At 38.6% G+C, this 115,343-nt stretch carries 119 protein-coding genes, 1 other RNA gene and 3 other annotated features (1 of these 123 running past the window's edge); of the genes, 100 read left to right on the top strand and 20 right to left on the bottom strand.

What is annotated here, in order from left to right; translation table 11 throughout:
- Window positions 1–122: the end of a tRNA guanosine(34) transglycosylase Tgt gene (gene tgt / locus COJ96_RS20300; protein ID WP_098575611.1), read on the top strand. Its footprint begins 1,018 nt before the window's first position; only the last 122 of its 1,140 coding nucleotides appear in the window; its start codon lies beyond the left edge, outside the window; the stop codon is at window positions 120–122.
- A gap of 29 nt (window positions 123–151) precedes the next feature.
- Window positions 152–442, top strand: coding sequence for a preprotein translocase subunit YajC (gene yajC / locus COJ96_RS20295; protein ID WP_098575610.1), 291 nt, complete (start codon window positions 152–154; stop codon window positions 440–442).
- 46 nt (window positions 443–488) lie between these two features.
- On the opposite strand, the gene COJ96_RS20290 is transcribed toward yajC, so the two are convergent.
- On the bottom strand, window positions 489–851 hold the full coding sequence (locus COJ96_RS20290; RefSeq protein ID WP_098575609.1) for a TIGR04086 family membrane protein: 363 nt from the start codon (window positions 849–851) through the stop codon (window positions 489–491).
- A gap of 257 nt (window positions 852–1,108) precedes the next feature.
- On the opposite strand from COJ96_RS20290, the gene COJ96_RS20285 reads away from it, so the two are divergent.
- Window positions 1,109–1,768, top strand: a complete 660-nt coding sequence (locus COJ96_RS20285; protein ID WP_098575608.1) for a DUF421 domain-containing protein — start codon at window positions 1,109–1,111, stop codon at window positions 1,766–1,768.
- Window positions 1,769–1,800: 32 nt separating this feature from the next.
- Here COJ96_RS20285 and spoVB read toward each other — a convergent pair whose 3' ends face one another.
- On the bottom strand, window positions 1,801–3,348 hold the full coding sequence (gene spoVB, locus COJ96_RS20280) for a stage V sporulation protein B (RefSeq protein WP_098575607.1): 1,548 nt from the start codon (window positions 3,346–3,348) through the stop codon (window positions 1,801–1,803).
- A 138-nt stretch (window positions 3,349–3,486) separates the two neighbouring features.
- Here spoVB and COJ96_RS20275 point away from each other — a divergent pair, with 138 nt between their 5' ends.
- The 6 genes from COJ96_RS20275 to dtd all read left to right on the top strand — a co-directional run bounded on the left by COJ96_RS20275 (window position 3,487) and on the right by dtd (window position 11,992).
- Complete coding sequence (locus COJ96_RS20275; protein WP_098575606.1) at window positions 3,487–3,783, top strand: post-transcriptional regulator; 297 nt, start codon at window positions 3,487–3,489, stop codon at window positions 3,781–3,783.
- Window positions 3,784–3,927: 144 nt separating this feature from the next.
- Window positions 3,928–6,192, top strand: a complete 2,265-nt coding sequence (gene secDF, locus COJ96_RS20270; RefSeq protein WP_098575605.1) for a protein translocase subunit SecDF — start codon at window positions 3,928–3,930, stop codon at window positions 6,190–6,192.
- A 100-nt stretch (window positions 6,193–6,292) separates the two neighbouring features.
- Window positions 6,293–8,656 (top strand): single-stranded-DNA-specific exonuclease RecJ, encoded by a 2,364-nt coding sequence (gene recJ / locus COJ96_RS20265; protein ID WP_098575604.1) that lies wholly within the window; start codon window positions 6,293–6,295, stop codon window positions 8,654–8,656.
- Window positions 8,647–9,159, top strand: a complete 513-nt coding sequence (locus COJ96_RS20260; protein WP_026563464.1) for an adenine phosphoribosyltransferase — start codon at window positions 8,647–8,649, stop codon at window positions 9,157–9,159. Before recJ ends, COJ96_RS20260 begins: the two co-directional genes overlap by 10 nt.
- Window positions 9,160–9,338: 179 nt before the next feature.
- Window positions 9,339–11,537 carry a RelA/SpoT family protein gene (locus COJ96_RS20255; protein WP_098575603.1) on the top strand — a complete coding sequence of 733 codons (2,199 nt, stop codon included), beginning with the start codon at window positions 9,339–9,341 and terminating at the stop codon, window positions 11,535–11,537.
- Window positions 11,538–11,548: 11 nt separating this feature from the next.
- Window positions 11,549–11,992: a D-aminoacyl-tRNA deacylase gene (gene dtd / locus COJ96_RS20250; protein ID WP_098575602.1), complete on the top strand. Its 444-nt coding sequence runs from the start codon at window positions 11,549–11,551 to the stop codon at window positions 11,990–11,992.
- 45 nt (window positions 11,993–12,037) lie between these two features.
- Here dtd and COJ96_RS20245 read toward each other — a convergent pair whose 3' ends face one another.
- Window positions 12,038–13,549, bottom strand: a complete 1,512-nt coding sequence (locus tag COJ96_RS20245) for an N-acetylmuramoyl-L-alanine amidase family protein (protein WP_098575601.1) — start codon at window positions 13,547–13,549, stop codon at window positions 12,038–12,040.
- A 165-nt stretch (window positions 13,550–13,714) separates the two neighbouring features.
- Here COJ96_RS20245 and COJ96_RS28820 point away from each other — a divergent pair, with 165 nt between their 5' ends.
- From COJ96_RS28820 to COJ96_RS20215, 7 genes are all read left to right on the top strand, one after another.
- Window positions 13,715–13,891: a hypothetical protein gene (locus COJ96_RS28820; RefSeq protein ID WP_180230194.1), complete on the top strand. Its 177-nt coding sequence runs from the start codon at window positions 13,715–13,717 to the stop codon at window positions 13,889–13,891.
- A gap of 60 nt (window positions 13,892–13,951) precedes the next feature.
- Window positions 13,952–14,193, top strand: a binding site (T-box leader).
- A 98-nt stretch (window positions 14,194–14,291) separates the two neighbouring features.
- Complete coding sequence (hisS, locus tag COJ96_RS20240) at window positions 14,292–15,563, top strand: histidine--tRNA ligase (protein WP_098575600.1); 1,272 nt, start codon at window positions 14,292–14,294, stop codon at window positions 15,561–15,563.
- A 13-nt stretch (window positions 15,564–15,576) separates the two neighbouring features.
- A complete protein-coding gene (gene aspS, locus COJ96_RS20235; RefSeq protein WP_098575599.1) occupies window positions 15,577–17,346 on the top strand; it encodes an aspartate--tRNA ligase in 1,770 nt (589 codons plus the stop codon).
- 66 nt (window positions 17,347–17,412) lie between these two features.
- Window positions 17,413–17,611, top strand: a non-coding RNA gene (gene ssrS / locus COJ96_RS20230) — 6S RNA.
- Window positions 17,612–17,769: 158 nt separating this feature from the next.
- On the top strand, window positions 17,770–18,537 hold the full coding sequence (locus COJ96_RS20225) for a tRNA threonylcarbamoyladenosine dehydratase (RefSeq protein WP_026563472.1): 768 nt from the start codon (window positions 17,770–17,772) through the stop codon (window positions 18,535–18,537).
- Between the two features lie 125 nt (window positions 18,538–18,662).
- A complete protein-coding gene (locus tag COJ96_RS20220) occupies window positions 18,663–19,592 on the top strand; it encodes an ABC transporter ATP-binding protein (RefSeq protein ID WP_098575598.1) in 930 nt (309 codons plus the stop codon).
- Window positions 19,585–20,529 (top strand): ABC transporter permease, encoded by a 945-nt coding sequence (locus tag COJ96_RS20215; protein WP_098575597.1) that lies wholly within the window; start codon window positions 19,585–19,587, stop codon window positions 20,527–20,529. The genes COJ96_RS20220 and COJ96_RS20215 overlap by 8 nt, the downstream gene beginning before the upstream one ends.
- A 53-nt stretch (window positions 20,530–20,582) precedes the next feature.
- Here the strand turns inward: COJ96_RS20215 and COJ96_RS20210 are convergent, their stop codons facing one another.
- A complete protein-coding gene (locus tag COJ96_RS20210) occupies window positions 20,583–21,854 on the bottom strand; it encodes a replication-associated recombination protein A (RefSeq protein ID WP_098575596.1) in 1,272 nt (423 codons plus the stop codon).
- A 163-nt stretch (window positions 21,855–22,017) separates the two neighbouring features.
- Here COJ96_RS20210 and cymR point away from each other — a divergent pair, with 163 nt between their 5' ends.
- The 21 genes from cymR (at window position 22,018) to COJ96_RS20105 (ending at window position 42,749) form a co-directional block, all read left to right on the top strand.
- Complete coding sequence (gene cymR / locus COJ96_RS20205) at window positions 22,018–22,437, top strand: cysteine metabolism transcriptional regulator CymR (RefSeq protein ID WP_098575595.1); 420 nt, start codon at window positions 22,018–22,020, stop codon at window positions 22,435–22,437.
- Window positions 22,438–22,482: 45 nt separating this feature from the next.
- The gene (locus COJ96_RS20200; RefSeq protein ID WP_098575594.1) at window positions 22,483–23,625 is read left to right on the top strand and encodes a cysteine desulfurase family protein; all 1,143 of its coding nucleotides are present in this window, start codon (window positions 22,483–22,485) and stop codon (window positions 23,623–23,625) included.
- 37 nt (window positions 23,626–23,662) lie between these two features.
- The gene (gene mnmA, locus COJ96_RS20195; protein ID WP_142333031.1) at window positions 23,663–24,781 is read left to right on the top strand and encodes a tRNA 2-thiouridine(34) synthase MnmA; all 1,119 of its coding nucleotides are present in this window, start codon (window positions 23,663–23,665) and stop codon (window positions 24,779–24,781) included.
- 230 nt (window positions 24,782–25,011) lie between these two features.
- On the top strand, window positions 25,012–25,665 hold the full coding sequence (locus COJ96_RS20190) for a tetratricopeptide repeat protein (protein ID WP_098575593.1): 654 nt from the start codon (window positions 25,012–25,014) through the stop codon (window positions 25,663–25,665).
- 32 nt (window positions 25,666–25,697) lie between these two features.
- Window positions 25,698–28,148 (top strand): SF1B family DNA helicase RecD2, encoded by a 2,451-nt coding sequence (gene recD2, locus COJ96_RS20185; RefSeq protein WP_098575592.1) that lies wholly within the window; start codon window positions 25,698–25,700, stop codon window positions 28,146–28,148.
- A gap of 33 nt (window positions 28,149–28,181) precedes the next feature.
- On the top strand, window positions 28,182–28,655 hold the full coding sequence (locus COJ96_RS20180; RefSeq protein WP_098575591.1) for a PRC-barrel domain-containing protein: 474 nt from the start codon (window positions 28,182–28,184) through the stop codon (window positions 28,653–28,655).
- An 11-nt stretch (window positions 28,656–28,666) separates the two neighbouring features.
- Window positions 28,667–28,858 carry a hypothetical protein gene (locus tag COJ96_RS20175; RefSeq protein ID WP_026563482.1) on the top strand — a complete coding sequence of 64 codons (192 nt, stop codon included), beginning with the start codon at window positions 28,667–28,669 and terminating at the stop codon, window positions 28,856–28,858.
- An 82-nt stretch (window positions 28,859–28,940) separates the two neighbouring features.
- Window positions 28,941–29,075: a YrzQ family protein gene (locus COJ96_RS20170; RefSeq protein WP_098575590.1), complete on the top strand. Its 135-nt coding sequence runs from the start codon at window positions 28,941–28,943 to the stop codon at window positions 29,073–29,075.
- 89 nt (window positions 29,076–29,164) lie between these two features.
- Window positions 29,165–30,244, top strand: coding sequence for an AI-2E family transporter (locus COJ96_RS20165; protein WP_098575589.1), 1,080 nt, complete (start codon window positions 29,165–29,167; stop codon window positions 30,242–30,244).
- 63 nt (window positions 30,245–30,307) lie between these two features.
- Window positions 30,308–30,536: a binding site (T-box leader), on the top strand.
- A gap of 56 nt (window positions 30,537–30,592) precedes the next feature.
- Window positions 30,593–33,229 carry an alanine--tRNA ligase gene (gene alaS / locus COJ96_RS20160; RefSeq protein ID WP_098575588.1) on the top strand — a complete coding sequence of 879 codons (2,637 nt, stop codon included), beginning with the start codon at window positions 30,593–30,595 and terminating at the stop codon, window positions 33,227–33,229.
- 73 nt (window positions 33,230–33,302) lie between these two features.
- Entirely contained in the window at window positions 33,303–33,569 is a 267-nt protein-coding gene (locus tag COJ96_RS20155; RefSeq protein ID WP_026563485.1) for an IreB family regulatory phosphoprotein, read from the top strand.
- A 2-nt stretch (window positions 33,570–33,571) separates the two neighbouring features.
- Window positions 33,572–33,988, top strand: a complete 417-nt coding sequence (gene ruvX, locus COJ96_RS20150) for a Holliday junction resolvase RuvX (RefSeq protein ID WP_098575587.1) — start codon at window positions 33,572–33,574, stop codon at window positions 33,986–33,988.
- A gap of 12 nt (window positions 33,989–34,000) precedes the next feature.
- Window positions 34,001–34,312: a DUF1292 domain-containing protein gene (locus COJ96_RS20145; protein ID WP_098575586.1), complete on the top strand. Its 312-nt coding sequence runs from the start codon at window positions 34,001–34,003 to the stop codon at window positions 34,310–34,312.
- Between the two features lie 167 nt (window positions 34,313–34,479).
- Window positions 34,480–35,616, top strand: coding sequence for an endolytic transglycosylase MltG (gene mltG, locus COJ96_RS20140; protein ID WP_098575585.1), 1,137 nt, complete (start codon window positions 34,480–34,482; stop codon window positions 35,614–35,616).
- Between the two features lie 303 nt (window positions 35,617–35,919).
- Complete coding sequence (locus tag COJ96_RS20135; protein ID WP_098575584.1) at window positions 35,920–36,570, top strand: O-methyltransferase; 651 nt, start codon at window positions 35,920–35,922, stop codon at window positions 36,568–36,570.
- Window positions 36,567–37,496, top strand: coding sequence for a peptidase U32 family protein (locus tag COJ96_RS20130; protein WP_098575583.1), 930 nt, complete (start codon window positions 36,567–36,569; stop codon window positions 37,494–37,496). The genes COJ96_RS20135 and COJ96_RS20130 overlap by 4 nt, the downstream gene beginning before the upstream one ends.
- Window positions 37,497–37,550: 54 nt before the next feature.
- A complete protein-coding gene (locus COJ96_RS20125) occupies window positions 37,551–38,822 on the top strand; it encodes a peptidase U32 family protein (RefSeq protein WP_098575582.1) in 1,272 nt (423 codons plus the stop codon).
- A 1-nt stretch (window position 38,823) separates the two neighbouring features.
- Window positions 38,824–39,459 (top strand): uridine kinase, encoded by a 636-nt coding sequence (gene udk / locus COJ96_RS20120; RefSeq protein ID WP_098575581.1) that lies wholly within the window; start codon window positions 38,824–38,826, stop codon window positions 39,457–39,459.
- Between the two features lie 161 nt (window positions 39,460–39,620).
- A complete protein-coding gene (gene greA / locus COJ96_RS20115) occupies window positions 39,621–40,097 on the top strand; it encodes a transcription elongation factor GreA (RefSeq protein WP_026563493.1) in 477 nt (158 codons plus the stop codon).
- Window positions 40,098–40,184: 87 nt separating this feature from the next.
- The gene (locus COJ96_RS20110; RefSeq protein WP_098575580.1) at window positions 40,185–41,945 is read left to right on the top strand and encodes a peptidoglycan D,D-transpeptidase FtsI family protein; all 1,761 of its coding nucleotides are present in this window, start codon (window positions 40,185–40,187) and stop codon (window positions 41,943–41,945) included.
- Window positions 41,946–42,059: 114 nt separating this feature from the next.
- Window positions 42,060–42,749: a YrrS family protein gene (locus tag COJ96_RS20105; protein ID WP_098575579.1), complete on the top strand. Its 690-nt coding sequence runs from the start codon at window positions 42,060–42,062 to the stop codon at window positions 42,747–42,749.
- Between the two features lie 43 nt (window positions 42,750–42,792).
- Here COJ96_RS20105 and COJ96_RS20100 read toward each other — a convergent pair whose 3' ends face one another.
- Window positions 42,793–42,996 carry a DUF2536 family protein gene (locus COJ96_RS20100; RefSeq protein ID WP_098575578.1) on the bottom strand — a complete coding sequence of 68 codons (204 nt, stop codon included), beginning with the start codon at window positions 42,994–42,996 and terminating at the stop codon, window positions 42,793–42,795.
- Window positions 42,997–43,319: 323 nt separating this feature from the next.
- Here COJ96_RS20100 and mtnN point away from each other — a divergent pair, with 323 nt between their 5' ends.
- From mtnN to COJ96_RS20075, 5 genes are all read left to right on the top strand, one after another.
- On the top strand, window positions 43,320–44,015 hold the full coding sequence (gene mtnN, locus COJ96_RS20095) for a 5'-methylthioadenosine/S-adenosylhomocysteine nucleosidase (protein WP_098575577.1): 696 nt from the start codon (window positions 43,320–43,322) through the stop codon (window positions 44,013–44,015).
- Between the two features lie 13 nt (window positions 44,016–44,028).
- Window positions 44,029–44,952 (top strand): PLP-dependent cysteine synthase family protein, encoded by a 924-nt coding sequence (locus tag COJ96_RS20090; RefSeq protein WP_098575576.1) that lies wholly within the window; start codon window positions 44,029–44,031, stop codon window positions 44,950–44,952.
- The gene (locus COJ96_RS20085) at window positions 44,953–46,089 is read left to right on the top strand and encodes a bifunctional cystathionine gamma-lyase/homocysteine desulfhydrase (protein ID WP_098575575.1); all 1,137 of its coding nucleotides are present in this window, start codon (window positions 44,953–44,955) and stop codon (window positions 46,087–46,089) included.
- Window positions 46,090–46,575: 486 nt separating this feature from the next.
- The gene (locus COJ96_RS20080) at window positions 46,576–46,716 is read left to right on the top strand and encodes a YrzI family small protein (protein ID WP_081825320.1); all 141 of its coding nucleotides are present in this window, start codon (window positions 46,576–46,578) and stop codon (window positions 46,714–46,716) included.
- A gap of 45 nt (window positions 46,717–46,761) precedes the next feature.
- Window positions 46,762–46,902, top strand: a complete 141-nt coding sequence (locus COJ96_RS20075; RefSeq protein ID WP_098575574.1) for a YrzI family small protein — start codon at window positions 46,762–46,764, stop codon at window positions 46,900–46,902.
- A gap of 451 nt (window positions 46,903–47,353) precedes the next feature.
- Here COJ96_RS20075 and COJ96_RS20070 read toward each other — a convergent pair whose 3' ends face one another.
- Window positions 47,354–49,150, bottom strand: a complete 1,797-nt coding sequence (locus COJ96_RS20070) for a M3 family oligoendopeptidase (protein ID WP_098575573.1) — start codon at window positions 49,148–49,150, stop codon at window positions 47,354–47,356.
- Between the two features lie 182 nt (window positions 49,151–49,332).
- Here COJ96_RS20070 and COJ96_RS20065 point away from each other — a divergent pair, with 182 nt between their 5' ends.
- Entirely contained in the window at window positions 49,333–50,016 is a 684-nt protein-coding gene (locus COJ96_RS20065) for a response regulator transcription factor (protein WP_098575572.1), read from the top strand.
- A 35-nt stretch (window positions 50,017–50,051) separates the two neighbouring features.
- On the top strand, window positions 50,052–51,029 hold the full coding sequence (locus tag COJ96_RS20060; protein WP_098575571.1) for a F510_1955 family glycosylhydrolase: 978 nt from the start codon (window positions 50,052–50,054) through the stop codon (window positions 51,027–51,029).
- 225 nt (window positions 51,030–51,254) lie between these two features.
- Here the strand turns inward: COJ96_RS20060 and sigK are convergent, their stop codons facing one another.
- Together sigK and pssA are read right to left on the bottom strand one after the other, a co-directional pair.
- Window positions 51,255–51,968, bottom strand: coding sequence for an RNA polymerase sporulation sigma factor SigK (gene sigK / locus COJ96_RS20055; protein WP_026563502.1), 714 nt, complete (start codon window positions 51,966–51,968; stop codon window positions 51,255–51,257).
- Window positions 51,969–52,130: 162 nt separating this feature from the next.
- On the bottom strand, window positions 52,131–52,670 hold the full coding sequence (gene pssA, locus COJ96_RS20050; RefSeq protein WP_026563503.1) for a CDP-diacylglycerol--serine O-phosphatidyltransferase: 540 nt from the start codon (window positions 52,668–52,670) through the stop codon (window positions 52,131–52,133).
- Between the two features lie 127 nt (window positions 52,671–52,797).
- Between pssA and COJ96_RS20045 the strand changes: the two genes are divergently transcribed.
- Window positions 52,798–53,577 carry a phosphatidylserine decarboxylase gene (locus tag COJ96_RS20045; RefSeq protein ID WP_098575570.1) on the top strand — a complete coding sequence of 260 codons (780 nt, stop codon included), beginning with the start codon at window positions 52,798–52,800 and terminating at the stop codon, window positions 53,575–53,577.
- A gap of 44 nt (window positions 53,578–53,621) precedes the next feature.
- Here the strand turns inward: COJ96_RS20045 and COJ96_RS20040 are convergent, their stop codons facing one another.
- Window positions 53,622–53,762, bottom strand: a complete 141-nt coding sequence (locus tag COJ96_RS20040; protein ID WP_081825323.1) for a sporulation histidine kinase inhibitor Sda — start codon at window positions 53,760–53,762, stop codon at window positions 53,622–53,624.
- Window positions 53,763–54,231: 469 nt separating this feature from the next.
- Here COJ96_RS20040 and COJ96_RS20035 point away from each other — a divergent pair, with 469 nt between their 5' ends.
- Genes COJ96_RS20035 through COJ96_RS20000 form a run of 8 tightly spaced genes read left to right on the top strand, consistent with a single transcriptional unit; the run spans window position 54,232 to window position 59,281 of the window.
- On the top strand, window positions 54,232–54,747 hold the full coding sequence (locus tag COJ96_RS20035; protein WP_026563506.1) for a YqeG family HAD IIIA-type phosphatase: 516 nt from the start codon (window positions 54,232–54,234) through the stop codon (window positions 54,745–54,747).
- Between the two features lie 3 nt (window positions 54,748–54,750).
- Window positions 54,751–55,857, top strand: coding sequence for a ribosome biogenesis GTPase YqeH (gene yqeH, locus COJ96_RS20030; RefSeq protein ID WP_098575569.1), 1,107 nt, complete (start codon window positions 54,751–54,753; stop codon window positions 55,855–55,857).
- Window positions 55,858–55,889: 32 nt separating this feature from the next.
- Window positions 55,890–56,729, top strand: coding sequence for a shikimate dehydrogenase (gene aroE / locus COJ96_RS20025; protein ID WP_098575568.1), 840 nt, complete (start codon window positions 55,890–55,892; stop codon window positions 56,727–56,729).
- Window positions 56,723–57,013 (top strand): ribosome assembly RNA-binding protein YhbY, encoded by a 291-nt coding sequence (gene yhbY / locus COJ96_RS20020; RefSeq protein ID WP_098575567.1) that lies wholly within the window; start codon window positions 56,723–56,725, stop codon window positions 57,011–57,013. The genes aroE and yhbY overlap by 7 nt, the downstream gene beginning before the upstream one ends.
- Window positions 57,014–57,037: 24 nt before the next feature.
- Entirely contained in the window at window positions 57,038–57,607 is a 570-nt protein-coding gene (locus tag COJ96_RS20015; protein WP_098575566.1) for a nicotinate-nucleotide adenylyltransferase, read from the top strand.
- On the top strand, window positions 57,597–58,163 hold the full coding sequence (gene yqeK / locus COJ96_RS20010; protein WP_098575565.1) for a bis(5'-nucleosyl)-tetraphosphatase (symmetrical) YqeK: 567 nt from the start codon (window positions 57,597–57,599) through the stop codon (window positions 58,161–58,163). Before COJ96_RS20015 ends, yqeK begins: the two co-directional genes overlap by 11 nt.
- A 3-nt stretch (window positions 58,164–58,166) precedes the next feature.
- Window positions 58,167–58,523, top strand: a complete 357-nt coding sequence (gene rsfS, locus COJ96_RS20005; RefSeq protein ID WP_098575564.1) for a ribosome silencing factor — start codon at window positions 58,167–58,169, stop codon at window positions 58,521–58,523.
- On the top strand, window positions 58,520–59,281 hold the full coding sequence (locus COJ96_RS20000) for a class I SAM-dependent DNA methyltransferase (RefSeq protein ID WP_098575563.1): 762 nt from the start codon (window positions 58,520–58,522) through the stop codon (window positions 59,279–59,281). The genes rsfS and COJ96_RS20000 overlap by 4 nt, the downstream gene beginning before the upstream one ends.
- Window positions 59,282–59,336: 55 nt before the next feature.
- Here COJ96_RS20000 and comER read toward each other — a convergent pair whose 3' ends face one another.
- Window positions 59,337–60,161 (bottom strand): late competence protein ComER, encoded by an 825-nt coding sequence (comER, locus tag COJ96_RS19995; RefSeq protein WP_098575562.1) that lies wholly within the window; start codon window positions 60,159–60,161, stop codon window positions 59,337–59,339.
- Window positions 60,162–60,248: 87 nt separating this feature from the next.
- Here comER and COJ96_RS19990 point away from each other — a divergent pair, with 87 nt between their 5' ends.
- The 3 genes from COJ96_RS19990 to COJ96_RS19980 all read left to right on the top strand — a co-directional run bounded on the left by COJ96_RS19990 (window position 60,249) and on the right by COJ96_RS19980 (window position 63,828).
- Entirely contained in the window at window positions 60,249–60,890 is a 642-nt protein-coding gene (locus COJ96_RS19990) for a helix-hairpin-helix domain-containing protein (RefSeq protein WP_098575561.1), read from the top strand.
- Window positions 60,891–60,963: 73 nt separating this feature from the next.
- Window positions 60,964–61,422, top strand: a complete 459-nt coding sequence (locus COJ96_RS19985) for a ComE operon protein 2 (RefSeq protein ID WP_098575560.1) — start codon at window positions 60,964–60,966, stop codon at window positions 61,420–61,422.
- A gap of 78 nt (window positions 61,423–61,500) precedes the next feature.
- Window positions 61,501–63,828 carry a DNA internalization-related competence protein ComEC/Rec2 gene (locus COJ96_RS19980; RefSeq protein WP_098575559.1) on the top strand — a complete coding sequence of 776 codons (2,328 nt, stop codon included), beginning with the start codon at window positions 61,501–61,503 and terminating at the stop codon, window positions 63,826–63,828.
- 72 nt (window positions 63,829–63,900) lie between these two features.
- On the opposite strand, the gene COJ96_RS19975 is transcribed toward COJ96_RS19980, so the two are convergent.
- On the bottom strand, window positions 63,901–64,035 hold the full coding sequence (locus COJ96_RS19975; RefSeq protein WP_026563518.1) for a YqzM family protein: 135 nt from the start codon (window positions 64,033–64,035) through the stop codon (window positions 63,901–63,903).
- A gap of 304 nt (window positions 64,036–64,339) precedes the next feature.
- On the opposite strand from COJ96_RS19975, the gene holA reads away from it, so the two are divergent.
- Window positions 64,340–65,356: a DNA polymerase III subunit delta gene (holA, locus tag COJ96_RS19970; protein ID WP_098575558.1), complete on the top strand. Its 1,017-nt coding sequence runs from the start codon at window positions 64,340–64,342 to the stop codon at window positions 65,354–65,356.
- Window positions 65,357–65,400: 44 nt separating this feature from the next.
- Here holA and rpsT read toward each other — a convergent pair whose 3' ends face one another.
- Window positions 65,401–65,661 (bottom strand): 30S ribosomal protein S20, encoded by a 261-nt coding sequence (gene rpsT / locus COJ96_RS19965; RefSeq protein ID WP_098575557.1) that lies wholly within the window; start codon window positions 65,659–65,661, stop codon window positions 65,401–65,403.
- 211 nt (window positions 65,662–65,872) lie between these two features.
- Between rpsT and gpr the strand changes: the two genes are divergently transcribed.
- The 13 genes from gpr (at window position 65,873) to deoC (ending at window position 80,817) form a co-directional block, all read left to right on the top strand.
- Window positions 65,873–66,997, top strand: coding sequence for a GPR endopeptidase (gpr, locus tag COJ96_RS19960; RefSeq protein WP_098575556.1), 1,125 nt, complete (start codon window positions 65,873–65,875; stop codon window positions 66,995–66,997).
- Window positions 66,998–67,122: 125 nt separating this feature from the next.
- On the top strand, window positions 67,123–68,325 hold the full coding sequence (spoIIP, locus tag COJ96_RS19955) for a stage II sporulation protein P (RefSeq protein ID WP_098575555.1): 1,203 nt from the start codon (window positions 67,123–67,125) through the stop codon (window positions 68,323–68,325).
- 19 nt (window positions 68,326–68,344) lie between these two features.
- Window positions 68,345–68,671, top strand: a complete 327-nt coding sequence (locus COJ96_RS19950; protein WP_098575640.1) for a DUF3679 domain-containing protein — start codon at window positions 68,345–68,347, stop codon at window positions 68,669–68,671.
- 116 nt (window positions 68,672–68,787) lie between these two features.
- Window positions 68,788–70,623 (top strand): translation elongation factor 4, encoded by a 1,836-nt coding sequence (gene lepA, locus COJ96_RS19945; protein ID WP_098575554.1) that lies wholly within the window; start codon window positions 68,788–68,790, stop codon window positions 70,621–70,623.
- 79 nt (window positions 70,624–70,702) lie between these two features.
- The gene (hemW, locus tag COJ96_RS19940) at window positions 70,703–71,836 is read left to right on the top strand and encodes a radical SAM family heme chaperone HemW (protein WP_098575553.1); all 1,134 of its coding nucleotides are present in this window, start codon (window positions 70,703–70,705) and stop codon (window positions 71,834–71,836) included.
- 132 nt (window positions 71,837–71,968) lie between these two features.
- Complete coding sequence (hrcA, locus tag COJ96_RS19935) at window positions 71,969–73,000, top strand: heat-inducible transcriptional repressor HrcA (RefSeq protein ID WP_098575639.1); 1,032 nt, start codon at window positions 71,969–71,971, stop codon at window positions 72,998–73,000.
- Between the two features lie 106 nt (window positions 73,001–73,106).
- On the top strand, window positions 73,107–73,706 hold the full coding sequence (gene grpE, locus COJ96_RS19930) for a nucleotide exchange factor GrpE (RefSeq protein ID WP_373561729.1): 600 nt from the start codon (window positions 73,107–73,109) through the stop codon (window positions 73,704–73,706).
- Window positions 73,707–73,736: 30 nt separating this feature from the next.
- Window positions 73,737–75,572, top strand: a complete 1,836-nt coding sequence (dnaK, locus tag COJ96_RS19925) for a molecular chaperone DnaK (RefSeq protein ID WP_026563528.1) — start codon at window positions 73,737–73,739, stop codon at window positions 75,570–75,572.
- Window positions 75,573–75,734: 162 nt separating this feature from the next.
- The gene (gene dnaJ / locus COJ96_RS19920; RefSeq protein ID WP_098575552.1) at window positions 75,735–76,862 is read left to right on the top strand and encodes a molecular chaperone DnaJ; all 1,128 of its coding nucleotides are present in this window, start codon (window positions 75,735–75,737) and stop codon (window positions 76,860–76,862) included.
- A gap of 18 nt (window positions 76,863–76,880) precedes the next feature.
- On the top strand, window positions 76,881–77,822 hold the full coding sequence (prmA, locus tag COJ96_RS19915; protein WP_098575551.1) for a 50S ribosomal protein L11 methyltransferase: 942 nt from the start codon (window positions 76,881–76,883) through the stop codon (window positions 77,820–77,822).
- Between the two features lie 97 nt (window positions 77,823–77,919).
- Window positions 77,920–78,669 carry a 16S rRNA (uracil(1498)-N(3))-methyltransferase gene (locus tag COJ96_RS19910; RefSeq protein ID WP_098575550.1) on the top strand — a complete coding sequence of 250 codons (750 nt, stop codon included), beginning with the start codon at window positions 77,920–77,922 and terminating at the stop codon, window positions 78,667–78,669.
- 6 nt (window positions 78,670–78,675) lie between these two features.
- On the top strand, window positions 78,676–80,043 hold the full coding sequence (gene mtaB / locus COJ96_RS19905) for a tRNA (N(6)-L-threonylcarbamoyladenosine(37)-C(2))-methylthiotransferase MtaB (protein ID WP_098575549.1): 1,368 nt from the start codon (window positions 78,676–78,678) through the stop codon (window positions 80,041–80,043).
- 99 nt (window positions 80,044–80,142) lie between these two features.
- Window positions 80,143–80,817, top strand: coding sequence for a deoxyribose-phosphate aldolase (gene deoC, locus COJ96_RS19900; protein ID WP_098575548.1), 675 nt, complete (start codon window positions 80,143–80,145; stop codon window positions 80,815–80,817).
- 24 nt (window positions 80,818–80,841) lie between these two features.
- Here the strand turns inward: deoC and COJ96_RS19895 are convergent, their stop codons facing one another.
- The gene (locus tag COJ96_RS19895) at window positions 80,842–81,777 is read right to left on the bottom strand and encodes a Na/Pi symporter (protein ID WP_098575547.1); all 936 of its coding nucleotides are present in this window, start codon (window positions 81,775–81,777) and stop codon (window positions 80,842–80,844) included.
- 214 nt (window positions 81,778–81,991) lie between these two features.
- On the opposite strand from COJ96_RS19895, the gene rpsU reads away from it, so the two are divergent.
- The 23 genes from rpsU (at window position 81,992) to COJ96_RS19775 (ending at window position 104,050) form a co-directional block, all read left to right on the top strand.
- Complete coding sequence (rpsU, locus tag COJ96_RS19890; protein WP_007087607.1) at window positions 81,992–82,165, top strand: 30S ribosomal protein S21; 174 nt, start codon at window positions 81,992–81,994, stop codon at window positions 82,163–82,165.
- A 15-nt stretch (window positions 82,166–82,180) separates the two neighbouring features.
- Window positions 82,181–82,627: a GatB/YqeY domain-containing protein gene (locus tag COJ96_RS19885; RefSeq protein WP_098575546.1), complete on the top strand. Its 447-nt coding sequence runs from the start codon at window positions 82,181–82,183 to the stop codon at window positions 82,625–82,627.
- Between the two features lie 122 nt (window positions 82,628–82,749).
- A complete protein-coding gene (locus COJ96_RS19880; protein WP_098575545.1) occupies window positions 82,750–83,385 on the top strand; it encodes an NfeD family protein in 636 nt (211 codons plus the stop codon).
- A 15-nt stretch (window positions 83,386–83,400) separates the two neighbouring features.
- Entirely contained in the window at window positions 83,401–84,393 is a 993-nt protein-coding gene (gene floA / locus COJ96_RS19875) for a flotillin-like protein FloA (protein WP_098575544.1), read from the top strand.
- 32 nt (window positions 84,394–84,425) lie between these two features.
- Complete coding sequence (locus tag COJ96_RS19870) at window positions 84,426–84,863, top strand: hypothetical protein (protein WP_098575543.1); 438 nt, start codon at window positions 84,426–84,428, stop codon at window positions 84,861–84,863.
- Window positions 84,864–84,950: 87 nt separating this feature from the next.
- Window positions 84,951–85,253, top strand: a complete 303-nt coding sequence (yqfC, locus tag COJ96_RS19865; protein WP_026563539.1) for a sporulation protein YqfC — start codon at window positions 84,951–84,953, stop codon at window positions 85,251–85,253.
- A complete protein-coding gene (gene yqfD, locus COJ96_RS19860) occupies window positions 85,250–86,443 on the top strand; it encodes a sporulation protein YqfD (RefSeq protein ID WP_098575542.1) in 1,194 nt (397 codons plus the stop codon). Before yqfC ends, yqfD begins: the two co-directional genes overlap by 4 nt.
- The gene (locus tag COJ96_RS19855) at window positions 86,440–87,408 is read left to right on the top strand and encodes a PhoH family protein (RefSeq protein WP_098575541.1); all 969 of its coding nucleotides are present in this window, start codon (window positions 86,440–86,442) and stop codon (window positions 87,406–87,408) included. Before yqfD ends, COJ96_RS19855 begins: the two co-directional genes overlap by 4 nt.
- 203 nt (window positions 87,409–87,611) lie before the next feature.
- The gene (locus COJ96_RS19850; RefSeq protein ID WP_098575540.1) at window positions 87,612–89,783 is read left to right on the top strand and encodes an HD family phosphohydrolase; all 2,172 of its coding nucleotides are present in this window, start codon (window positions 87,612–87,614) and stop codon (window positions 89,781–89,783) included.
- On the top strand, window positions 89,780–90,250 hold the full coding sequence (gene ybeY / locus COJ96_RS19845) for an rRNA maturation RNase YbeY (protein WP_098575539.1): 471 nt from the start codon (window positions 89,780–89,782) through the stop codon (window positions 90,248–90,250). Before COJ96_RS19850 ends, ybeY begins: the two co-directional genes overlap by 4 nt.
- Complete coding sequence (locus tag COJ96_RS19840) at window positions 90,234–90,614, top strand: diacylglycerol kinase family protein (RefSeq protein WP_098575538.1); 381 nt, start codon at window positions 90,234–90,236, stop codon at window positions 90,612–90,614. Before ybeY ends, COJ96_RS19840 begins: the two co-directional genes overlap by 17 nt.
- A 266-nt stretch (window positions 90,615–90,880) precedes the next feature.
- The gene (gene era, locus COJ96_RS19835) at window positions 90,881–91,804 is read left to right on the top strand and encodes a GTPase Era (protein ID WP_026563545.1); all 924 of its coding nucleotides are present in this window, start codon (window positions 90,881–90,883) and stop codon (window positions 91,802–91,804) included.
- A gap of 155 nt (window positions 91,805–91,959) precedes the next feature.
- Complete coding sequence (locus COJ96_RS19830; RefSeq protein WP_066257674.1) at window positions 91,960–92,103, top strand: YqzL family protein; 144 nt, start codon at window positions 91,960–91,962, stop codon at window positions 92,101–92,103.
- A gap of 34 nt (window positions 92,104–92,137) precedes the next feature.
- Window positions 92,138–92,890 (top strand): DNA repair protein RecO, encoded by a 753-nt coding sequence (gene recO / locus COJ96_RS19825; protein ID WP_098575537.1) that lies wholly within the window; start codon window positions 92,138–92,140, stop codon window positions 92,888–92,890.
- Between the two features lie 50 nt (window positions 92,891–92,940).
- Window positions 92,941–93,126, top strand: a binding site (T-box leader).
- 65 nt (window positions 93,127–93,191) lie between these two features.
- Window positions 93,192–94,574, top strand: a complete 1,383-nt coding sequence (locus COJ96_RS19820) for a glycine--tRNA ligase (protein ID WP_098575637.1) — start codon at window positions 93,192–93,194, stop codon at window positions 94,572–94,574.
- A gap of 119 nt (window positions 94,575–94,693) precedes the next feature.
- Complete coding sequence (gene ccpN / locus COJ96_RS19815; protein ID WP_098575536.1) at window positions 94,694–95,314, top strand: transcriptional regulator CcpN; 621 nt, start codon at window positions 94,694–94,696, stop codon at window positions 95,312–95,314.
- Between the two features lie 34 nt (window positions 95,315–95,348).
- On the top strand, window positions 95,349–96,158 hold the full coding sequence (locus tag COJ96_RS19810; RefSeq protein WP_098575535.1) for a pyruvate, water dikinase regulatory protein: 810 nt from the start codon (window positions 95,349–95,351) through the stop codon (window positions 96,156–96,158).
- Window positions 96,159–96,755: 597 nt separating this feature from the next.
- Window positions 96,756–98,564 carry a DNA primase gene (gene dnaG / locus COJ96_RS19800; RefSeq protein ID WP_098575533.1) on the top strand — a complete coding sequence of 603 codons (1,809 nt, stop codon included), beginning with the start codon at window positions 96,756–96,758 and terminating at the stop codon, window positions 98,562–98,564.
- Between the two features lie 42 nt (window positions 98,565–98,606).
- On the top strand, window positions 98,607–99,737 hold the full coding sequence (gene rpoD, locus COJ96_RS19795) for an RNA polymerase sigma factor RpoD (RefSeq protein ID WP_098575532.1): 1,131 nt from the start codon (window positions 98,607–98,609) through the stop codon (window positions 99,735–99,737).
- Window positions 99,738–100,115: 378 nt separating this feature from the next.
- On the top strand, window positions 100,116–101,255 hold the full coding sequence (locus COJ96_RS19790; RefSeq protein ID WP_098575531.1) for an acyl-CoA dehydrogenase family protein: 1,140 nt from the start codon (window positions 100,116–100,118) through the stop codon (window positions 101,253–101,255).
- Window positions 101,256–101,451: 196 nt separating this feature from the next.
- Window positions 101,452–101,817, top strand: coding sequence for a cytochrome c550 (cccA, locus tag COJ96_RS19785; protein WP_098575530.1), 366 nt, complete (start codon window positions 101,452–101,454; stop codon window positions 101,815–101,817).
- Window positions 101,818–102,228: 411 nt separating this feature from the next.
- Window positions 102,229–102,948, top strand: coding sequence for a tRNA (adenine(22)-N(1))-methyltransferase (locus COJ96_RS19780; RefSeq protein ID WP_098575529.1), 720 nt, complete (start codon window positions 102,229–102,231; stop codon window positions 102,946–102,948).
- Window positions 102,935–104,050 carry a Nif3-like dinuclear metal center hexameric protein gene (locus tag COJ96_RS19775; protein WP_098575528.1) on the top strand — a complete coding sequence of 372 codons (1,116 nt, stop codon included), beginning with the start codon at window positions 102,935–102,937 and terminating at the stop codon, window positions 104,048–104,050. Before COJ96_RS19780 ends, COJ96_RS19775 begins: the two co-directional genes overlap by 14 nt.
- A gap of 49 nt (window positions 104,051–104,099) precedes the next feature.
- Here COJ96_RS19775 and COJ96_RS19770 read toward each other — a convergent pair whose 3' ends face one another.
- Window positions 104,100–105,041 carry a 4-hydroxy-3-methylbut-2-enyl diphosphate reductase gene (locus tag COJ96_RS19770; protein ID WP_098575527.1) on the bottom strand — a complete coding sequence of 314 codons (942 nt, stop codon included), beginning with the start codon at window positions 105,039–105,041 and terminating at the stop codon, window positions 104,100–104,102.
- Window positions 105,042–105,178: 137 nt separating this feature from the next.
- A complete protein-coding gene (vrrA, locus tag COJ96_RS19765) occupies window positions 105,179–105,838 on the bottom strand; it encodes a VrrA/YqfQ family protein (protein WP_098575526.1) in 660 nt (219 codons plus the stop codon).
- Between the two features lie 252 nt (window positions 105,839–106,090).
- Between vrrA and COJ96_RS19760 the strand changes: the two genes are divergently transcribed.
- Together COJ96_RS19760 and COJ96_RS19755 are read left to right on the top strand one after the other, a co-directional pair.
- A complete protein-coding gene (locus COJ96_RS19760) occupies window positions 106,091–107,407 on the top strand; it encodes a DEAD/DEAH box helicase (RefSeq protein WP_098575525.1) in 1,317 nt (438 codons plus the stop codon).
- A 22-nt stretch (window positions 107,408–107,429) separates the two neighbouring features.
- Window positions 107,430–108,323 carry a deoxyribonuclease IV gene (locus COJ96_RS19755; protein ID WP_098575524.1) on the top strand — a complete coding sequence of 298 codons (894 nt, stop codon included), beginning with the start codon at window positions 107,430–107,432 and terminating at the stop codon, window positions 108,321–108,323.
- Window positions 108,324–108,352: 29 nt separating this feature from the next.
- Here the strand turns inward: COJ96_RS19755 and COJ96_RS19750 are convergent, their stop codons facing one another.
- Window positions 108,353–108,610 (bottom strand): DUF2624 domain-containing protein, encoded by a 258-nt coding sequence (locus tag COJ96_RS19750; RefSeq protein WP_098575523.1) that lies wholly within the window; start codon window positions 108,608–108,610, stop codon window positions 108,353–108,355.
- A 171-nt stretch (window positions 108,611–108,781) separates the two neighbouring features.
- Between COJ96_RS19750 and COJ96_RS19745 the strand changes: the two genes are divergently transcribed.
- From COJ96_RS19745 to zur, 3 genes are read left to right on the top strand one after another with little or no spacing between them, the layout of a single operon-like run.
- A complete protein-coding gene (locus COJ96_RS19745) occupies window positions 108,782–109,555 on the top strand; it encodes a metal ABC transporter ATP-binding protein (protein ID WP_098575522.1) in 774 nt (257 codons plus the stop codon).
- Window positions 109,552–110,409: a metal ABC transporter permease gene (locus tag COJ96_RS19740; RefSeq protein ID WP_098575521.1), complete on the top strand. Its 858-nt coding sequence runs from the start codon at window positions 109,552–109,554 to the stop codon at window positions 110,407–110,409. Before COJ96_RS19745 ends, COJ96_RS19740 begins: the two co-directional genes overlap by 4 nt.
- Entirely contained in the window at window positions 110,399–110,809 is a 411-nt protein-coding gene (gene zur, locus COJ96_RS19735) for a zinc uptake transcriptional repressor Zur (RefSeq protein ID WP_098575520.1), read from the top strand. Before COJ96_RS19740 ends, zur begins: the two co-directional genes overlap by 11 nt.
- Window positions 110,810–110,854: 45 nt before the next feature.
- On the opposite strand, the gene COJ96_RS19730 is transcribed toward zur, so the two are convergent.
- Entirely contained in the window at window positions 110,855–111,448 is a 594-nt protein-coding gene (locus COJ96_RS19730; RefSeq protein ID WP_098575519.1) for a 5' nucleotidase, NT5C type, read from the bottom strand.
- A gap of 197 nt (window positions 111,449–111,645) precedes the next feature.
- Between COJ96_RS19730 and COJ96_RS29345 the strand changes: the two genes are divergently transcribed.
- Window positions 111,646–112,128 carry a DUF4190 domain-containing protein gene (locus tag COJ96_RS29345; RefSeq protein ID WP_257148573.1) on the top strand — a complete coding sequence of 161 codons (483 nt, stop codon included), beginning with the start codon at window positions 111,646–111,648 and terminating at the stop codon, window positions 112,126–112,128.
- Window positions 112,129–112,184: 56 nt separating this feature from the next.
- Here COJ96_RS29345 and ispG read toward each other — a convergent pair whose 3' ends face one another.
- The 3 genes from ispG to COJ96_RS19710 form a co-directional block, all read right to left on the bottom strand.
- Window positions 112,185–113,285: a flavodoxin-dependent (E)-4-hydroxy-3-methylbut-2-enyl-diphosphate synthase gene (ispG, locus tag COJ96_RS19720; protein ID WP_180230196.1), complete on the bottom strand. Its 1,101-nt coding sequence runs from the start codon at window positions 113,283–113,285 to the stop codon at window positions 112,185–112,187.
- A gap of 117 nt (window positions 113,286–113,402) precedes the next feature.
- Entirely contained in the window at window positions 113,403–113,735 is a 333-nt protein-coding gene (locus COJ96_RS19715) for a hypothetical protein (protein ID WP_098575517.1), read from the bottom strand.
- Between the two features lie 96 nt (window positions 113,736–113,831).
- Window positions 113,832–114,605, bottom strand: coding sequence for a DUF1189 domain-containing protein (locus tag COJ96_RS19710; RefSeq protein ID WP_098575516.1), 774 nt, complete (start codon window positions 114,603–114,605; stop codon window positions 113,832–113,834).
- Window positions 114,606–114,781: 176 nt separating this feature from the next.
- On the opposite strand from COJ96_RS19710, the gene COJ96_RS19705 reads away from it, so the two are divergent.
- Window positions 114,782–115,267 carry a DUF456 domain-containing protein gene (locus tag COJ96_RS19705; protein WP_098575515.1) on the top strand — a complete coding sequence of 162 codons (486 nt, stop codon included), beginning with the start codon at window positions 114,782–114,784 and terminating at the stop codon, window positions 115,265–115,267.
- The last annotated feature ends 76 nt before the right edge of the window (window positions 115,268–115,343 follow it).

The following is a 115,343-nucleotide window of genomic DNA, read 5'->3' as shown; positions in this document are numbered from 1 at the left end:
ATTTTCTGTTAAGATTAATGGAGAAAGTCAGACAAGCCATCATGGAAGACCGGCTTGGTGATTTCAGAGAAGAATTTTTTGAACGTTATGGTTTTAACAAACCGAACGCGAAAAATTTCTAATAGATGTATATTGAAAGGAGGGAAACAGGATGTCTGGAGGAATTGGTACAATCATTCCATTAATATTAATGTTTGTGTTATTTTATTTCCTATTAATTCGCCCGCAACAAAAGCGCCAAAAAGCGGTTCAGCAAATGCAAAACGATTTAAAAAAGGGTGATAAAATCGTCACGATTGGTGGACTACATGGTTTTATAGATTCAATTGATGATAATAAAGCCGTTATTAAATGTGGTGACGGAAGCCGTCTTACATTTGACCGTAATGCTATTCGTGAAGTCACTGCTGATGCAGGCGAAAGCGTAAACCTTTCAAAATAATAACCAGCAAAAAAGGAAGCCGCAAGTCGGCTTCCTTTTATTTAGATTACACAGATCTTCGAGAATTGTTTGTAGAAATGTTTACTCCTAAAATACCACCCATCATCGCAATTAATGTGTAGCAAGTATGGTAAATGACTTGTTCGGCATCAAACAAGCGATCATATCCTAAGTACTGGAACAAAAAGACAATGACCGAGTAGATTAAGCCAGTCATTCCCCCAATAAGCCAGCCCTTTTCTTTTCTTTTTCCACCGGATAAGAAACCACCTCCGAATAGCCCGATAAAAGATAGTGCCGTAACTACGTATTGAAGCGATACTTCACGTGCAGACGTAAACCTAAGAATAAACGCAAATATTAGGCTGCTAATTACAGCAAAAACGAGAATAAAAATTAATCCGTACAGAATGGAAGTGCCAAAGCTTTTTGATTCGATTTTAACTCTCCCCCTTCAATTGCCCTTTAGGCTGGCATTTATATAAACTCTTTCGTGCCACCCTCTAGTAAAGTTTCTTCCTAGTACAAGCGTATTCGTGAAATGGGAAAAGTAGAATAAATTTTATAGAATTTTTCAAATGGAAGAGGGTGTTGGTATTTTATTCCGCTAATTTTTCACTTTAAAATGCAAACAATATCGTTGAATGTAAAAAAGGGGCGACAGTTATGGAAGAATATGTGACGATTGTGTTTCGAACATTGTTTTTTTATGTACTTATCCTAGTTATTTTTCGTATTATGGGGAAAAGGGAAATTGGAGAATTAAGTATTCTAGATCTCGTTGTTTTTATCATGATTGGTGAAATGGCTGTTGTTTCAATCGATGAACCAAAGGATCCTTTGATTTATACAGTTGTCCCCATGATTTTACTAATGCTCATTCAAATACTTCTAGCACTCATTTCTTTAAAAAGTAAAAAATTTCGTAATCTCATTGATGGACAGCCAAGCATTATTATTAATCGGGGGAAAATTGATGAGAAAGCAATGCGGAAGCAGCGGTACAATTTTGATGATTTAATGACACAGCTCCGTGAAAAGGACATCCGTAGTATTGCTGACGTTGAGTTTGCAATTCTTGAATCCTCTGGAAGTTTGTCCGTCATTGAAAAGATAAAGAATGAAAACGCAGAATCTCAGCAAGGCGATATTACGATTCCTTTAATACTAGATGGGAATATTGATGAAGAAAATTTACTTAGAATTAATAAAACAAATCTCTGGCTGCGGCAGGAATTGAAAAAACAGGGCTATCGGGATGTTAAAAAGATCTCCTTTTGTAGCTATGAAAACGGAAAGTTCTTTATTGATTTAAAGGATGAATGAACAAAAGACACGCGTGGGCGTGTCTTATTTCTTTATACAAATAAATTTCCAATCCAAGGAATCCGTTTTAGTTCATCCCTTTTAATTAGACCTAACATTAGAACCAAAACAATATAGGAAATGGTCATAGCTAGTAATGATAATAGGACTCTTATGGTTAACACTTCATTTAGAAATAGGTGTGCAAATGACCAATATCCAAGCCAGCCAGATCCACCCATAACCAGAAATCCCTTTACATAATCACGAACATAAAACGAAAAGGAAATCTTTTTTAGTACAGTGGCAAAGTGAAGAATGGTCACTAAAACAAAGCCGACGAGAATGCCTATTGCCACCCCATTAATACCAAAGGAAGCTTGGGATGCCAATAAAAAGATGACGGCTGTTTTAACGATGGCCCCAATCAGACTATTAATCATAGCAGCCCGGGCAAGATTCAACGCCTGCAATACTGCTTGTAATGGACCTTGATAGTAATAGAATAGGAAGAAAGGAGCCATCAATCGAATAAAATAAGAGCCCTTTGCTGAGCCATACATAAGTTGCATTAACGGGTCAGACAATACATAGAGAACAACAACGGCCAATCCACCTGATAAGAAGGCAAACCTTAAAGCTTGTTGTAATCGATATTCAATTAACTTCTTGTTGTTTTGGGTATTGGCTTCACTAATCGCCGGGACGAGTGAAGTGGCTAAAGAGAAAGTGATGAAAGACGGTAACATCAATAGCGGCATGGCAAAACCTGTTAAGGCCCCATATTGTTTGGTGGCTTCGACGGTGACGACACCTGCAAGGGCTAAGCTATGAACCACAACAATAGGTTCAAAAAACCATGCCACCGAACCAATCATTCGGCTTCCCATGGTTGGCAAGGCAATATCCATTAAGTCTTTAAATGTTTGTTTCCCACTGTGAACAAATTGAAAGAATTTTTTCCGAAGCCTAAATCGTTTTTTTAATTTAAAAGTTGTCATTAAATAAATAAGTGAGACAAGTTCACCAATCACAGAAGCGATCATGGCAGCAGCGGCTGCATATTCAATTCCATAAGGAAGAAATGCTCTTGTCATCACGGCAATCAGGGAAATTCGAACAATTTGTTCTAAAACTTGTGAAATTGCAGACGGACGCATCTGTTGTCTTCCTTGAAAGTACCCTCTTAACACTGAGGAAATCGCAATCACGGGAACAACTGGAGCGATCGCAATTAAAGGATAAAATGTCCGCGGGTCGGTAAACAATGTTTTCGACAGCAGTGGTGCAAGTAATAATAGTGCAGGGGTAAAAATAAGGGACAGAGAAATCGTTATCGCTAGGGAGACAACCAGAATTTTTTTAATCTCTGCAAAATTTCCCTTCGCTTCTGCCTCGGCCACATTTTTTGAAATAGCTACAGGCAGTCCCATCTGAGTGAGCGTCACTACTAGAATAAAGGTAGGAAACGCCATCATGTATAAGCCCACTCCTTCTTCCCCTATACTCCGAGCTATAACAATCCGATTTATGAAACCAAGGACTCTTGTGACAAGGCCTGCGATTAATAGGATAAAGGTCCCTTTTAAAAACTTCGACATGCTGATTCCCACCTTCTCAAATAAGAAGAATTCATATACAATTAACTATATGCGTAAGGGTGGACAAAGCATGACAAGTTGTATCAGCTTTTTGGCAAGGTTCAATTAATGGGGAGATTTTCCAAGGAGGCAGTCGTAATGGATGAAAGTCACAGATTCGAATATTTTCGCTCCCAAGTCCAGCCAGCCGTAGCGAGTAAACTTATAGAGTTTCAGTTGCTAGGGCTTGATTCGGTAACAGAGGAGGAATTTTGGGTTTTTTTAATTAAGAAAAAGTGGAAAAAAATCAAGAAAGAAATGAAACTGTACGAAATGATCCAAGAAATTCTGTCTGTTAAAGCAAGTGATTATCTCAATTTTGCGACGATAGAGGCATATAAAGCTTCCGACTTCTCCATGGATGATGAAGATGAATTGAAGGAACTTTTAAAATAACAATAAGATAGACCTTCATATTATTGTAAATTGACAGCCAATCCATATTCTTTCATAATGAAGGAAGTGACTTTTTTCTTATTTTCATATAAGGATTAGACGGAACAGTGCCGATGCACATGCATTAAGGAGGAACAATACATAATGGTAAAGCGCAGTAGAATTGTTGCTTTCTTTCTTGTGGTCCTAATTATCGGAAGCACAATGGGAGCAACAACAAAGAACATCCTAAACAATATGAAACTTGGACTGGATCTTCAAGGTGGCTTTGAAGTTCTGTACGATGTGAAGGAAGCAAAAAAAGGACAAAAAATTGACAAAAATGTAATGGCTAGTACCGCTGAGGCACTTGATAAGCGTATTAATGTCCTTGGTGTCAGTGAGCCGAGTATCCAGATTGAAGGAAAGAATCGCGTTCGTGTGCAGCTTGCTGGTGTCACAGATCAGAATAAAGCTCGCGAAATCTTATCTACACAAGCAAATCTTACCTTCAGGGATGCCAATGATAAATTGATGATGGATGGTTCCGACTTAAAACAAGGCGGTGCCAAGCAAACATTTGATGAAAATGGAGCACCAAGCGTTTCCCTGACATTAAAGAGTGCCGATAAGTTCCGCAAGGTAACTGAACAAATAAAGAATATGGCACCTAATAATGTTCTTGTTATTTGGCTTGATTTTGAAGAAGGAAAAGATTCCTTCAAAAAAGAGGTAACAAAGGCAAATCCTAAGTATTTATCAGCACCAACTGTAAATCAAATCTTTAATCAAAATACAGTTTCAATTGTTGGTAGTTTCACATCTAAAGAAGCTCAAACTTTGTCATCACTTTTAAATGCGGGTTCGTTACCTGTTAAACTTGATGAGGTTTATTCCACCTCTGTTGGAGCGAAGTTTGGTGAACAAGCATTACATGATACGATTTTCGCAGGAATTATCGGTGTCATTATTATCTATCTGTTTATGATTTTCTATTATCGTTTTCCAGGCCTTATTGCTACCGTTACACTAACTATTTTTACTTATCTAGTTCTATTAATTTTCGATTGGATGAATGGGGTTCTGACTTTACCGGGAATTGCCGCGATTATCCTCGGGATTGGTATGGCCGTTGATGCCAATATTATTACGTATGAACGGATTAGAGAAGAATTAAAGGTTGGCAGAAGCATTAAATCAGCATTCCAGGCTGGTGAGAAGCATGCATTTACCGCTATTCTTGATGCAAACTTAACGACAATCTTAACAGCAGGTGTGTTATTCTTTTACGGGACAAGTTCGGTAAAAGGCTTTGCGACCATGTTAATCGTGAGTGTCCTTATGAGCTTTCTTACAAATGTTTATGGTGCGAGGTTATTGCTCGGGCTATGGGTTCACAGTGGTTTCTTAAATAACAAACCAGGTTGGTTTGCTGTACGCAAGTCCCAAATTAAATCTATTAACGATAATGTAGATACAGTTGATCTACCTACTCGTTTTGATAAAATTGATTTTGTAAAACTTAGAAATAAAGTATTTATCCTTTCGGGAGTTCTCATTGTCGCTGGGATTATCGCGATCGCTATTTTCCGTATGAATTTAGGGATTGATTTTTCAAGTGGAACACGGGTAGAAGTTCAATCGAAAACACCTTTAACAACTGAACAGGTGGAAGCTGCATTTACGAAGCATCATTTAGATCCAGACGATATCGTTATTTCGGGTGATAAAAAGCAAATTGGGGCAGTCCGAATGATTGGAGTCCTTTCTAAAGATGAAATTTCTACGTTAAAAGCAGATTTTAAAGAGCAATTTGGCTTTGAGCCGAATGTCAGCACAGTTTCTCCAACTGTTGGTAAAGAACTGGCGAAGAATGCCTTTATTGCCGTCTTGTTAGCATCAATCGGTATCATTCTTTATGTATCGATCCGATTTGAAGCATATATGGCAATCGCAGCGGTTGCTGCCATCCTTCATGATGCCTTTTTCATGATTGCCATTTTCAGTATCACAAGACTAGAAGTAGATTTAACCTTTATTGCAGCCGTTTTAACGATTATTGGTTACTCCAATCATGATACGATTGTTACTTTTGATAGAATTCGTGAGAATATGCAAAAGAAAAAACGACTCAAAACTGTTCAAGATATTGCTGATGTGGTCAATGTAAGTATTCGTCAAACATTAACCCGGTCATTTAACACTGTTTTAACCGTCCTAATTACTGTATTGTGCTTAATGATTTTTGGAAGTCCATCAATTCTCAATTTCTCCATCGCATTATTTGTAGGATTGGTAATCGGTGTTTATTCTTCCGTCTTTGTCGCAGGTTCTTTATGGTATGTTATGAAATGTAAAGAATTGAAGAAGAAAGGCGTTATTAAAACGGTAAAAGAAAAAAGAAAATACTCTGATCAACCACAAGTGTAAGTTTTCGAAACAAACCGCAGATCCACTGCGGTTTTTTCTTTTCATTGAATCCTGTCCTGTACTCCTGTATAATGAGAAAGTCTGAGGGGTGAACATACACATGTTAAGTTCGAAAACTAGATGGATTGTTCGGAAATCCGATGAGCAACTAATAAAAAAGCTTGAAACTGAATTGAAAATTACGCCTCTTGTCGCTTCACTGCTTGTTAACCGTGGCTTTGATACCGTTGAATCAGCACGGTATTTTTTATTTGGAAAGGAAGAGTTTCACGATCCTTTTCTTCTAAAAGGAATGGATATAGCTGTAAATAGAATTCGTCAAGCCATTGAACAGCAAGAGCCGATTCTTATTTTTGGTGATTATGATGCAGATGGAGTAAGCAGTACATCCGTATTAATGATTACACTTCGAGATCTTGGAGCCAATGTTCAATTTTATATCCCTAACCGCTTCACTGAAGGATACGGTCCGAATGAGACTGCATTCCGGCATGCAGCGGAAAATGGAATAAAGTTAATTATTACTGTGGATACTGGAATATCTGCTGTACATGAGGCAGCCGTTGCCGAAGAGCTTGGATTAGATCTAATTATTACTGATCACCATGAGCCAGGTCCGGTATTACCAACGGCACTTGCAATTATTCATCCAAAGCTCCCAGATAGTACCTATCCGTTTCGAGAGTTGGCTGGAGTAGGTGTTGCCTTTAAATTAGCCCATGCCCTCTACGGAAAAGTACCAGAGCATTTATTGGAGATTGCTGTAATTGGGACAATTGCTGATTTAGTCTCTCTAAAAGATGAGAATCGACTGATTGCTAAAAAAGGACTTGAAAAGTTAAAAACAACCAAAAATATTGGCTTGAAAGCCATATTAAAACTGGCAGGGGTTGATCCACTGTCAATAAATGAAGAAACGATTGGTTTTACACTCGCACCAAGGATTAACGCCGTGGGCCGCTTAGAAGATGCTGACCTTGCCGTCCAGCTTATCTTAACAGATGACCCGATTGAGGCAGAGACCTTGGCAGCGGAAATGGATGACCTTAATAAGTCAAGACAGTCTATTGTTAATGCAATTACGACTGAGGCAATGGAAGAGGTTGAAACACACTTCCCAATTGATACCAATAAGGTTCTTGTCATCGGTAAGGAAGGCTGGAATGCTGGTGTTATAGGAATTGTTGCCTCCCGTCTGGTTGAAAAGTATTACCGTCCGGTAATTATTTTGAATTTTGATCCAGAAAAAGGGGTAGCTAAGGGTTCTGCCCGTAGTATTGCTTGTTTTGATCTCTTTAAGAATTTATCAACCTGCCGTGACATACTTCCTCACTTTGGCGGACATCCAATGGCAGCAGGAATGACCTTAAAACTAGAAGATGTTGCTGGACTCCGCACACGATTGAATTCACTGGCAGAGGAGCAGCTTACGGATGAAGATTTTATTCCGGTCACCTATCTTGATGAGGAAGTCCAGCTGGAACATGTAAATTTATCTTCTTTAGATGAGATGAGTCTTTTAGCTCCTTTTGGTATGGACAATCCTAAGCCAAAAGTTTTAATAAATAATGTGGATATCACAAGTATGAGAAAAATCGGCAGTGAGCAAAACCATTTAAAGCTCCTTGTAAAAGAGAAGGATGCAAATCTGGATGGCGTCGGTTTTGGACTGGGCCACCTGGTGGACCATATCTCACCTGCATCAAAAATTTCGTTAATTGGAGAATTATCTGTCAACGAATGGAACAATATACGTAAACCACAAATTTTTATCCATGATATCGCAGTTGAGTCATGGCAATTATTTGATTATCGAGGACAAAAGCGAATCAACAGTCTTTCAAATACAGTCCCAGCAGAAAATCGGAAATTTATTATTTTTAATGAAGAGCACCTTGAAAAAATAAACCCTAATTTGATGCCCGAGACCATTCTAATTCAGGATATAGAAGCAGCAAAAGCTTTCGATGGGAAAAAAGCGAACATTGTTCTGGTTGATTTTCCATCCTCGAAAGAGATTCTCAAGGTTTTATTTAAAGGGAAACAACCTGCGAGGATTTATGCTTATTTTTATAAAGAATCGAGTGATTTCTTTAGTACGGTTCCGACCCGTGACCATTTTAAATGGTTTTATGCTTTTCTCTTAAAGAAAGGACCGATTGATCTTAAACGTAATGCTGATGAACTTGCTAAACACCGCGGTTGGTCGCAGGAAACCATTAACTTTATGTCAAAGGTGTTTTCTGACCTGGATTTTGTTACAATAAACAATGGATTTATTACTTTAAAAACTGGAGCGCAAAAGCGTGACCTAACTGACTCTCGAACCTATCAGTTAAAACAAGCACAATATGAACTGGAAAGAGAGTTATTATTTTCGTCCTTTCAGGAATTAAAAGGCTGGTTCGATCAAGTAATTCAAGAGTCGGTTGAATTTGAGGAGGCAATTACAGAATGGACTTAAAAGAATTTATTACAATTGTGCCTGACTGGCCAAAAGAGGGTATTAAATTTAAAGATATTACACCGTTAATGAATAATGGTGAAGCATATAAATATGCAACAGACCAAATCGTTGCATACGCCAAAGAACGTAAGATTGATATTATCGTTGGACCTGAAGCCCGTGGTTTCATTATTGGTTGTCCTGTGGCTTATGCCTTAGGTATTGGTTTTGCCCCTGTTCGTAAAGAAGGAAAGCTTCCTAGAGAAACCATTAAGGTAGGATATGGTCTTGAATATGGAAAGGATATTCTAACCATCCATAAAGATGCTATTAAGCCAGGGCAACGCGTCCTTATCACGGATGATTTATTAGCTACTGGTGGAACAATTGATGCTACGATTCAATTAGTGGAGCAACTTGGCGGTGTTGTTGCCGGTATCGCTTTCCTAGTTGAATTAAGCTATTTAGAAGGCAGACAAAAACTTGATGGTTATGATGTTTTAACATTAATGCATTATTAAACCATTAGTGAGGGCACTCGAAGCGCGAGTGCTCTCTTTATGTAATAAAAAAACTTCTCAATCCCTTTACATCTTGGCTATTTTTTTCGATAATAGTAACAATCGTTCATATTCAAGGTACTAATTTTTAGCGAATGACATTTATATAAATAAAATGAGACGAAAATAAAGGTGATTTCATGGCGAATGATTTAGTGTTGACAGCCGACCAAGTCATCGACAAGACTCGGAACTACTTAAATGAGGAACATGTTGAATTAGTAAAAAATGCATACGAATTCGCAAAACATGCTCATCGTGAACAATATCGAAAATCGGGAGAACCCTACATTATCCACCCCATCCAGGTTGCGGGCATTTTAGCTGACTTGGAGATGGATCCTGCTACGGTTGCTGCTGGTTTTCTTCACGACGTCGTAGAAGATACGAGTGTATCCTTAAAAGATATCGAAACAGCTTTTAATGACGAAGTGGCGATGCTTGTCGACGGTGTAACAAAATTAGGGAAAATTAAATATAAATCTCACGAGGAACAGCAAGCAGAAAATCACAGAAAAATGTTTGTGGCCATGGCTCAGGATATCCGGGTTATTCTGATTAAGCTTGCCGACCGTTTGCATAATATGCGGACACTTAAACATCTTCCTGTAGAAAAGCAGCGTCGGATTTCAAATGAAACACTTGAAATTTTTGCACCTTTGGCACATCGTCTTGGGATCTCTAAGATTAAATGGGAGCTCGAAGATACAGCATTAAGGTATTTAAATCCGCAGCAATACTATCGAATTGTTAACCTAATGAAAAAGAAGCGTGCTGAACGCGAGCAATATTTAGAGGATGTTATTGACGAAGTAAAAAGCCGAATGGGAGAAGTGGCTATTAAAGCAGAACTTTCTGGCCGCCCAAAGCATATTTATAGTATTTACCGAAAAATGGCTTTGCAAAATAAGCAATTCAGTGAAATTTATGATTTACTAGCTGTCCGCATTGTCGTGAACAGTATTAAAGATTGCTATGCTGTCCTAGGAATCATTCACACCTGCTGGAAACCGATGCCTGGCCGGTTTAAGGATTATATTGCGATGCCTAAACCGAATATGTATCAATCGTTGCACACCACTGTAATTGGCCCAAAGGGAGATCCGCTTGAAGTTCAGATTAGGACGAAGGAAATGCATCGGATAGCCGAATTCGGGGTTGCTGCTCACTGGGCGTATAAAGAGGGCAAAGAAGCAATGAATGATACCACCACGTTTGAACAAAAACTGACCTGGTTTAGAGAGATCCTTGAATTTCAAAATGATACCGCTAATGCGGAAGAGTTTATGGAGTCATTGAAAATCGACTTATTTTCCGATATGGTGTTTATATTTACGCCAAAAGGTGATGTAATTGAGTTGCCATCTGGTTCTGTTCCTATTGATTTTGCTTATCGAATTCACTCTGAAATTGGCAATAAGACGATAGGTGCAAAAGTGAATGGCAAAATGGTTACCCTTGACTATCGACTCAAGACTGGCGATATTATTGAAATCCTTACTTCGAAACATTCATACGGTCCAAGTCAGGATTGGTTGAAGCTTGCGCAAACATCACAAGCTAAAAACAAGATCCGGGCCTTCTTTAAGAAACAGCGCCGTGATGAAAATGTGGATAAAGGTAAAGAGTTAGTAGAAAAAGAAATTCGTAATATGGAATTTGATATTAAAGAAATATTAACTACAGACAATCTGAAAAAAGTTGCTGAAAAGTTTAATTTTTCCAATGAAGAAGATATGTATGCAGCGGTGGGCTATAATGGAGTAACGGCCTTACAGGTGGCAAACCGTTTAACTGAGAAATGGCGTAAAAAGAGAGATCAGGAACAAAGTTCGAATATTACGAATGCCATAACGGATTTAAAGACTTTCCCAGCAACGAAAAAGCGGGAATCCGGTGTCCGAGTATCAGGCATCGATAATTTATTGATTCGCTTATCAAGATGCTGTAACCCTGTACCTGGAGATGAAATTGTAGGTTTTATTACTAAAGGCCGCGGGGTATCTGTTCATCGCTCGGACTGTACGAATATTGATTCGAATGATGCACAGTCAAGGTTAATTCCGGTTGAATGGGAATCATCTTTAAATGACCGGAAAGAATATAATGTTGACATTGAAATTAGCGGCTATGACCGCAGAGGGCTTCTGAATGAGGTGCTTCAAGCGGTAAATGAAACAAAAACGAATATTTCTGCGGTTTCTGGTAAAACAGATCGGAATAAAATGGCTACGATAAACATGTCGATTGCCATCCATAATGTGGCCCACTTGCAAAAGGTGGTCGAACGCATTAAACAGATCCCAGATATCTATTCAGTACGTCGAATGATGAATTAAGGAGTTTCAGAATGCGTGTTGTTGTGCAAAGAAGTAAAAATGCCAGCGTAACCGTTGCTGGGGAGGTAACGGGGCAAATAACCAAAGGGCTAGTCCTGCTTGTCGGTGTAACCCATGAAGACAAACAAGAAGACGCTGCCTATCTTGCTGATAAAATTGCTAATCTCCGTATTTTTGAAGATGAAGACGGAAAAATGAATTTTTCTTTAATGGATGTCGGTGGTGAAATTCTTTCCGTTTCGCAATTTACCCTTTACGGGGATTGTCGAAAGGGAAGAAGGCCTAATTTCATGGGTGCGGCACGTCCAGAACAGGCGGTTGAACTTTATGAGGTTTTTAATAGCTTGCTTCGTGAAAAAGGCATCCGTGTGGAAACCGGTATTTTCGGTGCGATGATGGATGTTGAACTAATCAATGACGGTCCCGTAACGTTGATTATTGATAGTAAAGCATAAAAAAGGCTTAGCACTTAATCAAGTGCTAAGCCTTTTTTTTGAACTTTATTCATTTTCTTTAAAGTAGCGGGCCAGTCCATCAAACATCCCCGCTGCCGCATTTTCTTGGAATCCAGCAGATGTTATGACCATTTCTTCAGCTGGATTGCTTAAATAGCCTAGTTCCATTAAAACAGCTTTTTGACTATTTTCACGGATGACATGGAAATCACCAAAACGGACCCCCCGACTAGTCATTTTCGTTTGACCGACGGTTGATGCAAAAATGGATTCAGCAAGGGCTTGTTGATAAGAGTGATAATAATAGCCAGTCATACCGCGGGTACTTGGCTCAACATTGCTATCGTAATGGAGACTGATAAAGGCATCCGCATTGTAGGAACTTGCTATATTCACACGAGAGGCTAGTTGTAAGTAAGAATCATTTATTCTCGTTATGTAAACATTAGCCCCTGCTGCCATTAATTTATCTGACAAAAGTTGTGCCGTCCGAAGTGTAAGGTCTTTTTCATATGTTCCGCTGACACCCGTTGCCCCTTTATCCGTACCGCCATGCCCTGGATCAAGGACAATCGTTTTATTTTTAAGATAGCCTTCAGCGCCTTGCTTTTTAATCTGTGGGTTGTTCCCGTTAATGGAAACCAGCCAGCCGGCAATATAACCAATTCTTCCGTCTTCTAACTTAACTTCATACCAATCATTGATGATGTTTTTTACGGAATATGCTGCACCTGTATTGGTCCGTTCGATAACATCTGACTGTACATCTGGACCTTTGCGGATATTTGTCCCGTTATTTATTATCGTAATAATAGTTTCCTTCACGGTTTGTCCAGTTTGAGTTTTGGAAGTCTCTTTCTCGAGAAACCAACCAGCTACCCACCCGAAACTACCAGACTGGTACTCTATCTTTGCCCAATTATTCAATTCTTCTACGATCGTAAAACGTTGCCCCATAGTTACAGTTCCAATTAGGTTGGAATTCAATGAGGCACTTGAGCGGACACTAAGGCTGTCGGCTGTTACTGTTCCAATTAAGCCATTCCTTTTTGCCGTACCTGAAGATGTGTCACCTGCTGCTTGGACGTCAATAAAATCAGAGATAACCCAGCCTCTTACATTTGAAAAACCAATCTCCAGCCAATTATCTTGTTTCGAATATATGGTGACGCTTGTCCCATAGGTAAGTTTCCCAACAACTGAGCTTAATGCGGAAGGTTCCTGGCGCATATTTAAGGTATCAGCATTCACCATACCGTAATTAGTTTTTATAGCCGAATTGGTTTCTTTGGTGACGAGCCAATTAACGAGCCAGCCTGTTTGGCCATTGGCAAGTTCAATTTCGATCCAATCGCCTTGTTCTTTCACAATCGGATACTTTTCGCCCCGATATACAATTTTTATTAGTGGGTAACTTAGACCTGGACCGCCGCGAAGATTGACATTATCGGTGGAAATCGTAATGGACTCTGTTGCTGCCACACTTTTACCATGAGGCATAAAAGTTATAAAAATAAGAATAATAGATAATACCCATAAACTACCTTTTTTGACCATAAAGCCCTCCTTTTCTATTCTATTATTTTAGCGTATCAAAAGCTGAAAATCATGCCTAAAATGCTAATATTGACCAATTTGGTGAGAAAATCCTATCAGGATGCAAGTTTTTCACGATTGGTGGAGATAATATGAGTAATGATGAAAAGGCTGAGGTGATTAGAAGTGAGAGCAAGTGAAAAAGGAATGAACATCCAATCTATGGATGGTCGGCTTTTCGGTGTTGATTTTCATGATTTTATTCAAAAGGAACAGCATGCAAACTCGTTTGAACTCGCATCAGAATTCGGAATAACAATGGGTGATGTCAGAAAGTTAAAAAAACATTTAGAAAGATCATAATTGGCTATTGACAATATCTGCGATGCTCCGTAATATTAATTAAATAAAATGACATATTGTGATATACCAATGATGGAGCATAGTAATTAAGCAAACTCATGAATAGAGAGGAAATGTCCTGGGCTGAAAGCATTTCTACATGGAACTTAATGAATGAACACTCCGTAGGCTTCTCTCTGAAAAAGGGTACCCTCTAGTAGGAGAAGAACGTAGCAGGCGTTAACTGTTAAAGAGGAAGTGCATGTTGTTCATGCCTTCAACTAGGGTGGCACCGCGGGATTAATCAAACTCTCGTCCCTTGTATTCATACAAGGGATGGGAGTTTTTTGTTTGTTTTTATTTAGGAAAATAGTAATAATTCCATCTGCTTACATAAGAAAAAATAAGGAGGTTTTCCACTATGTCCATTAGCATTCCTCGGGGAACGCAAGACATTTTACCTGGAGAGGTAGAAAAGTGGCAACTGATTGAAGCTAAAGCGCGTGAACTTTGTGAGAAATATCAATATAAAGAGATTCGCACCCCAATATTCGAACATACAGATCTTTTTTCAAGAGGCGTTGGCGATAGCACAGATATCGTTCAGAAAGAAATGTATACATTTGAAGACCGCGGCAAACGTAGTCTAACCCTACGACCAGAAGGTACCGCAGCAGTTGTCCGTTCTTATGTGGAGAAAAAAATGTTCGGGCTGGCTAATCAGCCGGTCAAGCTTTACTATATGGGACCGATGTTCCGATATGAACGACCACAAGCAGGGCGCTTTCGCCAGTTTGTTCAATTCGGAATTGAAGCATTAGGAAGTAATGACCCTGCCATTGATGCAGAAGTCATTTCCCTTGCGATGAACCTATATAAAGAAATGGGTTTAAAAAAGCTGAAGTTGATTATTAATAGCCTGGGTGATAAGGAAAGCCGCGGCGCTCACCGCGATGCACTTGTCAATCACTTCAAACCAAGAATCGGTGAGTTTTGTCATGATTGTCAAAATCGACTTGAGAAAAATCCACTCCGAATCTTGGATTGTAAGCAGGACCGCGACCATGAATTGATGAAAACAGCACCATCGATTCTTGAATTCCTTAATGATTTTTCAAAGGATTATTTTGAAAAATTACAGAAGTATTTAACCCAATTGGATATTCCTTTCGAAGTCGATGCCAACTTAGTTCGCGGACTCGATTATTACAACCACACGGCATTTGAAATTATGAGTAATGCTGAAGGATTTGGAGCGATCACCACGTTATGCGGCGGAGGCCGTTACAATGGTTTAGCTGAAGAAATTGGCGGACCTGAAACACCAGGTATCGGATTTGCTTTAAGTATTGAACGATTTATTGCGGCTCTCCAAGCAGAAGGGATTGAGCTTGCAGGTAACGAAGGCATTGATTGTTACCTTGCCGCACTCGGGGAGGAAGCGAAGGATTACACCGTTGGATTGTTACAGCAGCTGCGTCGTGCAGGTTTCTCAGCAGAAAGAGATTATTTGGATCGGAAAATTAAAGCTCAATTTAAAGCAGCCGACCGTCTAAGAGCTAAGTTTGTAGCAGTTTTAGGTGATGAAGAACTTAAAAATAATAAAATCAATGTAAAAAATATGGCTACAGGTGAGCAAGTAGAAATTGATTTAGCAACTTTTATTAAACAGTTCCAAGAGTTACAGGATTAAGAGGGGGATAATTATGTTTGGCAGATCATATTTTTGTGGGGAAGTCCCAGAATCAGCAGTCGGTGAAAAAATAACATTGAAGGGTTGGGTCCAAAAAAGACGTGACCTTGGCGGATTAATTTTTATTGATCTCCGCGACCGTTCAGGGATTGTTCAAGTAGTTTTTAATCCGGATTTATCACAAGAAGCATTGCAAATTGCTGAAACAATCCGTAACGAGTATGTTTTAGATATAGTTGGAACTGTTGTAGCGCGCGAGGCAGCTACCTTCAATGATAACCTGAAAACTGGAAAAATTGAAGTGCAGGCAGAAAAAGTAACAATCATTAATGAAGCAAAGACACCGCCATTTATGATTTCTGATAAAACCGATGCATCTGAAGATGTCCGCTTAAAATACCGTTACCTTGATTTCCGTCGTCCGGTTATTTTTGAAACCCTAAAGATGCGTCATCAAGTGACCAAGCAAATCAGAGATTATCTTGATGGAGAAGGCTTCTTAGATATTGAAACACCTATTTTGACAAAAAGTACCCCTGAGGGAGCACGGGATTATTTAGTACCAAGCCGTGTTCATCCAGGCGAGTTTTATGCCCTGCCGCAATCACCACAACTGTTTAAACAATTGCTCATGGTCGGCGGCATTGAACGTTATTACCAAATTGCACGCTGCTTCCGCGATGAGGATTTACGTGCTGACCGTCAGCCAGAATTTACCCAAATCGATATCGAGACAAGCTTTTTAAGCCAGGAAGATATCATGGGCATGATGGAAAAGATGATGACAAAGTTAATGAAAGAAGTAAAAGGTGTAGACCTGCCTGATGCATTCCCTCGGATGACCTATGACGAGGCAATGAGCCGTTATGGCTCGGATAAACCTGATACTCGTTTTGGATTAGAGCTCGTCGATCTTTCTGAAATTGTTAAGGATTCAGGCTTTAAAGTATTTGCATCGGCAGTTGCAAATGGAGGCCAAGTAAAAGCAATCAATGTGAAAGGTGCCGCTGACAATTACTCACGTAAAGACATTGATGCCTTAACAGAGTTCGTTGCTGTATATGGCGCGAAGGGGCTTGCGTGGCTAAAAGTCGATTCTGAAGGGCTAAAAGGTCCGATTGCTAAATTCTTCTTAGAAGAGGATGCCCAAGCACTTAAAGCGACCCTTGAAGCAACAGAAGGAGATTTACTTTTATTTGTTGCTGACAAGAAAAAGGTTGTCGCCGATGCTTTAGGTGCCCTTCGCCAAAAGTTGGCCAGGGATTTAGATTTAATTGACCCAAGTTTATTCAATTTCTTATGGGTAACGGACTGGCCGCTTCTTGAGTACGATGAGGAGGAAGGACGTTATTACGCGGCTCACCATCCGTTTACGATGCCATTTAGGGAAGACCTTGAATATTTAGATTCTGACCCGTCAAAAGTCCGTGCACAGGCCTATGATATTGTCTTAAATGGATATGAGCTTGGCGGCGGATCCCTTCGTATATTCGAGCGTCCGATCCAAGAAAAAATGTTTAACATTCTTGGATTTACACCGGAACAAGCCAATGAGCAATTCGGTTTCTTATTGAATGCGTTTGAGTATGGAACACCACCACACGGCGGGATCGCGCTTGGATTGGACCGATTGGTTATGCTTCTTGCTGGAAGCACCAACCTAAGAGATACCATTGCATTTCCTAAGACTGCTAGTGCCAGCTGCTTGTTAACGGATGCTCCTGGGGAAGTTTCTGAGGCCCAATTGAAGGAATTACATCTGTCACTAAATGTTAAAAAATAGCAGGAATTCGCTTTCATGAATCCTTGAATCCGGATTTTCAATATGCTATTATAAAAGCAACAAAGAAGAGTCCTGAGATGTACGTTGCGTTGCCTGAAGTTTTGACCGAACATTAATTATTCGGGAGTCTAGAGTTTCCTGATTGCGTAAATGCCCCACTCTTATACGGGTAAGGGGACTTACAATTTCGGGAACAGGGCACCCCCCTGCTGAATGCGGGATCAAAACTAAGGATGTTAAAAGTGACGGCATAATTGGGACTCTTTTCAATTGCAAAATGCTCAACCTCCTGTAGATTTCGGGAGGTTTTATTTTGCTTTTTACTTGATTCATCCTATCAAGATGCTTGTTTTTGATGGAGTGTATGATATATTTTTAATCGGGAAAAAGAAACATAACGAATTTATAATTGGAGTGAACATCATGTTGCATCAATTTTCACGGAACGAACTAGCCATCGGTAAAGAAGGCCTAGAAATTATGAAGAACAGTACGGTCGCTGTTTTAGGTATCGGCGGTGTCGGTTCTTTTGCAGCCGAAGCATTGGCCCGTTCAGGCGTCGGACGGTTAATTTTAATAGATAAAGACGATGTGGATATTACCAATATCAACCGCCAGTTGATCGCATTGCTTTCCACTGTTGGAAGGCCGAAAGTGGAAATTATGGAAGAGCGGATTCGAGATATTAATCCTGACTGCGAAGTTATTTCCTTAAAAATGTTTTATACAGAAGAGACTTATGAACAAATTTTTAGCCATAATTTAGATTTTGTGGTTGATGCTTCAGATACGATTATTTATAAAATACATTTAATGAAGGAATGTTTAAAAAGGAATATTCCAATCATTTCAAGTATGGGAGCAGCCAATAAAATGGACCCAACCCGTTTTAAAATTGCGGATATTTCAAAGACCCATACGGATCCGATTGCCAAAGTCATCCGTACAAAACTGCGGAAGGAACGAATCCACAAAGGAATACCTGTTGTGTTCTCTGATGAAAGCCCGATTGTGATTCGTGAAGATATTAAAAAAGAAGTAGGAAATGAAAATGCACCCATCCGCAAAGCGCAAATGCCGCCAGCATCAAACGCCTTTGTTCCGTCTGCTGCTGGTTTGATTATGGCAAGCTATGTGGTGCGACAATTATTAAGCAGCATCAAAATTCAACGTGTATCAGATGAGAAATAAGCTTTTGATGGAGCCCTGAAACTTTAATTGGTTTGGGGTTTTTCTTATATTTTAAAGTTTTAGGGAGGTAAATTTTTCTAGAATAAGATAAACTAGTGTGAGAATACATAGTGAGGAGAGAGAGTTTGGAAAAAATTGTTGAGTTGAAAAATGTAACGAAGGTAATTAAAGGTCGAACCATTATAGATAACATTAGCTTTCAAGTAAATAAAGGAGAGGTATTTGGCTTTTTAGGTCCAAATGGCGCAGGAAAAACAACGACAATTCGAATGATCGTAGGGTTAATGGCGATTACATCTGGAGACATCGAGGTTGGCGGTTCCAGCATAAAGACTAATTTTGAAGAGGCTGTTCGTCATATCGGAGCAATTGTAGAGAACCCAGAAATGTATAAATTTTTGACGGGGTACCAAAATTTGATTCACTATGCCAGAATGGCAAATGGTATTTCCAAAGAGAAGATTGCTGAAATAGTAGAACTAGTAGGATTAACTGATCGGATTCACGATAAGGTAAAAACCTATTCACTAGGAATGCGCCAAAGACTAGGATTGGCTCAGTGCCTCTTACATGACCCTCAAGTCTTGATTTTGGACGAACCAACAAATGGATTGGATCCCGCTGGTATCCGAGAGATCCGCGACTATGTCCGTCTCTTAGCACGTGAAAAAAATCTAGCTGTGATTGTTTCAAGCCATCTGCTTTCCGAAATGGAAATGATGTGTGATCGGATTGGCATTATCCAAAGTGGCCGCTTAATTGATGTACAGCTTGTCCAGGAACTTGTTCACGGTGCTTCTGAAACGACCCATGAACTGGAAGTAGTCCCCGCTGATAAAGCCTTACAGCTGATTGGTGTTCACTTTCCCAATGCTCGAGCGAACCTTTCTAGGAATGGAATAACGATCGAACTTCCAAAGGAACAAATTCCTACACTAATTAAAACTTTCGTAACGGAGGATATTCAGGTTTATGGAATCAGGGAAGTTGCGAAGACATTAGAAGATCGTTTCCTTGAATTGACAACCGAAAAGGGGGTGCCAAACCGTGGTTAATTTAATTAAAAATGAATGGATGAAAATCTTTAAACGACCTGGAACCTATGTAATGATCGCCATTCTTGTTGTAATAACTGCTGCCTTTGGTATTTTTCATAAGTATCAAGAAAAAGATTTCAGCATCGATAAAAATTGGGAACAGACATTACAGCAGGAAAATGACGCATTAAAGAAGCAGATGGAACAAAGCTCTTCAAAGCTGGAAAAGCAATTTTATAAAGAGGAAATCGCAATAAATGATTACCGTATCAAGCATCATATCCCCTTTCACGAAAAATATAATGTCTGGACATTTGTAAAAGATGCGTCCCAACTGATAATCCTGCCTGGATTATTTACAATTATCATTTCAGCTGGAATTGTCGCCAGTGAATTCAACTGGGGAACCATCAAATTGTTATTAATACGACCAATCAACCGGAACAAGATATTGATCTCGAAATATTTGACTGTCTTATTGTTCGCGTTATTAATGCTTGGCATTTTATTTGTTTTCTCGGCTTTGCTAGGCGCACTTCTTTTTGGAATGCCAGACCAAGCTATTCCATATCTAAATTATTCTAATGGCCAAGTAACGGAACAACCGATTGTTATTCACTTGTTAATCTATTACGGATTAAGTTCCATTGATACGATTATGTTAGCGACGATGGCATTCATGATTTCATCTGTATTCCGGAACAGTTCCTTAGCCATCGGCTTATCATTATTTTTATTGTTCACAGGGGCTCAATTTACTGTCCTATTGTCTCTTAAATTTAGCTGGGCTAAATACATCTTGTTTGCAAACACAAACCTTATGCAATATGTAGAAGGGACACCTATGGTCGAAGGGATGTCAATGACATTCTCAGTCATCATGTTACTCATCTACTTCGCGGTATTCCAATTCTTTGCCTTCACCGTCTTTAAGAAACGTGATGTGGCCTCATAAAAAAGAAAAGGGTGTCAGGCACCATGTGAAGAATTCACATGGTGCCTGACACCCTATTTTTTCCTTGTTAACTTTTCGTATACGATTGCAAGGGCTTGTTCGAATTTTCCGGTTTTCTTTGGTTGGTAGTATTGTTTGTGTTTTAATCGATCGGGTAGATATTGCTGTGGAACCCAGCCGTTCTCGTAGTCGTGTGGGTACTTGTAGTCGATTCCTCTGCCTAGTTCCTTTGCTCCTTTATAATGGGCATCCTTTAGATGGTCAGGTACTTCGCCAACGATGCCTTTTTGGATATCTTCGAGTGCAGCCTGAATAGCCAAAACAGCCGAGTTTGATTTAGGTGACAAACATAATTCAATCACCGCATTGGCTAGGGGAATTCTTGCCTCCGGAAAGCCAATTCTCTCAGCCGTTTCAATCGCAGCTAACGTGCGTGCACCAACTGTTGGATTAGCTAATCCGACATCTTCATAGGCGATCACGATCAATCTACGGCTGATACTTGGCAGGTCTCCTGCTTCGATTAAGCGGCCGAGATAATGGAGTGCAGCGTTGACATCGCTCCCGCGGATCGACTTTTGAAAGGCAGAGAGGACATCATAATGCCCATCCCCGTCCTTATCGGCAACGAGGCTCTTTTTTTGCAAACATTCTTCAGCGGTTTCCACGTCGATATGAATGACCCCATTTTCGTCTTTATCCGTGGACAATACAGCTAATTCTAAGGCATTTAGAGAACTTCTTACGTCCCCATTGGATCCCTGGGCAAAATGCAGCAGGGCTTCATTGGCCATTTCTACTTTTATCTTTCCGAATCCACGTTCCTCATCCTCGAGGGCACGATGTAATGCCAATTTTACTTCATCAGGTGTAGGTGGTTTTAACTCGAAGATCTGACAGCGGCTCCTGATTGCTGGGTTAATGGCGTGATACGGATTACTGGTGGTGGCGCCAATTAAGACGATCATACCGTTTTCTAAGTAAGGTAATAAAAAATCCTGCTTCCCTTTATCTAAACGATGGACCTCATCAAGAAGCAAAATGACTTTTCCTGACATTTTTGCCTCGGCGGCAACAATTTCCATATCCTTTTTATTATTCGTGACGGCGTTAAGTGTCCGAAAGGCATATTTGGTGCTGCCGGCAATTGCACTGGCAATGGATGTTTTGCCTATACCGGGCGGACCATATAAAATCATCGAGGTCAGTTGTTTTGCCTTCACCATTCTTGATATGATTTTTCCATCGCCAACCAAATGCTGCTGCCCGACAACTTCTTCAATTGTTCTAGGCCGCATCCGAAACGCTAAAGGCTTTTGCTGCATGGTTACATCTCTCCAAAATTCGAATAACAATCTAACTATATATAGCCTTACTTTACCATTTTCCGTTGAAAAAGCATATTAAAGAAGAATATGATATAATTAATGCCTATCAAATTACTATGGATTTTAAATTAAATTTTATAGATACGAATAGAGGTGCGATATGAAAATATCAACAAAGGGTCGCTATGGTTTAACGATTATGATTGAACTTGCCAAAAAGCACGGCGAGGGTCCAATATCATTAAAAACAATTGCACAAGCGAATGATTTATCCGAACATTATTTAGAACAATTGATAGCCCCATTGCGTAATGCGGGTTTAGTAAAAAGTATTCGTGGTGCGTACGGCGGCTATATCCTAACCAACATCCCATCCAAAATTACTGCAGGTGATGTGATCCGTGTATTAGAGGGACCAATTGCCCCAGTGGAAGGGATAGAAGATGAAGAACCCGCTAAGCGGGAATTGTGGATTCGAATTCGGGATGCTATTAAGGATGTGTTGGACAACACGACCTTAGAGGACCTAGCGAATCATAGTAATGACGAAACGCCAGAAGGATATATGTTTTATATTTAGGGTAAAAAAGTAACATTGAGAATTATTTTGATAGAAGGTGTAAATGTGGAACGAATCTATCTCGACCATGCGGCAACATCGCCTATGCATCCTATGGTTATTGAAAAAATGCTTGAGGTGATGCAATCAACTTTCGGAAATCCTTCAAGCATCCATTCATATGGGAGGGAAGCCCGTCACCTGATTGACCAGGCCCGTTCGGTGTTAGCAGGCAGCATTGGTGCAAAGGAAACCGAGATTATTTTTACAAGCGGCGGAACAGAAGCGGATAATATGGCGTTATTTGGAGCCGCTGAAACGTATCAACATAGGGGCAAACATATAATCACCACTGAAGTGGAGCACCATGCTGTCCTTCATGCCTGCCAAAAATTAGAAAAACTAGGATATGAGGTCACTTATTTACCCGTCGATGATCGTGGCCAAATTTCGTTGGCAGACCTTCAAGCTGCACTAAGAGAAGATACCATATTAGTGTCGATTATGTACGGTAACAACGAAGTAGGGACACTCCAGCCAATAACGGAGATTGGACTGTTATTAAAAGATCATCAAGCAATCTTCCATACGGATGCTGTCCAAGCATATGGCGTTGAAGAAATTGATGTCAATCAAAGTTTCATTGATTTATTATCTGTCTCAGCCCATAAAATCAATGGACCAAAAGGAGTAGGTTTCCTTTTTTCAAAATCTAATATTAAGCTTTCTCCACGTTCCTTCGGTGGTGAGCAAGAACGAAAAAGACGGGCAGGGACGGAGAATATTGCCTCAATAGTTGGTTTTCATGAAGCTGTTTTAATATCAAATGAAAATCGTGAGGCAAAACGCGAACAATTCCTTGAAATGAAACGAACGTTAATTGATAAGCTTCGGGAGCTAGATGTAGAATTTAACATAAACGGATTACTTGATAACTCTTTGCCACATGTATTAAACTTAAGCTTTCCTGGGACAAGTGTGGAAGCAATGCTCGTCAATCTTGATTTAGCGGGAATTGCTGTATCGAGCGGTTCAGCCTGCACTGCGGGCTCAATTGAACCTTCCCACGTGCTTGTTGCCATGTTTGGAAAAAACTCAGAACGATTAACTAATTCGATTCGGTTCAGCTTTGGCTATAATACAACCATTGAAGAAGTTGTTAAGGCTGCGGAAGAAACGGCAAGAATTGTTTCTCGTTTGAAAAAATAATTTAGTAAAGCTTTTGGCAATAGAGAGGTGAAATTCATTGGAAACAAAAGATCCGAAAAATACAAGAGTGGTAGTCGGAATGTCTGGTGGAGTAGATTCTTCTGTGGCAGCACTTTTGTTGAAGCAGCAAGGCTACGATGTCATCGGTATTTTTATGAAAAACTGGGATGACACAGATGATACCGGTTTTTGTACTGCAACAGAAGATTATGAAGATGTCATACGTGTATGTAACCAAATTGGCATTCCGTATTATGCAGTTAATTTCGAAAAACAATATTGGGATAAGGTGTTTACCTACTTCCTTGAAGAATATAAAGCAGGACGGACCCCTAATCCGGATGTTATGTGTAATAAGGAAATTAAATTTAAAGCTTTCCTTGAACATGCAATGAATTTAGGAGCGGACTATTTAGCGACCGGTCACTATGCTCAAGTTGAGTATCGGGATGGAGAATATAAGATGCTGCGCGGTCTGGATGAAAATAAGGATCAAACCTATTTCTTGAACCAATTGACCCAAGAGCAATTAAGTAAGGTAATGTTCCCAATTGGTAATCTTGAAAAACCAAGAGTCCGGGAAATTGCGAAGGAAGCAAACCTTGCCACGGCTGCTAAAAAAGATAGCACGGGGATTTGTTTTATTGGCGAACGGAATTTTAAAGAGTTCTTAGGTCAATATTTACCTGCCCAGCCAGGGAACATGGAGACGTTCGCTGGTGGAGTCAAAGGTAAACACGAGGGCTTGATGTACCATACGATTGGTCAGCGCCACGGCCTGGGGATTGGCGGTTCGGGTGAGCCGTGGTTTGCAATTGGTAAGGATTTAGAAAGAAATATCCTTTATGTCGGTCAAGGTTTTCATCATGAAAAACTCTATTCAGACTCGATTACGGCTGTCAATGTCAGCTGGGTATCCGACCGTGAAAAGCCAGCTGAATTTAAATGTACCGCAAAATTCCGCTATCGTCAGGAAGACAATAACGTAACCGTTCGTCTCTTGGAAGATAATCAAGTGGAAGTTATTTTCGACGAACCGATTCGGGCAATTACACCAGGACAAGCGGTTGTTTTTTACAATGGTGATGAATGTCTTGGCGGTGGGACGATTGATCATGTTTTTAAAAATGGTGAACGTTTAACCTATGTGGGATAATAGAAGACCTGATTCCTCAAATGGAATCAGGTTTTTTTGTGGGTAATTCAAGGGTTTGGCGAAATAAAAGTGAAAGTTGGCGAAATCTCCCCAGAGTTTGGCGAAATAAACATCAAACTTGGCGAGATCCCACCGGGCAGTTAAATAGGGAATACCCCGTTTGGTTACAACTCTTGAAATTATTTTTTTATAAAATATGATATACTTTCTCTTAGATTGGAGTGGTACTAATGGATAAAAACCAATTAGGTGTACAATACATGCAGGATGGCAATCTGGAAGAGGCGGCAAAGGCCTTTAATGAAGCCATTCAAGAAAACCCAAACGACCCAGTTGCCTATATAAATTTCGGAAATGTACTTTCTGCAGTTGGGGACGACGAAAAGGCTCTTAATTTTTATCAAAAAGCCATTGAAATAGATGATAACGCTGCGGCTGCTTATTATAGTATTGGGGCTTTGTTATTTAGCAAGGACCTATTACACGAAGCTAAGAATATGTTTGAGACTGCAATGAAAAAGGGTCTGCAATCCAGTGATAATTATTTCATGTTAGGGCTGACGCTTGTTCAATTAGATCAAGGGAAATTTGCTCTCCCTTATCTACAAAGAAGTGTGGAGTTAAATGAAACTGATGCGGAAGCTCGTTTTCAATACGGATTATGCCTTGCACAACTAGAATTCATCGCTGAAGCTGTCATTCAATTTGAAAAATGTATCGAATTGGATCCAACTCATTCCGATGCCTTTTATAATTTAGGTGTTTCCTACGCATTTCAAGACAATCCAGGCAAAGCATTAGAAATGTTAAACAAAGCACTTGACATTCAACCCGACCATCTGCTCGCTGGTCATGCGAAAAAATTAATAGAAAACAATCAATAATACTCATTATTTTATAGAAGGGAGGGAGCTAAATGGAAAAGCAAGACACGTTGGATTTATTTGCTGAACAGGGGAAATTTGTAAAGGGAAGACCGATTGTCACCATTTTTCACAATGAACAAAACCTTTACACGGTTTTACGAATAAGAGTCGATGAAACCAATCATTCTTATGAGGACAAAGAGGCTGTGGTCACCGGTTATTTTCCAAAAATCCATGAACAGGAGACCTATATCTTTTTCGGGGAATTTAAGGATCATCCTAAGTTTGGACTGCAATTTCATACCAATCATTTCCGCAAAGATATGCCCCAATCGAAACAAGGGGTCATCAACTATTTATCAGGTGAGATGTTTAAAGGTATTGGGAAAAAGACAGCTGAAAACATTGTTGAAACCTTAGGAGACGACGCCATTTCAAAGATTCTCAACCAGCCATCATTGCTCGACTCCATTCCAAAACTCCCTCCAGAAAAGGCAAAAATGCTCTACGATACATTAATGGAGCATCAAGGGTTAGAGCAAGTCATGGTCGCTTTAAATCAATATGGCTTCGGACCTCAAATCTCGATGCGGATTTATCAAGCCTATAAAGAACAGACGCTTGAAATTATGCAGAAGAATCCTTATAAACTTGTTGAAGATATCGAGGGAATCGGTTTTGGCCGGGCGGATGAACTCGGGTACCAACTAGGGATTTCGGGGAATCACCCTGACCGGATTAAGGCAGCCTGTCTCTACATCCTTGAAAATGAAAGCATGCAGACGGGGCATGTTTACATCCATGCTGAGGACTTATTAGAACAAGTAAAAGCCCTTTTAGAAGAGAACAAGCGCGATCAAATAGAATACATAGATATTTCAAATGAAGTCATCAAGCTGCAAGAAGAGGGCAAATTAATTGGTGAAGAGAAACGCGTGTACTTACCATCCTTATATTTTGCCGAAAAAGGGCTGGTAACAAATATTCAGCGTATCCTCGAACAGACCGAATATAAGGATCAATTTCCGGAATCTGAATTTCTTCTCTCATTAGGAAGTTTAGAGGAACGACTGGGTGTCCAATATGCACCCTCGCAGCGTGAAGCCATCCAAACGGCGTTAATGTCGCCTATGTTGATTCTAACCGGTGGACCAGGGACAGGAAAAACCACGGTTATCAAAGGAATTGTAGAACTTTATTCAGAACTGCATGGATGTTCCTTAGAGCTTAAGGAATACCAGAAAAAAGGCGAACCTTTTCCGTTCTTATTAGCAGCCCCGACAGGAAGAGCCGCTAAAAGGATGAGTGAATCGACCGGCCTCCCTGCGGTAACCATCCATCGTTTACTTGGATTTAATGGTCAAGAAGGATTTGACCGTGACGATGCAAGTCCGCTCGAAGGGAAAATTATCATCGTAGATGAAACCTCGATGCTCGATATATGGCTTGCGAATCAATTATTTAAGGCACTTCCCGAAAATATCCAAGTCATCATGGTAGGTGATGAAGATCAATTACCATCGGTCGGACCGGGACAGGTCTTAAAAGATTTGCTCACATCTGAACGGATTCCAACCGTACGGTTAACGGATATTTACCGACAGGCAGAAGGTTCTTCAATTATTGAACTTGCCCATGAAATTAAAAAAGGCTACTTGCCCGCTGATATCACTCAGAAGCAAGCAGATCGGTCGTTTATTAAATGTTCAACAGCCCAGGTAGCACAAGTGGTTGAAAAAGTCGCCTTTAATGCGAAAAATAAAGGCTATTCCGCAAAGGATATTCAAGTGTTAGCGCCTATGTACAGGGGGCCGGCTGGAATTGACCGCTTGAATGTTTTATTACAGGAAATATTTAATCCTAATCCTGATGGTAAAAGAAAGGAAATTGCTTTTGGTGAGGTCAAATATCGGATTGGTGATAAAGTACTCCAACTGGTGAACCAACCAGAAAGCAATGTTTTTAACGGGGATATTGGGGAAATTATCTCGATTATCTATGCGAAGGAAAACACCGAAAAACAGGATATGATATACATTTCCTTTGAAGGCAATGAAGTCGAGTACACCAGACAAGATTTAACTCAAATTACCCACGCCTATTGCTGCTCCGTCCATAAATCGCAGGGCAGTGAATTCCCGATTGTCATTTTGCCAGTGACAAGAAGTTATTATCGGATGTTACGTAGAAATTTAATCTATACAGCCATCACACGAAGTAAACAATCCTTAATTCTTTGCGGTGAAGTCGATGCTCTTAAAATGGGCGTAGAAAGAGCGGATGAACTCTCCCGCCAAACTACTTTGTGTCAAAAGCTGCAAGAGTCGATTACACCTGCTTCACATGTTGGTAAAAAGCATGAATCAAATACAGCGATACAAAATAATGACCAAGGTGAAGAAATAGGTTCTGCCTTGTCCTACGAAGAAAAATTCATGCAGGCTAATCCAATGGTTGGAATGGAAAACGTTTCACCTTATGATTTCATGGCAAATGACTAACACTATGAATGTTCACAGGAGGTGGGACACTCTTTGCGGACATTCTCTTTATTAAAAGGACAGCCTGTTTTTGAAACAAACAGCGGTCAGAAAATTGGCGAGGTAAGTGATTTATGTATCTCGAGCACCGGCAGGGTAGACGGATTATTGGTAAAAAAAGGCGTTTTTTTCAAACAATCCTTTTTTTTGGATATCCAAAAAGTGGCTTCCTTCGGTGTAGATGGGGTAATGATTGAGGATAACGCCTCTTTAGTAAAGCTGAAAGACCCCCAATATACACTAACACATCAACAGCCATTAGACGGGATGATGATGCTTTCAAAAAGCGGGGAATCCCTTGGTTTGTTAAAAGATGTATATTTTCAGGAGGAATTGGGCACAATCATAGGGTACGAAATCACGGATGGCTTCTTTTCGGATCTTACGGAAGGCAAACAAGTCATTCAATCCGGGAAGCCCTTAGCAATCGGAAAGGATGCCATTATCGTAGATGTAAATAATACGTGAGGTGTCTTTCCATGTTAAAGTGTCCCAATTGTCAAAGCAAGGATATCGGTAAAATTGGAATTAACCAATATTATTGTTGGAATTGCTTTATTGAACTTTCAGTAAACAAAGGCCTAATCAATACCCATCAAGTCGAAGAAGACGGGTCACTTAGTTCCTTGGACGATTTGTTTGAAGAAGAAGAGCGTCGTTACACCCTTTAAGAGAGAAAAGCGGAAACGCTATGCTAGACCGTTATCAAAGTGAGTAGAAACTTATTTAACGTCTATTAAAGAGGTGAAACGTATGAATAAAATGATGACGACGATGATTGCGTTTGGTGCGGGGATGGCAGCCTATAATGTCGCCCAAAGAAATAATATGATGTCCACCCGCAATATGAAAAGAATGACAAAGAAAGTAAAACGAGCGATCTTTTAGAACGAATCCCCCTCGCAGCAGAGGGGGATTATTAATGCATATTTTTACCGAGTGTCTCTAACACTAACCTGAAGGGAGGCTCGGATAATGTGGAAATTCGAATGAAGTGGTATTACCGCATCGGTTTTTTACTCCTTTTATTAATTGCCATTTATGTTTTTCTAAAAATCCGCTTTGTGTGGCTGCCTATTTTAAGGGTGGTTATCCTTATTATTCTTCCCTTTGCAATTGGAGCATTTATCACCTACTTGCTCCATCCAATTGTGGAAAAATTACATCAAAAGGGTCTCCACCGTGGATTAGCTATTTTTCTAATTTATATCTTATTTTTTGGTGGACTCGGCTTTTGCGTGTATAAAGGAGTTCCAGCAATCATTGACCAAATAAAAGATCTCTCTGAAAGTGCACCAGTATTAGCAGAGCAATACAGAGGATGGATTACTACGCTTCAATCACACACACGGGAATGGCCAGATGGTCTGCAGACTAGAATGGATGAAGGCATTGATGCGTTGGAAAAAAAACTGGATTCCTTATTAACGGTCATTGTCAATATTTTAATTAAGTTTCTTAATTCAGCATTAATTATGATGATTATTCCATTTATTGCCTTTTATATGTTAAAGGATTTTCCGTTGATCAAACGGGCAATTTGGTATATAACACCTAAACAATGGCGGAGAAAAGGGACGCTATTCCTGAAGGATGTGGATGAATCCCTTGGCAGCTATATTAGGGGACAACTACTGGTATGTATCATTATTGGCAGTGTCTCTGCCCTATTGTTTTGGCTGTTCCATTTAAAATATCCGTTAATATTAGGTTTAATAGTCGGGATAACAAACGTCATTCCCTATTTTGGGCCCATCATCGGGGCAGTCCCGGCCGTCATTATCGCTGCCACATCATCCGTAAAATTAGTATTGATTACATTAGTTATCGTGTTTGGTCTTCAATTTCTTGAAGGAAACATTTTATCCCCTTTGATTGTGGGGAAAAGTCTTCATATGCACCCCTTAATTATTATGGCTGCATTAACAGCTGGAGGAGAAATCGGCGGGATTCTAGGACTGATCTTGGCCGTCCCGGTCCTTGTGGTGATCAAAGTAGCCATAATTCATGCGAAAAATCATTTTATTCGAAGGAATGCAAAGGAACCTAGCACTTAAGCGGAAAGATTGATTTGACAAACTTTTTTCGGGTGTCTATAATTCGTGTTATAGAGTCATTGGATGAAAATGTTGAAGGATAAAGTATGTTGTAGTCCATCTGTATCGCATTTGCGAAGAAGAGAGGAGCTTCCCTAGCTGAAAGAAGCTCTAGATGAAGGACGACAGAAAGCTAATCTGGAGTGCAGCTAATCACTGCCGTATGCCTGCGTTAAGGGATTTTTGAGAGATGGATACGTTTTATTGTATCCATAATCAGGGTGGTACCGCGAGATAAGCTCTCGTCCCTGTTTTTTGGGATGAGGGCTTTTTTGTATGCTTTTTTATAAAAAAGGAGGTCTTCTACATATGAAAAATTTAACAGGTTCACAAATTCGTTCCATGTTTTTAGAGTTTTTTAGCAAAGAAAAAGGTCACACGATTGAGCCAAGTGCATCACTAGTGCCTCATGATGATCCATCACTTTTATGGATTAACAGTGGTGTCGCAACCTTAAAGAAATATTTTGATGGACGTGTTGTTCCTGAAAATCCGAGAATTACAAATGCACAAAAATCAATTAGAACCAATGACATTGAGAATGTTGGGAAAACGGCTCGACACCATACATTCTTTGAGATGCTTGGAAACTTTTCCATTGGTGAATATTTTAAGGTGGAAGCGATTGAATGGGCATGGGAATTCTTAACATCTGAAAAATGGATTGGCTGGGATCCAGAACTGCTTTCAGTTACGATCCATCCTGAAGACAACGAGGCATATGACATTTGGCGAAACACGATTGGTTTGCCAGAAGAGCGTATTATTCGTTTAGAAGGGAACTTCTGGGATATTGGAGAAGGCCCAAGCGGCCCGAATACTGAAATTTTTTATGACCGCGGTCCAGAGTATGGAAATGATCCATCAGACCCAGAGCTTTATCCAGGCGGTGAAAATGACCGTTATCTGGAAGTATGGAACCTTGTATTTTCTCAATTCAATCATAATCCTGACGGCACTTATACACCGCTGCCAAAGAAAAATATTGATACGGGGATGGGATTAGAGCGTATGGCTTCTGTTGTACAAAACGTCCCTACCAATTTTGATACAGATTTATTTATCCCGATTATTCGTGCAACAGAAGAGATCTCTGGTGAAAAGTACGGTCAAAACAAAGAAACCGATGTTGCTTTCAAAGTAATTGCTGATCATATTCGGACGGTTGCTTTTGCTGTCGGTGATGGAGCATTGCCATCCAACGAAGGCCGTGGCTATGTACTTCGCCGCTTGCTGCGCAGAGCTGTTCGGTATGCCAAACAAATCAACATTAATCGTCCATTCATGTATGAACTCGTACCAGTAGTTGGCGAGATTATGGATGACTTCTATCCAGAAGTAAAGGACAAAACAGATTTCATTCAAAAAGTTATCAAGAGTGAGGAAGAACGCTTCCATGAGACACTTCATGAAGGCTTAGCGATTCTAGCAACTGTCATTAAGAAGGAAAAAGAAAAAGGCAGTGATACCATCACAGGTGCTGATATTTTCCGACTTTACGATACCTATGGATTCCCTGTTGAATTAACAGAGGAATATGCCGAAGAAGAGGGGATGAAGGTAGACCATTCCGGCTTCGAGGTCGAAATGGAGCAGCAGCGTGAACGTGCCCGTGCAGCAAGACAAGATGTTGATTCGATGCAGGTTCAAGGTGGAGTCCTTCGTGATGTAAAGGTTGAGAGTAAATTTGTTGGCTACGATGAACTTAAAACAAATTCTACTATAGCAGCGATTATTAAAAATGGTGAACTTGTTGACAGTGCGACAAGTGGTGAGGAAGTACAATTAATTCTAGATGTGACACCATTCTATGCCGAGAGCGGCGGACAAATTGCTGACCGTGGTGTGATTGTCGGTGAAGGCAGCAGTGTTGCTGTTAAGGACGTACAAAAAGCACCAAATGGTCAAAATTTACATCAAGTCATGGTTACAGCTGGAACCTTAAGAACGAATGACAAAGTGAAAGCGGAAGTGGATGCCGAAAATCGTGTCAAAATTATTAAAAACCATACAGCGACACATTTGTTACACCAAGCCTTAAAAGACGTACTTGGCGAGCACGTGAATCAAGCGGGTTCCCTTGTAGAACCTGATCGTCTTCGCTTTGATTTTTCGCATTTCGGTCAAATTAAGCCAGAAGAACTTGAACAGGTTGAACAAATCGTCAATGAAAAGATCTGGAGAAATATCGAACTGGACATCAGCTTAAAACCAATTGCTGAAGCAAAAGCAATGGGAGCGATGGCTCTTTTTGGCGAAAAATATGGTGACATTGTTCGTGTCGTAAGAGTGGGAGACTACAGTCTTGAGCTTTGCGGCGGATGCCATGTACCGAATACCTCCGTGATTGGATTATTTAAGATTGTTTCTGAGGGTGGAATTGGTGCTGGTACAAGAAGGATTGAAGCAGTAACCGGTGAATCGGCTTATAAGACACTAAATGAGCAGGTTGGTTTGTTAAAGGATGCAGCTGAGAAACTAAAAACCAATCCTAAAGATATCGCTGCAAGAATTGATAGTTTGATGCTTGAAATCAAACAACTTCACAGAGAGAACGAATCTCTTGCAACGAAGCTTGGAAATATTGAAGCTGGAAATCTCGTAACCAAAGCAAAAGAAATTGATGGGGTGACTGTATTAACGGCAAATGTTCAAGGTGCTGATATGAACAACCTCAGAAATATGGCGGATGATTTAAAGCAAAAGCTTGGCTCTGTTGTGATTGTTTTGGGAAGTGCACAGGAAGGAAAGGTAAACTTAATTGCAGCGGTAACGAAGGATCTCATTGAAAAAGGTTACCATGCTGGTAAGTTAATCAAAGAAGTTGCTACACGCTGCGGCGGTGGCGGCGGCGGTCGTCCTGACATGGCTCAAGCTGGTGGGAAAGACCCAGAAAAGCTTGATGCAGCGCTTCAATTCGTTGAGGAATGGGTAAAATCCATTTGATATTGAAATAAAGTAGTGTAAAATGTAGTTAATATAGAATAATTTTCCTCAAATAAAAAGCGAGGTGCATGCAATGAGCTCATTTGACAAAACGATGCGATTCAATTTTCCTGAAGAACCATTTGAACATGATATCAATGATGTTCTTAATCAAGTGTATGAAGCTTTGCAGGAAAAAGGCTATAACCCGATTAACCAAATTGTTGGTTATCTATTATCAGGAGATCCTGCCTACATTCCACGTCATCGTGATGCTCGCAATATAATTCGCAAGCTTGAACGTGATGAAATTATTGAGGAATTGGTAAAATCCTATCTTAAACAGCAGCGAGAGGGTTAATAATGCGCTTATTGGGTTTAGATGTAGGCACGAAGACAGTCGGTGTGGCGTTAAGCGATGAATTCGGCTGGACTGCTCAGGGCCTCACCACTCTTAAAATCAATGAAGAAAGAAATGAGTTTGGTTTTGAGGAAATTGGTCAATTAATAAAAGAGTATCAAGTAGAGAAAGTTGTTATAGGTCTGCCTAAAAATATGAACGGGACGATCGGACCACGTGCAGAAGCAAGTATGCAATATGCCGATGAAATTGAAAAGCAATTTGCCGTTCAAACAATTCTTTGGGACGAGCGTCTTACAACTATGGCAGCTGAGCGCGTATTACTTGAGGCCGATGTGAGTCGGAAAAAACGGAAGAAAGTTATTGATAAGATGGCAGCAGTAATGATTTTGCAAGGCTATCTTGATAGTAAAAATTAATGAGGTGAAGAAATGGTAAACGAGCACGAGCACGAACATGAAGAGGAACAATATATTACATTAGTAGACGAAAATGGTAATGAACAGTTACATGAAGTACTTTTTACTTTTGATTCTGAGGAATTCGAAAAATCCTATGTATTCTTTTATCCAGTCGGATCTTTTGATGATGAGGAAGAAGATGTCGATATCCATGTCTATGCCTACATTCCAACAGAAGACGGCGGATATGGTCCGTTAATGCAAATTGAAACAGACGAAGAATGGGACATGGTTGAAGAAGTTTTCAATACCTTCAACGAAGACCAAGAAGACGAAGAATAGAAACAGAAATACCGGCCATTTCCATGGTCGGTTTTTTTTATGGATTTCGTTTTAAAATCTGACAAATATATTGTTAAATTGACATTCTTCTTACTATATGCTGAAATAATTAAGATGGTCTATTTTTTCGTACGTAGTTCAATGAGTCAAAGGAAAGGGGGAGTAAAATGACAACAAACCATACAGATACAAAAAAAGATGTTATTCGTAAAAAAATGTTAGAACATCAAAAAGAAGCAAAAGTTGTCAGAAAGATAGTTTTGATTATTTCTATTTTATTGCTATTATTTATACTCTTAATTAGTGGTGGAGGATATTTGTATATAGATTCAGCGCTTAAACCTATTGACGCAGATAGCAAGAAGTTTAAACAGGTTGATATTCCGTTAGGTTCATCGGTAACTGGTATTGCCGAAACATTAGAATCAAATGGCATAATAAAGAGTGCAAAAGTATTCAAATATTATGTTAAGTTAAAAAATGAAGGCGGGTTTATGGCCGGGCAATATCAACTAAGTCCGTCTATGGATGTCCCTGAAATCGTCAACCGCCTCAAGACCGGAAAAGTACTGGCACAAGCCAGCTTCAAAATTACAATACCTGAAGGTAAACAACTAAGGGAAATCGCTGCGATCATGGCGAAAGCAACTAAGCAGAATGAAAAAGATGTTTTTAATAAATTGAACGATCAGGAATTTATTAAATCATTGATGGCTAAATATCCTGATATCTTAACAGAGGAAATCTTAAATTCCTCAGTGAAATATCCTCTTGAGGGGTATTTGTACCCTGCAACCTATCCGTTTTATAAAAATAATCCCTCAGTGGAGGAAATGGTTGCTGCTATGCTTACGAAAACGCGGACAGTATTATCTGACTATGCGGAACAAAGTGAGAAGAAAAAGCTATCTGTTCATCAACTTTTGACAATGGCCTCCTTAGTAGAAGAGGAAGCAACCGAAAAGGCAGACCGCAAAACGATTGCAAGTGTTTTTTATAATCGCATAAAAAAGGGAATGATGCTCCAAACGGATCCAACTGTTCTCTATGCACAAGGGAAACACAAGGCAAGGGTATTATATAAGGACCTAGAAGTGGAATCTCCCTATAACACCTATCAAAATACCGGTTTACCTCCAGGACCAATTGCCAATGCTGGAAAGTCTTCGATTGAAGCATCACTTGATCCTGCGCAAACAGATTTTTATTACTTCATAGCAACAGCTGACGGAGAGGTTATTTTTACAAAAACACTCGAAGAACATAATAAAGAAAAAGCAAAACATATTACTAGTAAAAAATAAAGGCTTCTACGAGGGAAACAATCGCTTTCCCTCGTTTTTGTGTTGAAATTTACGTTTGGTTTATGATAAAATAGTTCAAGTATTTTAATAAAGGATCCATAGCGTAACTCACAGTACAGGTACCCTAAGCAGCAACTGCTTGGAACGCATGATGGCGGATTTTTGCCGTTAAATGCTGAAGATTACTGTGAACGCTATTTTTTCATGTCTAAAGAGCATTGTGGATAGAGATAATAAAAGTATTTTACTTAGAGAATTGCTACATGAGTGCAATTCTTATTTAAGGATAGAGGTGAGGGCAGCTTGTTAAATGAAAAGCTGCATTCTTATATAGAAGGTCTTATTTCAGAACGAGATCCATTACTAACAGAAATGGAAAACTATGCACGTATTCATAATGTTCCTATTATGGAACTCGCGGGTATAGAAACCATGCTTCAATTATTGCGGCTTCATCGTTCGGCAAGAATTCTTGAGGTAGGCACGGCAATCGGTTATTCAGCCTTACGAATGGCTGATGCGCTGCCAAAAGCCCATATCGTTACCATCGAACGTGATATGGAACGGCTGCAAGTGGCAGAGGAATTTATTCAACGTTCGGAACATCAAAATCAAATTACTTTGATCAAAGGTGATGCACTAGAAGTTGAGGATGCTGTGAAAGGCCATGCCTATTTTGACGTCATTTTTATTGATGCAGCAAAAGGTCAATATAAAAAGTTCTTTGAGATGTATTCAAAATATTTAAGTGATGATGGAATGATCATTACTGACAATGTTTTATTTAAAGGACTGGTCGCTGAACCAGAAATTGAAACGAAAAGAATTCGTAATCTCGTCAAAAAAATTGATGAATTTAACCACTGGTTAATGAGCCATCCAGATTATCATTCGGTCATTCTACCTGTAGGGGATGGGGTTGCGATCAGTAAAAGAAGAGGTGAGAGGAAATGAAAAAACCGGAATTACTTGTAACTCCGTTGACAGTTGATGATATCTTGCCATTAATTGAAGCAGGTGCAGATGCGTTTGTAATTGGTGAACAACGCTATGGGCTGCGGCTGGCGGGTGAATTTACTCGTGATGATGTACAAAAAACGATTGAACTAGCTCATTCAAAAGGTAAAAAAGTCTATGTGGCCATGAATGCGATTTTTCATAATGAAAAGATTGATGAATTAAATGACTATATTAAATTTGTTTCTGACGCTAAGGCTGATGCGATTATTTTTGGTGATCCGGCTGTTTTAATGACCGTCAGAGAGGTTGCTCCTGAGATGAAACTCCATTGGAGCACGGAAACGACCGGAACAAACTGGTTTACCTGTAACTATTGGGGCACAAAAGGTGCGAAAAGAGCTGTCCTTGCCAGAGAAATAAACATGGACGCCATTGTGGAAACAAAAGAAAATGCAGAAGTGGAAATTGAAGTTCAAGTTCATGGGATGAGTTGTATGTTCCAATCGAAACGTTCTTTGCTGGGAAATTATTATGAATACCAAGGGAAGGTATTAGAAATCGAAAATCGCAAAATGGAAAAGAATATGTTTCTCCATGATAAAGAGCGTGAAAATAAATATCCCATTTTTGAAGACGAAAATGGAACCCATATTATGAGTCCAAATGATATTTGTATCATTGATGAATTGCAAGAAATGTTAGAAGCGGGTGTAGATTCGTTTAAAATAGATGGAATCTTAAAAAGCTCTGAATATATTCTTGCAGTAACAAAGGCTTACCGGGAAGCCATCGATTTATTTAGTGAAGATCCAGACGCATATGAAGATAAAAAGGACGAGCTTTTAGCTGCAATTGAAGAAATTCAGCCAGAAAATCGTTCATTAGATACAGGATTCTTTTTCAAAGAGACCGTTTATTAACAGAAAAGCGGAAGCGCCTAGGCGCAGAAGCTAAACAATTGGAGGGGTTCAGCTATGAGTACAGTTAAAGATAAGATTTCTGAAATTATCGATGGAAAACGTGTCATTGTTAAGAAGCCGGAACTCCTTGCTCCAGCTGGAAATCTTGAAAAATTAAAAATTGCTGTCCATTATGGTGCTGACGCCGTGTTTATCGGCGGCCAGGAGTATGGACTTCGTTCAAATGCAGACAATTTTACCTTCGAAGAAATGAAAGAGGGTGTAGAGTTTGCTAAGAACTATGGAGCAAAGATTTATGTAACTACTAACATTTTTGCTCATAATGAAAATTTGGACGGATTAGAGGAATATATCTTAGGCTTGAAGGAAACAGGAATTGCGGGAATTATTGTTGCAGACCCGTTAATTATTGAAACTTGCCGCCGTCTTGCACCGGAAATTGAAATCCATATTAGTACACAACAATCACTTTCTAACTGGAAGGCAGCTCAGTTTTGGAAAGAGTCAGGGGCAGAGCGAGTTGTTTTAGCACGTGAAGTAAGCGCTGAAGAAATTAAGGAAATAAAAGAAAAGGTCGATGTCGAGATTGAAACCTTTATTCATGGTGCCATGTGTATCGCTTATTCAGGCCGTTGTACTTTGAGTAACCATATGACTGCGAGAGATTCAAACCGTGGCGGCTGCTGTCAATCATGCCGCTGGGATTATGATCTTTACCAATTGGAAGGCAGCAATACAGAAGTGGCTCTCTATGAAGAGGGAGACGCTCCGTTTGCAATGAGCCCGAAAGATCTTAACTTAATTCAAGCAATCCCGCAAATGATTGAACTTGGAATCGATAGTTTAAAAATTGAAGGCAGAATGAAATCCATTCACTATATTGCAACAGTCGTTAGTGTATATCGCAAAGTAATCGATGCCTATTGCGCCGATCCTGAGAATTTTGTTATCCAGAAGGAATGGTTAACAGAGCTGGACAAGTGTGCTAATCGAGAAACAGCACCAGCCTTTTTTGAAGGTGTTCCGGGGTATAAAGAGCAGATGTTTGGTAATCATAGCAAGAAGACAAATTTTGAATTCGTAGGTCTTGTTTTGCATTATAATCCTGAAACCCAAATGGTTACACTTCAGCAGCGAAACCATTTTAAACCAGGTGAAGAAGTGGAATTTTTTGGACCTGAAATTCAAAACTTTACACATGTCATTGATAAAATATGGGATGAAAAAGGTAATGAATTGGACGCTGCAAGACATCCACTTCAAATTGTACAATTTAAATTGGACAAACCGGTCTACCCTAACAACATGATGCGAAAGGAGAACTAGCATGATGCGCAAACCGGTTGTTATTGGTGTAACCGGCGGCTCCGGCTCCGGAAAAACCAGTGTTACAAAATCCATTTATGAAACGTTGAAAGATCTTTCGATTTTAGTGATAGAACAGGATTATTATTATAAGGACCAGAGTAATTTACCATTTGAAGAGCGTTTGAAAACAAATTATGATCACCCGCTTGCGTTTGATAATGACTTACTTATTGAACATATCGAAAAACTTTTACGATATGAAATCATCCAAAAACCTGTTTATGACTATTCAATCCATACACGTTCTGACAAGGTCATCCCTGTAGAACCAAAAGATGTGATCATTTTAGAAGGAATCTTAGTACTTGAAGATGAACGACTACGAAATTTAATGGACATTAAATTGTACGTAGATACGGACGCAGATTTACGAATTATCCGCCGTTTGACACGTGATATTAGTGAGCGTGGCAGGACCTTTGATTCCGTTATTGAACAATATCTAAATGTTGTTCGTCCGATGCATAATCAATTTATTGAACCTACTAAGCGATATGCAGATATTATTATCCCTGAAGGTGGCCATAATCATGTGGCGATTGATTTAATGGTCACAAAAATTCAAACAATTCTTGAACAAAAGTCATTTTTATGAAACAATAGCAAGGAATAGTCTAAATATTAATTTCAGACTGGAAAAATATTTTCTGTCGCGCGCCCTTATAAAAGAGGACGCGCTACTATCTATTATGCTGATGGGCATAGAATTACATAGAGTACATACACAATTCTTAAGGACTAGAAGGAGTGAGGGTTTTGGCTACAGAGAAAGTATTTCCGATGACACAAGCAGGTAAAGAAAAACTGATCCAAGAACTTGAATATTTAAAAGCTGTGAAACGTAAAGAAGTGGTGGAGAGAATTAAAATCGCGAGAAGTTTTGGTGATTTATCTGAAAACTCTGAGTACGATTCTGCGAAAGAGGAACAAGCATTTGTTGAAGGCCGAATTACCACTTTAGAAAATATGATTCGTAATGCCAAGATTATTGCAGAGGCTGCCATGGCAAGTGACTCTGTAACATTAGGTAGTTCTGTTACGTTTGTTGAGCTTCCAGATGGTGATGAAGAAACGTATTCGATTGTCGGAAGCGCTGAAGCTGATCCATTTGAAGGGAAAATCTCTAATGATTCCCCAATCGCCAAAAGCCTTTTAGGTAAAAAAGTAGGCGATCAAGTATCAGTTCAAACTCCTGGCGGAGAAATGAGCGTCCGAATCGTTAGCATAAAATAATCGTTATTATAACTATTTTTGGTCTTTCATTTGAATAATTGATTGAAATAAGAAAACCTCGTCAAAACTTTTGACGAGGTGTTTTTTATGTGGCGAAAACGAGCGATAGGATGGCTTATAATTTCTATAACCGGTTTGCTATTACTTTTAGCACGTTTAATGCAAATACAGTTAATTGAGACAGAGACATTTTCGAAACATAATGTAAATTTACTAGAAGAAAGTGTAAAACAACGAACACAGGAACTAGTTATTGATAATGGCAGAGGGAATTTTCTAGACAGAAATGGTGACATGCTCACGTATAAAAAGGTGTCTGTTCTAGTCCTTTTCCCTTTTATAAAAAAAATGGACTGGGATACTGACAGGGTATCTGACATTTCTGGTATACCTGTAGAGGTTCTTAAAAAGGCTGTGGAAGGAGCGAAGAAGCCTATTGCCTTTGGTGACCCTGAACCATTAGAACTTACGACTTCACAAAAGGATAGAATCAATCATTTGAAAATCCCAGGAGTATTTGCGATTGAAAAGAAATTTGAGCGTTCAGAAATACCAGCAGAACAGCTAATTGGGCTTACAGGAGAAAATGCAACCGAATTAAAGAAGCGTTACCCGGATAAAGAACTAACCGAGAAAACCTTGATTGGTGTATCAGGGCTGGAAGAAAGTTTTGATGAATTCCTTCTTCCTGAAGGAAAGTCTAAGCTCATTTATCATGTTGATGGAGGCGGGGAACCCCTGTTTGGAATTAATGTGAAATATGTGGATCCGGCTAATCCGTTTTATCCTGTTAATGTTCGGACAACCCTTGACAAGACTCTGCAGCAAAAAGCAGAGGTTTTAGTGGACCAATATCAAATTAAAAAAGGGGGGTTGGTTCTTCTTAATATTGAGGATAATAGCATTCTTTCACTTGTTTCGCGGCCAACCATCAATAAAAATGATCCCTATAATGGTGCAGGAATGACAAATATGATGTTAAAACAGCAGATTATGGGTTCAGTTTTCAAAACGGTTGTCGCAGCTGCGGCTATCGATCATAATCTTGATAATCCGCAGCGACTGTTTGATTGTAGTAAGAAAATCAATGGAAAACCTGAGTTAAGATATAATTACGGAATGTTGGACTTTACGAATAGCTTTGCGAGAAGCTGTAATCGAACGTTCGGGGAAGTAGCAAAGGAATTGCAAAAAATAAATCCACACCTTTTAGAAGACTATGCAGAAAAACTGTCTCTTACAAGTTCTGTTGGCTGGCATGGCGATATTTTTCATACAAATGATTTTAAACAACTGGCTGATGAAGATAGTGGCAGAGTATTTCTATCGGATGATGCAAGAAAGGATGCAAATATCGCGGCGATGTCTGGAATTGGTCAGCATGAGGTACGGGCAACTCCTTTGGCTGTCGCAAATATGATGGCAACAATCGCAAGAGGTGGAGAAAAAGAGATGGTAAGAGCCGTCTCAAAAATAGAGTATAAGAACGGGACGACAATGGCAGATTTCCCAAAGCAAAACCTAAAAGGTGAGAACATCTCTCCGTATACCGCAATGAAACTTCAAAGATTACTGCGGGAAGTTGTCGTAAACCCAAATGGAACGGGAAGATGGTTGAAAGACTTGCCCTACGAGGTCGCAGGGAAATCCGGGACAGCAGAGACTGGAAAATATCAAGCGGGGATGCAGCTGCATAATAAATGGTTCGCAGGTTATTTCCCTTATGAAAATCCAAAATATGTCCTTGTTGCCGTGAATTTAGATGTGCTCGATTCGGAGGGCGGGGTAAATTTGTTATTCGCTGAAATGGTAAAAATGCTATATCAAAAAGATCATGGAATGCAATAGGAAATGGTTTTTCCTTCAAGTTCTCTTGAAATCATGTTAGAATATTGAGAGTCTATAAATGTCGGGCTCCAGTCTGTAGGGGAGTTCTGTATTTTTACTTAGGAGGGAATAATTTTGACTAATAACATTAATTCTAAATCACGTTCAGGTTATCGTGCAAAAAGAAAAAAGACTAATATCGTCTTAAATAGTTTAATCGTCGTTGTGCTCTTACTGATAATTTTTGTCGCATACAATATTTTTGCTACAGGTAATGATAATGCATCACCAAAAAAGGAAACAACGAAAACAGAACAAAAAGAATCGGCACAAAAGGATACGGAAAAAACAAAGTCGGAAGATGTCACTTCAACTGAAGACGACACTGATACTACTGCCCAAGAAGACGAACTAAGTGAAGAGACTTCAACAACGGAAGAATCGGCAACGACAGAAGATTCTTCAGCTACTGAGGAAGCGGATCAATCACAGGAAGTGGTAACAGAGGGTGATGGGGGAAGTGAGACTGAAAATTCATCATGGGAGCCTGTTGGTACAACTCAAACAGGTGAACATATTGCTAACTATGATAAATCTTCCGCAGACTGGCAAGAAATGTTAAATGCTATTTCCTATGCCACTGGTTTAGACCAATCCAACATGACAGTATATTGGCTTGGAAGAGATAAATCTACCACAAATGGCTCATTTAGCACAGTCGCTTCAAAAGATAATAAGCAGAAGTACAATGTTTACCTTCAGTGGGTGGATGGCCAAGGCTGGAAACCTACCAAGGTAGAAGATCTCTCTGGGAATGACCATTAAAAATGGATAGTGAAAAACCTCTCAAAATCTCTGAGAGGTTTTTTTATTTCTTTTTAAAATGGACAACAGCAGTAAAATATGTTTGGCCATTTTCATTAATATGCATTTGGTGGGAAACGGAATGGACAGAAAGTAAAATTGCCCGATTTTCGTCAATTTGAGATTCAATCTTTTTTTGTAAGGTTTTTAAATTATTTGCCTCAAAAAATTCCACTTTATCCTCAATAAGTTCAAATTGAAAATTCATATGATCACCTTCCTATTGTTTGTATTTTAGCTTTTTCCACGAATTCGCACAACGAAATTGTGAAGAGCCTGGCAAATATAATTCGTTGGGAACAGGTTTTTCACGAACCCATATGATACTTATAGGATTGGAGATATACTCTGTCGCGTGGAAAAATGGAGAAGTACTTGCTGTTTTATTAGCATGCTTTTTTCAAAAACGGTAGAATAGTGTTTGCGGATACGATGGATGAATCCGAGGAAGATTATTAGCAGAAACGTTACGACCTTAAACAAGGCTTGACAGCTAAGGAAGGCGTAAAAAAACGAGAAAGAGGTCCAAGTATGAAAATCGCAATTATCGGAGCAATGGAAGAAGAAGTTACCTTACTTAGAGACAACATCACCAATCAAACACAAGAAACCGTCGCGGGATGTGAGTTTACTTTTGGGCAAATGCATGGTGCGGATGTTATTTTGCTCCGCTCTGGAATAGGTAAAGTAAATGCAGCCATGTCAACAACTATCCTGTTAGAAAAATATAAGCCTGATTGTATCATAAACACTGGTTCTGCAGGTGGCTTTAACCCATCGCTTAATGTGGGAGATGCGGTTATTTCTACTGAAGTCAGATACCATGATGTCGATGTAACGGCATTTGGCTATGAATATGGTCAAGTCCCACAGCTGCCTGCTGCATTTTTAGCAGATGAAAAATTAATTTCAGTTGCTGAAACAGCTGCACAAGAGCTTGATAATTTCCAAATTGTTAAAGGCTTGATTGTCACAGGAGATTCATTCATGGAAGACCCGGTCCGAGTTGACTTTGTCCGGTCTAAATTTCATGACCTGCAGGCCGTTGAAATGGAAGCAGCAGCGATTGCCCAAGTGGCCCATCGATTTGGAGTTCCTTTCGTAATTATTCGTTCGCTTTCAGATATTGCTGGAAAAGAATCCGAACTTTCCTTTGATCAATTTATTGATAAAGCGGCGACCAATTCTGCAACCCTTGTAATGAAAATGGTGACAGCTTTACGATAGTAGAGGTGGAAAAATGAAGGTTTATAAAAATGTTCATGAGCTCATCGGGCATACCCCGATTGTTGAGATTTCACAGTTTCCTTTGCCTGATGGAGTTCGTATTTTTGCAAAGCTAGAATTTATGAATCCAGGCGGCAGTATAAAAGACCGCCTTGGGGTCGAGCTATTACAGGAAGCATTTGCATCTGGAAAATTGCAGACCGGTGGGACTGTGATTGAACCCACCGCCGGGAATACCGGGATTGGTTTAGCACTTGCTGCTATTAACAAAGGAGTACAGGTGATCCTATGTGTTCCTGAAAAGTTTAGCATGGAAAAGCAAGATTTAATGAAAGCACTTGGGGCTAAGATCGTTCATACTCCAACTGAGCAAGGGATGAAAGGGGCAATTGCCAAGGCTGAGCAGCTTCTGAAGGAAATACCTGGTTCGTATTGTCCACAGCAATTTGGTAACCCTGCCAACCCTGAAACGTATTATAAAACACTTGGACCGGAACTTTGGGATCAAATGGACGGTCAAATTGATATCTTTGTAGCGGGAGCAGGCACTGGCGGAACATTTATGGGAACTGCTCGTTACTTAAAAGACCAAAAGAATACTGTGAAAACAGTGATTGTTGAACCGGAGGGCTCTATCCTCAATGGTGGAGAATCAGGTCCGCATAAGACAGAAGGGATTGGAATGGAATTTTTGCCAGGATATATGGATCCTGATTACTTTAATGCAATTCATACTGTACCTGATGATGCTGCTTTTGCCTTGGTAAAGGAAATCGCTATGAAAGAAGGCTTGCTGGTGGGCAGCTCTTCGGGAGCAGCCTTTCATGCCGCATTGATAGAAGCTATGGCGGCTAAGCCTGGCACAAATATTGTGGTTATCTTCCCTGATGGAAGCGAACGATATTTAAGCAAGAAGATTTTTGAAGGAGGTATTTAGATGAAAAGGAAAACCCAATTGATTCATGGTGGAATAAGTAATGATCCTGCAACGGGGGCGGTTACCTTTCCTATTTATCAAGTGAGTACGTATAAGCAAGAAGGTGTCGGTGGACATAAGGGTTATGAATATTCTCGTACCGGAAATCCTACAAGATTTGCGCTTGAGGAATTGATTAAAGAGCTTGAAGGAGGAAAAGCAGGATTTGCTTTTGGCTCTGGGATGGCAGCCATGACAGCAGTAATGATGCTGTTTAACAGTGGGGATCATGTCATTTTAACAGATGATGTTTACGGTGGCTCGTTTCGTGTAATGACTAAAGTCTTGAATCGGTTAGGCATTGATTCTACTTTTGTTGATACAAGTAAGGCTGATAATATTTTAAGTGCAATTAAACCCAATACCAAAGCGATCCACTTAGAAACACCTACCAATCCGCTATTAAAAATTACGGATATTGAGGCAGTTGCAAAGCTTGCCAAAGAACATAATCTTTTAACCATTGTCGATAATACATTTTCAACACCTTATTGGCAAAATCCAATCGAACTGGGTGCGGATATTGTTGTGCATAGTGCCACCAAATATCTTGGCGGGCACAGCGATGTCGTCGCAGGCTTAGCTGTTGTAAACAGTGAAAAGCTCGCGGAAGATCTCCATTTTGTGCAAAATTCAACAGGAGGAATCTTAGGTCCGCAAGATTCTTATTTATTAATTCGTGGGATTCGTACTTTAGGGGTTCGCTTGGAAGAGATGGAAGCCAATACAAAGGCTATTGTAGAATTTCTACAAGGACACGAGAATGTAAAGAAAGTTTATTACCCTGGGCTTGAAACACATCCGAATCATCAAATCGCCAAAAAGCAAACCAGAGGTTTTGGAGGGATGGTTTCATTTGATGTAGGAAGTGCCGAGAATGCTGACAAATTACTTAGTAAGGTGAAATATTTTACATTAGCAGAAAGTCTTGGAGCAGTAGAAAGCTTGATTTCAGTACCAGCAAGAATGACACATGCATCGATACCAGCAGAACGCAGAGCAGAACTTGGAATCACAGACGGCCTCGTAAGAATCTCAGTGGGCTTAGAAGACGCAGAAGACCTCATCGAAGATCTTGACAATGCATTAAAAGCTTAAACCTTGGGTGTCAAGCACATTGTGAAGAATTCACATGGTGCCTGACACCCTTTTTTAAATTAGGCTTATTAATTAATTTATAAAAACTTCTGTAAAAAAGGTTTACAAAGTAGTGGTGTGTGGATATAATTACCGTAGAAAGTAAAAAATTCCAAAAAGGAGGTCGAAGAAAATGATGTTAACTTTAACTCGTAAGATTGTTGCACCAATGGGCAGGACTTTAGCATCTACAACTGTATATGAATATCAAACATTCGACCCGACTGGAATGGATTGCTTAAGATTACGTTAAGTTACCCATACATATCCATGCCGCAGGGAGAATGATCCTTTGCGGTATTTTTGTGCCTAAAAATCACCAATCCGCAGGGGATAATCTTCTGCGGTCTTTTTGTGCCCTTTTTGAGAGCATTTTGGATATGTGCTGCATAAATTAAATTTGTTGTGACTGTGTAATTAAAAATTATTTAAAGGAGGTGGTACCACATGACCCTGAACATACTCTTCTTCACGATTACATTCAAAAAACGGGAGATCAGTCTTCAAGAGGCTGCAAACCAGGAAATGGTTGAAAAGCTTTATGAACAAAACAAGGATAAACAAATTTCCATGTACCGCTATATGTAATGGAAATCCTTAATTAAAAGCTAAAAACAAAGGAAGTGTACCGAAATGACTCTAAATATTATCTTCTTTTCGATTACGATTAAGAAAAGAAAAGTAAGTACAGAAGAAGCTATTCATCAAGAAATGGTTGAGAAGCTTTATGAACAAAACAAGGACCGTCAAGCATCCATGTTCCGCAGCATGTAATTAGCAATAAATTTGATAAAAAGAAAGGTGGTTTTATATATGAAGTGTTTAGTAATGCAAGGTCGGGGTGCAAGTTTCTGGATTATGAAGGATACCACCTAGCTGAGAATAAAAATTAGGAGGTAACGAGATGCCGCTCCATATCTTATTATTGTCGCTATTCTTTAAATCAAAGAAAAAAAGTTCAAAATGATATCATAGGTAAATATTACTGCTAATAGCCTAAATTTTTTGTTAACAAAAAGTTCGAATTTCCCCCCGGTAGATACTGTGAAAATATGATAAATTCAAATTAGAAAGAACAGGATCTATCTAAGGGGTGGAGAGTATGTTCATGGTTGTGATGGCAATCGTCATTACTGCGGCAATCAGCTGCGTAATTTCAGCTGAACTTAGTGTAGAATAAAAGTAAGCATCGACCACACCAATCGGTCGATGCTTTTATTTTTCCTTATTTATCTGTTAACATTAAGAACTCATCAATATCATCAAGACAAATTTGAACGGCTTTTTCCCAGAATTCTGGCTGAGTTAAATCAACCTGTAAATGTTTCTTTGCAAGGTCTTCGACTGACATGGATGCTGTATCCCTTAACAGGGCAATGTACTTTTCTTCATAACCTTTGCCTTCCTCTAGCGCCTGTGCATAAATGCCAAGTGAGAAAAGGAAACCGAATGTATACGGAAAATTATAAAATGGAACCCCAGTAATAAAGAAATGTAGTTTTGAAGCCCAGAATAATGGATGATACTCTTCTAATGCATCGTTATAGGCTATTTTTTGAGCTTCAAGCATTAACTCATTTAAACGTTCCACCGCAACAGGACCTTGTTTTCTTTCCGCATAAAAACGTGTTTCGAATAAGAAGCGCGCATGAATATTCATCAATAAGGCAACTGTTCTTTGGATTTTGTCATCTAAAAGAACAAGTTTTTCTTCCATATCCTTCGCATTTTTCACGGCAGCATCTGCAACAATCATTTCAGCAAAGGTTGAAGCTGTTTCAGCGACATTCATCGCATAATTTCGGTTGAGATGATGGACACCCTTCATGGCAAATGTGTGGAAGCCATGACCTAGTTCATGTGCTAATGTTGAAACGTTTGATGGTGTTCCTGAGTAAGTCATGAAAATACGAGACTGATTACTTTCCGGAAAGAAAGTACAAAAACCGCCAGGTGCTTTTCCAGGTCGATCTTCCCCCTCAATCCATCGCTCTTCAAATGCTTTTCGAGCAAAAGAAGCCATTTTCTCTCCAAAAATCGCGAAGTTCTGTTCGATAAATTGAGCTCCCTCTTGATAAGTAACCTTTGAAGCCGTTTTTCCCAATGGGGCATCTAAATCGTACCAGCTCAATTTTTCAATACCTAAGAGCGATGCTTTCCGATCTAAATACTTAACGAGCTTTTGTTTGTTATCCGAAATGACTGCCCACATGGTTTCCAGCGTACCCTTTTCCATACGGTTAATGCTAAGCGGCTCTTTCAATATATCCTCCCAGCCTCTTTTCTGGTAAACATTTAAACGAAAGCCAGAAAGGTGATTAAGGGTTTTGGCTAACAAATCAGCCTGTTCTCCCCAAGCCTTCTCCCAATTCGCAAAGATTGCTGCGCGGATATCTCTGTCAGGGCTTGAAAATTTGTTGAAAGCCTGACCGACGGACAGTTGTTTCTCTTCTCCGTTTTCGTTAAAAGGGATTTTTATTTTTCCAACGATTAAATCATACAACTGACCCCAACTATGATAACCATCCACACCAAGGGCGCTAATTAATGCTTCTTCTTCTTTAGAGAGTTTATCTTTTGCACGTTCACGCCGTTCCGTTAATATGTAAGAAAGTACATTTAATTGTTCATCCGCTAACAGTTTCGTCCAAACTTCATCAGTGATCGATGTTAATGAAATGTCAAACTTACTAAGAGCTGTTTGAAAGGCAGCACTTAAGCTGGTTACTTTCGAGTCCAAGTAGTATGCCTTTTTATCGTCTGTATTTTGTGCCTGCAAACACCCAACAAAGGCACCTGCCTGACGCAGCTTTTTAGCAGCATGCTCAAAGTCCTCAAGTAATTCTTTCAAGAGTTTTGCATCCTCAATTGCATTGAGTGGTGACCAGTTATTCACTTTTGATTGGAATAGCTCAATTATTTCTGAGGTGAGGATTAAATGGTCTGCAAATTCAGCGGATTCACTGCCACCTTTAAAAATTGCGTCTAGGTCCCAAACATCTAAATATGGAGTGGTTGTCAATCTATATACCCCCTTTATGTATTTACAATATAATTATATAAATTTCTTTCTAAAAATTCTATAAACTACGCTTTCCGAAGAATAGGTCGAAAGCGTAGGAAATTACTATTATCTTCATATTTGTATTAGTTGGTATATAGTATAATTTAAATCTAGATTTCTATTTATGGGAGTGGAAGTTCGTGAAAAAAATACTACTCGTAGACGATGAACCAAGAATGTTAGATTTACTTTCCCTTTATCTAACTCCCAAGGGATATACCTGCATAAAAATGACCACTGCTCGTCAGGCAATTCATTATTTGCAAGAAGAGAAAAAAGCAGAAATCATTTTGTTAGATGTAATGATGCCTGAAATGGAGGGTTGGGAAGCATGTCAGGAAATTCGAAAACACTGGGACATCCCAATCATCATGCTAACCGCACGAAGTGAAAAAAATGATATTGTAAAGGGTTTAAACATGGGGGCAGATGACTATATTTCAAAACCCTTTGATGAAGAAGAATTACTTGCTCGTATTGACGCCGTTTTAAGAAGAAAAACAGGTTTTACAGGATTGATTGACTTTAAGGGTCTTGAATTGAACGAGGACTCTTTCAGTGTTGTTTTCAATAATCAGCAAATCCCTGTAACACCAAAAGAATTTGCTTTATTAGCGCTTTTCCTAAAAAATCAGAATAAAGTGTTTACCCGTGAACACTTATTGACAACAATCTGGGGTTATGCGGCTCAGGCAGAAGACCGGACAATTGATTCCCATGTTCGTAATTTACGAGATAAATTACGAAAAACGGGATTTCCAGTTGATGAATATTTGACAACCGTATGGGGACTGGGGTATAAGTGGATGGATAAGGATTCATAAGTGAATACCTCATAGTTTAGTATGGAGGGAAAAAAGTGAAGAAAACAATGAAAGTCTTTCTTGCAATGTTGATTGGAATCATGTTGCTAGTGGCCTCAGGTTGCCAAGACACAACCCAAGAACAAAAGCAGCAGCCACAACTAGAAAAGAAAGAAAAGGTCACCTATGATATTATTCAAGCAAAATCATTAAAAGTAGGTCAGATTCTTGGTATTGGTTATCCAGGAAATGATTTTGCTTTATACGTTGCGACCGATAAGGGCTTAAAAATGTTTAACGGTTCAAATTGGTTTGAAACAACAACGAACCAACATGAATACTATAGTTTTCAAGCGGTAAGCACTGGTTTTATTGCAAGCGGACATCCGCAAAAAGGATCGGGATTAAAGGACCCGCTTGGTATCATTCAAAGTGTCAATAAAGGACAAACTATCCGTAAACTATCCTTCTACGGTCAATCGCTTTTTCATTTCATGGGCGCAAGTTATTCAGGAAAAGGTCTCTATGTTATTAAAGAAGACCAAAATGCAAAAACCTTAGGCCAAGGCCTGAACTATTCTAAGGATAATGGGAACACGTGGAAAAATAGTACATTAAAGAATTTTAATGCGGATTCCTATGGGAGGATTGCCGTTCATCCGAAAAATGGGGATATCATCGCGATGCCGACACGGTCTGGTATTTATTATTCGACCGATAACGGAAATACAATGAAACAAGTTACCAATCCATTCATGGTAACATCACTTACATTTAGCGGAGAATCAGTTTTATTTTCAAGTGTGGAAAACAAGAACATATTATTAAAAACGATTAATCCTGCTACCGGTGAACAAAAAAATATCGAGATTCCCTTCCTTGATTATGAAAATCCAATCACTTACTTAGCAGTTAATCCTCAAGATCCTAAGCAAATAGCTTTCACCACTATAAATAATGATATCTATGAGTCAATAGATGGTGGAGTTAAATGGAATAATCCGATGCAGAATGGAAAAACAGAGCTGAAATAAACTTTCGGCTCTGTTTTTCTGTTATATACAAAATTATAAAATAATTATTATGGATAAATTGAAATAGTTCTCTGAATCGAGCTCCAGCGCCCAGCGGCTAATGTACTTCGCTCTCCGCCCTACGATAAGTCAACATCGAATCACTATCGCTCTTCGTGTTTCCTTTATCTCGGTTGGAGCGCTCCAGTCCATACGCCGCTAAACGGGCGCTTACGCTTTTTGTTTTTATTTTTTCTTTTTTTCTTTTTCAGCCCGATAAAATTCATGGAACATTTTCATTAAGGCGCGTTTTTCAATTCTTGAGACATAGCTTCTTGATATGCCTAATTCTTTCGCAATTTCTCGTTGTGTTTTTTCCTTTTGCAGGTCTAGTCCGAAGCGTCCGACAATTACTTCTTTTTCTCGGTCATCGAGAACTTCAATGTATTTCTTTACTTTCTCAAGTTCCATGTTCAACTGAATGGTATCAATCACATCTTCGGATTCTGATTTTAGTACATCGATTAATGATATTTCGTTTCCTTCCTTATCTTGACCAATCGGATCATGTAAGGAAACATCTTTTTTTGTTTTTTTAAGGGCCCGTAAGTGCATCAAAATTTCGTTCTCGATACAACGTGCAGCATAGGTTGCTAGCTTAGTTCCTTTTCCTTCTGAGTAGCTCTCGATCGCTTTAATTAGCCCAATCGTTCCAATCGAAATTAAATCTTCCGAGTCTTCCCCTGTGTTTTCGAATTTCTTGACTATATGCGCGACCAGTCTCAAATTGTGTTCAATTAGCATATTACGCGCATGTGAATCCCCCTCTGCCATTAAGCGAAGATATTTTCTTTCTTCTGCAGCAGATAGGGGTTGAGGAAAGGCATTATTTTTAACATAGGAGACAAGGAATAAAAATTCTTTCATTAAATATCCGAGAGCTGTTAAGATTCCAGACATCCGCATCTACCCCCGTCTTTTTTGGCCATTTCGCCTATTATTAATTCCTATGAAGGAAAAGGGAAATTGTGTCTGTCCATAAACTTTTTTATTTGAGAGACATTTTTTTTGAAAATAAAAAACATCCATCGTCGGAGTGATGGATGCTTTAAGTTTCAATAATTAGACTTTTTTCAGTTTAAATGGACTTACCATAAGGAATGATAGAATGATGGTTATGAATAAGAATGATTGCGATGGAATATAAGGAATGGCCAAGTAGCTTAGAGTTGCTAAGCAACCTGCTGCGGTAATGGGTAAACCTGTAAAGTATCCATTGCTTTCCGATATATTGAAGCGTGCTAATCTGAAGGCACCACAACCAATGTAGAAAACGGTGAAAAATGAACCCGGTCCGCCAAATTCATGTAAAATTCCTTGATATAGTAATAGTGCAGGTGCTACACCAAATGATATAATATCACTCATGGAATCTAACTGTTTGCCTAATTCCGATTCGATATTAAACTTTCGTGCAACCATGCCATCAAAACGATCTGCCAAAGCCGCAATAAAAATTAACAGCAAGCTTAATCTTAGATTCCCATGAAGCCCGAATATAATTGCAAATCCGCCAAGCGATAAATTTGTTAAGGTGAGTACATTAGCTGTTTGGGATTTAAGTTTTTTTATTGTTTGATCGAGTACGTCCAATAAAAACATTCTCCACATCACTCCTTTTTTTAGCCAAAAGGGAAATCAAATTTGTTAATTTATTCTATATTATTTAATTTTAAGCGTTTTATGTCTTTTCGTAAAGAGTATTTTTACACTATTTGGGGGTAGTTCGATGATTCAAGGTCTTTATCGTTTCATGATTGAGTTAACCAATGGCAGGTGGACTTCAGTTATATTAAGAAGGTTTGCTCGTTCATCTGTCAGTCGTTTTATGATACCATCCTTCGCCAAGATTTATCACTTAAACTTAGAAGAAACGGAGAAGGATTTGTCAGACTATGCTACTCTTCATGATTTATTTGTTAGGACACTGAAAAAGGAAGCAAGAGTAATTGATAAAAACGAAGAAACAGTTGTTAGCCCTGTGGATGCAGTTATTGAAGATATTGGCCCAATTACAGAAACAAGTGATATTCTGGTCAAGGGCAAGAGGTATTCCATTAAAGAAATGCTCGGCGACCAAGAGTTATTAGCCAAATATATACATGGTACATATATGATTCTTTATTTAAGCCCAAGTCATTATCATCGTATTCATAGTCCTGTTAATGGAGTCGTCACCAAGCAATGGACGCTGGGCGCTAAATCATATCCTGTCAATAAGCTGGGATTAAAATATGGGGTTCGAACGCTTGCCAAAAATTATCGGGTAATTACTGAAGTTAAAACAGATTACGGGCATGTAGCCATTGTTAAGGTAGGGGCAATGTTTGTTAATTCGATTGAAACCACCCACAAGGGATCCGAATTAGAAAAGGGCGGAGAATTAGCTTACTTTAGTTTCGGTTCAACGGTTGTCTTGTTATTCGAAAAAGATATTTTTCAAATCGATTCAACCATACATACCCCGAAGGACATTAAAGTGGGAGAGAAAATTGGGATTTTTAGATAGTACGAAAGAAAAATGGGCAAAAAGAAAAGCCCGATTAGGGCGGATTATGAAGAAATTTTTATTTTATGGTATAAGGAACGTCGCAGCATTTCTGACTCGATTAGTCCAATAAATTCAGGACTAAGGTTTAATTCTCTTGCTTTAAAATACGATTCAATTAGTAATTCATCTGAAAGTTTTCGCACGGCAAATTCCACCTCCGATTTGCAAATAAAGTGTTCTATTATAGGAATGATAAACATAAAATGGTATGTTCAATGGTGTACCCTAAATCTACCAAATTTATTCCTATAGAACAATCGTTCCAATTATCCACATATTCTGGTGGATAACTTGTGATTACTTTGTTTATAAAATGATGAAAAGTGTATGATTCAATGGGTATAATGTTAATAACTTTATCCACAATATTTGGAAATGATGAAATTTGTCGAAAAATATTTTTAATCTTTTTATCAAGTGGATTTTTTATTGCTGCAAGAAGAGATTCTACGGATGAACATGGAGAGATAAATTATTCATCATGCATTATCATGTTTTGATGAATAATAAGTTTAAAACTTCTTTTAATCTTTGAAACAAAGGTTAAAATTGGTTATGATGGTACATGTGAAAAAAATGAACGAATTTTGATGTCAATGAGGTGTTAGCTTAGTGTTAAAACAATTTTTACCGAATGAGCATGTCAAAAGCATTCTTGATATATCTCCTGAGCAGTTAAGTGCCAAAGGAATAAAGGGGATCATTACGGATTTAGATAATACGTTAGTAGAGTGGGACCGTCCCTTTGCTACTCCTCAGTTAATTAAGTGGTTTGAGGAAATTAAAAGACACAATATCCTGGTGACAATTGTATCTAATAATAATGAAGAACGAGTCAAAGCTTTTTCTGATCCTTTGAAAATTCCGTTTATTTTTAGGGCGAGGAAGCCTTTTGCAGTCGCTTTTCATAAAGCAATTTCACAGATGGGAATAAAAAAGGAAGAGGCTGTAGTAATTGGAGATCAGTTACTAACAGATGTACTTGGCGGAAACCGGGGTGGATTTCATACTATCCTGGTTGTCCCTGTTGCGCAAACGGATGGCTTTTGGACAAAGTTTAACCGTTTTGCTGAAAGAAGGATTTTAAATTGGTTTCGAAAAAAAGGTATGCTTCAATGGGAGGATTAATGTGTGAGTGAACATCAACATATATGTATGGGTTGTGGAGTAAAAGTTCAAACCGATAACCCAGAGGAACTAGGATATGCACCAACATCAGCTTTGGAAAAGGACATGATTATCTGCCAGCGATGTTTTCGTCTTAAGCATTATAATGAAGTTCAAGATGTCAGCTTAACGGACGATGATTTCTTGAAAATATTAAATGAAATGGGTAAGTCAGATGCTTTAATTGTCATGATTGTCGATATTTTTGATTTTAATGGCAGCTGGCTCCCAGGGTTACACCGTTTTGTTGGAAGCAATAAAGTGCTTCTTGTCGGGAACAAGGTAGATTTGTTACCCAAATCTGTAAAACATAGCAAATTAATTCATTGGATGAAACACGAGGCAAAAGAACTTGGATTAAAGCCGGAAGATGTATTCCTTGTTAGTGCAGCGAAAGGGTTGTTTGTTCGAGAAACCGCGGCCGCCATTGATGAGCATCGAAACGGTAAAGACGTCTATGTTGTGGGTTGTACAAATGTTGGGAAATCTACCTTTATTAATCGAATTATTAAAGAGGTAACTGGTGAAACCGATGTAATTACCACATCTCATTTTCCAGGAACGACATTGGATATTATCAAAATTCCGCTCGATGATGAAAAGTCATTAATTGATTCTCCTGGTATTATAAACCATCATCAAATGGCGCATTTCGTTGATAAGCAGGATTTAAAAATTATTACCCCTAAAAAGGAAATCAAGCCTAAAGTATTTCAATTAAATGAAGGTCAGACTTTGTTCTTCGGCGGGTTGGCTCGCTTTGATTATATTAGCGGCGGCCGTAGGTCATTTGTTTGTTATGTCTCCAATGAATTAAATATTCATAGAACTAAAATGGAGAATGCCGATGAGCTTTATGAAAAACATGTGGGGGAAATGTTAACTCCGCCACGTATGAATCAAATCGATTCCTTTCCGGAACTTGTGAAACAGGAATTTATCATAAAAGAAGCAAAAACAGACATTGTTTTCTCTGGGCTTGGATGGATTACTGTTAATGAGCCTGGTGCAAAGGTAGCTGCTTACGTGCCTAAAGGGGTACAAGCATTAATTCGGAAATCCTTAATATAAAAAGACAATGCTTAATGGGTGGGGGAATACTGGTGAAGAAATTATATGCTGTTTTAGGGGATCCAATCGGACATTCAATGTCTCCGTTTATGCTTAACGATTTATTTTCCTTTTATAACATGGATTCCGTTTATTTACCATTTCATGTAAAGTCTGAGAATTTACAAGATGCTGTCAAGGGTTTAAAGGCGGTGGGTGTCGGTGGATTCAATGTAACTGTCCCACATAAAAGCAACATTATTCCCTTTTTGGATGGTATAGATGAATTGGCTGTAAATATCGGAGCGGTCAATACAGTTGTGAATGAGAATGGTCAATTAATTGGCTATAACACGGATGGTCCTGGTTTTTTAAAAGGATTAAATGCTATATTACCTAATTTAACAGGCCAAAAAGTTTTAATTATTGGAGCGGGCGGCGCAGCGAGAGCCATCTATTTTACCTTGGCAAAGGAAAACACTCAGAGATTAGACATTGCCAATCGTACAATGGATCGGGCTATTGGATTGATCAATGATTGCCCTTATTCCGTTGATTCTCGAGCGTGTTCTTTTGAAGAAGCCATTGAATCATTAGGTGAATACGATTTAATTATTCAAACAACATTGATTGGCATGTCTCCCAAAATTTATGAGCAGCCGATAGCAATAAATAATGTACGGAATCAGTCAGTCTTTTGTGATATCATATACAATCCACTTGAAACACAATTTTTAAAAGACGCACGTCAAAATGGAGCAAGAATCCAAAACGGAATAGATATGTTTGTTTATCAAGGTGCGCTGGCTTTTGAAAAATGGACAGGAATATTCCCGGATGTAGAAAGAATGAGAGATAATGTGTTAAAACAACTAGGAGGAAAAACATGTTAACAGGAAAGCAAAAAAGATTCTTACGTTCAATGGCCCACCACTTAGATCCTATTTTTCAAGTAGGTAAAGGGGGAGTAAATGAAAATATGATTAAGCAAATTGCTGATGCACTTGAAGCAAGAGAGCTTTTTAAAATCAGCGTCTTGCAAAATTGTGAAGAAGACAAAACCGTCGTTGCTGAGCAATTAGCAGAGGGTACAGGAGCAGAAATTGTGCAACTAATTGGTAACACGATAGTTCTCTATAAAGAGTCTGTAGAAAAGAAGACAATCAAGCTTCCATAATTGAATGTATAAGGAGACGAGCTCATGAAAAAGGTGGGGATATTGGGAGGAACCTTTGATCCTCCGCATTACGGACATCTTTTAATTGCAAATGAGGTTCTTTCCAGCCTTCATCTAGATGAAATTTGGTTTATGCCAAATCAAGAGCCTCCACATAAGAAAAAATCGGAATCGATATCAAATGAAGACCGCCGGCAAATGCTTGAATTAGCCATCAAAGGAAATGATGCTTTTCGAGTCGAAACGATTGAACTTCATAGAAAAGGCCCTTCTTATACAGTCGATACGATGAAAATGATCAATGCCCAGTATTCTGACCATCAATTTTTCTTTATTATTGGCGCTGATATGATAGAATACCTCCCAAAATGGCATAAAATTGATGAGCTGATTAAACTGGTCCAATTTGTTGGAGTTGAAAGACCAGCATATAGCAGTCAAACTGAATACCCTGTCCTTTACGTAGATGTGCCAGCAATGGATGTATCATCGAGTATGATACGAGAGAGGGTAAAAAACAAACAGACCATTCGGTATCTATTGCCGGATTCGGTCATTCAATATATCGAGGAGAAGCATTTGTATGGAACGTGAAGCGGCCTTAGAACTTGTTAAGAAACAATTAACCGACCATCGCTATCAGCATACCTTAGGAGTAATGGAGACAGCAATTGTCCTTGCAAAGCAATATGGCGGCGATGAACAGAAAGCAGAATTAGCAGCCATTTTCCATGATTATGCAAAATTTCGGCCGAAAGAAGAAATGAAGGAAATTATCGCTAGTCAAGGATTCCCAGAGGATCTACTTCATTTTAATTCAGAATTGTGGCATGCCCCTGCTGGTACGTACTTGGTGGAAAAAGAAGCGGGCATAACCGACCCTGAAGTGTTAGATGCTATTCGTTATCATACATCAGGAAGACCAGGAATGACCCTTTTAGAAAAAATAATCTATTTAGCCGATTACATCGAACCTGGCCGCCATTTTCCAGGTGTGGATGAAGTAAGAGAAATGGCGAAAGAAAATTTAGATAAAGCATTAATTATGGCAATTAAAAATACAATTAGCTTTTTATTAAAAAAGAATCAAACGGTTTACCCTGATACATTCTATACGTACAATGACCTAATCGCGAAACTGGAGGATTGATTCATGGATAATCATGAACTACTAAAAATTGCAGTTAAAGCTGCAGATGATAAACGAGCAGAAGACATCCTTGCTCTAAATATGCAGGGGATTTCCCTCATTGCGGATTACTTTATCATTTGTCATGGTAATTCCGATAAACAAGTTCAGGCAATTGCAAGGGAAATAAAAGAAAAAGCCCAAGAACATGGATGTGAAGTAAAAAGAATAGAAGGCTTTGATGAAGCTAGATGGGTATTAATTGACCTTGGCGATGTCGTTGCCCATGTATTTCATCGTGATGAACGAAGCTATTATAAGTTGGAACGCTTATGGGGCGATGCACCAATGGAAGATATCCTTAGTGAGTTAAATACATGAGTTATCAACAATTCGCTTATCTTTATGATGAATTAATGAAGGATGCACCCTATGAGGAGTGGGTCGAATTCGTTAAAGATAGGTGCGTAAAATATCATGTTGAGGGCACTCGCTTACTTGATTTGGCATGTGGCACGGGTGAATTATCTGTCCGTTTAGCCCAAGATGGTTTTCAGGTAACGGGTGTCGATTTATCTGAGGATATGCTAGCAGTGGCCCATGCAAAAGCTGAGGAAACAGGGCTAAGAATTCCATTTTTTCAACAGAGTATGACAGATTTGGAAGGACAGGCGGAGTTTGACGTCATTGGTATTTTGTGTGACTCGTTAAATTATCTGCAAACTGAGGACGAAGTTAGGGAAACTTTTTCAAACGTTTTTCAGCATTTGAGCACTAAGGGAATTTTCCTCTTTGATGTCCATTCCATTTATAAAATAGCTCATCTATTTATAAATCAAACATATGCTTCAAGTGAGGAAAATGTTTCCTTTATTTGGAATAGCTTTGCTGGAAAAAGTCTAAATAGTGTCGAACATGAGCTGAGTTTCTTTGTTCTGGACGAACAGACTGGTAAGTATGACCGCTTTGATGAGCTTCATTTTCAACGTACATATACCATACAGCAATATTCAAACTGGTTAATTGAGGCCGGTTTTGAATTGCTGGAAGTCAGTGCGGATTTTGAAAACACAGACCCTCACTCACAATCAGAACGAATCTTCTTTGTAGCAAGAAAACATAAAGAAAGCCATCTATAAAAAAAGATGGCTTTTTTATCATAATAAAAAAGGAATTTGTCAGTTCATAGCGAAATTAATAATTTGAGAATTGTGATTCGACTTTATCAAGGTCGTCTTTAAATTTTGCTTTTGTTGCCTGAAAGATATGTTCAAAAACATCCCCGAGTTCATTATCCAATACTTTTATTCCTTCACCTGTAATTCCGCCCTTAACACATACCTTATCTTGTAGTGACGGCAAGGTGTAATGCCCTTGCTTTAATAATTCACCTAGTCCGACAATCATTTCACTAGCCATCGTCGTAGCATCTTTTTCATTAATTTCAGTCTCTTTAACTGCCGCATTAATGAAGCTTTGGAGTAGATAACTGAAAAATGCAGGACCACAACTTACGATATCAGAGGCCGCCCTCGTTATTTTTTCGTTGATATGGACTGGTACTCCAATTTTAGTAATTAATTCTTCGATCTTCCTCTTCCATTTCTCACTGCAATTTTCTCCATAGGTAATCAGCGTTACCCCGGATAAGGCCCGATTAGTAATACTTGGAATTACTCTTGCGACTGAACAGGAAACCTTTTTTTCAATTTGGCTTGTACTGATAGGACTCGTTATCGTGATTACACATTTTTTTGGACTTAACCGTGGTTTAATTTCATGTAAAATTTTATATACATCTAATGGTTTGACACAAACAAATACCAAGTCGGACTCAGCAGCTACTTCTCCTGGATTTGCCCCAACCTTTATTTCTTTATATTTATCTTTAAGCAACAAGGCTTTTGATTTTGTTCTGTTTGTAATCATCATAGAAGCAGGGGAAATGGCTTTTCCTTCAATCATGGCTTCTACCAACATGCTCCCCATATTACCAGTACCGATAATACCTATATTCATTGTTCCGACCCTCCTCACATGCAATTATTCTTTTATAACCATATGAAATCAGGTAGTGAAATATACCTTTAGAAAGGAAGGATCAAAGTGAAAGACTGGTTGATTGAACACAAGATTTCTGTTTTGCTGGGGGCTTTATTAACTTTAGGTGGTATTTATTATTTTTATGTTAGTGATTCTGCAACCACTTCCCCAGTTAACACACTTAGTATGGAAGATAAGGTTCAAGAGAATGTGGGGGAAGGAGGAAGTACCCAATCCGACAACAAACCTGAACTACCAGAAAAAATTATGGTGGATGTGAAAGGACAAATTAAACGGCCTGGAGTTTATCAAGCAAATACGGGTGAAAGAGTAATTGATGTTATTAGCCGGGCTGGCGGTTTAACGGATAAAGCAGACCAAGGCATGGTGAATTTTGCCGAACACGTCAAGGATGAAATGATCATTTACATACCCGCAAAGGGAGAGGAGGGACTTTCTTCACCTATTACCTCATCAGGTAACCCATCTTCATCAGTTGGTAGTCAAAATGAAGCAAAAATTAACATTAATAAGGCAGATGAATCAGAACTGCAGAATCTTCCTGGCATCGGTCCAGCTAAGGCAGCGGCCATCATCGAATATAGGAATACAAGCGGCCCCTTTAAAACGGTTGAAGATTTAAAAAACATCAGCGGGATTGGAGACAAAACGTTTGAAAAATTAAAGGATTTGATTGCAATATAAAAAATCTTTATTTGACCAAAAAGGACAAGCACTATTACACTAATAGAGAACGATCAAAAAAGGAGTGGGAGAAGTGGAGAGAATTTCTTGGGATCAATATTTTATGGCACAAAGCCATTTGCTCGCACTTAGAAGCACATGTACCAGGTTGACCGTGGGTGCAACCATCGTTAGAGATAAACGAATAATTGCCGGGGGCTACAATGGTTCCATAGCGGGCGGTGACCATTGTATTGATAAGGGGTGTTTTGTAATTGACAATCACTGTGTCAGAACAGTCCACGCAGAAATGAATGCATTGCTGCAGTGTGCTAAATTTGGTGTTCCAACCGCTGACGCTGAAATTTATGTCACCCATTTCCCGTGTCTTCAATGCTGTAAAGCAATTATTCAAGCGGGGATTAAAACGGTTTATTACGCAGAGGATTACAAAAATCATCCGTATGCAATTGACCTTTTTAAACAGGCAAACGTTACAATTGAAAAAGTTGCTTTAAACGAGTCAGTGATGGATTTACGGGTGGTTAAATAATAATTTTTCAAATGGACGCCGGTTATGTGCCGGCCTCCCTAAATCTAAATAAATGAAATTCTAAATGGAGAAAATCGAATGAATGGAAAATATCTTTATTTTGCCATTGCCGCTTTATTTGGTGTATTATCTGCGCTCTCTAAGTTCCTTCCCTTTTTCTTATTACAAGTCTTTGTTCTTTATCTTCTATATATTTACAAACGATTTTCCACCTTGCAACTAACAAGTATCACCGTTTGTTTCTTGATATTCTTTTTTATTGGTCTTCATTCTAATTCAATAAATAAATCGGTTATCCCCGCTCCTACAACAACTTTTACGCTTCAATATACTCAAGACCCCAAAATTGATGGCGATCTTTTACAAGTGCAAGCAATCGAACAACGCTACAAGGAGAGGGTCTTAATTCGTTACAAAATTTCATCTGAGCAGGAAAAAACGAATTTAAAAACAGAAATGTTTTATCAAAGATTATGTACCGTATCTGGTACCTTAGAAAAACCGGCGATCGCCAAGAATCCTAATGCGTTTAATTACCGGGCTTATTTAATGAGGAAGAACATTTATTGGATAATAGAAGTACAAGAAAATCCGCTTCAACATTGTATTCCGCTGAAACCTTCTCCGTTAGTGATCATCAAACAATTGCGTTATACAGGAATTAACTACCTCGAGTCGCACTTTCCCGTGGAAATTGCTTCCCTTTCAGCTGCATTAATTTTTGGCGACACAAATTTATTTGACCCAGATGTATTATCAGCTTATCAAAAAACGGGTCTTGTCCATTTACTTGCAATCTCTGGTCTCCATGTCTCCTTATTAATCGCGATGGTTTTTTATCTTGGGGTCCGCTTCGGACTTACGAGACAGTTCATGATTAATTTCCTTCTAATCATCCTTCCAATCTATGTGATATTAACTGGTAGTTCGCCCTCTGTTATTCGCTCAGGACTAATGATTTTTGTTGTCTTACTTACTGTGAAGTGGCGCACTCGACTGAAGTTACTCCCGCTTGATGCCATTAGTTTGGCTTTTATTGCTTATTTAATAGTTAGTCCAATGGTGGTTTTTGATGCAGGCTTTCAACTATCTTTTGCAGTGAGTCTAGTCATCATTTTATCTGCTAATAGTATTCTTACAGATTATGCTAATCATTTAACACGGATGCTTGCGACTTCATTAGTTGCTCAATTAGGGGCACTGCCATTCTTGCTGTATCATTATTTTGAGGTTTCATTAATTGGCATTATCGCCAATTTGGTCTATATTCCGCTCTTTTCATTTCTATATCTACCGGGATTATATCTTTTGTTTTTTATTCAGTTTATTTTCGGAACAACTCCACCATTTCTTACTAAATTCTTTTTAATCATGATTACTGTCGCTAATCACCTTATTGAATATCTCGCCGATTTTACTTTCTTCCATTTTACTCCCGGGAGACCCAATTTGATTTTACTCATCACTTATATTTTACTGCTGCTTGCTATTTTTTATCTTTGGGAGTCAAAAACGTATCCCAAAAGAAAGGCTTTCCTGATCTTTTTAAGTATCATGTTGGTAATTTCACAAAAAAGTTGGAACTGGTTATCCCCATACGGGGAAGTAACAATGATTGATGTTGGTCAAGGGGATAGTATCTTAATCCATTTCCCGCATTCAAAAGGGACCTATCTCATTGATACAGGTGGAACCATGCACTTTGCTGAAGAAAAATGGCGAGAACGTGCAGAACCCTTTGAAGTGGGAAGGGATGTAGTTGTTCCATTTTTAAAAGGAAAGGGAATAACGCAAATTGATAAACTAATTTTAACACATGGGGATATGGATCATATTGGGGGGACAGTTTCAATTATAAAAGAGCTTAAAGTTAAACAAATCATAATGCCTGCCGTGGTTGAACCATCGAGTACTGAACTTGATATTATTAAGGAGGCCAAAAAATTAAATATTCCAGTCATAAAAGTTTCTGCCGGCGATCAGTGGACAAATGAAGAAAATGGCTTTTTTATTGTGTCGCCAGAAAAGGATTATAAGGGAGAAAGAAACGGCGGGTCCATTGCTTTTATTGCTCAATTAGGAGGTGTAAGTTGGTTTTTCGGAGGAGATCTAGATCAAGCAGGGGAAGAGAAAATCATACATCAATTTCCTCATTTACATATTGATGTGTTAAAAGCAGGTCACCATGGCAGTAAAACTTCAAGTGCAGATACTTTTATTAACCAAATAAAACCAAAAGTCGCCCTCATTTCAGCAGGTGAAAATAACCGCTTTGGTCATCCCCATCAAGAGGTGCTTAAACGGTTAGAAAAAACAAATACGATTATTTTTCGTACAGATCTACAGGGGGCAATCACCTATAAATTTTATCATCAAAAAGGAACCTTTTACCCGTATTTACCATAAGATAAAGCATCTTAATAATTAAAAAAGACTGCATCATTGCAGCCTTCTACGTTACACATATGTAGCCAATCATTACGAACCGATTACCTTAATGACTGTTGCAACAATAAACATTATGGCAAAAAAACCAAAAGAAACCCCAAATCCTACCCCTGAATCAATTGCGTCGTTTCGTTTACTTTGCACATCTTTTTCAAATTCATTCACAGTCTACCCCTCCTATTTCACAATATAGTATAAGTCATTCTCGAAAAAAAATCCAGCATACATCAAATTGCTTTCCACAACTGACAAGAGTTGTCAAAATAGTGAGACGGATAAACGGCTAAACTATATTTACTTAAGGAACTCCGCCAGACAATAGAATATCCTAGGGCTTCTATTGCGGGCGTTCATTATAGATAGGGAATTAGCACTTTTTAAATAAGGGCTAATTCCTTTTAAAATGCTTGTCAAATTGGCCAAGCTTCTTTACCATAGGTATGAATGGAAAGAAGGGGAGCGCTGAAACATGGTAATGGATAGTTGGAAAAAAATCAAACAAAAGGAATTTGCTCCTATTTATTTATTGTTTGGAACTGAGTCTTTTTTAATTAATGAAACAAAGGAATTACTACTCAATCATATTTTAACCGAAGAAGAGAAGGATTTTAATTTTGCTAGTTATGATTTAGAGGAAACGCCAATCGAGGTGGCTATCGAAGATGCTGAAACCTTTCCTTTTTTAGGAGAAAAAAAAGTTATCTTTTTACATAATCCTGTTTTTTTAACAGCAGAAAAGTCCAAGGATAAGGCGGTACATAATTTATCCAGGTTCGAAATGTATTTGAAAGAGCCTTCGCCTTATTCGGTGTTGGTTATTTCCGCGCCGTACGAAAAGTTAGATGAACGGAAGAAAATAACAAAGGAATTAAAAAGAAATGCTGAAGTTGTTGAGGCAAAAAAGTTAAATGAACATGACTTAAAGAACTGGGTTAAGGGCAGGGCCAAGAACAGCGGGATTGAATTCGAGCCAAATGCAATCGACCAATTATTGGCATTAGTTGGAACTAATATGTTTATGATAACCAGTGAAGTAGATAAATTGGCTTTATACGCAGCAGGTGAAAAAAGAATAGACATAGGACTAGTAGAGAAATTAGTTGCACGCTCGCTTGAGCAGAATATTTTTACACTCATTGAAAAAGTCGTCCAGCGAAAACTTGATGAAGCGTTAAGGATTTATTACGATTTGCTAAAACAAAATGAAGAACCGATAAAGATTTTGGCCTTGCTTGCAGGGCAATTTAGATTGATTTACCAAGTAAAGGAATTATCGAGGAGAGGGTATGGGCAGCAGCAAATTGCTGGTTACTTAAGAACGCATCCTTTCCGTGTTAAGTTGGCACTCGGACAAGCAAATAAATTTACGGATGAAGAATTGGCTCATTTAATCGACCTTCTTGCTGATGCGGATTACCAAATGAAAACCGGTGGAATGAATAAATCTTTATTGATTGAAATGTTTCTATTTCATTTAAAGAAATAAAAAAAAACGATTCCTTTAGAAGGGAATCGTTTTTTTTCTCTAAATTAAAGAGCGTTAGTCTTCTTCATTAGACGAGATTTTTTACGAGCAGCAGCATTTTTGTGGATAAGACCTTTTGCAGCAGCCTTGTCTAATTTACTAGCAGCAGCAGCAAATACTTCTTTAGCAGCAGCACCGTCGTTAGTAGAAATTGCAGCTTCTACTTTCTTAACAGCAGTACGCATTGCAGATTTCGCAGTTGTATTTTGAGCGTTACGAGCTTCACTTGTTTTTACACGCTTAATAGCAGATTTAATATTAGGCATTACTTTCACCTCCTACAAAGAATCGAGACTATATGAACTCGACTTAACATTCCTAAGAAATAATTCAGAACATGAAATATTTTATCAAATGGAAGGCTATAATGCAATACTGTTTTCGAAGAAGAATATCATTTGCATGAATTAAGATGGTAAGGGCAAAAATAGGAAATAGTTGCTAGACTTTTGAAAGATTTGATGGGAGTGAATATTAATGGATGAGTCAATTGACTTGAGTCAATATTCTGTTCGAACGGATTTGGCGATTGAAGCAAGAGAGATGGTCCTTACACAGCAAAAAGGGTCAGTCGGGCAAGAGAAAGATCTTTCGCACATTGAAGGCGTGATTATTAAGGAAAAAGATGTTGATGACATAAAAGTGTCCTTGGTCGAAGTAACCGAACAAGGGGCCGACCAGCTAGGGAAAAAACCTGGTCGATATTTAACTGTTGAAGTACAAGGGATTCGCCAGCAAAACACAGAGGTACAGCAAAAGGTAGAGGAAATTTTTGCTAGAGAGTTCTCCTACTTTTTGGAGGGATCTGGGATCAAAAAAACGGATTCATGCCTTGTGGTGGGGCTAGGCAATTGGAATGTGACCCCAGATGCCCTAGGACCGATGGTGTGTGAAAATTTGCTGGTCACCCGTCATCTGTTTCAGTTACAGCCGGAAAATGTAGAAGAAGGCTTCAGGTCCGTTAGTGCCCTTTCACCAGGTGTAATGGGATTAACGGGGATTGAAACAAGCGATATTATTTTTGGTGTAGTGGAAAAAACAAAACCTGATTTTGTTATTGCTATTGACGCACTTGCATCTCGTTCGATTGAACGAGTTAATTCAACTATCCAAATTTCCGATACAGGTATACACCCTGGCTCGGGGGTAGGTAATAAGAGAAAAGAATTGAGTAAAGAAACCTTAGGAATACCTGTTATTGCAATTGGGGTTCCGACCGTGGTAGACGCTGTATCCATTACTAGTGATACCATTGATTTTATACTAAAGCATTTTGGAAAAGAGCTTAAGGAGGGCAATCGTCCTTCAAGAGCGCTCGCACCTGCAGGCATGAGTTTCGGTGAAAAGCGAAAGTTGACTGAAGAAGACTTACCTGAAGAAAAGCACCGGAAGACCTTTCTTGGAATGATTGGGACATTAGAAGATGAGGAGAAAAGGAAATTAATTTATGAAGTTTTATCGCCAATTGGTCATAATCTAATGGTTACTCCTAAGGAAGTTGATGTTTTTATTGAAGACATGGCCAATCTAATTGCCAATGGTTTAAATTCTTCACTTCATGGTGCTGTTGATCAAGGTAATGCTGGCTACTATACAAAATAAAGGATGATGAGAGGCATTTTTCAAATCTATTTATTTGAAAGGATGCCTCTTAAGTTAAAATTCGGGTTCTACCAATTCTAGTAGCTTCATATCATTTACTAGAATCCGTTTTGCGAGGTGGAACCATGAAGGCTAGAAATTCAGGAACTTTTGTTATGGTGCAAGGGACAAGTCTACTTAAAGCCGCTGGATTATTGTTACTATTTATGCTTTTGATTTTCTCTATTAGTGGGTTGTTAACCTCGTTAAAGCCACAATATCGACCGATGTCGTCTTCAGTAAATCAGGCAGCTACAAATGTAAATGGGGAATTGCTCTATCAATTAATGGGTTGGGAAAATCATCATTTCTTATCCGTTGAACAAGATTGGACCTCAGCTCCAACATTAACGAACCTTGTATTTAAGCTATCAAGCAATATTAATTTGAATGATCCCCGAAGTCTCTTAGGAAGAGAACTCCCAGGTTTTTATGAATTTGATGGAAAAATTCTAGTCGCTGGTGAGGGGACGAACTACACAAATATGCCGATTGAATCTGCCCCGCCGCTTGATATTATGAAAGCGGAACGAGAGGCAGCCTTGACAGATTTAGAAATTACCGAGCATCCATCTAGTGAGAATACCCCGTCAGCACCAGATCAAACCACTGGTAATCGGAAGGTAGTCTATCTATACTTCTCGCATAATCGGGAATCCTATCTTCCATATTTAAAAGGGGTAACAAATCCCAACCTTGCATATCATTCGAAAATCAATGTGATGAATATTGGTGATCATTTAAAAGCAAGTCTCGAGGACAGAGGAATCGGAACAACTGTTAATAAAACAGACATTCAGGCGAGCTTAAATAAGAAGGGGCGGAAATTTTGGCAATCCTACGATGAATCCCGTCCGGTGGTTCAAGCAGCCATGGCATCAAACAAAGATATAAGTTATTTGATTGATATTCACCGGGATTCTCAACGAAAAGCACAAACAACCGTGGATATTAAAGGTAAATCCTATGCGAGACTGGCCTTTATTATCGGGGGGAAGAATCCTAATTATGAAAAGAATGCAAAACTTGCAAAAGCTCTCCACGAACTTCTTCAAAAGAAATATAAAGGCTTAAGCAGAGGAGTAATTATTAAAAATGCAGCCGGTTCAAATAGTATCTATAATCAAAACCTCTCTGAAAATGCCATGTTGATTGAATTTGGCGGAGTAGATAATAGCTTTGAAGAATTAAATCGTTCCGCAGATGCCTTAGCGGATGTATTTAGTGAATTTTACTGGCAGGCTGAAAAGGTTAACAAGGATGTTGAACAATCAACAAAAAAACAATAGTTGTAAGGGAGCATTTTTTATGAAGATGTTCATGTTAAAAAGCCTATGCTTGGCTGCTCTCATGTTAATCTCTGTTTTAGTAGGTATGCAATTGGCTAATGATGGTATTCACAAAATGAAAGGCTATGATGATCCAAATTTTCAAAATGCTGTACGTTTAAATGGGGCAGACAATAACTTTCAAGCTACCTTTTTGGGAAACGAAATCTCAAGTCATGATCTAGAGGCAAAGCAAAAGAAACTCGAACAAATAAGTGCATATAATTTTTTCTCTTCTATGGGGAAGAAGATGTCTGAGGGGATATCAGGGGTTTCTGAAAAATTAGTTCATCTTATTGCTGATTAAAATAATTGAAGTGGCACCAGTTAGGTGCCGCTTTTCGATTTTGATTGAATCTTGTTAATCCTATTGATATAATTCAAAATAGTGTATATGTGCGAGTATAGTAGGAGTGAAAGACCGTGAACAATAATGAAAGACTCAAACGACAATCAAAGATTAGAAATTTCTCAATTATTGCCCATATTGATCATGGGAAATCAACATTAGCTGACCGAATTTTGGAGAGAACCAATGCATTGACCTCTCGGGAAATGAAAGATCAGCTCCTTGATTCGATGGACCTTGAAAGAGAACGTGGAATTACTATTAAATTAAATGCCGTCCAGTTAAAATACAAAGCAAAAGATGGAGAAGAGTATATTTTCCATCTAATTGATACACCAGGACATGTCGATTTTACGTACGAGGTATCAAGGAGCCTTGCAGCATGTGAAGGGGCTGTTTTAGTCGTTGACGCTGCACAAGGAATTGAAGCACAGACACTAGCCAACGTTTATCTTGCCCTTGATAACGACCTTGAAATCTTACCCGTCATTAACAAAATTGACTTACCTAGTGCAGATCCAGAGCGTGTTCGAGGTGAAATTGAAGATGTTATCGGTTTGGATGCTTCGGAAGCCGTATTAGCTTCAGCAAAGGCTGGGATTGGGATTGAAGAAATCCTTGAACAAGTCGTTCAAAAAGTCCCTGCACCACAGGGAGACCCAGAAGCACCATTAAAGGCCCTTATTTTCGATTCCCTTTATGATGCCTATCGAGGTGTTGTCGCGTACATTCGTGTGGTCGAAGGAACCGTTAAGGTCGGCGATAAAGTAAGAATGATGGCTACAGGGAAAGAATTTGAAGTAAATGAGGTAGGCGTATTTACTCCAAAAGCAACTATGCGTGATGAGTTAACCGTTGGTGATGTTGGCTTTTTATCAGCATCAATAAAAAATGTCGGGGACACTCGTGTGGGTGATACGATTACAAATGCAAAAAATGGGGCAACAGAGCCACTTCCAGGTTACCGGAAACTAAACCCAATGGTTTATTGTGGACTTTACCCAATTGATACAGCAAAGTTTAATGATTTGCGTGAAGCGCTTGAAAAGCTTCAGTTAAATGATTCTTCACTTCAATTTGAACCAGAAACATCGCAAGCACTTGGATTTGGTTTCCGTTGTGGATTCTTAGGATTGCTTCACATGGAAATTATTCAAGAACGGATTGAACGTGAATTTAAAATTGATTTAATAACGACTGCACCGAGTGTTATCTATCATGTTCATATGACAGATGGCTCCGAAATAAGGGTCGACAATCCATCAGATTTACCGGATCCACAAAAGATTGACCGTGTGGAAGAGCCATATGTGAAAGCTACAATGATGGCTCCAAATGATTATGTAGGGACCATTATGGAACTTTGCCAACAAAAACGTGGTATTTTTGTGACAATGGAATACCTGGCAGAAAATAGGGTTAGTATTATCTATGAGATGCCATTAGCAGAAATTGTCTATGATTTCTTTGATCAATTGAAATCAAGCACAAGAGGTTACGCATCCTTTGATTACGAGCTCATTGGTTATAAACCTTCCAGCCTAGTTAAGATGGACATATTGTTAAATGGTGAACAAGTGGATGCATTAAGCTTTATTGTTCATAGAGACTTTGCTTATGAACGAGGGAAGATTATTGTTGAAAAACTGAAGGAGCTAATTCCAAGGCAGCAGTTTGAAGTTCCGATTCAGGCAGCAGTAGGTCAGAAAATTATTGCTCGTTCTACAATTAAGGCTATGCGTAAAAACGTTTTAGCCAAATGTTATGGCGGAGATATTTCTCGTAAACGAAAATTATTAGAAAAGCAAAAAGAAGGTAAAAAGCGGATGAAGCAAGTAGGATCCGTTGAAGTACCACAAGAAGCATTTATGGCTGTCTTAAAAATGGACGATAGCAACACAAAAAAATAAACTAGCTGGGGGTTAGGACAAGCCATATTTTTAGGCGAATTCTAGCCTCTTTTTGTTGAAGAATAAGGAAGTGAACGAAATGATTAAATCAGCCTATCTCCATATCCCTTTTTGTGAGCATATTTGCCATTATTGTGATTTTAATAAAGTGTATCTAAAGGGTCAGCCGGTTGATGATTACCTAAAAGCACTTGAACAAGAAATGAAACTGACTTTAACCCAATTTCGAACAACGTCTCTTGAGACGATATTTGTGGGTGGGGGTACACCGACATCGTTAACTGAGAAGCAACTTTATCAATTTTGTGAAAGTATTAACAGAATTTTACCAAAGGATGAGACTATAGAATTTACCTTTGAGGCGAATCCTGGTGATTTAACGGAAGGAAAATTAGAAATATTAAAAGAGGCCGGGGTCAACCGGATTAGCCTTGGAGTTCAAACGTTTAATGAGGAACTACTGCAGAAAATCGGCCGTGTCCACAAAGCGAAAGATGTTTACCAAACCATTGATAAAGCAAAATCTATAGGTTTTGAAAATATCAGTATTGATCTTATCTTTAGTTTACCTTCACAAACTCTTACGGATTTCAAGGAAACATTAAAAGAGGCTTTTTCACTTGATATCACACACTATTCTGCCTATTCCTTAATCATTGAGCCAAAAACTGTTTTTTATAATTTATTAAAAAAAGGAAAACTGCCAACTCCTGGTGAGGATGTGGAAGCTTCGATGTACGAATTGCTAATGGAAGAAATGGAAAAGCATGGTTTCAACCAATATGAAATTAGCAATTTTTCTAAACCAGGGTATGAGAGCAGACATAACCTTACCTATTGGAATAACGATTCCTATTATGGGTTTGGGGCAGGTGCACATAGCTATTTAAATGGGATAAGACGTTCGAATATTGGTCCCTTAAAAAGGTATATGGAGCAAATAAACAATGGCAGCCTACCGGTAATGGAAGAACATCAAACATCAAAAATTGAGCAAATGGAAGAGGAAATGTTTTTGGGGCTGCGAAAAACTGCCGGTGTTGCCATTCCTCATTTTATTGAAAAATTTGCGGAAGATCCCCTTCAATTATTCGAAAAAGAGATTAGAGAATTAACGGCAAAACAGTGGTTAGATGTGGGAAAAAATCATATATTTTTAACAAAAAAGGGTAGACTGCTAGGAAATGAGGTATTCCAGGCATTTTTAAGGTAAGCAAGATAATAATTATTGTCTTGATATGTGCGGTTTCCTGTTCTTTTTGATTGACACCATCCCCCTTCATTTGATAATTTATTAATATAATTAGCACTCGTTAACTAGGAGTGCTAACAGAGGTGATGAATGTTGCTAACAGATCGTCAATTGTTAATTCTTCAGGTTATTGTTGATGACTTTATTCGATCTGCCCAACCAGTCGGCTCAAGAAGTTTGTCGAAAAAGAAAGAGATTTCTTTCAGTTCGGCAACCATTCGTAATGAAATGTCCGACCTTGAAGAGTTGGGGTATATTGAAAAGACACATACCTCTTCAGGTCGTGTCCCATCTGAAAAAGGATATCGCTATTATGTGGATCATTTATTGTCTCCGCAAGTATTAAATCAACATGATACATCTATCATTCAGTCGATTTTTGCTGAGAAAATTTTCGAATTCGAAAAAATTATCCAAAGGTCCGCGAAAATATTATCGGACTTAACGAATTACACATCAATTGTTCTTGGTCCGGCTGTTAGTATTAATAAGTTGAAAAAAATTCAAATTATCCCTTTAAACAAAGAAACAGCCGTAGCTATTTTTGTTACAGATACGGGCCATGTAGAAAATAGGACTTTTTCATTACCAGCATCAGTAGATGCCAGTGATTTAGAAAAAACAGTGAACATTTTGAACGATCGTTTATCCGGCGTACCTCTCGAAGACCTGAATGATAAGATTTATAAAGAAGTAGCGATGCTTTTAAGGCAGCATATCCATGATTATGACTTAATGCTGCATACTATCGCTGATTCATTAAAAATGCCAGTTAATGAAAAACTTTTCTTCGCTGGAAAGACCAATATGTTAAGCCAGCCAGAGTTTCATGATGTATCAAAACTTCGCAGCCTATTAACGATGATTGATCAGGAAGAGTGGATGTATAATTTAATCAGAAATGATTCAGCTGGAATTCAAGTTAAAATTGGTACGGAAAATAATAATAGTGTCATGGATAATTGCAGTTTAATCACAGCTACCTATACGGCTGGTGTTGAAAATTTAGGGACGATTGCCATTCTAGGTCCTACAAGGATGGAATATTCCCGAGTCATTAGCTTATTACAATTTTTAAGTAAGGATTTAACGGCTGTCTGGACGAAATTGTATCAAAATAAATAGCTCGGGTAATATTGAATAGGGGTGAAATACCTGTTTCAACCCCCTTTTCCTATGAAAATGAATTATCCTATAAATGACAGTAAATGCTTTAAGGGAGGTGAGTAAGTTGACAAACGAGAATAACAATACGTTAAATGAAGAAATGGAAGTTGAAAGTACTGATAATGTTGAACTTACCGAAGAAAAAACGGTTGAGACTGTTTTTGACGAAGGTGCAGCAACAGAACAAACAGAGGATTCACCGGTTGATGAAAAAGACCAAGAAATTCAATTATTGAAAGAAAAGTTAGAGGAAGCAGATAATCGATATCTACGCTTGCAAGCAGACTTTGATAATTTCCGGAGACGTTCTAGGTTAGATCTAGAAGCGAGCCAAAAATATAGAGCACAAAAACTTATTACCGATTTATTGCCTGCAATTGACAACTTTGAAAGAGCAATGAAAATTGAAGCAGATAATGAACAAACTAAGACACTTCTACAAGGAATGGACATGGTTTACCGCAGTTTGCTTGATGCCTTGAAAAATGAGGGTGTTGAACCAATTGAATCTGTAGGTAAAGAATTTAATCCACATCAGCATCAAGCTGTCATGCAGGGTGAAGATGAGAATTATGGTCCAAACATTGTAACGGATGAATTTCAAAAAGGTTACTTATTAAAAGACCGTGTGATTCGAGCTGCAATGGTGAAAGTAAATCAATAAAACTACATATATTTTTAGGAGGAAAAGGAAATGAGTAAAATTATCGGTATCGACCTTGGTACAACTAACTCTTGTGTTGCAGTCCTTGAAGGTGGCGAACCAAAGGTTATTCCAAATCCAGAAGGTAATCGTACGGCTCCTTCCGTAATCGCGTTTAAAAATGGGGAACGCCAAGTTGGTGAAGTTGCTAAACGTCAAGCAATTACAAATCCAAACACGATCATGTCCATCAAACGCCATATGGGCACAAATTATAAAGTGGAAATTGAAGGAAAAGAATATACACCACAAGAATTATCTGCGATTATTCTTCAATACTTAAAGTCATATGCAGAAGATTATCTGGGCGAGCCAGTTACAAAGGCAGTAATTACAGTACCAGCGTACTTTAATGATGCAGAACGTCAAGCAACAAAAGATGCGGGGAAAATAGCTGGTCTTGAAGTAGAACGTATTATAAATGAGCCAACTGCTGCTGCACTTGCATATGGTTTAGACAAAACCGATGAAGATCAAACGATTCTTGTCTATGACCTTGGCGGTGGTACATTTGACGTTTCCATTCTAGAATTAGGAGACGGTGTCTTCCAAGTTAAATCAACTGCTGGTGATAATCGCCTTGGTGGAGATGATTTTGACCAAGTCGTAATTGATTACCTTGTAGACCAATTCAAAAAAGAGAATGGAATTGACCTCTCACAAGATAAAATGGCATTACAACGCTTAAAGGATGCAGCTGAAAAGGCGAAAAAGGACTTATCAGGTGTAACTTCTACGCAAATTTCATTACCATTTATCACTGCTGGTGCTGCTGGTCCGCTTCACCTTGAAGTTACTATGACTAGAGCAAAGTTTGATGAATTGTCTGCTCATCTTGTAGAGCGTACAATGGGTCCAACTCGCCAAGCATTAAGCGATGCTGGTTTAACTCCTTCAGAAATTGATAAAGTAATCCTTGTTGGTGGTTCAACACGTATTCCTGCTGTTCAAGAAGCAATTAAAAAAGCGACTGGACAAGAGCCGCATCGTGGGGTTAACCCTGATGAAGTGGTAGCAATGGGTGCTGCGATTCAAGGTGGAGTTATAACTGGGGATGTAAAAGACGTTGTATTACTTGACGTTACGCCACTTTCCCTTGGTATTGAAACAATGGGTGGTGTATTTACGAAACTAATCGATCGTAATACAACCATTCCAACATCTAAATCACAAGTATTCTCTACTGCTGCTGATAATCAGACAGCTGTTGATATTCATGTTCTTCAAGGGGAACGTCCAATGGCGGCTAATAACAAGACCCTAGGACGCTTCCAATTATCTGATATTCCACCAGCTCCACGTGGAATTCCGCAAATTGAAGTAAACTTTGATATCGATAAGAATGGTATCGTAAATGTTCGTGCAAAAGACCTTGGCACTAATAAAGAACAACAAATCACAATTAAGTCTTCAACTGGGCTTTCAGATGAAGAAATTCAAAACATGGTTAGAGAAGCTGAAGAAAACGCAGAAGCGGATAGACTGCGTAAAGAAGAAGTGGAACTTCGTAACGAAGCAGATCAACTTGTCTTTACAACAGAAAAGACTTTAAAAGATCTTGAAGGTAAGGTTGATGCTGGTGAAGTAGCTCAAGCTAATGAAGCTAAGGATGCGTTAAAAGCTGCGATTGAGAAAAACGACCTTGAAGAGATCCGTGCGAAAAAGGATGCATTACAAGAAATCGTTCAAGCTTTAACAGTTAAACTTTATGAACAAGCGGCAGCTGCTCAGCAAGCTCAACAGGGAGGCCCTGAGGCTGGAAATACTGCTGGTCCTAAGGATGATGTTGTTGACGCAGAATTTGAAGAAGTAAAAGAAGATAAATAGAAAAGCGGAAGCGCCTAGGCGCAGGAGCTAGACATTTATCCAAGTTTTCACAGCTCAGAAAAAAGTCAAAGTCAGAACTATGGGCTTTGGCTTTTTTATTGCATTAACATTGTGATGAATGATACAATAACCTTTATGTGACAGATTCGGGAGTGGGTAATCATGAGTAAACGGGATTACTATGAAGTACTAGGGCTAAGTAAAAGTGCTTCAAAGGATGAAATAAAAAAGGCCTATCGAAAGCTATCAAAACAATATCATCCAGATATTAATAAAGCAGCAGATGCGGCAGATAAATTTAAAGAAATAACAGAGGCATATGAAGTATTAAGCGATGATCAGAAAAAGGCCCATTATGACCAATTTGGCCATACGGATCCAAACCAAGGATTTGGCGGCGGTGATTTCGGCGGCGGCTTTGGAGGATTTGAGGACATCTTTAATACTTTCTTTGGCGGCGGTGGAGGCGGAAGAAGACGTGATCCAAACGCCCCAAGACAAGGAGCAGATCTTCAGTACACGATGACGGTTTCTTTTGAAGAAGCAGCCTTTGGGAAAGAAACAGATATTGAAATTCCTCGCGAAGAAACTTGTGGAACATGTAGCGGTTCTGGTGCGAAGCCTGGAACGAAACCAGAGACTTGCCAGCACTGTCATGGAACAGGTCAGTTAAATGTAGAGCAAAATACTCCATTTGGAAGAATCGTCAACCGACGTACTTGTAATCACTGTCATGGGACAGGGAAAGAAATTAAACATAAATGTTCTACTTGCGGTGGTAAAGGAAAAGTACAAAAACGCAAGAAAATTCATGTTAAAATCCCTGCGGGTATTGATGATGGTCAACAACTCCGTATGTCTGGACAGGGAGAAGCAGGAATTAACGGTGGACCTCCAGGGGATCTTTATGTTGTATTCCAAGTAAGGCAGCATGAGTTTTTTGAAAGAGATGGCGATGATATTTATTGTGAAATGCCGATCACTTTCGTTCAAGCGTCACTAGGTGATGAGATTGAAGTGCCTACCCTACACGGGAAAGTGAAACTAAAAATTCCTGCAGGTACTCAAACGGGGAAAAAATTCCGTTTAAAAGGAAAAGGTGTTCCTAATGTTCGTGGATACGGTGTTGGCGATCAATATATTATTGTTCGAATTATTACCCCAACAAAGTTATCTGATAAACAGAAGCAGCTTTTAAAAGAATTCGCAGAGCTTAGTGGCTCTTCACCGATTGGTGAACACGAAGAAAGTTTTTTCTCAAAAGTAAAACGTGCCTTTAAAAGCGAGTAAGGATTGGAGTTGGTAGATGTGAAATGGTCTGAAATCAGTATTCACACAACAAATGAGGCGATTGAACCTATTTCTCATATTTTGCACGAAGCTGGGGCGAGTGGCGTAGTCATTGAAGATCCATTTGAACTAACGAAAGAAAGACAAGATCAATTTGGAGAAATCTATCAACTCAATCCCGATGATTATCCAGATGAAGGCGTGATTTTAAAGGCGTACCTTCCGGTTAATAGCTTTTTAGGTGAAACGGTGGATGCCATTAAGGAATCCATTAATAATTTGATTATTCATAATATCGATATCGGTAAAAATAAAGTGACAATAAGTGAAGTAAATGAAGAAGAATGGGCAACAGCATGGAAAAAATATTATCATCCTGTGAAAATTTCTGAAAAATTTACAATAGTACCAACTTGGGAGATTTATACTCCGGTCAGCAGTGATGAATTAATCATTGAATTAGATCCAGGAATGGCGTTTGGAACTGGAACACATCCGACTACTGTCTTGTGTATTCAGGCTCTTGAAAGAACTGTTCGTCCTGGTGACCGGGTTATCGATGTGGGAACGGGATCGGGAGTTTTAAGCATTGCCGCAGCTATGCTAGGTGCTGAAGATGTTCGTGCATTTGATCTTGATGAAGTAGCAGTAACAACAGCCAGAGTGAATATTAAACTTAATAAAGTAAGCGATCGAGCAGTTACTGCCCAAAATAATCTATTGGATGGGGTAGAGGAAAATTCTGCTGATGTTATTGTAGCTAATATATTGGCCGAAGTAATTTTACGGTTTACTGAAGATGCTGCAAAAGTTGTCAAACCTGGCGGATCGTTCATTGCCTCTGGGATCATTCAGCAGAAAAAAGATCAAGTCAAAGATGCGTTAGTGGCTGTTGGCTTTGAGATATCCGAAACTATTTTGATGGAAGATTGGGTTGCTATTGTTGCCAAACGGATATAATGGTTGAATAAGGGGGGGAACATACCCCTTTTTTTCATTGTATAGGAAATAATAAAATAATTAAAAGTGCAAATGGTTTAAGAGAGGGTGCAAAAGTGTGCAACGATACTTTGTTAAACAACGAGTAAACGACGGGCGCTTTTTGATTGATGATGAAGACCGCCATCATATCGTAAAAGTTATGCGCATGCAAATTGGTGACCAAATTATTTGTGTTGATCTAGAGGGGAAGCAAGCAGTATGTGCTCTTGCAGAAATTACCGATACAAGTGTTGTTGCAGACGTTGTACAATGGATAGATGGGGTTTCTGAACTGCCCATTTCAATTACGATTGCTAGTGGACTGCCTAAAGGGGACAAGTTGGAATGGATTATCCAAAAAGGAACAGAACTAGGTGCGTATCAATTCCTACCATTTGCAGCAGCTCGTTCAGTTGTTAAATGGGATGAAAAAAAAGCAGCGAAAAAAGTAGACAGATGGCAAAAAATTGCAAAAGAAGCTGCGGAGCAATCCCATCGTGCCCTTTTACCAGATGTCCTTAGTGCCATTAGCTTTAAAGATTTGCTCTTAAAAAGCAAAGATTTTCATTATAAATTAGTTGCCTTTGAGGAAGAGAGTAGAAAAGGGGAAACTTCCGTTTTTGCTGATACACTAAAAAAAATCAATAAAGGTGAAACACTCCTTATCGTTTTTGGCCCAGAAGGCGGCTTAACTGATGAAGAAGTTAGGCAATTAAAGGATAGCGATTTTGCAGTTTGTGGGTTAGGTCCGAGGATATTACGAACCGAAACAGCCCCTTTATATGCACTATCGGCAATTTCCTATCATTTTGAATTAATGAGGTGAAAAATAATGGCAACAGTTGCGTTTCATACTTTAGGTTGTAAAGTTAATCATTATGAAACTGAAGCTATTTGGCAGTTATTCAAACAAGAAGGATACGAACGGGTTGATTTTGAATCAATTTCGGACGTCTATATTATCAATACTTGTACCGTAACAAATACTGGCGACAAAAAGAGCCGTCAAGTCATTCGCCGTGCCGTTAGGAAAAATCCTGATGCGGTTATTTGTGTAACAGGATGCTATGCACAAACATCCCCTGCTGAAATTATGGCTATTCCTGGTGTTGATGTTGTGGTGGGAACACAGGACCGTATAAAAATGCTTGAATATATTGAGCAATACAAGCTTGAGCGTCAGCCAATTAATGGGGTTGGCAATATCATGAAAAGCCGCGTCTATGAAGAACTAGATGTTCCCTCCTTTACAGACAGGACTCGTGCTTCTTTAAAAATTCAAGAGGGTTGTAACAATTTCTGTACTTTCTGTATTATTCCTTGGGCCCGCGGGTTAATGAGATCACGTGATCCGAAGGAAGTAATTCGGCAAGCCCAGCAATTAGTTAATGCAGGTTATCAAGAAATTGTTCTTACAGGTATTCACACAGGCGGATATGGGGAAGACATGAAGGATTACAATCTTGCCCAATTACTTCGTGATTTGGAAGCAGTAAATGGCCTAAAGCGCCTGCGCATTTCATCTATAGAAGCAAGTCAGATTACTGATGAAGTAATTGAAGTGATTAAACACTCACCTATAGTAGTCCGACATTTGCATATTCCGTTACAATCTGGGTCGAATTCTGTCTTAAAAAGAATGCGCCGTAAATATACAATGGAGTTCTTTGGAGAAAGATTAGATCGACTAAAAGAAGTTCTTCCAGGTCTTGCTGTCACGTCTGACGTTATTGTCGGTTTCCCAGGTGAAACTGAGGAAGAGTTTATGGAAACATATAATTTTATTAATGAGCATAAATTTTCTGATCTACATGTGTTCCCTTATTCTAAACGTACAGGAACTCCCGCTGCTCGGATGGAAAACCAAGTCGATGAAGAAATAAAAAATGAACGAGTTCATCGCCTCATCGCGCTTTCTGATCAATTGGCAAAAGAATATGCTTCAAGATTTGAGGGTGAAGTCCTCGAAGTAATCCCTGAAGAGGTGTCAGCAGAAGAAGCCGATTCTGGTTATCTAATCGGATACACTGATAACTACATGAAGGTTATTTTCTCGGCGCCAGAGGATATGATTGGTAAAATTGTTAAAGTTAAAATTAACCAAGCTGGATACCCGTACAATCGTGGGCAATTTGTTAAGGTTGTTGAGGAGTCAATTTCCAAAACAGAATTGTTTATTGAAGAAGAAGCTGCCATTTAAGGACCATTTAGGTCCTTTTTTTTTATTGTGTTTAGGTTAAACTATGGACAGCAGCATATTACTTTCTAATATTATTTGGCAATCGAAGGGAGTTTGTACATGGCTACTAAAAATATTGCTGCAATGATTGATCACACACTACTGAAGCCAGAAGCGACAAAGCAGCAAATTGAAGCACTTTGCCAGGAGGCGAAGGAATATAAATTTGCTTCGGTTTGTGTAAACCCTACATGGGTAAGTACCGCAAAAGAATTGTTGCAAGGTAGTGGAGTGATGGTTTGTACCGTAATTGGATTTCCATTAGGGGCAACCACTTCTGAAACAAAAGCATTTGAAACGAAAAACGCAATTGATCATGGCGCGGAAGAAGTGGATATGGTCATTAATATTGGAGCCCTCAAAGATGGTAACGATGAATTAGTGGAAAACGATATCCGAGCTGTTGTTGAGGCTGCAAAGGGTAAGGCACATACGAAGGTGATTATAGAAACTAGTCTGTTATCAAAAGAGGAAAAAATTCGAGCCTGTGAGCTTTCTTTAAAGGCTGGTGCAGATTTTGTTAAAACTTCCACAGGATTCTCTACAGGTGGAGCGACGCCAGAGGACATTGCCCTAATGAGAAAAACAGTCGGTCCAGACATGGGTGTAAAAGCATCTGGTGGGGTTAGAAGTACAGAAGATGTCCAAAAAATGATTGAGGCCGGCGCAACAAGAATTGGAGCAAGTTCAAGTATCGCTATCATCAATGGCCTTACAGTGACTTCCACTTATTAAAAAAGACGGCGAATGCCGTCTTTTTTAGGTGATTTTAGATGGTCTATCATGTAAAAATAAAATCATCTTGCCAAATCTCGTTGCAAAAGGTAGGACAATTATCGAAGTAACTACATTAAAAATGACGCTAATATGTGCTAATTGTACATTTTTGGTCTCTGCAAGAAGTGGGGCATTTTCAGTAAGTGTTGGGATTAGTGGGATAAACAGCAAAACCCCAAATACATTGAGCCAAACATGCGCAAATGCAGCTAATCTCGATTCCTTGCCGCCGCCAATCGAAGCAATTAGAGCGGTGATACAAGTACCAATATTTGCACCAAGGACAATAGCTATACCCGCATCTAGCTGCAAGAGTCCGGTTAATAAAAAACTCATTGCAATTCCAGTCATCGCAGTACTCGATTGAATAATGGCTGTAATAATTGTACCAGTTAACAGGCTTAAAAGAATATGATTATTAATGGAAAGGATAAAATTATTGATAAAATTCATAGATGTTAATGGGACTGCAAGCATCTCGAACCCTTTCATAGCTGCAAAAACTGAAGAGATACCAAATAGCAGCATCCCGATACTTCTTGCTTTTTTATTTTTTAATAAAATAAGCAGAGCTCCGCAAATGGCGAGAGGAACGAGTACTTTATCTATATTAAAGGTAATTAATTCTGTTTTAAAGGTAGTTCCAATATTTGTACCGAGAATTATTCCAATTGACTGAGGGAAGGTCATTATTCTTGCTGAAATTAACCCAATTGTAATTACCATTACGGCAGTACTACTTTGTAAAAGTGCAGTAATAAATGTCCCTGTTAGCATCCCTTTTAAAGGAGTACTAGTAAGTTTAATCAGCCACCCTTTTAATTTGTTGGCCGATAAATTAAACAATGCAAATCGCATAATGGTCATCCCAAAGATAAATAATAAAATGCAAAGAACAAATAATAATATGTATAGCATTATACGGCCCCCCTCGCTTCATTGTATGGTTGTACTATGAGGGACATGCCAGTTTTTAAGGAAATAAGACAAGTCTTCAATTAATTGAATAAAAAAATAAAAAGCTTGTTTTATCAATGCGAATTTCAGTTGACCTTGTATCAAGGTTATATTATAATTGCAAGGTACATGGATTGAATGTTAGTGTGTTGTGTTTCGGAGGGAGGGAAAGAGAATGTCTAAAACCGTCGTTCGTAAAAACGAATCGCTTGAAGATGCTCTTCGTCGCTTCAAACGTACAGTATCAAAAACTGGTACTTTGCAAGAGGCAAGAAAGCGCGAATTTTATGAAAAGCCAAGTGTAAAACGTAAGAAAAAGTCTGAAGCAGCTAGAAAACGTAAGTTTTAAGAGAGGGTGTAATACATGAGTCTTCTCGAGCGTTTGAATAATGATATGAAACAAGCGATGAGAAACAAGGAAAAAGACAAACTCTCAGTCATTCGGATGGTTAAGGCTTCATTGCAAAATGAAGCTATTAAGCTCGGCACGAAAGAGCTTTCCGATGATGTTGAGTTAACAGTCCTTTCTCGCGAAGTGAAACAACGCAAAGACTCCCTCCATGAATTTGGTAAAGCTGGTCGTGAAGACCTAGTTGATAAGTTGCGCACGGAATTGGCTATTGTTGAATTATATATGCCAAAACAGCTTTCTGAAGAGGAACTGGCAGAGATTGTTAAAGAAACGATTTCTGAAGTCGGCGCAAAATCAAAAGCAGAAATGGGAAAAGTGATGTCTGCGATTATGCCTAAAGTTAAGGGTAAAGCAGATGGGGCACTTGTAAATAAACTTGTACAACAACACCTTTCATAGTATTCTGACATAAAGACTGCAGGTCAATGGCCTGCAGTCTTTTTAATTTTAATAATGAAACTTAATTCATTTACATACGTAATAAGTATAGTCGAGACTAAAGAAAGAAAGGGGGCTCTCGAATGACACAATTTCTTACTGACCCGATTGTTGTAACCATCCTTTTATCGATTGCGGGAATCGGAATTGTACTGGAGCTATTTTCAACAAGGTTTGGTGTGGCAGGATTTATCGGTGTGTTAGCGCTCATATTATTCTTTTATGGCCATTTCCAAGCGGGTCTTGCGGGCTATGGGACCTTACTATTATTTGTGGCAGGTTTAATCCTTATATTCCTCGAGTTCTTTTTACCAGGAGCTATTGCCGGTACACTAGGTGTGGCTGCATTAATATTAAGTCTTTTTTTAGCAGGAGAAGATACGATCCAAATCGGCGTATCTATCTTAATAGCTATTTTCTTATCCGTATTAATTTTCTTTATGATGATTAAGATTTTTAATAAAAAACTTGTTCTATTTAATAAAATGGTCCTATTTGATTCAGCAAGGAAAGAAGATGGATATGTCTCCAATATTAACAGGACTGATTTGTTGGGAAAAGAAGGTTTCGCCCTAACAGTATTGCGGCCTGCTGGAACTGTTATTATTAATAATGAACGAGTCGATGTAGTTAGTGAAGGCGGCTTTATCGAGCAGAACGCTCTTGTTAAAGTGATAAAAGTCGAAGGGGCACGTATTGTTGTAAGAGAGTTAAATTAAAAAGGGGGTTTAAATATGTTAGCAAGTAACGGAACAATTTTTATTATTGCGGTTGTAGTAGTTGCCTTACTATTATTAGGAATCTTATTATCATTTGTACCGGTCATGCTGTGGATTTCCGCACTGGCAGCAGGTGTACGTATCAGTATCTTTACCTTAGTTGGAATGAGGCTTCGGAGGGTAACGCCAAGCAGGGTGGTTAATCCCCTTATAAAGGCCCATAAAGCGGGTTTAAACGTTACCACTAATCAACTGGAGAGCCATTACCTAGCCGGCGGTAATGTTGACAGAGTCGTAAATGCTCTAATTGCTGCACACCGGGCTAATATTGAATTATCCTTTGAACGTTGTGCTGCTATTGATCTAGCTGGTCGTGATGTTTTAGAAGCGGTTCAGATGAGTGTTAACCCAAAAGTCATTGAGACGCCATTTATCGCTGGTGTGGCTATGAATGGGATTGAAGTAAAGGCAAAAGCAAGAATTACTGTTCGTGCTAACATCGAACGACTTGTTGGTGGTGCCGGCGAAGAAACGGTGGTTGCTCGTGTCGGGGAGGGTGTTGTCTCTACCATTGGTTCGTCAGATAGTCATAGCAAAGTGCTTGAGAATCCAGATCTGATTTCCCAAACTGTTCTTTCTAAAGGCCTTGATGCTGGCACGGCCTTTGAAATCCTCTCCATCGATATTGCGGATGTAGATATCGGTAAAAATATTGGAGCTGAATTACAAACAGAGCAAGCAGAAGCAGATAAGAAAATTGCTCAAGCGAAAGCGGAAGAGCGCCGGGCGATGGCAGTGGCTCTAGAACAAGAAATGAAAGCAAAGGTTCAAGAGATGAGGGCAAAGGTTGTAGAATCCGAGGCAGAGGTTCCACTGGCAATGGCTCAAGCACTTAAATCGGGCAATATAGGTGTAATGGATTATATGAACTATAAAAATATTTCAGCAGACACTGATATGAGAGGTTCTATCGGTAAGATGACTGGAGACAAAAAAGATGGACAATAATCCACTTTGGGATATGAAAGGGGTGGAGATTATTGGAAAGCATACTATTTATGATTATCATCGGTATTGCTTCTATGGTTTTCCGTAATGCCAAAGGGAAGAAAGGAACAACTAGAAACAAAACATTTTCAAAGGAAACTTTTGAGGAAATTCGAACTTTGGTAAAAAAACAACTGGATTTTGAGGAATCTCGAACAACTGGACCCTTACCATCAAAGAATATTCCAGATACTCCAAAAGATAATCTTGAAAATAAATACCTTCAACTAAAACAAAAGCCTGAGGTCAATCGGATCGGAATGTCCGTTGGCCAACAAAAGGCTGAAAAAGTAGATGGAAATCCTAGACCGGTAGAGGACAGCAACATCGCCCTAAATTCCGATGAAAAAACGCTCATTAACAGTATTATTTGGGCTGAGATTCTAGGGGAACCACGGTCAAAAAAACCATACCGTCCGAGAAACAGTTAGTGGTAAATCAACTTAGTTAATACGAAAAAGGTGTGCTAGAACGTCCTTTCATTTCATAAATATGAGATGAAAGGGGGTTCTTTTTTTATGGCGAAAAACTGGGCCGGGCGGGTTCGTAACTGGATGGCTAAAAAAATGGATCTTCCTCAAGATGTCATGATGGATTTACCCCGTATTACGATGATCGGGCAAATTCATGTCTATATTGAGAATCATCGAGGGTTGTTGGTATTTACTGATAAGGAACTTCGCTTGCTGTTAAAGCAAGGACAGTTATTAATAAAAGGAAAATCCTTTGTGATTAAAACCATTTTACCTGAAGAAATTTTGCTAGAAGGGAAAATTGATCAGGTCATTTATATAAATGAAAATCCGGGAGGAACAAAATGAATAACCAGTGGATCGAATTTTTTAATGGCAGGGTTACTGTAAAAGTATCAGGAAAGGGCACTGAACGTTTTATTAATGTCCTGACAAGAAATGATTTTCCAATCTGGAATATCAAAAGACATGGAACCGAGACAATAACGTTTAATATGAGGCTTAAAGATGCCAAGAGTATCAGGCGATATGCAAGGAAAAGCAATTGCTCAGTATCCTTTTTACGAAGGAACGGGCTTCCTTTTTTATTTCGCAGAATGTTGAAAAATAGTGGTTTTATAGCAGGTGCAGGAATTTTCTTGTTCCTATTATTGCTTCTGTCTAATGTTATCTGGGGAATAGAAATTAAAGGCGCAAAACCTGCAACAGAGTACCAAATCCGTAAAGAGTTGGACAAGATGGGCGTAAAAATTGGAAAGTTACAATTTTTTGTAGATAATGTGGAAGGTATTCAGAGGAAACTGACTAATAATGTCGGGGACTTAACATGGGTTGGTGTGGAGTTAAAGGGGACAACCTTTCACCTCCAAGTAGTTGAAAAAAATGAGCCCAAAAAACCCGAGCATTTATCACCGCGGAATCTTATTGCGAAAAAGAAAGCAATAATAGTTAATATGTATATTGAAAATGGTCAAAAAATGGTGGATATTCATGATCACGTAGACAAAGGTCAACTCCTTGTTTCAGGTGCATTTGGACAAGAAGATAGCCCAGAATTGGTTGCTGCTAAGGGTGAGGTCTGGGGCGAAACATGGTATAAAAGTCACGTTGAACTCCCGTTAGAAACCAACTTTAAAGTTTTTAACGGTAAAGAAAAGGAAAAACATTTTATATTACTTGGCAATTTTGAACTCCCAGTTTGGGGGTTTGGTAAGCCAGAATTCAGTAATTATGAAACAGAAGAGAATGTTCATAAAATTCATTTCTTGAAGTGGGAATTACCAGTTTCTTACCTCAATAAGACCCTTCGCGAGCGAGAAGAGGTGCAGCGTTCTTATACTAATAAAGAGGCGCAGCAAATAGCAATTGAACTTGCAAAAAAACAAATAAAAGGGCAGTTAGATGAAGATGCTATTATAAAGGATGAAAAAATTTTACACAAAGCAAATAAAAATGGTAAAGTTATACTGGATATTCATTTTAAGGTAATAGAAAATATTGCGGTCGGACAACCGATTTCCAAGGAGACTAGTGAATGACAGAAAAGTTAACTACCATAAGTGTACAGCTTGAAAATCCTGCAGAAGCAATTAGTTTGCTAGGGAATTCAGATTCCAATTTAAAAATCATTGAACAGGAACTTGGAGTCACAGTCATTACGCGTGGTGAAGCAGTTAGTTTGTCAGGGGACGAAGAAAAAGTTACTCTGGCAGGGCAGATTCTTAATAAATTAATGATCGTGATCCGTAAAGGGATAAATATTAGTCAAAGAGATGTCCTGTATGCTGTGCAAATGGCGAATGCAGGGACATTGGAATATTTTGTGAATTTATACGAAGAAGAAATTGGTAAAAATGTAAAAGGAAAAACTATTCGAATTAAAACACTTGGTCAAAGACAGTATGTGATGGCCATCAAAAAAAATGACCTTGTATTTGGGATTGGGCCTGCTGGAACGGGTAAAACCTATTTAGCTGTGGTCATGGCTGTTAACGCTCTTAAAAATGGACAGGTAAATAAAATAATTCTAACAAGACCAGCGGTTGAGGCAGGGGAAAGTCTAGGCTTTTTACCAGGAGACTTAAAGGAAAAAGTGGATCCATATTTACGGCCATTATACGATGCACTTCATGATATATTGGGGGCAGAGCATACACAAAGGTTAATGGAAAGAGGGACGATAGAGATTGCCCCGCTTGCTTATATGAGGGGACGGACATTGGATGATGCATTTGTCATCTTAGATGAAGCCCAAAATACAACACATGCACAAATGAAAATGTTTTTAACAAGGCTTGGATTTGGGTCTAAAATGGTTATCACTGGGGATCAAACACAAATTGATTTGCCAAAAGGGGCAAAATCCGGCTTAGTTGCAGCGGAAGCAATCTTAAAAAATGTCAACGGAATATCGTTTATCTTTTTAGAACAAACGGATGTTGTTCGACATCCGCTCGTTGGCAGAATTATTGAGGCATACGAGAAGAAGGCAATTCAACAATAACAAGGGGTAAACCTATAAGGTTTGCCTCTTTTTTTCTAAAAAAATGTAGTAAAAACAAATCTTCTCCTAAAGAAGGTGAAACTTGTACGAAAAACTGTTATCATTTTACATGAAGCAAAAACAGTGAAAATATGACAATTATTGAGAATTGATTTATGAACAATTTGAATCTTTTTTCAAGGGCAGTGGTTGGAGGGATATAGTTGGGTAAACTTCAGCAATACTTCATACGGATACGTAAGCTGCTGGATATAACTTTCTTTCTAGTACTATTCTTTATAATGTTAGGTACCGTTTTATTAGCAGCAATGTATAGTAATGTAAAACCTGAGAAATTAGATTTAAGCCTATTTTCAGTTGCGGAAAAAACAATTCGTTCACCAGGAACAGTAGAAGATAGAAAAAGTACAGAAAATAAGCGTAAAGAAGCAATAGATCAGGTTCAGGATGTCTATACCTTAAAAAAAGAATACACACAAAATCGAGTGGATTTAATTAGCTCCATTTTTCAAGCCACAGTTGAGATGAATGATGAAATAAAAGAAGAAATAAATAAGCATGCTGAGTTAGCAGCAAAAGAAAAACCTGATAAAGCTGAACCAAGTGATTCGGAAAAAATGGACCGGTTAAAAGCGAAATTAACACCAAATGTCTCCAAGGGACTTTCTGATCAAGTCTTTGTTGCTTTAGTACAAGCCAATCCTGATGAATTATCGATTGCTAAGGATTTAACTGTTACAGCGATTAATAATGTAATGGCCCAAAGGATTTCTGCAGATGATGTTGAGAATGCCAAGAAAAGAGTAGAGGAAGAATTAAAATACACCACCTTGAATGATAATTTAAGAAGGGGTGTCATCGAATTAGGCAGGTATGCTATTATTCAAAATGAGTTTTATGACCCTAATGCGACCGAGGAACTGAGGCAGCAAGCAGTAGAAAGTGTGGAACCTGCCAAAATTCTACAGGGGCAAATTATTGTTGAAGAAGGAGAGTTAATTAACCAGGATATTTATCGGCAATTAAAGTTGGTCGGTCTCCTTGATAATGAACGACCTTTCAAACCCTTTATTGGCTTAATCGTTCTAATAACGATTATTCTATCAGCTATCTATTTTTATTTTTCTCAAATTAAGTCTATACCAGGAAAAAAGCAGACGGACTTGTTATTATTTGGGATAATATTCATCCTTACGATACTTATAATGAAAATCATCAGCATGCTGCAAATTTTTAATTATGCTGGAATTGGCTATTTATTCCCTGCTGCTTTAGGAGGGATGTTAATTAAAATATTAATTGATGAAAAGTTAGCCACGCTAATGTCTATTATCATGGCGGTTTGCGGCAGTATTTTATTTAATGAAGGGGTTACGGGGACTTTAAATTTTTCAGAGGGTATCTATATCCTATTCAGTTCCTTGGCGGGTATCCTATTTTTAAGTAAACTTAATCAACGGTCGAAAATCTTTCAGGCAGGCTCCTTTGCCGCACTCGTAAACCTGTTAACTATCTTAGCGTTAATGTATTTGCCGAATGGGCAATTTACTGGAATTGAGTATGGATATTATCTTATTACAGCCCTTGTTTCAGGAATAGGTTCAGCGGTACTAACGATTGGACTCCTTCCTTTTTTTGAGGCGAGTTTCGGAATCTTATCAACGATGAGGCTAATCGAACTTTCTAATCCCAACCATCCATTGCTTAGAAAAATTTTAATGGAAGCACCAGGTACATATCATCATAGTGTGATGGTCGCTAATTTAGCGGAATCTGCTTGTGAAGCAATTGGAGCGAATGGTCTTTTAGCGAGAGTAGGAAGTTATTATCATGATATTGGAAAAACAAAGCGCCCGAATTTTTATATTGAAAATCAGATGCATCTTGAGAATCCACATGATCGCCTCCCGCCAGATAAAAGCGCGAATATTATTATCGCACATGTAACAGATGGATCTTCTATTTTGAAAAAATACAATATGCCCAAGGAAATTATTGATATTGCCGAGCAGCATCATGGAACTACCTTGCTAAAATTCTTTTACCACAAAGCAGCCCAAGCTGATACTGAAGTTAAGGAAGAAGATTATCGATATCCTGGACCTAAGGCACAAACAAAAGAGTCTGCAGTAGTTGGGATTGCTGATAGTGTAGAAGCGGCTGTTCGCTCTTTATCCCAGCCTACGCCTGAATTAATTGAGTCACTAGTTAAGAAAATTGTTGCGGATCGTCTTCAAGATGGACAATTAAACGAATGTGATCTCACTATGAGAGAAATTGAAACGGTTTCTGAAGCGTTATGTGAAACTTTAAAAGGGATTTTTCACTCCAGAATTGAGTATCCAGAAATGATAAAGAAGGTGAAGCAAGCATGACATTACTAATTGATTGTATTGATGAAACTGAAACACTTACAGAAGAACAAATGCTTGAAATCGAACGGGTAATTAACTTTGCCGCAAAAAAACAGGATGTGGAAGAGCATAGTGAGGTTTCTGTCACATTTGTTTCAAACGAAAGAATTCAAGAAATAAATCGAGAATACCGGGATAAAGACAAGCCAACAGATGTTATCTCGTTTGCGATGGAAGAACTAGGGGAAGGTGAAATGGAATTTGTAGGAGCCGATATGCCTCGGGTTTTGGGTGATATCATTATCTCTGTTCCAAAAGCAATCGAGCAGGCAGAAGAATATGGGCATTCTTTTTTACGTGAACTTGGTTTTCTAGCTGTACATGGATTCTTGCATCTCCTGGGTTATGATCACATGACGGCAGAAGAGGAGAAAGAAATGTTTACATTGCAGAAGGATATTTTAGACGAATATGGACTCAAACGCTAAACCGGCACAGTATGGGTTTTTAAGGTCATTTTCGTTTGCATTTGCGGGGATTGCAACTGCCCTGAGGGGCGAGAGGAATATGCGCTTCCATTTTTTTAGTTCGATTGTTGTTTTACTTATTTCTTTTTATTTTTCAATTACTAAATTTGAATGGTTATTCATCCTTATGGCAATTGGAGGAATGTTTGCGCTGGAAATAGTGAATACAGCTATCGAAAGAGTAGTAGATCTCGTTACAGGAGAATATCATTCCTTGGCAAAACAGGCGAAAGATTTGGCGGCTGGCGCCGTCTTTGTATATGCCGTTCTTTCATTTGTCATTGGGATTGTGATCTTTATACCTTATATTCTAGAGTTATTTTAAATAGTTAGAATAGGGGATTCGATGTAATTTGAAATCGAATAATGAATTCGGTAAAATGACTCTACAGCGAAAAAAAGTGGACTCGCTAATTTATGAGAAAATTCTAATTTTTTAATTTTTTTCATCTATATGTAATGATTTTCAATGGATTTTGAGGTAAAATAAAGGAACAGCAGACATCTGCTGGAAGGGAAGAACACGAGTGAATATCGAACACCTAATTGAAGAAGCAACAGTATGTGTTACTGTAACATCGGAGGATCTCCATGTTAAATAATGAGAACTCCAGCAAAGGTTATAAGTCAGGTTTTATTTCTATAATTGGCCGGCCCAATGTCGGGAAATCCACGTTTCTAAATCGGGTGATTGGCCAAAAAATCGCGATCATGAGTGATAAAGCGCAAACCACTCGTAACAAAATCCAAGGCGTGTTAACAGTAAATGATGCACAAATGATCTTTATTGATACGCCAGGAATTCATAAACCAAAGCACAAATTAGGCGATTTTATGATGAAGGTAGCAGTGAATACGCTTAAAGAAGTAGACTTGATTTTGTTTATGGTGAATGCCGAAGAAGGGTTTGGCCGTGGCGAAGAATTTATCCTTGAAAAATTTCAAACCGTTAATACGCCAATTTTTCTTGTCATTAATAAAATTGATCAAGTTCATCCAGATAAATTATTACCAATTATTGAATCATATCAAGAAAAATATCCATTTAAAGAAATTGTCCCCATCTCAGCACTTGAAGGTAATAATGTCGAAAGATTGCTCGAGCAGATTAAGTCTTTCTTGCCAGAGGGACCACAATACTATCCAGCAGACCAAGTGACAGATCACCCGGAACGTTTTATTATTACAGAGCTTATCAGGGAGAAAGCCCTTCACTTAACAAGAGAAGAAATTCCACACTCACTTGCTGTTGTTCTTGACAAAATGGAGCGACGAGAGGGTAAGGACATGATCGATGTCATGGCAACCGTAATTGTTGAACGTGATTCCCAAAAAGGAATCATAATTGGAAAGCAAGGAAGTATGTTAAAAGAAATTGGGAAGCGTGCACGGGCAGATATAGAAAATCTTTTAGGGTCTAAGGTGTATTTAGAGTTATGGGTAAAAGTTCAAAAAGACTGGCGTAATAAGATGTCCCAGCTTCGAGATTATGGTTTTAACGAAGATGAATATTAATTAACCCTAACTAAAGTATTACTGTTTATTTCAAATTATACATGGACAACATTAACAAATATTTCGTCTTATGATTTTTGCGCTGGCAGGCTATGATAATTGTAAGGTTTGGGACCGAATAACAGCTAGTCTAAATATGAAAGGTGGGGTTTTCGATGATGGATTTTACGTGGAAAGTATTCCTCCAAACAGGTAATATTGACACATATCTTCTCATTAAAGAACTAGAGAAGGAAAACCAGGAAATACCCGGAAATCTGAATGATGAGCTAGCACAAATCGATTTTCCCGTTTCATAAGTTTGTCTTCGTGCTACTTTAGAAGGTGACAATAATGCTTCAGAAGTGTGAAGGCATTGTTATTAGAACAACTGATTATAGTGAAACAAATAAAATTGTAACAATATATACTAGGGAATGGGGAAAGGTTGGAGTCATGGCTCGTGGTGCAAAAAAGCCTAACAGCCGCCTTTCCTCCATCACACAGCTTTTTACACATGGTTATTTTCTAATTGCAAGAGGGTCTGGTTTAGGCAGCCTGCAGCAGGGAGAAACGGCTACATCATTACGGTCGATTGGTGAAGACATTTTTTTAACTGCTTATGCTAGTTATATTGTCGAATTAACGGATAAGTGCACGGATGAAAAGAAACCAAATCCTTTTCATTTTGAGTTGCTTTTTCAAACATTAAATTACTTAAATGAAGGTTATGACCCAGATATCCTCATGAATATTTACGAGATGAAAATGTTAAATGTGATGGGTTTGAACCCAATCTTAAATCAATGTTCCGTTTGCGGCAGTACAGACGGACATTTTTCTTTTTCGATTCGTGAAGGCGGGTTTCTCTGCCATCGATGTCTAGAAAAAGATCCGTATCATCTTAAACTATCTGCTGCTGCGGTTAAATTATTAAGGGTATTTTATTATTTTGATCTTTCAAGATTAGGGAATATTTCTGTTAAAGAAGAAACAAAAGCTGAACTTAAGAAGGTAATTACTGCTTATTATGAAGAGTATTCTGGTTTGCACCTTAAATCCAAGAAGTTTCTAAATTCCATGGATAAATTTCGCAATCTCTTATAATCGCCTAGTTGACAATGTTTGGAGTTTTCGCTATTATTTTCATTAATAAAATAATTGCAGTGATGGAGAAGAGTACTTAGTCATCCTCTATAAAAGCGAACCTAGGATAGTGTAAGCTAGGGTATAGAGAACTAACGAAGGCGTTCCTGAGCAATATTTGTGTTTATTAACACGATAAAAGAGGCTGCTTCCTAGCAGCAATTAGGGTGGAACCGCGGGTAACTCTCGTCCCTATGCTAATCTAGCATAGGAACGGGAGTTTTTTTGTTTGAATCAAATTTATTTTAAAGGAGCAATTTCTATGAATGTAACAATGGAACAAATCGTTTCACATGCCAAACACAGAGGATTTATTTTTCCTGGTTCAGAGATTTACGGAGGTCTTGCCAATACTTGGGATTACGGTCCGTTAGGTGTTGAATTTAAAAATAATATTAAGCAGGCATGGTGGAAAAAATTCGTCCAAGAGTCACCATATAATGTCGGTTTAGATGCGAGTATTTTAATGAACCCGCGTACATGGGAAGCATCTGGCCATATTGGGAACTTCAATGATCCGATGATAGATTGTAAAAATTGTAAAGCACGTCATCGTGCTGATAAATTAATTGAAAATGCTCTCGATGAAAAAGGTATTGAAATGATTGTCGATGGCTTACCATTTGAAAAAATGGAAGAGTTGGTGAAAGAACACAATATCGCTTGTCCGGATTGCGGCAGTTATGACTTTACTGGAATTCGCCAGTTCAACTTAATGTTTAAAACTTTCCAAGGAGTAACAGAATCAAGTACAAATGAAATTTTTCTTCGTCCTGAAACAGCCCAAGGTATCTTCGTTAATTTTAAAAATGTCCAGCGGACAATGAGAAAGAAAATGCCATTTGGTATTGCTCAAATTGGGAAGAGTTTCAGAAATGAAATTACTCCGGGTAATTTCACTTTCCGAACAAGAGAGTTTGAACAAATGGAACTTGAATTTTTCTGTAAGCCTGGTGAGGAGTTGAAATGGTTTGATTATTGGAAGCAATTTGCTGAACAATGGTTAATGTCATTAGGCCTTACAAAGGAAAATTTAAGACTTCGCGACCACTCTGAGGACGAATTGTCTCATTACAGTAATGCTACAACTGATTTTGAATTTAAGTTCCCGTTTGGCTGGGGCGAACTTTGGGGGGTTGCTTCAAGAACAGACTATGATTTGAAGCAGCATATGGAGTATTCTGGTGAAGACTTCCATTACCTCGATCCAGAAACAAATGAAAAGTTTGTTCCTTATTGTATTGAACCATCTTTAGGAGCAGACCGTGTTACTTTAGCATTCTTAATTGATGCTTATGATGAAGAACAGCTTGAAGATGGTACTTCTAGAACGGTCATGCATTTCCACCCTGCATTAGCTCCATATAAGGCAGCGGTTCTTCCGTTATCAAAGAAATTGTCAGAAGAAGCACGTGAAGTTTTCGCGACTCTGGCTAAACATTTTTCAGTTGATTATGACGAATCAGGATCGATTGGAAAACGCTATCGTCGGCATGATGAAATTGGTACTCCGTTTTGTATTACCTATGACTTCGACTCTAAAGAAGATAATATGGTTACAGTTCGTGACCGTGATACAATGGAGCAAAAGCGTATCTCGATACATGAACTAGTTAGCTTCTTGCAAGAAAAGATGATGTTTTAAGAGGAAACTCGCCAATTGGCGAGTTTTCTTAATAGATTCAATAGTATATAATATTTCTAATAAAGTAAGTATCTTGAGATAAAAACCGTTCTAAATGGGAAACTAAGGTGGTGTGAACAATCGAACTAACCAAACGGCAAGAACATATTTTGCAAATTGTAAAAGAAAACGGGCCTATCACAGGGGAACATATTGCAGAGCAACTAAGTTTGACTAGGGCGACGCTTAGACCGGATCTTGCCATTCTGACGATGGCAGGTTATTTAGATGCAAGGCCCCGTGTAGGTTATTTTTATACTGGGAAATCAGGGACACAGCTTTTAACCGAAAATTTACAAAAAATATACGTGAAGGAATATCAGTCTATCCCTGTTGTGGTGAATGAAAATATTTCCGTTTATGATGCCATCTGTACGATGTTCCTGGAAGATGTGGGAACCTTATTTGTAGTAGATCAAAACACCATTCTTGTTGGAGTATTATCCAGAAAGGATTTGCTCCGTGCTAGTATAGGGAAGCAAGAACTAACCACCATTCCTGTTAATATTATAATGACAAGAATGCCTAATATCACTATGTGTGAACGAGAAGATTTATTAATTGATATCGCTAAGAAATTAATTGAAAAACAAATCGATGCACTTCCAGTGGTTCGGAAAACAGAAAATGGATTTGAGGTTATCGGAAGAATAACCAAAACAAGTATTACCAAAGCGTTCGTCGCACTGGGTGATGAGTAACAAAGATAATATGTTAAGGGGTTGTTGAGGGAGAATGAGTTCGCCAATTATTTATGTCGTATCCGATTCAGTGGGGGAAACAGCTGAATTAGTTACAAAAGCAGCAATAAGCCAATTCAATGGCTCAGGAATGATATTAAAACGATTCCCATATGTGGAAGATAAGGAACATATTGATGAAGTTCTTTCACTGGTTTTATTAGATAAAGCAATGGTTGCATTTACGCTGGTCAAACCTGAAATGCGTACATATATTAAGAATAGAACTGAACAGGAAGGGATTTTAGCTGTCGATCTAATTGGTCCAATTATGGATCAGATTCAACAGTTTAGTGGAAAAACACCTTTATGTGAACCAGGACTTGTTCGAAAATTGGATGAAGATTATTTTAAAAAAGTCGAAGCAATCGAATTTGCCGTTAAATATGATGATGGTCGTGACCCGAGAGGAATATTAAAAGCAGATATTGTATTAATAGGGGTTTCAAGGACTTCAAAAACACCACTTTCACAGTACTTAGCTCATAAAAGATTAAAGGTAGCAAATGTCCCGCTTGTACCAGAAGTGGATCCGCCAGAAGAACTCTATAGAGTTCCAATCGAGAAATGTTTTGGTTTGAAAATAAGTCCTGAAAAGTTAAACCATATCAGAAGGGAACGGTTAATTTCTTTAGGCTTAAATGATAAGGCAAGTTATGCTACGCTCGACAGGATTAAAGCGGAATTAATCTTTTTTGAGAAAGTAGTACAGAAAATAAATTGCCCAGTTATTGATGTTACCAATAAAGCGGTAGAAGAAACGGCAAATGTTATCTTAAATTATTTTCATAAAGGGAGAGTCTAGCACATAATCATTTGATTATGTGTTTTCTACTGATAGAAAGTGGAATAATAATGATAAAAAGTTATGGTAAAATGATAATAAATGTACTATAATAAAAAATTGTGATAAAAATATATCTTTTTAGGTTTAGACTTGCTTATGAACGAATAAACTATTTATTGTTAGATGTCAAGGGGACCCCCTAAAAAGAATTCGACATAACTCCTTTTGCAAAAGTTATTTCTTAAAGAAGGAATATGCGGAGTAATGTAGAATTAATACTTATGTAAACGGCAATTCGACTATTTATGCCGGTGTAGATTCATGCCGGATTAAACGGAGATTGTCGAAATAGTGTTGGTGTTTAGTCCTCATATTCTTTTTGCTGCTTTCTACGTTCATCATATGAAAGAAGAAAACTCTACATATACAGACTGGAAATATGTTGATGTGCACAAGCAAGAAAAAGGGGGATTTATGGAAAGGAACCAAAACTTTTTCAAACAGAAGAGAGTAAAAAATTTAAGACAGAATTAAATTCCAAAAATTTTGTCGAATTTTGCAGGAATTAAGAGGGTGCCTGCCGAATACCTGATAGACCAAATGGAGTTGTTTTACATGGCAGAACGTATTGCCGAAGAAAAGATTAATCAAATTCGTCAGTCTGTTGATATTGTCGAAGTAATCAGCGATTATGTTCAACTGAAAAAACAGGGGCGAAATTACTTCGGATTATGTCCATTCCATGGAGAAAGCACCCCGTCATTTTCAGTATCTATTGATAAACAAATTTTCCATTGCTTTGGTTGCGGCGCTGGTGGTAATGTTTTTTCATTTCTAATGGAGCTAGAAGGGATCTCCTTTCAAGAAGCAGCCATAAAACTAGCTGCAAAGGCTAATATAGACCTTGAAATCAATTTGTCTGGCGGATATGGTGAGAAAAAGTTTTCGGAAGAGCACCAAGCATTTTTAGGTGCTCATGAGCTGTTACAGAAATTTTACCATCATTTGCTAGTAAATACAAAGGAAGGTCAACATGCTTTGGAATATTTGCTGCAGAGGGGATTCACTCGAGAATCAATAGATAAGTTTCAAATTGGGTATTCTTTAAATTCATGGGATTATGTTTTTAAATTTCTTTCAAAAAGAGATTTTCCGCCTGAATGGATGGAGAAAGCCGGATTAATTATCAAACGTGAAAGAGATGGGACTTATTTCGATCGATTTAGGGATCGGATTATGTTTCCGATTTTTGACCGAAACGGCAATACGATTGCTTTTTCAGGAAGAACACTTGGGGCCGACGAGCCCAAATATTTAAATAGTCCTGAAACGCCAATCTTTAATAAAAGTAAAATTTTATACAATTACCATAATGCGAAGCCAAGTTTAAAAAAATCGCAATTTGCTGTTTTATTTGAGGGATTTGCTGATGTTATTTCTGCAAATCGCGCTGGTGTGGAAAATGGTATAGCCACGATGGGGACTTCCTTGACAGATGATCATATAGCCCTCTTACGGCAAAATGTCCAATCCGTAACCATTTGCTACGATTCTGATAAACCCGGAATTGAGGCAGCCTATCGTGCTGGAAACCATCTTAGTAATGGTGGATTTCAAGTAAAGGTTGCGATGATGCCAGATGGAATGGACCCAGATGAATATATTAAAAAGAATGGTCCCGAAAAATTCCGAAATGAGGTTATTAGTGCAAGTCTAACGTGGATGGCGTTCAAATTTCTTTACTTTCGCAGGGGGAAAAATCTGCAAATTGAAGGAGATAGACTTGCATATATCGAAGTGTTAATAAAGGAAATCAGCACTTTGAATAAAGCAGTTGAAAGGGATCACTATTTACGTCAACTTGCCGCTGAATTCTCACTCTCACTTGATGCTTTAAAACAGCAGCAAAAGGAGATATTCTTCGCAGAAAAAAGAAAATCAACTGGAAGTAAGCAACCTGCAAATAAGCCTATTTTAGTCCCAAAGCAAGATAGCAAACTTAAGCCAAAGCATTATACAGCAGAGAGACGATTAATTGCTCACATGTTAAAGGATCGAGATGTGGCTTATAAGGTGCAGGATTTGTTACAAGGTAATACGTTTAATATTGATGAACATCAGGCAATAATAACCTATCTGTTAGCATTTTATGAAGAACATTTCCAGTCTGATTCAAGTGCGTTTTTGTCCTATATACAAGATGATAATCTCAGACGAATGGTTGCAAACATTGAAATGATGCCCATTAACGATGAGTTAACAAATCATGAATTAAGTGATTATATCAAACAGGTGTTGAATTATCAAAAATTGTTAAAGATAAAAGAAAAAGAAGTGGAACAAAAAGAAGCAGAGCGGCAAAGTGATTTTAGTAAAGCTGCTGCAATTGCAATGGAAATTCTTCAATTGCGTAAATCTCTATAGATTCCATTTTTACTGTCTTTGATTCTGGAAGGAGTGGGACATATGGCTGCTGAAAAATCAGCCCGTTCAAAAGAAGTGGAAAATGAATTCACTTTTGAACAAGTGAAAGACCAGTTAACGGTACTGGGGAAGAAAACCGGCGTCCTTGCCTATGATGATATTGCTGAGAAATTGGCTAACTATGAATTAGATTCTCACCAAATGGAAGAATTTTTTGAGTTCCTTGGTGACCAAGGTATTGAACTAGTTGGCGATAGTGAGGAGGAAGATCCAAATCCTAAGCAATTGGCAAAAGGTGATGATGATGAATTTGATTTAAACGATCTTAGCGTTCCTCCTGGAGTTAAGATTAATGATCCGGTTCGTATGTATCTAAAAGAAATCGGCCGGGTTGACCTGCTTTCCGCTGATGAAGAAAAAAAATTGGCTCTCCGTATTGAACAAGGTGATGAAGAAGCCAAGCGACGCCTTGCAGAGGCAAACCTAAGGCTGGTAGTAAGTATTGCCAAGCGTTATGTGGGCCGCGGAATGTTGTTCCTTGATTTAATCCAAGAAGGAAATATGGGATTAATTAAGGCCGTTGAAAAATTTGATTATCAAAAAGGTTTTAAATTCAGTACTTATGCAACCTGGTGGATTCGCCAAGCGATTACACGTGCAATTGCTGACCAAGCGAGGACGATTCGTATTCCCGTGCATATGGTTGAAACGATTAATAAATTAATCCGTGTTCAGCGTCAGTTACTTCAGGATCTTGGCCGTGAACCAACGCCAGAAGAAATTGGTGAAGATATGGATCTCACACCTGATAAGGTAAGAGAAATTTTGAAAATCGCCCAAGAGCCTGTATCTCTTGAAACACCAATTGGTGAAGAAGATGATTCCCATCTAGGTGATTTTATTGAGGACCAAGATGCAACCTCTCCTTCAGAACATGCTGCTTATGAATTATTAAAAGAGCAGTTGGAAGATGTCCTAGATACACTTACTGACAGAGAAGAAAATGTCCTCCGCCTGCGTTTTGGACTGGATGATGGCCGAACTCGTACACTTGAAGAGGTTGGTAAAGTCTTCGGTGTTACACGGGAACGTATCCGTCAAATTGAAGCTAAGGCATTAAGGAAACTACGCCATCCTAGCCGCAGTAAGCGATTAAAAGATTTCTTAGAATAAAATTCATTAATAAATAGTTTACTTCATCATTTGAAGTAGGCTATTTTTTTTTGCCAAGCATACGTAATATCATAAATGGAAATGTAAGCACTCTCTGTATTTGAATCCATTTTACTGAATTGTCTCTCATTTTGCAAATAGACATGAGAATTTCTGACATGGTTTTTTATCTTTTACTTTTGTAAAAAAGAGATAGAATTTGTTTTCCATTAACAGGATAGTGAAATATTTTAGTTATCCGTTATCATAGATTGAATTTTTGTTATATCCATATAATAGAATATTTTTAAAAATTTTTAAGTATTGTGAAATAAAGATAATTCCTCTTATAATAATAAAGAAAGCGCATTCATTTGGTTTTAGATAAGGGGGATGAACATGAATTTTGACTTAACTTCTGAGCAGGAAATGATAAAGAGAACAATGCGTCAATTTGCGGATGAGGAAGTCGCACCAAGTGCGATTGAGCGCGACCGAAATAAACAATTTCCAGTAGAAATATTTAAAAAATTAGCTGAAATGGGCATTATGGGACTGCCTTTTCCTGAGGAATTTGGCGGGGGAGGAGCAGATACAGTCAGCTTTGCGATTGTAACCGAAGAGCTAAGCCGAGCATGCGGCTCGACAGGGATTACCTATTCTGCTCATATTTCTTTGGGAGGGGCACCACTAAGTTTATTTGGCACCAAGGAGCAAAAGTTAAAATATCTAACTCCGATTTGTACTGGGGAATCATTTGGTGCGTTTGGGCTTACAGAGCCTAACGCTGGATCTGATGCTGGCGGGACTAGAACATCTGCACGTGAAGAAGACGGTATGTTTGTCATAAACGGAAATAAATGTTTTATTACAAATGCTAGTTATGCCAAGCACCTTTCGTTAACGGCCATTACAGGAGAAAAGGACGGAAAAAAAGAAATAAGTGCAATTATTGTTCCAACTAGTACAGATGGATTCTCTATTATTGATAACTATGAGAAAATGGGCCTCCATTCATCAAATACAACCGAATTAGTGTTAGAGGATGTACGAGTGCCTGTTGAGAACCTTTTAGGCAAGCGTGGAGAGGGTTTTAAACAGTTTTTAATAACGTTAGACGGGGGTCGTATAGGAATTGGTGCGATGGCTGTAGGAATTGCTCAGGGGGCTTATGAAAAAGCTTTAGCCTATGCAAAGGAAAGGAGACAGTTTGGGAAGTCTATTTCCTCTTTCCAAGCTATACAGTTTAAGCTTGCTGATATGGCCATGAAGATCGAATTGGCCCGGAATATGGTGTATAAGGCAGCCTGGTTAAAGGATCAGGGAAGACCATTTTCAAAGGAGTCAGCAATGTGTAAACTCTATGCATCAGAAATTTGCATGGAAGTGACTGACCAAGCTGTTCAAATTCATGGCGGTTATGGTTATATGAAAGAATATCATGTGGAGCGAATGATGAGAGATGCAAAGCTGCTTGAAATTGGCGAAGGTACTTCAGAGGTCCAAAGAATGGTCATTTCAAGGTTAATTGGATGTTAATAAGATAAAAGAGTGAAATTTAGAACAGGCTAAATTAGAAAATTTTACAAATTTAGCCTGTTTTCTTTTTTTTATGAAGATTATAGTGATAAAATAAGTTTAGGGCTTTTCCTTCTGTTCTTTTTCGAGTAAAATAGTAGTTGTTTGCAGACTATTTTCATATTTACTGACGTTCGTACATAAGGGAGGTAATATCATGAAGCGAAATCCGGTTATTCCTTACGTTCTTATCATGGCTTTTGGAATTGTGCTGATGCTAATTTTGTCTTTCAAAGGTCTTGGTGATAGTAAAGAAATTGCGAAGGATAAAGGAGAAGGCACTGAGAAAACTGAGGTTGCCGCATCAAAGCCTGAGGACATTTACAAGCAATCTTGTATTGGCTGTCATGGCGATCAGTACCAAGGGGTTGTAGGACCATCACTTAAAGGTGTAGGCAGCAAGTATTCTAAAGAAGAAATTATGACCTTTGTAACAAAAGGTAAGGGTACAGGCATGCCAGCAGGACTTGTTCCAGAAGAACAAGCAGCTGCAATGGCAGACTGGTTAGCGACAATTAAATAATTAGAAAAGCGGAAGTGCCCGTTTAACTGCGTATGGACTGGAGCGCTTCGACTGAGATAAAGGAAACACGAAGAGCGATAGTGATTCGATGTTGACTTATCGTAGGGAGAAGAGCGAAGTCCACTAGCAGTTGGGCACTGGAGCTGGACAGTAATCTAAGTTCAGTGTTTAACTTTCGTATCTTTTAGAAAAGGTCCTTTGCATCTGTAAAGGACTTTTTTTATACTAAAACGAAAAGCGGAAGGGCCTTGATCAGGGGCGACGGGCATAAGACGAGCCGGCGAGAAGGTTGTTCTTTAACCTTCTTGACGGATTGGCTTACGACCCCGAGCCCCTAGGCACTGGAGCTGGACAATTCTCAAAGAGTTCAATGTTTTGGATTTAATAATTTTTATTAAAGTGGTGGTATGATTGAATACAGATAAATTGTCAGCTAGGCTGGCAGCGGTTGCTAAATATGTTCCAAGTGGGGCGAGGGTTGCAGATATTGGCTCAGACCATGCATATTTACCTTGTTTCCTAGCGAAAAAAAAAGGGATATCATTTGGAATTGCAGGTGAAGTTGCAGTAGGTCCATTTCAATTAGCTGAAAGAAATGTATTAGCAGAAGGATTGACGGATATCATTTCGGTGCGAATGGGTGATGGTCTAGAGGTTATTGAAGATGGAGAAGTCGATTGTATTACTATCGCTGGAATGGGCGGGGCTTTAATTGCGAGTATTTTAGAGAATGGTAAAGAAAAGTTAACCTCAGTCAAGCGCCTTGTCTTACAGCCCAATATTAATGCTATTTCCATTAGGCAATGGTTTATAGAAAATCATTGGGAGCTTATTGCGGAAGAAATACTTGAAGAAGATGGGAAAATATACGAAATATTAATTGGAGAAAAGGGCGACCCATATAAGCCGTATAATAAAAATCAAGATTTAGGGCTATTAGTTGGACCTTTCCTTGTTGAAGAACTGGATGATACTTTTAAGAAAAAATGGACGGCAGAACTGAATAACTGGAAACGTATATATAAGGCACTAGAAAATGCAGCACAATCTCCTGAAACGGAAGATAAAAAGCAAGAAATCATTGGCAAAATTAAGCTTGTACAGGAGGTTTTAATGGATGAAAATTCCTAATGGCCATGAAGTCATTCAATTGTTTGAACAGTTTTCACCAAAGGGATTGGCGATGGAGGGCGATAAGATAGGATTACAAGTCGGTCGTTTAAATAAAAAAGTAGAGCGAATCATGATTGCACTCGATGTCCTTGAAAATGTTATCGATGAGGCGATTGCAAAAGATGTCCAACTCATTATCGCTCATCATCCGATTATTTATCGTCCCCTTAAGAATTTGTTAACGGAATCCGTTCAGGGGAAAATCATTGAAAAATTATTGAAACACGATATTGCTGTTTACGCAGCGCATACGAATCTTGACATAGCAACAGGCGGGGTAAATGATCTGCTTGCAGAAGCACTAGAGCTGGAAAGTACAGAGGTTCTAGTACCTACATTCGAAACTAATCTTAAGAAATTAGTTGTTTTTGTTCCAGTCAGTCATGCAGAGGATCTCAGGAAGGTTCTTGGAAATGCAGGTGCAGGATTTATTGGGAACTACAGCCATTGTTCATTTTCTGGAAGTGGTACGGGACGATTCTTACCAGGAGAAAATACGACTCCATTTCTTGGTGAAACAGGCCGTTTAGAAGAAGTGGATGAAGTGAGGATTGAGACGATTGTCCCAGAATCTATTCTTAAAAAGACAATAACGGCCATGATCAAAGCCCATCCATATGAAGAAGTGGCCTATGATGTCTATCCACTTGAAAACAAAGGAGAAGTACTCGGTCTTGGACGTATCGGAAAAGTTCCAGAAATGACATTAGAAGAATTTGCGGAAAAAGTTAAAAAGGCATTAGAAGTTTCTCATGTCCGAGTGGTTGGGGATTTGTCTTCAAAAGTTAAAAAGGTAGCTGTGTTAGGTGGAGATGGGAATAAATACTTTATGAATGCCAAGTTTCAAGGGGCAGATGTATATGTTACGGGGGATATTTATTATCACACCGCACATGATGCAATGATGCAAGGCTTGAATATGATTGATCCAGGTCATAATGTTGAAAAAGTAATGAAAAAAGGGTTAACAACAGTTCTACAGAAGATGTGCCATGATACAGGTTTTGAAGTGGAGATTTTTCCTTCTGCTGAAAATACCGATCCATTCCAATTTATATAAAAGAAAAGAACCGGTCATGTAGACTCGGTTCTTTCGATTATTTTTAGGTTTATAATTTTTTTACCTTTGGGAGAATTCTGCTCAGCTGAACTTTTTTGCGGCGGTCCCATGTAACTTCATTATTTGGATCAAATTGCTCCAGGAATGTAATAACTTCTTTTGTTATTGGTGTCGGAGTGGAAGCTCCTGATGTGACGGCAACGTTTTTCGCGTTTTTAATCCAATCAATTTCTAACTCGGTTATATCAGCAATTCGATACGCTTTTGTTCCGGCGATTTCTTCTGAAACTTGTGCAAGGCGATTGGAATTATTACTCTTCGGATCACCGACAACAATCGTTACATCTGCTTCTGTTGCTTGTTCAGCAACTGCTTCTTGGCGAATTTGTGTTGCATGGCAAATTTCATTATAGACTTCAACATGTGGATATTTTTCCTGAACTTTTTTCATCGTATCGGATACATCCCATTGACTCATTGTTGTCTGATTAGTAACTAACAATTTGTTACTCTCAATTGTTAAGAGCTCTACATCTTGTGGAGTTTCAACCAAATGTACCATTTCAGGTGCGACCCCAACGGCGCCCTCAGGCTCAGGATGGCCTTTTTTTCCTATATAGATGACTTGATATCCTTGTTTTGTTTTTTCTTCAATTAGATCATGGGTTCTAGTTACATCAGGACAGGTAGCGTCTATCGTTACTAGTCCTTTCTTTTTAGCTGACTCTCTTACTTCCGGCGATATTCCATGGGCCGTAAATATTACGGTTCCTGTGTCTACTTTATCGAGAATATCCTTGCGATTTTTTCCATCTAGGGTAATAATCCCTTCTTCCTCGAACGCATCAGTAACATGTTTATTGTGAACAATCATCCCTAATATGTAGATAGGGCGAGGCAATGTTTTATCTAAAGCGGCATTACGTGCAATTACCATTGCATCAACAACACCGTAGCAATAGCCTCGTGGTGAAATTTTGATGATTTGCATATTAAAAGTCCCCCTAAAAAAGACATTGATTCATAGTTTTATGTATTTATTATATAAAACTAATAGATATAATACAAAGATACATTTTTCCTTAACAGTTTTAGGAAAAAAAGAATGCTGTTGCCAGCATTCTTCATTTAAATATACATTTTAGGAATGGAAGATCCCTTTTGGGAAGAAGTTTTTCGTGAAGAAACTGGCTGTTGATTGTTCTTGCGTTTGACCTTTTTTTGGGTACTTTTATTTTCAGATACGTCATGAGAAGATGATTCTTCTGAGGCTGCTTCGGTTTGTTGGCTATTTTTGTCTGAGGCCGCATCCGTATCCTTTGTGGCATTTTTAAATCCTTTATAAATTTTCCACATGGCAGGGAGATTTTTAATCATTGGACCATATTGTTGGACCATTGGACCGAGGGACTGGGCTGTTTTAAGTACCTGCTGGGTATTATTTAACATGCTTGTTAAGCCGCCGGGGCTACTTAACGATTGAAGCAGACCTCCACCTCCGGATGCCGCTTTGCCAGCTGATTGCATCCCCATAAAGCCGCCTGCTTGGTTGCTTCTTCCAAATAATTTCGAAAGAATTCCACCGCCCCGTGTATTCATCTGATTCGGTCTTCCCATCATTTGCCCCATCATTGGGTTGAATCCTCCTCCAAATTGGTTGGATGAGGGCCCCATCATTGGGCTCCTGCTGCCAAAAGGGGTAAATCCGGGATTCATCATCTGATTATTCCGCCCGAATGGTCCAGGTCCCATTCCCCCTTGCATTGGCATTCTAGATCTTGGTTGCATATCTTAGCCTCCTTTCAAATTGCCTCATGCTTTAAATTATGCATTTATCCTAATTTGGTTTAGGTATTATGCACAGGACAAAGACTAAATTTAGTGGTTTAAAAGTTAGCAGAAGGTAGAAAATGATATTAAAACGAAAGATAACTGGAGTTTTGAAGGAATATTGACTATAATTGCATGATGGAATAAAAAGTGTTAATCATGCTGAAATAAGAAAAACTAATTCAAAGTTTTAATATAAGGAGAAACAATATGAAAGAAAATCGTTTTGATCGTTTTACGTTTCAACCATTTATTATAGAAGCTATTAAAGGATTCGGTTTTACCAATCCGACTGAAATTCAAGAGCGCATGATCCCGGTTGCTTTAAAGGGAGAAAGTGCAATTGGCCAATCTCAAACAGGGACGGGGAAAACCCTCGCTTTTGTCCTGCCTATTCTTGAAAAAATTGATCCGAAACGCTCGGAAGTACAGGCTGTCATAACTGCACCTACCAGAGAACTAGCCTCGCAAATTTACCATCAAATTCTAAAAATAACCGAACACTGCAACCCAGAGCAAGCGATAATGACTAGATGCTACATTGGGGGAACAGACAAGCAGCGAACGATTGAAAAATTAAAAGTCCAACCACATATTGTTGTCGGGACTCCTGGAAGAATCAAGGACCTGATGAGTGATAAGGCGTTATTTGTTCATACTGCGGAAATACTGGTGGTCGATGAGGCAGATATGATGTTAGACATGGGATTTATTGAGGATTTGGACAGAGTGGCTGGAAAAATGCCTGAAAATCTGCAAATGCTTGTTTTCTCAGCAACAATCCCTGAAAAATTAAAACCTTTCCTTAAAAAGTATATGGAAAATCCGAAAACAATTCAAATTGAACCGAAAAGAAGGTCAGCAGAAAATCTAGAGCACTACCTCCTTCCTTCAAGACATCGGAGTAAGAAGCAGCTGGTTCATGATGCACTTGTTGCTTACAATCCCTATTTAGCGATTGTGTTTACAAATACTAAAAAAATGGCTGAAGAGGTCGCTTACTTTTTAAATGAAAAAGGACTAAAGGTTGGCCGAGTTCATGGTGATTTAAACCCGCGTGAACGAAAACAAATGATGAAACAAATACAGGATTTAGAGTACCAATATATAGTTGCCACGGACCTTGCTTCACGAGGAATTGATATTGAAGGTATCAGCCATATCATCAATTATGAGCTTCCTACAGACTTAGATTTTTATATCCATCGCGTCGGGCGAACTGCTCGTGCAGGATATTCTGGGATTGCACTGACAATCTATGAAGCATCAGATGAGGATGCGTTAAATCGATTAGAGAAAATGGGGATACAATTTAATTACGTTGATCTTAAAAATAACGAACTTGTGAAAATTGATGAGCGTAATAAGCGGAAGACCCGTGTAAGACAAGAGGATAAGGCCGATCAAAAAGCCAAATCAATGGTAAAGAAACCAACCAAAGTGAAGCCTGGTTATAAAAAGAAAATGCAGTGGGAAATGGATAAAATAAAAAAACGAGAACGAAGAATCGAACAAAGAAAAAAATAATGGAAGCAGGGAGAGAAAAGTCATGCTGAAATTAGGATCACATGTATCAATGAGTGGAAAGGGCATGCTTCTTGCAGCAAGTGAAGAAGCAGTTTCCTATGGTGCAAACACGTTTATGGTTTATACGGGAGCACCGCAAAATACAAGAAGAAAAAAAATAGAGGACCTTAATATTGAAGCTGGACGCAGACATATGGAGCAAAACGGTATTTCTGAAATTATTGTCCATGCTCCATATATCATCAATATTGGAAACACAACTAACCCAGATACATTTGAATTGGGTGTCAGGTTTCTTCGATCAGAAATTGAACGAACCGAAGCAATCGGAGCAAAGCAAATTGTCTTACATCCAGGAGCACATGTTAGTGCTGGAACGGAAGCGGGCATTAAAAAAATTATCGAAGGATTAAACGAAGTTCTAACAGGGAAAGAGCAAGTGCAAATTGCCTTGGAAACGATGGCAGGGAAGGGCTCTGAATGTGGTAAATCGTTCGAGGAAATAGCCATGATTATGGACGGTGTCAACTATAGTGATAAGCTATCCGTTTGCTTTGATACTTGTCATACCCATGATGCGGGTTATAATATTGTCGAGGATTTCGATGGAGTTTTAAATGATTTTGATAAAATTATTGGCGTGGACAAACTGAAGGTCTTGCATATTAATGATAGTAAGAATGCTGTCGGGATGAGAAAGGACAGACATGAAAATATAGGTTTTGGCCATATCGGCTTCAAGGCACTTAATTATATCGTCCACCATCCACAACTTTCAGATGTTCCTAAAATTTTAGAAACTCCATTTGTGGGTGAAGATAAGAATAATAAAAAAGCACCCTATAAATATGAAATCAATATGCTTCGTGAGCAGAAGTTTGATGAGAATTTGCTGAATTTAATCATGGAATCATAAGGGAAAAAGCTGTGAGAAGTCACAGCTTTTTACTTTTTGGCCAGTTGCATAAATAATTTATTTACTTCTCGCGCGGTTGTAGGACCAGCAGTTTTGGCAATTTCTTTTACTAATTGAGCCCTTTGTGAATCATCAAAAATATTAACATTTTTCCCTCTTAAGTATTCCGCAATTTTCGCAGCTTGCTGCCTAGTCACAGAGATATTAAACTGTTCTGCATATTTTAGTAGTTCTTCAGCGGTTATCGTATTGATTTTATGATTGATGATGCTCTGAAAAATTGTCACACTCACCACTCCTCACCCTAATGTATGATGAAGTTCCCAGAGTGTGATTACAGATTTTTTGAAACAACTAACCAACTTTAGTGTCATTGGCTTTACAATCAATCAGACCTATTGTATACTACTTGAGTTAAATCGGAATGATTCTTATAATTAAAAGGTGATGTGCAGATTATGCAATCAATTATTGAAATAAAAAAACTTTTTTACCGTTATGAAAAAGATGCGGTTTTGGAGGATATCAATATTATTGTTCCTCATGGTTCTTTCTTGGCGATTGTCGGGCCTAATGGTTCTGGTAAATCAACACTTTTGAAGTTAATCTTAGGTTTATTAAAGCCGCAAAAAGGGGAAATTTATTTATTTGGCCAGGAAATAAATAAATTTAAGGATTGGCAAAAAATTGGCTATGTTTCTCAAAAGGCTAATTCCTTCAACACTGGTTTTCCGGCAACGGTATCGGAAGTGGTCGAGAGTGGTTTGACGAAAAAGCTAGGAATGTTTAAGTTTTTTAAAAAAGAGCATGCTCAAAAAGTTCGCGAAGCCTTGGATGCAGTTGGGATGACTAAGTTCAGTAACAGAAATATTGGCGAACTCTCTGGAGGTCAACAACAAAGAGTTTTTATTGCCCGAGCCCTAGTTAGTGAACCGAGCCTCCTTATTCTTGATGAACCCACCGTCGGCGTAGATGCGGAGAATGTAAGTAATTTTTATCAAATGCTTGGTGAATTAAATAAAAATCGTGAAATTACCCTTCTATTGGTTACACATGATATTGGAACAATTTCGGATAAAGTTTCACATGTAGCCTGCTTAAATAAACATTTACATTTCCATGGAGAAACAAACGAATTTGAACAACTCCGAGCGGATGATATGTCTAAAGCCTATGGGCACGATGTTCACCTGCTAGCCCATCATCATGAGCACGGAGGCGTTACAAGATGATTCAAGGAATTTTCCATTATGAATTTTTACAAAATGCCTTTTTAACTGGGATGATGATCGGGATTATTGCCCCGTTATTAGGAGTGTTTGTTGTTGTCAGGAGATTATCATTAATAGCAGATGCCCTAAGCCATGTAACATTAGCCGGGATAGCAGCTAGTTTGCTTCTAGAAAGAAATGTGGCCATGATGGCGGGCTTAAATCCACTATACTTAGGAATGGTTTTTTCAGTGGGAGGATCACTATTTATTGAGAAACTAAGAAGTGTTTATAAGCACTACCAAGAACTTGCGATCCCAATTATCCTTTCGAGCGGGATTGGCTTAGGTGTCATATTTATCTCACTTGCCAATGGCTTTAATACTGACTTATTCAGTTATTTGTTCGGCAGTGTCTCCGCCGTTAGCAGAACTGATTTATGGGTCGTGTTTATAATTGGAATTTTAGTGATTCTGGTGATTATCTTATTATATAAAGAACTGTTTTTACTTTCTTTTGATGAGGAACATGCGAAAGCCTCCGGTATTGCAGCAAAAAGTATTCATTTCATTTTCATTGTCATGGTAGCCTTGGTGATCGCGGCATCGATGAGAATTGTTGGGATTTTGTTGGTGTCATCACTAATGACATTACCTGTTGCTGCCAGCATTCGGATCGCGAGAGGATTTAAGCAAACTATTTTCTTATCTGTTTTGTTTGGCGAAGTTTCAGTTCTAGGCGGCTTGTTTACAGCTTACTACCTAGATTTGGCTCCCGGAGGAACAATCGTAATGATTGCCGTTCTCATCTTAATTATCTCCATCTTTTACAAAAAATTATTAATTCATAAGGGGGGGCAGCCTGGTGAACGTTGATGAAGCGATACAATATTTAAAAGAAAAGGGATTTAAACAAACAGGTAAAAGAGAAGATATGCTGCAATTATTTGCAGATAGTGATAAATATTTAACGGCTAAGGACGTATTGGATCACCTCAAAGATGATTACCCTGGTCTGAGTTTTGATACGATATATCGGAATCTCTCTTTATTTGTTAATATGGGAATTCTAGAGATGACTGAATTATCAGGTGAAAAGCATTTCCGTTTTTCTTGTTCAAGGCAGCACCATCATCATCATTTCATTTGTTTGACTTGTGGAAAAACAAAAGAAATTGATACCTGCCCAATGAAAGATCTAAGTGAAAATTTAAAAGGATACGATATTTCCGGTCATAAATTCGAGATTTACGGTCTTTGTCCTGAGTGTCATTAAAAAACAGCTTGTGAATATACACAAGCTGTTTTTTTATAGGTATTGTTAGAGCGTTTGTACCAATGGGCGACTTTCCTTCATCCAATGTTCTACCCAATTCTTTGCTTCATTCCAGTTATTGACACGAATTACCCCATTTGGAATAGGGTCTTGATTATACGGCGTATCAAATAAAATGACTGGGATCTTACACTCTTCATGTATCATCACCGCATTATCATGCTTATCCTCAAAAAAGATATCTAAGCGATGCTTCTTAACGGATGCGACTTTGTCATGTGAGCCAATTAGTTCAATGTGATCAAAGGTTAAGCCATTATTAATAAACCATTTAATGGTAATATCAAGCAAATGAGAACTACGAGCACTGATAAAAAACAATTCATGCTGATTTTCCCATTTTTTAAGGACATGTTCTGCTCCATTCGCAAGTGGGGAATTGGCGTAAATAACCGGTTCGTTTGCTGTAAACCATTCAGCAAACACCTTTTCAGAGACATTTACGTATGGAGTATATTCATATTGGGTAACGTCCTCATATGATATGTTCAGTCCAAATGCTTTATTAATAACAGGTAGGATAGATGATTTTGGGCACGTTACAGTTCCATCGATATCGATGCCAAATCTTTTTTTCATGTGTAGACTCACTTTCCTATTTCTTTTCCGTATTTCTTTATATTTTACCAAAGTATTGGGTTCAATAAAGTAACTATTTACAATTAATTTTTTAGGAATAGAAATAAAAAACTATTTTAGGCAAACATTGACATACTAAAATTGATTCTAAAGCAAACAATAATTAATGCTCCTATTACTGAAAGTGAGGGATTAGGATGGCAGACGAAAGAGACACGAAAGTGCAAGAGGCTCTTCAAAGCTCAACAATTGGTCAAGATATACCCAATTCTCCTGCTTCATTTAGGGAGGAAACCGCATCAGAATTTACTGAACCTATTAAGGCTCACTACACTTTGAAAAAAGATGAGTCTACGCCAAGGATTGGTGCTTCGGTTCCGATACATTCTTCTGAATATAGGGAAGAGACAGCTGCAGAGATTGCTGCACCTGCTCCCCTTGTTCGCAGAAGGGAACACGATGAGGTAAGGGAAAAAGCTGCTGGTGGTACTGGTATCGGGACGCTTGCGTTAGTGCTTTCGATTTTATCACTATTTGTTATGCCAATACTTTTTGGTGCTGCAGGGATTGTGTTAGGCTTCGTTGCCAGAAGAAGAGGAGCCAATGGTTTAGGTGCTTGGGCAATTGGTATCGGTGCAATTTCAATTGTAATCGGTATCTTTATTCTCCCGTTCTTTTAATGTAAACCTGCAGAGGAGCAAAAAGAAACCCGGTGACTATACCGGGTTTCTTCATGTTATTGAATGACCTTTTCTTCTTCTGCCTTTTTTTGAAAGTACTCTTCGGCAATTTGATCGATTTCCTTTTTCAATTCCTCTACTAATTGCGCTTCAGGAACTTTGCGGACAATCTCACCTTTCCTGAATAGTAACCCTTCACCACGAGCACCAGCGATTCCAATATCAGCTTCGCGTGCCTCGCCAGGACCGTTAACAGCACAGCCTAATACCGCTACTTTAATCGGTGCTTTAATTTTTTCAATGTATTCTTCCACTTCATTTGCAATACTGATTAAATCAATTTCAATTCGGCCGCAAGTCGGGCATGAGATCAATGTGGCAGCGTTAGAAGAAAGTCCAAAAACTTTTAACAGTTCTCTGGCAACCTTTACTTCTTGAACAGGATCCGCGCTTAAGGAAACGCGAAGTGTGTTCCCGATTCCTTTGTGTAAAATAGCACCTAAACCAGCGGCGCTTTTTATACTGCCAGCAAAAAGAGTGCCTGATTCCGTAATCCCAAGATGGAGGGGATAATCGAATGCTCGAGATGCCTTTTCATACGCTTCAATCGCAAGATTAACATCAGAAGCTTTCATGGATACAATAATGTCATGAAAATCTAAATCCTCAAGAATTTTAATATGGTGGAGTGCACTCTCAACCATGCCATCGGCTGTTGGATAACCATATTTCTCTAATATTCTCTTCTCGAGCGAACCTGCATTGACACCAATCCGGATTGGAATACCACGTTCTTTTGCAGCCTTTACAACTGCTTCTACCTTTTCACGTTTACCAATATTTCCTGGATTGATTCTAATTTTATCTGCTCCGCCTTCAATAGCTTTCAGAGCCAATTTATAATCAAAATGAATGTCAACGACAAGTGGTATGTTAATTCTTTTCTTAATTTCAGATATAGCATTTGCCGCGCGTTCATCAGGACAAGCCACCCGCACGATCTGGCAGCCCGCTTCTTCAAGACGTTTTATTTCAGCAACAGTTGCTTCCACATCATGTGTTTTTGTTGTAGTCATACTTTGGATAAATAATTCGTTACTCCCGCCAATTGTTAAGTTACCTACTTTAATTGGCCGGGTCTTTGTGCGATGTATTATTTCACTCACGTGTAATTCGCTCCTTCAAAATGGGATTCGAATATGGTATTTAAAAACAATCCGCCTTTTATTTTATCAGCCTTTCACTATTTTTGACAATAATAAGCATTATCCTCTTTATTTTGAGTAATCAGGGAAATGATATGTAGACCCAATTTGAATTTTTTCTGGTGTTTCCCCGGGGTTTAGTTTTCGGAAGTCCTGAATTAAGTCAGTGATCGAGACAGGAAGTGGTTTATCCAGTTGATGTTCGACAATTGATATTACGGTTGCACCAGGTTCCACTTTTGCTTCAAAGGAAGGCAGGTTTGATTTCACCTGCAGTTTGGGTGCCTCGACTTTAGCGTCGACCTGCTGTGTTAGTGAAGAGGGGAGAGTACCAACAGTTAAGTCAATATAGATGACGTATATAATTAAAACGGCTAATAAGAAACCAAATAATTTTTTCATCGGACAAGCCTCCAAATAGGACAGTTTGTACATTGGTATGCTTGTCCAATTGTAAAAAGAACGAGTTTATAAAAAAACGCCCGCAATGGGCGAATTTTAGTTTACTTTTTTGGGTTTCGGAATTTCCTTTATTGCCAAAGATAATACAATGATTACGACAAACCAATTTATCATAAAGCTGCTGGGAACCGTTGTTTTAATGGCAGCCATGATGGTGAAAAACAGGGTGGGCAATGTTTCACTGTAAGCGGCCATTCTCCACAACTGCCGGTAATTTAGATTTCTTCCAATAAGATTTTTAAGTAACAATCCTATCAATGCCAATACTGTGACTTCAATAAAACTGCCAGCACTTGCAAATAAGTAAATAAATAATGCTCCAACAGGGATGATGATCCATTTCATACTGCTAATTCCGTTAATAAAATTGACGAAGTCACCCTTTGTGATGGCTAATCCTTCTAACATTGAATAGGGATAAGTTTCAACCCTGCCCCCTGCTGCAAATACAAATTGATCCTCCAATAATGCAAAAGCGTTACCTTCATCCTCGACATCAGTATCAGAAACAGCACCTGTCGGGTCGAGGATGATTGTAAAGTCATCTCTATTTATCGTAATTGGAACTTTGGTATCCGCAGTTAAATGTCCATCTTCAATAGAAAAATCAGGTAATTTATCATTGATAATTGTATCTGCACTTTCCAGTCCAGTGGTAACAGCTGTGCTTAAATAAATAACGGAAGGGATAATCGAAATAAAAGTTAAGAAAAAGACATATAGAATTGTCTTTCCAATTCCTTGAAACCGAAACAAGGCAATATCCTTTGGGGAATAGATACTTTTATAAAGTTGTTTAAAAATATTCATAATGACCACCTTTACACATAAATACAAATAAATGCTTCAGCATCTATTGTATCTTTAGTAAGGGTTATATACAAGAATGATACCATTTATAAAAAAATTGAAACCGATCATAAGATTAATCGTATGAAGGAATGTATACATTTAATAATAACAACAAGTTATGAGGGATGAGTAGAATGGAAATGGTATATTGGGGTATCGTCATATTATTATTTATCGTCGCGTTTGTAGGTCTTGTTTATCCGATCATTCCAAGTGTATTGTTTTTATTAGCTGGGTTTTTATTATATGGTGTGTTTTTTAGTTTTGAACCCTTTCGATGGTATTTTTGGTTGATACAAGGATTGTTTATCGTCCTTCTTTTTATTGCTGATTACATTGCCAATATGATTGGAATTAAAAAATATGGTGGTTCTAAGGCGGGTGTCTGGGGGAGTACGATTGGAATTTTGGTTGGCCCTTTTGTTATTCCTTTTTTAGGAATTCTCATTGGTCCATTTATCGGGGCCATAGCAGCGGAATTAATTTTTAACAAAAGAAGTTTCACGGAGAGCCTAAAAGTTGGATTTGGGTCAGTGATTGGCTTCATAAGTAGTGTTATCACGAAAACTATTATTCAAATCATCATGGTCATCTTCTTTTTCATCGTCGTACTTAAATAGAAAAAAGCCATGCCATGCTTTAGAGATCATTAATGATTTTATAACCCTGTTGATTGGAGTGGAAGGCGGCGAAGAC

This window comes from Bacillus sp. AFS073361, from assembly GCF_002567005.1.
GTDB lineage: Bacteria > Bacillota > Bacilli > Bacillales > Cytobacillaceae > Neobacillus.
Note: the sequence above shows the minus strand (reverse complement) of the source record. Positions and strands in the feature narration are given on the sequence as shown.

Bases quoted from the DNA above. Each gene is read 5' to 3' on its own strand.
- yajC (WP_098575610.1), top strand. From the start codon at position 152: ATGTCTGGAGGAATTGGTACAATCATTCCATTAATATTAATGTTTGTG.
- COJ96_RS20285 (WP_098575608.1), top strand. From the start codon at position 1,109: ATGGAAGAATATGTGACGATTGTGTTTCGAACATTGTTTTTTTATGTA.
- spoVB (WP_098575607.1), bottom strand. From the start codon at position 3,348: ATGTCGAAGTTTTTAAAAGGGACCTTTATCCTATTAATCGCAGGCCTT.
- COJ96_RS20275 (WP_098575606.1), top strand. From the start codon at position 3,487: ATGGATGAAAGTCACAGATTCGAATATTTTCGCTCCCAAGTCCAGCCA.
- secDF (WP_098575605.1), top strand. From the start codon at position 3,928: ATGGTAAAGCGCAGTAGAATTGTTGCTTTCTTTCTTGTGGTCCTAATT.
- recJ (WP_098575604.1), top strand. From the start codon at position 6,293: ATGTTAAGTTCGAAAACTAGATGGATTGTTCGGAAATCCGATGAGCAA.
- COJ96_RS20260 (WP_026563464.1), top strand. From the start codon at position 8,647: ATGGACTTAAAAGAATTTATTACAATTGTGCCTGACTGGCCAAAAGAG.
- COJ96_RS20255 (WP_098575603.1), top strand. From the start codon at position 9,339: ATGGCGAATGATTTAGTGTTGACAGCCGACCAAGTCATCGACAAGACT.
- dtd (WP_098575602.1), top strand. From the start codon at position 11,549: ATGCGTGTTGTTGTGCAAAGAAGTAAAAATGCCAGCGTAACCGTTGCT.
- COJ96_RS20245 (WP_098575601.1), bottom strand. From the start codon at position 13,549: ATGGTCAAAAAAGGTAGTTTATGGGTATTATCTATTATTCTTATTTTT.
- hisS (WP_098575600.1), top strand. From the start codon at position 14,292: ATGTCCATTAGCATTCCTCGGGGAACGCAAGACATTTTACCTGGAGAG.
- aspS (WP_098575599.1), top strand. From the start codon at position 15,577: ATGTTTGGCAGATCATATTTTTGTGGGGAAGTCCCAGAATCAGCAGTC.
- COJ96_RS20225 (WP_026563472.1), top strand. From the start codon at position 17,770: ATGTTGCATCAATTTTCACGGAACGAACTAGCCATCGGTAAAGAAGGC.
- COJ96_RS20210 (WP_098575596.1), bottom strand. From the start codon at position 21,854: ATGCAGCAAAAGCCTTTAGCGTTTCGGATGCGGCCTAGAACAATTGAA.
- cymR (WP_098575595.1), top strand. From the start codon at position 22,018: ATGAAAATATCAACAAAGGGTCGCTATGGTTTAACGATTATGATTGAA.
- COJ96_RS20190 (WP_098575593.1), top strand. From the start codon at position 25,012: ATGGATAAAAACCAATTAGGTGTACAATACATGCAGGATGGCAATCTG.
- recD2 (WP_098575592.1), top strand. From the start codon at position 25,698: ATGGAAAAGCAAGACACGTTGGATTTATTTGCTGAACAGGGGAAATTT.
- COJ96_RS20175 (WP_026563482.1), top strand. From the start codon at position 28,667: ATGTTAAAGTGTCCCAATTGTCAAAGCAAGGATATCGGTAAAATTGGA.
- COJ96_RS20170 (WP_098575590.1), top strand. From the start codon at position 28,941: ATGAATAAAATGATGACGACGATGATTGCGTTTGGTGCGGGGATGGCA.
- alaS (WP_098575588.1), top strand. From the start codon at position 30,593: ATGAAAAATTTAACAGGTTCACAAATTCGTTCCATGTTTTTAGAGTTT.
- COJ96_RS20155 (WP_026563485.1), top strand. From the start codon at position 33,303: ATGAGCTCATTTGACAAAACGATGCGATTCAATTTTCCTGAAGAACCA.
- ruvX (WP_098575587.1), top strand. From the start codon at position 33,572: ATGCGCTTATTGGGTTTAGATGTAGGCACGAAGACAGTCGGTGTGGCG.
- COJ96_RS20145 (WP_098575586.1), top strand. From the start codon at position 34,001: ATGGTAAACGAGCACGAGCACGAACATGAAGAGGAACAATATATTACA.
- mltG (WP_098575585.1), top strand. From the start codon at position 34,480: ATGACAACAAACCATACAGATACAAAAAAAGATGTTATTCGTAAAAAA.
- COJ96_RS20130 (WP_098575583.1), top strand. From the start codon at position 36,567: ATGAAAAAACCGGAATTACTTGTAACTCCGTTGACAGTTGATGATATC.
- COJ96_RS20125 (WP_098575582.1), top strand. From the start codon at position 37,551: ATGAGTACAGTTAAAGATAAGATTTCTGAAATTATCGATGGAAAACGT.
- udk (WP_098575581.1), top strand. From the start codon at position 38,824: ATGATGCGCAAACCGGTTGTTATTGGTGTAACCGGCGGCTCCGGCTCC.
- COJ96_RS20110 (WP_098575580.1), top strand. From the start codon at position 40,185: ATGTGGCGAAAACGAGCGATAGGATGGCTTATAATTTCTATAACCGGT.
- COJ96_RS20100 (WP_098575578.1), bottom strand. From the start codon at position 42,996: ATGAATTTTCAATTTGAACTTATTGAGGATAAAGTGGAATTTTTTGAG.
- mtnN (WP_098575577.1), top strand. From the start codon at position 43,320: ATGAAAATCGCAATTATCGGAGCAATGGAAGAAGAAGTTACCTTACTT.
- COJ96_RS20090 (WP_098575576.1), top strand. From the start codon at position 44,029: ATGAAGGTTTATAAAAATGTTCATGAGCTCATCGGGCATACCCCGATT.
- COJ96_RS20085 (WP_098575575.1), top strand. From the start codon at position 44,953: ATGAAAAGGAAAACCCAATTGATTCATGGTGGAATAAGTAATGATCCT.
- COJ96_RS20080 (WP_081825320.1), top strand. From the start codon at position 46,576: ATGACCCTGAACATACTCTTCTTCACGATTACATTCAAAAAACGGGAG.
- COJ96_RS20075 (WP_098575574.1), top strand. From the start codon at position 46,762: ATGACTCTAAATATTATCTTCTTTTCGATTACGATTAAGAAAAGAAAA.
- sigK (WP_026563502.1), bottom strand. From the start codon at position 51,968: ATGTCTGGAATCTTAACAGCTCTCGGATATTTAATGAAAGAATTTTTA.
- pssA (WP_026563503.1), bottom strand. From the start codon at position 52,670: ATGTTTTTATTGGACGTACTCGATCAAACAATAAAAAAACTTAAATCC.
- COJ96_RS20045 (WP_098575570.1), top strand. From the start codon at position 52,798: ATGATTCAAGGTCTTTATCGTTTCATGATTGAGTTAACCAATGGCAGG.
- yhbY (WP_098575567.1), top strand. From the start codon at position 56,723: ATGTTAACAGGAAAGCAAAAAAGATTCTTACGTTCAATGGCCCACCAC.
- COJ96_RS20015 (WP_098575566.1), top strand. From the start codon at position 57,038: ATGAAAAAGGTGGGGATATTGGGAGGAACCTTTGATCCTCCGCATTAC.
- yqeK (WP_098575565.1), top strand. From the start codon at position 57,597: ATGGAACGTGAAGCGGCCTTAGAACTTGTTAAGAAACAATTAACCGAC.
- rsfS (WP_098575564.1), top strand. From the start codon at position 58,167: ATGGATAATCATGAACTACTAAAAATTGCAGTTAAAGCTGCAGATGAT.
- COJ96_RS20000 (WP_098575563.1), top strand. From the start codon at position 58,520: ATGAGTTATCAACAATTCGCTTATCTTTATGATGAATTAATGAAGGAT.
- comER (WP_098575562.1), bottom strand. From the start codon at position 60,161: ATGAATATAGGTATTATCGGTACTGGTAATATGGGGAGCATGTTGGTA.
- COJ96_RS19980 (WP_098575559.1), top strand. From the start codon at position 61,501: ATGAATGGAAAATATCTTTATTTTGCCATTGCCGCTTTATTTGGTGTA.
- holA (WP_098575558.1), top strand. From the start codon at position 64,340: ATGGTAATGGATAGTTGGAAAAAAATCAAACAAAAGGAATTTGCTCCT.
- rpsT (WP_098575557.1), bottom strand. From the start codon at position 65,661: ATGCCTAATATTAAATCTGCTATTAAGCGTGTAAAAACAAGTGAAGCT.
- gpr (WP_098575556.1), top strand. From the start codon at position 65,873: ATGGATGAGTCAATTGACTTGAGTCAATATTCTGTTCGAACGGATTTG.
- spoIIP (WP_098575555.1), top strand. From the start codon at position 67,123: ATGAAGGCTAGAAATTCAGGAACTTTTGTTATGGTGCAAGGGACAAGT.
- COJ96_RS19950 (WP_098575640.1), top strand. From the start codon at position 68,345: ATGAAGATGTTCATGTTAAAAAGCCTATGCTTGGCTGCTCTCATGTTA.
- hemW (WP_098575553.1), top strand. From the start codon at position 70,703: ATGATTAAATCAGCCTATCTCCATATCCCTTTTTGTGAGCATATTTGC.
- dnaK (WP_026563528.1), top strand. From the start codon at position 73,737: ATGAGTAAAATTATCGGTATCGACCTTGGTACAACTAACTCTTGTGTT.
- dnaJ (WP_098575552.1), top strand. From the start codon at position 75,735: ATGAGTAAACGGGATTACTATGAAGTACTAGGGCTAAGTAAAAGTGCT.
- mtaB (WP_098575549.1), top strand. From the start codon at position 78,676: ATGGCAACAGTTGCGTTTCATACTTTAGGTTGTAAAGTTAATCATTAT.
- deoC (WP_098575548.1), top strand. From the start codon at position 80,143: ATGGCTACTAAAAATATTGCTGCAATGATTGATCACACACTACTGAAG.
- COJ96_RS19895 (WP_098575547.1), bottom strand. From the start codon at position 81,777: ATGCTATACATATTATTATTTGTTCTTTGCATTTTATTATTTATCTTT.
- rpsU (WP_007087607.1), top strand. From the start codon at position 81,992: ATGTCTAAAACCGTCGTTCGTAAAAACGAATCGCTTGAAGATGCTCTT.
- COJ96_RS19885 (WP_098575546.1), top strand. From the start codon at position 82,181: ATGAGTCTTCTCGAGCGTTTGAATAATGATATGAAACAAGCGATGAGA.
- COJ96_RS19880 (WP_098575545.1), top strand. From the start codon at position 82,750: ATGACACAATTTCTTACTGACCCGATTGTTGTAACCATCCTTTTATCG.
- floA (WP_098575544.1), top strand. From the start codon at position 83,401: ATGTTAGCAAGTAACGGAACAATTTTTATTATTGCGGTTGTAGTAGTT.
- yqfC (WP_026563539.1), top strand. From the start codon at position 84,951: ATGGCGAAAAACTGGGCCGGGCGGGTTCGTAACTGGATGGCTAAAAAA.
- yqfD (WP_098575542.1), top strand. From the start codon at position 85,250: ATGAATAACCAGTGGATCGAATTTTTTAATGGCAGGGTTACTGTAAAA.
- COJ96_RS19855 (WP_098575541.1), top strand. From the start codon at position 86,440: ATGACAGAAAAGTTAACTACCATAAGTGTACAGCTTGAAAATCCTGCA.
- ybeY (WP_098575539.1), top strand. From the start codon at position 89,780: ATGACATTACTAATTGATTGTATTGATGAAACTGAAACACTTACAGAA.
- COJ96_RS19840 (WP_098575538.1), top strand. From the start codon at position 90,234: ATGGACTCAAACGCTAAACCGGCACAGTATGGGTTTTTAAGGTCATTT.
- era (WP_026563545.1), top strand. From the start codon at position 90,881: ATGTTAAATAATGAGAACTCCAGCAAAGGTTATAAGTCAGGTTTTATT.
- COJ96_RS19830 (WP_066257674.1), top strand. From the start codon at position 91,960: ATGATGGATTTTACGTGGAAAGTATTCCTCCAAACAGGTAATATTGAC.
- recO (WP_098575537.1), top strand. From the start codon at position 92,138: ATGCTTCAGAAGTGTGAAGGCATTGTTATTAGAACAACTGATTATAGT.
- COJ96_RS19820 (WP_098575637.1), top strand. From the start codon at position 93,192: ATGAATGTAACAATGGAACAAATCGTTTCACATGCCAAACACAGAGGA.
- COJ96_RS19810 (WP_098575535.1), top strand. From the start codon at position 95,349: ATGAGTTCGCCAATTATTTATGTCGTATCCGATTCAGTGGGGGAAACA.
- dnaG (WP_098575533.1), top strand. From the start codon at position 96,756: ATGGCAGAACGTATTGCCGAAGAAAAGATTAATCAAATTCGTCAGTCT.
- rpoD (WP_098575532.1), top strand. From the start codon at position 98,607: ATGGCTGCTGAAAAATCAGCCCGTTCAAAAGAAGTGGAAAATGAATTC.
- COJ96_RS19790 (WP_098575531.1), top strand. From the start codon at position 100,116: ATGAATTTTGACTTAACTTCTGAGCAGGAAATGATAAAGAGAACAATG.
- cccA (WP_098575530.1), top strand. From the start codon at position 101,452: ATGAAGCGAAATCCGGTTATTCCTTACGTTCTTATCATGGCTTTTGGA.
- COJ96_RS19775 (WP_098575528.1), top strand. From the start codon at position 102,935: ATGAAAATTCCTAATGGCCATGAAGTCATTCAATTGTTTGAACAGTTT.
- COJ96_RS19770 (WP_098575527.1), bottom strand. From the start codon at position 105,041: ATGCAAATCATCAAAATTTCACCACGAGGCTATTGCTACGGTGTTGTT.
- vrrA (WP_098575526.1), bottom strand. From the start codon at position 105,838: ATGCAACCAAGATCTAGAATGCCAATGCAAGGGGGAATGGGACCTGGA.
- COJ96_RS19760 (WP_098575525.1), top strand. From the start codon at position 106,091: ATGAAAGAAAATCGTTTTGATCGTTTTACGTTTCAACCATTTATTATA.
- COJ96_RS19755 (WP_098575524.1), top strand. From the start codon at position 107,430: ATGCTGAAATTAGGATCACATGTATCAATGAGTGGAAAGGGCATGCTT.
- COJ96_RS19745 (WP_098575522.1), top strand. From the start codon at position 108,782: ATGCAATCAATTATTGAAATAAAAAAACTTTTTTACCGTTATGAAAAA.
- COJ96_RS19740 (WP_098575521.1), top strand. From the start codon at position 109,552: ATGATTCAAGGAATTTTCCATTATGAATTTTTACAAAATGCCTTTTTA.
- COJ96_RS19730 (WP_098575519.1), bottom strand. From the start codon at position 111,448: ATGAAAAAAAGATTTGGCATCGATATCGATGGAACTGTAACGTGCCCA.
- COJ96_RS29345 (WP_257148573.1), top strand. From the start codon at position 111,646: ATGGCAGACGAAAGAGACACGAAAGTGCAAGAGGCTCTTCAAAGCTCA.
- COJ96_RS19715 (WP_098575517.1), bottom strand. From the start codon at position 113,735: ATGAAAAAATTATTTGGTTTCTTATTAGCCGTTTTAATTATATACGTC.
- COJ96_RS19710 (WP_098575516.1), bottom strand. From the start codon at position 114,605: ATGAATATTTTTAAACAACTTTATAAAAGTATCTATTCCCCAAAGGAT.
- COJ96_RS19705 (WP_098575515.1), top strand. From the start codon at position 114,782: ATGGAAATGGTATATTGGGGTATCGTCATATTATTATTTATCGTCGCG.